Below are 115,343 nucleotides of genomic sequence, written 5' to 3' on the forward strand. Positions count from 1 at the left end.
AGCGCAGCTGGTTCTACAGCGACTCGCAGAACGACCTGCCCTTGTTGTCGAAGGTCAGCAATCCGGTCGCGGTCGACCCTGATCCGACGCTGCGTGCGCACGCCGAAACCGCCGGCTGGCCGGTCATCAGCCTCCTCGGCTGAAGCGGACGGCGGATCGAGCGCTGATCGCGCGGGCAATATCGGCTATCATGCCGCGCCTATAGGGCCACAACACAGGAACAAGAAGCAAGCGATGATCCGCAAGTTCATATCCCGCGTTCTCGGAAGAAAAAACGCTGGCAACCGCAACCAGCCGGCGATCATCGCGGCCAGCCAGCACGGTCTGCAGCGTGAACAGATCAGCCGTGGCTGCCGGCAGACCGTCGAGGCCCTGCAGGAGAATGGCTACCAGGCCTACATCGTCGGCGGTGCGGTTCGTGACCTGCTCGCCGGATTGACGCCGAAGGACTTCGACGTCGCCACCAACGCCACGCCGGAGCAGGTCCGGCGCTGTTTCCGCCGCTCGCGGATCATCGGCCGCCGCTTCCAGATCGTGCACGTGAATATGGGTGTGGAGACCATCGAAGTCACCACCTTCCGCGGCCATCACGGCGAGCAAGGCGAGCACGGCGGCAACAAGGCGCAGACCGACGCGCAGGGCCGCCTGCTGCGCGACAACGTCTTCGGCAGCCAGTCGGACGACGCCGCGCGCCGGGATTTCACGGTCAACGCGCTGTACTACGACCCGAGCTCGGAAACGATCATCGATTACCACCACGGTGTCGCCGACCTGCAGCAGAAGACCCTGCGCATGATCGGGGACCCGAAGACACGCTACCGCGAAGACCCGGTGCGCATGCTGCGCGCCGTGCGTCTGGCGGCCAAGATCGGCCTGGCCATCGACCCCGCGGCGCGGCGGCCGATCCGCGAAATGGCCGATCTGCTCGACAACGTGCCGCCGTCGCGACTCTTTGACGAGATGCTCAAGCTGCTCACCTCCGGGCATGCCCTGCGTTGCGTCACGCGCCTGCGTGAAGAGGGACTGCACGCCGGCGTACTGCCGCTGCTCGACGTGATTCTCGAGCAGCCGCTTGGCGAGCGCTTCGTCGCCCTCGCGCTCGAAGCCACCGACCGGCGCGTCGAAGAAGGCAAGCCGATCTCGCCGGGCTTCCTCTTCGCCACCCTGCTCTGGCATCAGGTCCTGGCCACCTGGGAGCCGCTGAAAAGCCGCGGCGAACCGCCGATCCCGTCGCTTTTCGTGGCCATGGACGAAGTCCTGCACGTACAGGCGGAAAAGCTCGCCATCACCCGGCGCATTGCCGGCGACATCAAGGATATCTGGGGTCTGCAGCCGCGCTTCGAACAACGCTCGGGAAAGCGACCCTACGGCGTCCTGCAGCAACCGCGTTTCAAGGCCGGCTACGACTTCCTGCTGCTGCGCGCCGAGTCCGGCGAAATCGACCCGGCGATCGGCGACTGGTGGAGCGAATTTCTGCACGCAGGCGACGAGGCGCGCGCGGAGATGCTGCTACCAGCGGCGCCGGCCAGCGTCAAGAAACGCCGTCGTCGTCGCCGTCGCCCAGCCGACGACAGCGAGCAGAAACCCGACGCCGCAGAATGAGTGACGGCGACAAGACATCGACGCACCCCGAGCAACCCCACTCCGCTCTCGCCACCCCCACCGAGCACCTGGCCTACGTCGCGCTGGGCGCCAACCTGGCCGACCCACAGGCGCAGGTCCGCGCCGCCGCGCGCGCGCTGGCCGGCGTCGCCGAATGCCGGCTGCAGCGCCTCTCGTCGCTGTATCGGACGGCACCGGTGGGAGGCCGCGTAATCCGCCGCCAGGCCGATTTCATCAACGCCGTTGCTGCTCTGCACACCCGCCTGACACCGGCGCAGCTGCTCGACGCCCTGCTGGCCATCGAACGGGTGTTCGGACGCCGCCGCGAGTATCATCACGCCCCGCGCACACTCGACCTCGACCTGCTGCTCTACGACGACCTGGTCGTCGATAGCCAGCGCCTGAGCCTACCTCACCCGCGCATGCACCTGCGCGCCTTCGTCATCGCACCGCTGCTCGAAATCGCACCGCAGGCGCCGATCCCCGGCCGCGGCAGCGCTGCCGCCTGGTGGCCGGCGGTCAGCAGGCAAGCCGTCGAGAGGCTGGCCGACTAGCCGCGCCGGGGCTGCGCGGCGGGCCCGCTCTGGAACTGCCGACGACGCCAGAATCCCGGCCCGCCTCAGTCGGGCAATCCGTCGTGGCTGCCGCGTGGTTTGACAATCGCCTCGTAGTAAGCGAATGCATCGCGCAGGTGCTCGCGCAGTTGCTCCTCTTCCCAGGGCTTGGTCAGGAACTTGTAGATCGATCCCTGATTGACGGCGTCGATCACCGAATCGAGCTGGGTGTAGCCCGAAATGACCAGCCGCACGGTGTCCGGGTGCAGCAGCTTGACCCGGGCCAGGAACTCGGTACCGCTCATCTGCGGCATGCGCTGGTCGGAAAGAATCACCTGCACCTCGTCTCGGGCCAGGATTTCCAGCGCCTCCAGAGCACTGTTCGCGGTCAGCACGCGGTAGCTCTGGCCCCGCAGGACGCGGCGAATCGACGAAAGGATGCTCGGCTCGTCGTCGACGACCAGCAGGCTGTGCCGCTCACTCGGCGTTCCGCCGACCGGCAGCGACCGGCCCGTGCTGAGCAAGGTGGCGAAATCGTCCGCCGGCAACGGCTTGCTGAACAGATAGCCCTGCATCTGGTCACAGCCGTTCTTTTTCAGGTAGCCGAGTTGAGCCTCGGTCTCGACCCCTTCGGCGACCACCTTGAGGTGCATGCGGTGCGCCAGCGCGATCACCGAAGTGGCGATATTGGCGTCCTTGGGATCGCTAACGATGTTGGTGACGAATGAGCGGTCGATCTTCAGCTCGTCGACCGGGAAGCGACTCAGGTAGGCGAGACTCGAATAGCCGGTACCGAAGTCGTCGAGCGAAAGGCCGACCCCGATCTCGCGCAGACGTTCGAGTCGCTTGATGGCCTGGTCCGGCGCGGCCATGAGCATGCTTTCGGTCAGCTCCAGCGTCAGCATCCGCGGGGCGACGGAATGGCGGCTCAAGGCCGCGGCGAGTACCGACTCCAGCTCCGGGCTGGAAAACTGGCGCGCCGAGACATTGACCGCCACCTTGACCACCGGCAGGCCGGCATCGCTCCAGGCGCGGATCTGCCGGCAGGCCTCGTCGATGACCCAGGCGCCGATGGGCACGATCAAGCCGGTCTTCTCGGCCAGCGGCACGAAGCTGGCCGGCGGCACCAGTCCGGCACCGGGTCGCTGCCAGCGCAGCAGCGCCTCGCCACCGACGATGACGCCGCTCGCCAGATCAAGCTTCGGTTGGTAGTGCAGGAGCAATTCGCCATTGCTCAGCACCCGCCGCAGCGCGTTCTCCATTTCCAGGCGCTCGAGTGCACCCTGGCCAAGTTCATCGGTGTACAAGGCGTATTGATTGCCGCCGCGCTCCTTGGCCCTCGACATGGCTGCGGTGGCCGTGCGCAGCAGCTCGTTTGCCGTCGTGCCGTCTTGCGGAAAGACGCTGATTCCGACACTGGCGCGGGCGTAGGCTTCATGTCCATCGGCCAGCATGAAAGGCGTGGCGAGTGCGGCCAGCAGGGCGCGTACGGTGCTCTCCGCATTCTCGGCGTCCTGCCGACCCTCGATCACCGCGGCGAATTCGTCGGCCGCCAGGCGCCCGAGTGTGTCTTCCTTGCGCAGGCGGGCCTTCAGGCGAGCGGCGACGGCCAGAAGCAGCTCATCGCCGAGCGTGTGCCCGAGGCTTTCATTGACGTTCTTGAACTGATCCAGGTTGATGATCAGCACCGCCGTCTTGCCGCCTTGCCGCTGTGCGCGGTCGAGACCGTGCTGCAGGAGCGAGCGCAACAACAAACGGTTCGGCAGGTCGGTCAGCGGATCGTAATGGGCCAGACGCTCGACCTGTTCCTCGCTGCGCTTGAGCTTGGTCAGATCGGTGAACACGCCGACGTAATGCGACGCCTGACCCTGCTCGTCATTGACCACGCTCAAGGTTGCCCACTGCGGATAGATCTCGCCATCCGCCCGGCGATTCCAGATCTCGCCCTGCCAATGGCCGGTCTGCGTCAGGCTGGCCCACATCGCCTGATAAAAGGCCCGATCGTGGCGTCCGGACTGCAGGAAGCGCGGGTTTTTGCCGACCACGTCAGCCGCCGCGTAGCCGGTAATCTCGCAAAAGGCCGGGTTGACGGTGATGATCTCGCCGCCCAGGGCAATCATCATCACCCCGTCGCGAGTGCTTTCCAGGGCCGTTGCATAGAGGCGCTGGCGTTCCTTGAACTCGTGCTCGGCGCTGAGATCGTTCCAGCTGCCGATGACTTCGAGTGCTTTCCCCCTGGCGTCGCGAATCAAGCGCATGTCGTCACGCAGCCAGCGGACGCCGCCGCTGGCGTCGAGAAAGCGATATTCGTGCGTCAGTTCGCCATCGTCGAGCAGGCGCGTTTGCGCGCTGCCAAGAACACGATCGCGATCGTCGGCGTGCAGGTGCGCCGACCACCAGTCCGGCGCCATGCAGTCAGCGGGCGCATAACCCATCACCCGCGTGATGTTCTCGCTGACCCACACCGGCAGAAAGCGTTCGTTGCGTTCGCCGCGTTCGCCGTCCACGCGTAGCGCGTAGAGAACGGTCGGACTCGCCGCCAGCAGGTGTGCCAGACGGCTGCTCGTCTGGCGCAGGCTCGACTGCTCACGCCGCAGTTGCGCGTGGCGCAGCGCGTTTTCCAGAATCGTCGGCAAACCGGAAAGATAGCCGCTCTTCTTGATCACGTAGTCTTCGAGGCCGAGACGCAGGGCAGCGGCGACCACGTCCTCGTTGCCCTGGCCGGTGACGAGCACGATCGGCAGGTCGAGGCTGCGCTGATCGCGCACCGTCTTGGCGACGTCGAGCGCGTTCAGCGCCGGCAGTTGATAGTCGAGCAACAACAAGTCGTAGCCGAGAGCTTCGTCGGCGTGCTCGGGCAGATGCGCCAGGGCCTCCTCGCCACTGTCCACGACGTCGAAGCGGAAAAGCGGCGCGTGCTCGGCAAAATGGCGCTGGGTGAGGTCGATATCGAAACGGTTGTGCTCGGCGTAGAGGACGCGCATGAGCCGCCCCTGGCGCGCGGAGCGGGTGCGAAAACGATCGAGCGCCGCCGCCAGAACGCGCGTCAGTTGCTCGCCATAGTTGCCGTGCTTGCTCAGGTAATCGTCTGCCCCGGCCTTCAGCGCAGTCAGCGCCGACGCCTCGTCACCGGAACCGGTGAGCACGACAAAGGCCAGCGGCAGCCCTTGCCCGCGCACATGCGCGAGCAGATCGAGGCCGCTGCCGTCGGGAAGGTTGAGGTCGGCAAGAACGATGTCGAAGTCGGCGGCGCCGACTTGCAGCCGTGCGCACGCCGCAGCGACGCTGCTGACGACTTCGACCGCCGTTTCGGGTGCGTTGCGGGCGAGCGCGCGCAGGCCGAGGTCGGCGTCGCTGGCGTTGTCTTCGAGATAGAGAACGCGGCGCGGAGCGCTATGCTGCCTGGACGCCTTCATTCGACAGCCTAGCGCGGCGGCGTGTTGAGCAGGCACCAGTACATCTCGACCTGCGCCGCAACGTCCATGAACTTGACGAAATCGACCGGCTTCACGATGTACGAATTGGCGCCCATGCTGTACGCGGCCTCGATGTCCTTGTCCTCTTCCGAAGTGGTCAGCACGACCACCGGCAGCGTACGGCTGACCGCATGCGCCTTCAACCGGGAGAGCACCTCGAGGCCGTCGATGCGCGGCAGCTTGAGATCGAGCAGGATCAGCAGCGGCGGCGTCTCGCCAGCTTCCCAGCGAGGAATCCAGGCCAGCGCCTCCTCGCCGTCGCGGGCCACATTCACCGGGTTGACCAGGTGCCGCTTGGCAAAGGCGCGCAAGGTCAGATCGACGTCGGCAGGATTGTCTTCGACCAGCAGGATCGGCCGATGCAGGCGCTCCATCATCACGCGGTCATCTCCAGAAAAAATCGCGGCGCGAGTCTCGCCAGTGCCGGCAGGCCGATCAGGATTTCGCCAGCCGGCCCATCAGGAAGAACTCGTCGTTCGGCCGCATGGACGTCATGTTCGCCAGGCGATTGGACATCGCGAAGAAGGCCGCCACGGCGCCGATGTCCCAGATGTCCGGGTCGGAGAAGCCGTGCTCGCGCAAGGCAGCGAAATCAGCCTCGCCGACTTCCGCGGCGTGCAGCGAAACCTTGAGCGCGAAGGCGAGCATCGCGCTCTGCCGTGGCGTGATATCGGCCTTGCGGTAATTGACCGCCACCTGATCGGCGATCTGCGGGTTCCTGGCGCGCACGCGCAGGATCGCGCCGTGCGCGACGACGCAGTACTGGCAGTCGTTGGCGCCACTGGTGGCGACGACGATCATCTCGCGCTCGGCCTTGCTCAGACCGCTCTCCTTTTCCATCAGCGCGTCGTGATAGGCGAAGAAAGCGCGGAACTCGTCGGGTCGATGGGCAAGGGTCAGAAAAACGTTGGGGACGAAGCCGGCTTTCTCCTGCACCGCAAGGATGCGACTGCGCACGTCCTCGGGCATTTCGTCGAGCGACGGCACCGGAAAGCGACTGATCGGCTTGTCCATGGCTCGGTCCTCGGCAATGCCGACTGGCAGATCTTCGCGCTTGTGGGTGGGAAGCGAATTCATCTCTCTCTCCGTGGTCACCAATCATTTATCCCCTGCATGATACACAAATCTGCAAAAACCACGCTCCAAGAAGGGCGGTTCGACGCTCGCCAGTGCCGACCCGGACGCCGAGACAGTCGACGTTTGCCGGCGTGCATCAAACAGTGCTGAAGCAGAGATACTTGATCTCGAGGTACTCGTCGAGCCCGTGCTTCGAGCCTTCGCGGCCCAGCCCGGACTGCTTGACGCCGCCGAAAGGCGCCACCTCGTTGGAAATCAGGCCGGTATTGATGCCGATCATGCCGTATTCGAGCGCTTCGCCGACGCGCAGGCAACGCGCGACGTCACGCGAATAGAAGTAGGCGGCGAGACCGAACTCGGTGTCGTTGGCCATGCGTACCGCTTCCTCTTCGTCGGCAAATCTGAACACCGGCGCCAGCGGACCGAAGGTTTCTTCGCGCGCGACGCGCATCTCGCTGGTCACGTCGGCGAGCACCGTCGGCTCGAAGAAAGTCCCGCCGCGCTCATGCCGGCTGCCGCCGGTGACCACCCGCGCGCCCTTGCGCAGCGCGTCTTCGATGTGCGCCTCGACCTTCTTCAACGCCGCTTCGTCGATCAACGGTCCCTGCGTAACGCCTTCGTCATTGCCCGGACCAACGCGCAGCGACTGCACGCGCCTGGCCAGCCGGGCCACAAAAGCGTCATAAACGCCGTCCTGAACCAGCAGCCGGTTGGCGCAGACGCAGGTCTGGCCGGTGTTGCGATACTTGGCAACCAGCGCCCCTTCGACGGCCGCATCGACGTCGGCGTCGTCGAAAACGATGAATGGCGCGTTGCCGCCCAACTCGAGCGAAAGCTTCTTGATCGTCGGCGCGCTCTGCGCCATGAGCAGGCGGCCGACCTCGGTCGAACCGGTAAACGACAACTTTCGAACCAGCGGGCTGGCGGTCAGCGTCGCGCCAATGGTCTGCGGGTCGCCGGTGAGGACGTTGAAGACGCCGGCCGGCAGCTCCGCGTCGTGCGCCAGCCGGGCCAGCGCCAGCGCCGTCAGCGGCGTCTGCTCGGCCGGCTTGACGACCACCGTACAACCGGCGGCAAGCGCCGGCGCCACCTTGCGGGTAATCATCGCCAGGGGGAAGTTCCACGGCGTTATCGCCGCACAAACGCCGATCGGCTGGCGAATGGTCAGCAGCCGCCGGTCGGCGGCCGGACTGGGAATGCTTTCGCCGTAGGCACGCTTGCCCTCTTCGGCAAACCACTCGACAAACGACGCCCCGTAAGCGACCTCCCCGCGCGCCTCGACGATCGGCTTGCCGCATTCGGCAGTCATCAACTGCGCCAGGTCCTCGGTGTTGTCGACGATCAGATCGAACCAGCGGCGCAACAGCGCGGCGCGTTCCTTGGCCGTCTTCGCCTGCCATGCCGGCAGCGCCACGGCAGCAGCTTCGATCGCCCGCCCCGTCTCGGCGGCGGTCATCAGCGGCACATCGGCAATCGCCACGCCGCTCGCCGGGTCGACGACGGCCAGCGTACGGCCATCGTCGGCGGCTTCCCAGCGACCATCGATGTAGCAATCGGAGCGCAACAGGCGCGGATCGTTCAGGTGCATGACAATCTCCGGATTTCTGAAAACCGCAGTTTATACTGTGCGCCATGCGTGCACTACAGATCCTCGTCGCTATCGTCATGGCGCTGCTGCTGGCCGCGTGCAGCGCCACGCCCGAGCGCAGGGCGAGCCAGTCGGCGGCCAGACCGGTGGCCAGTGAAAAAGGCATGGACGTGGTGATCTTCGCGCTCGGCCTGGTCGATACGCGTTACCGCTTCGGCGGCAAGAACCCCGAAGCCGGCTTCGACTGCAGCGGCATGGTCGCCTACATCTACGGACAGGCGGCCGGGGTCAAGGTCGGCGGCAGCGCGGCAGACATCGCGCGCCGCGGCCGTCCGGTCGACCGCGATGAGCTGCGTCCAGGCGACCTGGTCTTCTTCAACACCCGCAACGCCTCCTTGTCACACGTCGGCATCTACATCGGCGACGATCGTTTCGTACACGCGCCGTCGACGCAAGGCCAGGTGCGCATCGACAAGCTGGCCGCCAACTACTACGCGCAGCGCTTCGAAACGGCGCGCGCGTATTTCTAGCAACGGCGGCGCGGCCCGCTGCCAGGCAGCAAGTCCCTGCGCCATCAATCGTTGCGCAGCTCGACACGGCCGTCGACGACGCGCACCCGGTCACCCTCGCGCACCACAGGCTCGTCGACCTGTTCAAAGGCCGCGAAGCTGCCGTCTTCGTAGCGCACGGTGACGATGTGGACCAACATCGGCGCGGCCGCCTGGCGGGCGTCCTTGACCGTACTCCCGGAGCCGAAGATCGGCGTGGTCAGCATGTGCGCGTCGGGTGAATCGAAATCACGTCCCGCAGCATTGCCAGGATCGCGCCGACCCGGCCCCTGGCGATTCTCGGTGCGCGTCCGATAGACCACACCGCAACGGTCGCAAGGCCCGCTACGCTGCTCCTGCTGCATCTCGCGATAGGTATCTTCGGCACTCGGCAACTGCAACTGCAGTGTGCTCTGCGCCAGCGCCGGGGGCGGCAAGGCAAGGGCCAGCAACACGCCAGCGACGACAATCCGGTGTTTCATGACAGGCAACTCCCTCTCTGCACAGTGGGTGGCGACGGCCGGGCCCGGTGCAGGGCTACGGGCAGGCCAGGCGGCCGATCTTAGCACCACGGTGCGCCCCTGGCGCAGACGCCAAGTGTGCGAAAGCAAGTTAGTATTGGCCTGTCGGCCCACCCGGGCGAGCTCTCGGATACCGTCCCATGGACCCCAAGTCCTTCGTTGACTCCGCAGTGCTGTTGCTAGTCGTCGCCTCGATCGCCGTGGCCGTGTTCCGGCACTTCGGCCTCGGTTCGGTCCTCGGCCTGCTGGTCACCGGCATCATCGTCGGCCCGCATACGGCGGGGCCTTTCGTCACCGCCAACGTCGAGGACGTGCGCCAGTTCACCGAACTCGGGGTGGTGCTGCTGTTGTTCCTGATCGGCCTGGAAATGAAGCCACGCCACCTCTGGGACCTACGGCGCACGCTCTTCGGCCTCGGTTCTCTGCAGATTCTGCTTTCCGCGCTGCTGATCGCCGGCTATTTCAGGCTCTTCGAGCATGGCTGGGGTACGGCCCTCTTGATTGGCAGCAGCTTTGCCCTCTCGTCCACCGCTTTCGTCGTGCAAATGCTTAGGGACCAGGGCGATATCGCCAGCCATCACGGACAGACCGCCTTCGCCGTGCTGCTGATGCAGGATCTGGCGGTGGTGCCGCTGCTGGCGCTGGTGCCTGTCCTCGCCGACGTCGGGCCCCTGCCCAAGGACATGCCCCTGTGGGAGCAGATTGGACTGGCCGCGGCGATGGTCGCGCTGGTCGTCGTCGGCGGTCGCTACCTGGTACCGCGCATCCTCGACCATCTGGCACGGCAGAACAATCGCGAGGCCTTTCTGCTCGCGGCCATGGGCGCCGTGTTCATTGCTGCCGGGGCGATGCACCACGCCGGCATGTCGATGGCCCTGGGCGCTTTCCTGATGGGAATGATGCTGTCCACCTCGCGCTACAGCCTGCAGATCGAGGCCGGCATGGAGCCGCACAAGGGGCTGCTGATGAGCCTCTTCTTCGTCGCTGTCGGCATGTCGCTGGACATCGGCGTCCTCGTCCAGCACCCCTTCGAGTTCGGCGGCCACGTACTGGCGATCATCGCCATCAAGGCTCTCGTTCTCTACCTCCTCTGTCTGGGCTTCGGAACCGGGCGCAGCATTGCCCTGAAGGTGTCCTTCCTGCTCGCCCAGGGCGGTGAGTTCGGCTTCGTTCTCTTCGGCGCCGCCAAGGCGCTGGGCATCATCGACGATCGCCTCTTCGTCATGGGCGCGGCGGTCATCTCGATCACCATGTTGCTCACCCCGATGCTGGTGAAGCTCGGCAACGCGCTCGCCGAACGCGCTTCCGAAGCCCCCGCCGCCGTGCACCAGAGCTTCCACTACGCCGGGCAAGGCGACGAACCGGCCGTGCGCGTGGTCATTGGCGGCTACGGCCGCGTCGGCCACACGGTCGGCACCATCCTGGCCAGTACCGGCATCTCCTACGTGGCCTTCGACACCGACGCCGCGCTGGTCGCCAAATGGCGCGCCGAGGGTCATCCGGTCTTCTACGGCGACCTCGGCGACCCGCAGTTGCTGATCGCCGCCTCGCTGCAAAACGTCGACCTGGTCGTGCTGACCATCGACAAGCGGCATACGGCGGTGCGTGCCGCGTCGCTGATTCGCTCCCAGCTGCCGCAAGTGAACATCGTCGCCCGTGCGCGCGACCTGTCCAGCTGCGAAGCCCTGCTGCGAGCCGGCGTCAGCAAGGCCTATCCGGAAACGCTCGAGGCAAGCCTGCGCCTGGCCGCCGAAACCCTGGAGTCGCTGGGTATCAGCAATGCCGAAACCGACCTGCTGTTGCGCGAAGTGCGCAGCGCCGACTACGCACTGGTGCGCTCCGGCCCCGAAGGTCGGCCGTCGGCAGCCCACCATGACCGGAAGTCCTGAGCGCGGCACGCCGCGCTGCGGGCCAGCGCCAAGGCCCAAAAGCAGGCTACCATTGAACCCCTCAGATCGCCTGCCCAAGCTGTCGCCGTCACCAAGGCCATGTCATCCGTGATCCCGATCCGTTACATCGAACCCGTCTACCGGCCACCCAGCGAAGCGCAGTCGCTGATCCTGCCGATCACCGACGGTTGTTCGTGGAATCGCTGCACCTTCTGCGAGATGTACACCGCGCCGCAGAAGCGCTTTCGTGCCCGCGACGAGGCCGAGGTGCTCGAAAGCATCGCGCGCACCGGCGAACGCTTCGGCAACGAAATCCGCCGCGTTTTCCTGGCCGACGGCGACGCCCTGGTCCTGCCGACGCGCCGCCTGCTCGCCGTCCTCGACGCCATCCGCCAGCACCTGCCCGCCGTGCGCCGTGTTTCGAGCTACTGCCTGCCGCGCAATCTGCGCCGCAAGTCGGTCGACGAACTGAGCGAACTGGCTGCCGCCGGCCTGTCGATCGCCTACGTCGGCGCCGAGTCCGGCGACGATGAAGTCCTCGCACGGGTCGGCAAGGGCGAGACCTTCGCTTCGACGCGGGCCGCGCTCGACAAGCTCGGCGCCGCCGGCATCACCCGCTCGGTGATGATTCTCAACGGCCTCGGCGGCCCGGCGCTGTCCTTGCGCCACGCTGAAAACTCGGCGCGCCTGGTCAACGCCACACAACCCGAATACCTGGCGACGCTGGTCGTCAGCTTCCCTCTTGGCGAAGAGCGCTTCCGCGCCGGTTTTCCCGACTGGCGAGCGCTGAGCCAACGCGAGTTGTTCGTCGAAATGGATGCCTTTCTCGACCAGCTGCAACTGACGCGCACGGTCTTTCGCAGTGATCACGCGTCGAACTGGCTGGTCCTCAAGGGCACGCTGGGGGCGGACAAGCAGCGCCTCCTGAAGCAGGTACGGCAGGCGATCGCCGATCCGCAAGGCGCGGCGCTGCGCCCGGACTGGGCGCGGGGGCTGTAAGTGGCCACCGACTACGCACGCTGCGCCGAACTGATCGCCCAGGCCGACGGCCTGCTGATCACTGCCGGCGCCGGCATCGGCGTCGATTCAGGACTGCCCGATTTTCGCGGCACGCAGGGCTTCTGGGGCGCTTACCCGGCGCTCGGTCGCGCACGCATCGCCTTCGAGCAGATCGCCAACCCGGCCGCCTTCGCACGCCACCCCCGCCTCGCCTGGGGCTTCTACGGGCATCGCCTCAAGCTCTACCGGCGGACCGTTCCCCACCCCGGCTTTGCCATCCTGCGCCGCATCGGCACAATGCTGCCGCAAGGCGCTTTCGTGTTCACCAGCAACGTCGACGGGCAATTCCAGAAAGCCGGTTTCGCCGACCATCGCATCAGCGAATGCCACGGGTCCATCCATCACCTGCAGTGCAGCGCCGACTGCACGGGTGATCCGGGCGACATCTGGCCCGCCGACGACTTCGACCCGGAGATCGACGAAAGCGAATGTCTGCTCACCGGCGAGTGGCCGCTCTGCCCCCGCTGCCGGAAAATCGCCCGCCCGAATATCCTCATGTTCGGCGACTGGGGATGGCTGGCGCAGCGCAGCGACGCCCAGGAAGGTCGCCTGCAAGCCTGGCTGCGCGGCGTCGAACGCCTGCTGGTCATCGAAGTCGGCGCGGGCACCCACATTCCCACCGTGCGTCGGCTCGGCGAGCGCCTCAAGGGGCATCTGATTCGCATCAACCCCGGCGAGCCGCAACTGCCCGAAGGAAAGGGAAGCACCGGCGTGGCGATCGCCGGCGGGGGACTGGAAGCCCTGCGCGCCATCGCTGCGCGTCTCGACCAGAAATAACGCACTCGCCCGTCGGCAGCAATCGCGCCAGGATCGCCTTGGCCCGCCGCAGGCCGGCGGCGACGGCCATCAATCACGCCGGAACGGCAGGTGCTCTGCCGCCTGGTCGCGATAGTCGGCCAGCGCCTGCCCCTGCTGCGCCAGATGACGGGCAAGCAAGGCGCGCATTTCCGGATCGGCAATCCAGTGTGCGGAATGTACGACGGTCGGCGTAAAGCCGCGCGACAGCTTGTGTTCGCCGCCGGCGCCGGGCTCGAAGCGCGCCAGTCCGTGCTCCAGACAATAGGCGATGCCCTGGTAGAAGCAGAGTTCGAAGTGCAGGCTGTGGTAGTGGCCGCTGCTCCCCCAGTAGCGCCCGTAGAGCGCTTCGTCGCTGCGAAAACAGATCGCCACGGCCACCGGCAGCCCGCGATCACGGGCGACGAAGACGACCATGCGGCGGCCCAGCGCGGTCGCCAGGTCGGCAAAACAGGCGGCCGAGAAAACGGCATGATTGTTGAATTTCTCGAAAGTGTCGGCGTAGAGGGCGTGCAGCAGAGGCCATTCGGCAGCATCGATCTGATCCCCGTGGCGCGTTTCTATTGCCAGGCCGCTCTCCTGCACCCGCCGCCTCTCGGCTTTCACCTTGCGCCGCTTGGCGGCGCTGAAGGTCGCCAGATAGCCGTCGAAATCGCCGCAGCCGGGGTTCAGCCAGTGGAACTGCACGTCGTGGCTGATCAACAGGCCCGCGTTGTGCAGCCGTTGCACCTCGTCGTCGTCGGGCAGGGCGACGTGCCATGAAGACAGTCCGGCGCTGGCGAGCAGCTTGCGCGCGCCATCGACCAGCGCCTGGCGAACGCTGGCCGCCTGCGGCCCGGCGGCGACGAGAAAGCGCGGCCCGGCCACCGGCGTGTGCGGCAGGCAGCTCATCAGCTTCGGGTAGTACTCCCGGCCGAGCTGCCGGTAAGCCGCCGCCCACGACCAGTCGTAGATGAAATCGCCATGTGAATGGGTCTTCACGTAGAGCGGCAGAAGACCGACGACGGCGCCGCTTTCGTCGCTCGCCAGCAGATGGCGGGCGGCCCATCCCCACGCACGCGCCGCAGCCCCGTGCTGCTCGATGATGGTCAGAAAATCGGCGTTCAGAAACGGATGCCCGGCCGGACAGAGGCGCGCCCACGCCGAGCGCGGAAGCGCACTCGCCGACGGCGCGACAGTGATCGAAATGCAGGACTGCAAAAGGTTCTCCCGGAGGATGGCGGTAGCTTGGCGGATGAAGCAGCAGCGTCAATGGTACGTCAGGCGTGCCCGTCGCGACCGTCACCCGGCGCTGGCTGGGCGCACGCCGGAAGTCGGGCACGACAAGACCCGGGAGGCCAGTGCAGAGCTGCCCTGGCCGCCACATCCGGCCAGGCATTCCCCAGCCACTGTCATTGCCGCGTCGGCTACGCCTCCTCGCAATGACGTGCAGGGCGCTCTGGCGCCGCATCTCCGACGCGACTTTCAGCACGCCGGACAGCCGCTTGAAACCCTGTCGGCGCTGGCATTCCTAGGTTCCGTACTGCGCCCACCACGGCGCTTGTCCTTTCCCTTGATAGGTGTGCAGCTTTGGTGCATCATCGCCCGCCAACGACGCCCTTCGGCGCAGGTGGTTGCGAAATGAACGTGAGCAGGCAAACGCATGGCGCCGACGCGCTGCGGGAATACCGGGCGATCTTCGACAACGCGGCGGTGGGAATCGTCTTCACCCGCGATCGGACCATCTATCGCTGCAATCGGCGCAGCGTCGAATTGCTCGGCTACCGTCCGGGGGAACTCGAAGGGCTGCCCGGCCGGGACATGTATCCGTCGCAGGAAAGCTACGAGGAAATCGGCCGACAGGCAGGTCCCCTGCTCGCGGCTGGCCTGGCTTTCGAGAGCGACTGGCAATACAAGCGCCGCGACGGGCAGCTCGTCTGGTTTCACGTCTACGGGCGCGCGGTCGATCCGCGGCGTACCGATCAGGGAACGGTCTGGATTCTCGAAGACGTCAGCGAAGCACGCCGTGTCCATGAAGCGCACAGGCAGGCGCTGGCTGAAATGCAGGCGATCATGGACAACGCCTCGGTGGCCATTCTTTTTACCCGCGAACGCAAACTCGCGCGCTACAACCCGAGATTTGCCGAGCTCTTCGGCTACCCTGGCGAGAGCGCCATCGGCCTGCCCGGCCGGGCGCTCTATCCCAGCGACGAGGACTATGCCGAAATCGGGCGCCTGGCGTCCCCGCTGCTCTCGCAGGGCAGGCCATTCCAGCACGAACAGTTCCTGCAACGGGCCGACGGCAGTCGATTCTGGGCCAACATGATCGCCTACCTGATCGATCCGGAGGATCCGGGCAAGGGAACGATCTGGCTGGTCGAAGACCGTAGCCAGTTCAAGCGCGCCGAGGAGGCGCTGCAAGAGAATCTGCTGCAGCTCAAGGAAAGCAACCGCCGTCTGGAAGACACGCAGAGCCAGCTGCTGCAAGCGGAAAAAATGGCCTCGATCGGCCAGCTGGCCGCCGGGGTGGCGCACGAGATCAACAATCCGGTCGGCTTTGTCAGCTCGAACATGCGCACGCTGGCCACCTACACCGACGGCCTGCTCAAGTTGATCGACGCCTACGCGGCGGTGACCGAGAAACTGCAACTGCCGGCCGACGCCGCCGCCACACTGCAGGCGCTGCGCACAGCGATCGATCTCGACTATCTGCGCGACGACCTCAAGGACCTCCTGCACGAATCGGACGATGGTCTGCAACGCGTTCGCCAGATCGTCCAGGACCTGAAGGATTTCTCGCACATCGATTCCGGCGAGTGGACAGCGGTCGACCTCAACGCGTGCATCAAGAGTACGCTGAACGTGGTCTGGAACGAGCTCAAATACAAGGCGAAAATCGATTTCGTTCCGGGTGACCTGCCGGAGGTGCGGTGCAATGCGCCGCAGGTCAATCAGGTGATCATGAACCTGCTGGTCAATGCCGCGCAGGCCATCGAAAGCAGCGGCACGATCAGCATCCGCAGCGGCCATGACGGAGCCATGGCCTGGTTCGAGATCGAAGACACCGGCAGCGGCATGAGCGAGCAGGTTCGCAAGCGCATTTTCGAACCGTTCTTCACCACCAAGGCGGTCGGAACGGGAACCGGCCTCGGACTTTCCGTTTCCTATGGCATCGTCAACAAGCACGGCGGGCGAATGGAGGTCTTCAGCACCCCGGGCGTCGGCACGCGCTTTCGTGTGTCACTGCCTATCGCCGGTCGTCCCGATAGCGAACCGGCAACGCTCGCATAGACCCGGCCGCGGGCGTGCCGGGAAGACGCCGCCGGCAGCAGCCGGCACTCAGTGACCTGCCGCCCCTTCGGCCATCAGTTCGCCGAGCACGTACGGCAGAATGCCGCCCGACCAGTAGTACTGAACCTCGATCGGGGTGTCTATGCGGCACAGCAGCGGGCGCTCCAGGCGCTCGCCATCGGCGCGAGTGATGCTCAGCGTAAGGTTCTGCATGGGCACCAGCTCCGGCCCCAGACCGAGGATTTCGAAGCTCTCGTCGCCGCGCAGCTGCAGTGCCGTCGCCGAGTCGTCGGCCATGAACTGCAAGGGCAGCACGCCCATGCCGACCAGATTGGCACGGTGGATACGCTCGAAGCTGCGCGCGATCACGGCGCGCACGCCAAGCAGCCGCGTTCCCTTGGCCGCCCAGTCGCGCGACGAGCCGGTGCCGTACTCTTCGCCGGCGACGACGATCGTCGGCGTGCCACGTTCGAGGTAGGCCATCGCGGCGTCAAAAACCGTCATCTGCTGGCCATCGAACAGGGTGTAGCCGCCTTCCGGTCGACGCCCTGCGGCGTCCGCCGGCAACATCAGGTTGCGAATGCGGACGTTGGCGAAGGTACCGCGCATCATGACTTCGTGGTGCCCGCGCCGTGCGCCATAGGAATTGAAGTCGGCACGCTCGACGCCCTGCTCCCTGAGCCAGGCGCCCGCCGGCGTCGCCTCGCCGAAGGAGCCGGCCGGCGAAATGTGATCGGTGGTCACCGAGTCGCCAAGCAGCAGCAGCGCGCGTGCGCCGGTGATATCGCCCGCTGGCAGGGCAGGCAATTCGAAGAACGGCGGGCGCGCGATGTAGCTCGACGACGGCCAGTCGTAGAGCGCGCCGCTGCGCGCCTCGATGGCCTTCCACAGATCCTGGTCGGCGCTGACGTCGGCGTAGCGGCGGCGGAAGGTCTCCGCATCGAGCGCAAAGGGGAGCAGCGAGTCGATTTCCTCCGACGTTGGCCAGACGTCGCGCAGAAAGACCGGCTGGCCGTCGGCACCGGCACCCAGCGCTTCGCTGTCGAGGTCAATATTGACCCGCCCGGCGATGGCGAAAGCCACGACCAGCGGCGGCGAAGCCAGGTAATTGGCGCGCAGGTTGGGGTGGATGCGCGCCTCGAAGTTGCGGTTGCCGGAAAGCACGGCTGCGGCAACCAGCCCGTTTTCGCTGATCGCCTTGTTGAACGCCGGATCGAGGTCGCCGGCATTGCCGATACAGGTCGTGCAACCGTAGCCGGCCAGCGCGAAGCCAAGTTCGGCGAGCGGCGCGAGCAGGCCTGCCTTCTCCAGGTAATCGGTAACCACGCGCGATCCGGGCGCCAGGGAAGTCTTGATGTGCGGCTGCACGTGCAGCCCGCGGGCCACCGCTTTCTGCGCCAGCAGGCCGGCAGCGATCATCACCACCGGGTTGCTGGTGTTGGTGCACGAGGTGATCGCCGCGATCAGCACGTCACCGTTGCCGAGAGCGACCCCAGCCCTTTCGGTCGGGTAGCGTTGCATCAGCGCCTCGGGCGGCCGGGCAAAGCCGTCTTCCGCTTCCGGTGCGCTGAACAGGGCATTGAACTTGCTCGCCATATCGGGCAGCGCGATACGGTCCTGCGGCCGCTTCGGGCCGGCCAGCGAGGGAACGATGCTGCACAGGTCGAGGCGCACGGTGCGCGAGTAGTCGATCTGGCCGGCACGGGGGATGCCGAACAGCCCCTGGGCGCGGAAATAGGCCTCGAACAACTCGCAGTCGGCTTCGCTGTGGCCGGTGGTGCGCAGGTAGTTGACCGTCTTCTGGTCGACCGGGAAAAATCCCATCGTCGCGCCGTACTCGGGCGCCATGTTGGCCAGCGTTGCGCGGTCGGTGACCGTCAAGCGTACTGGCGCCCTCGCCGAAATACTCGACGAAGGTGCCGACCACCTTCTGGCGGCGCAGCAGCTCGGTCACCGTCAGCACCAGGTCGGTTGCCGTCACCCCCTCGCGCAGGCGGCCGACGAGTTCGACACCGACCACGTCCGGGGTGAGAAAATAGACCGGCTGCCCGAGCATCGCCGCCTCGGCCTCGATGCCCCCGACGCCCCAGCCGACGACGCCGACGGCGTTGATCATCGTCGTGTGCGAGTCGGTACCGACCAGCGTGTCGGGAAAACACAGGTTGCCGCGCGCCGTCTCCTGCCGGCGCACGCCGGCAAAGAGGTGTTCGAGATTGACCTGGTGCACGATGCCGACGCCGGGAGGAATGACGCGGAAGGTGTTGAACGCCTGCATGCCCCATTTCATGAACTGGTAGCGCTCGTGGTTGCGCGCGAACTCCTGGCGCATGTTCTGCTCCAGCGCCTGTGGCGTACCGTAATGGTCAACCTGTACCGAATGGTCGACGACCAGATCGACCGGCACCAGGGGTTCGATGCTGCGCGGGTCGCGGCCGCTGGCCTGCGCCGCGTGGCGCATCGCCGCCAGGTCGCAGAGCAGCGGCACGCCGGTGAAGTCCTGCAGCACGACGCGCGCGACGACGAAGGGGATCTCCTCGCTGCGCGGCGCACGTGGCTGCCACTGGGCGAGCTCAAGGATGTTCCGCTCGCTGACCCGGTGACCATCGCAATGGCGCAGCAACGATTCCAGCACGATGCGCAGCGACACCGGCAGGCGAGCAATGTTGCCGACCTCGGCCGCGGCCAGCGCCGGCAGCGAGTAGAACAGCGCCTCGGGCTGAGCGGGCGGATTGAAACGGGAGAGCGTATTGAACGGCGAGTGCGACATGAAGGACCTCCGGACGGAATTGTGCGAGCTACGGGAAACAGGCAGATAGCTGGCAGTGCGACTCTTTCCCCGGTTGGACAATCCGCCAGCGCGGCCTGCGTCGCGGCAGCTGTGAGCGAGTTCTGACAGGCGACTGCCTAATAATAGACCCTAATCCTCCGCCACCACATTGTAGAGGAAACGGCGCGCCGCCCGGCACTGCCCCGGCCCCCGCCACCGACCCGCGCCTGCGCGCCGGACACGCTTTGTATACAATCGAGGCGTATCAACCTCGTGACGCTTCTTTCAAGCGCTCACCACCCTCACGCCAAGGAGACCCGAATGGCCGCAAAAATGATCCTCTTGCTGACCGGTGATTTCACCGAAGACTACGAAACGATGGTCCCTTTCCAGGCCTTGCAGATGGTCGGCCACACGGTGCACGCCGTCTGCCCGGGCAAGACCGGCGGCGAACAGGTGCGCACCGCCATCCACGATTTCGAAGGCGACCAGACGTACAGCGAAAAACCGGGACACCGCTTCACGCTCAACGCCGAGTTCGCGACGGTGAATGCCGAAGACTACGACGCGCTGGTCATTCCGGGTGGCCGTGCCCCGGAATACCTGCGTCTCGACCCGGCGGTGATCGCCATGGTGCAGCATTTCGCCAGCAGCGGAAAACCGATCGCCGCCATCTGCCACGGTGCGCAACTGCTGGCCGCCGCCGGTGTCCTGGGCGGACGCTCGTGCAGCGCCTATCCGGCCTGCGCACCAGAGGTGCGCGCGGCCGGTGGCAACTTCGCGGACATCCCGATCGATGAGGCGGTGGTCGATGGCAACCTGATCACCGCGCCCGCCTGGCCCGCACACGCCGACTGGCTGGCCAAGTTCCTCAAGGTCCTGGGAACGCGCATCGAGCCATGAGGCGCTGAGCAGCGGCGGGGGAGCGGCGGCTCACCACAGCTTGCGCGTATCGAGCCAGCTCACCCGCCCGGTGCGCCGCTTGACTTCGTGGTACATGTGCGCGGTTCCGCCGCGGCCGTCGCCGCCACCGCCGTTCCACAGGCAGATGAAACGCACCTTGTCGATCCCCCAGGCCAGGGCCGTATACAGCAGCCAGAGGTTGCAGCGCTCGTAAGCGTTCGCCGCTTCGCCGCGCACGTCTGTCGGCAGCGAACCGAGCTCCGCCGGCATGATGCGCGGCTCGTCGGCGAGCATGGCGGTCAGCGTGAAATAGCGCTGCCGCCAGTGCTCGCCGTTGCTCGCCGCCAGGACCGAGCGCTCGATGAACTCGGGCTCCTCGAAAGGCAGCATCGGTTGCAGGCGGACGCCGCGCGCCTGACACGCTTCCAGAAACAGCAGGTCGCCACCGCTGGCGGCCTGCGACAGCGCCAGATCACCGGCGCCCGCGCCGAGCTGGTCGAGCGCCTCGGCGATCCTCGCCGCCGCCAGCGCCTCCCTGTCGGCCGGAAAGCGCGGCGGTTCGCGGCCGGCAGCGTCGATCATGTGACCGCTGAAGAGCAGTACCTGGCGCGGCTCGAACGGCGGGCTGCTGCGCTCGATCTCGCGTTCGACGATGGCCAGCGCGGCAGCCGTCTCGGCTGGCCGGAAGTCGATGTCGCGCAGCAGGTACAGCGTCTGGCGACTCGAATCGAGCGCGAACCAGTCGCGGTTGGCCGCCGCCACCATGTTCGCGTATTCCTTGCCGACGCTGGCCAGCGGATTGACCAGCAAACAGAGTTCGGCGTAGCTGGCGCGCGCCCAGTAGTCCTTGCGGTCGCGCTCCTGGGCGGTCAGGCTGGACCACAGGACACCACCGATGAGGTTGTCGATCACCGTCTGGCTGGTCTCGCCGCCACAATGCCGGCGCAGCAGTTGCAGGGTCAGCGCGTTGATCCCCGAGTAGTGGTGCGCCGGGTCGGCGATGAAAGCCTGGTAGTAGGGTTCGATGGCCTCGCCGAGCGCCGCATTCTCGTGCCTGGCGGCGGCCTGCATCTGTGCTGGCGTGAGCCCCGGCTGGCGCCAGCGCGCCAGCCAGCTCTCCTTTTCGACGCGCCCGAGCAGGGCCCAGCATTCGGCATCGCGAGGATAGTCGCGGGTCAGCTGCCGCACCCACTCGCGCGCCTCCTCGAAGCGGCCCAGGCGACCCAGGCAGACCGCCTTTTTCTCCCGGCTGGCCTTGTCGTCGGCGTCGATGGCCAGCGCCAGGTCGAATTGCTCGAGTGCCAGCTGATACTGCTTGAGCTTGAGCAGGGCGTTGCCGGCAGTGCGTTTGGCTTCGCGGTGCAGGGCGCGGATCGGCGTCTCGTCGGCGAGCACGAGAATGTCGCCGGGACGGTTTTTCTGCCGCGCAATCTCCATTCGTCGATCCCAGCTGGCATGGGCGTCGGAAAACTCGTTGCGCTGCTCGAGCAGCAACTGCCGCCACTGCGGCTGTTCGAGATTGGGGATCAGCTGAAAGACCGGGCTCACCTTGCGCCGCGTCGAGCTGGCCATGCTGGCGCGCACCATCGCCGTCAACGCCGCACAGTCCGCCGCCAGAGTCGCCGGGTCGGGGGCGCCGTCCTTCAGCGTGTAGCGCAGCTTGCGATCGGTATAGATGTCGAAGGGCTGGCTGGGGCGCGGCCCCTGCACCAGCACGACGCCGCGCGCGCGCAGCGCGTGGCGGACGCCGAGCTCGTACCAGACATTCGGATTGTCGAGCGTCAGGTCGGCGACGACCAGGTCGGCAAGCAGCAGCTCCTGGAACATGTCGGCGCGGATGTCGCCGGGACGCTCCTCTTCGTCGGCCCGGAAGACCTCCATCCCGGCCGCCTCCAGCGCCGGCCGGATGTACTCGGCGTACACGCGATTGAAGTCGATCAGCTGCCCATCGTGCCCCGGCTTGCTGCCGAAAGGCATGGCGACAAAGGCGTGTGCTTTCATTCCCGTCTCCGAGCAAAGGCAAGCGACCGATACCGAGCGCTCGTGTAGTGCTGGTCACCATACCAAAGTCATGGCGAGGAGGCGGATCCGACGCGATTCGCCGTCAGCGGGCAACGACGCGAGCGCCGTCGCCATGCCCCTCGACATAGACCACCTGCCCCTTGCGCAGGCCCGCGACGCCGGGCTGGGTGACCGAAATCAGGATGCCGCTGCCGGTACGAACGACGATCTGCTGCCCGGGAACGGGCTGCGCATGGGTTTTCTCGACTTCGTTACCGGCGACCGCTCCGCCAACCGCTGCCAGCACCATCGCCACGTCGCGGCCGCTACCCGCACCGATCAGGCTGCCGACACTCAACCCGGCCAGACCGCCGACCACCGCGCCGACACCGGCGTGATGGGAGGTCGGCAACGGGACGTCGACGATCTGTTCGACCACGCCGGTACGAACCCCCATTTCCCCCGCCTGCTGGCCGACGCCCGCACAGGCGGCGAGGAAGCCAAGCAGGGCAAGGACCGACCGGCGGGACGGGAATCCGTGCACCAGGGCCATCGCCGGGGAACGGGCGCGGCTCGGCAGGCGTGCAGCCGCCGCAGAATCCACCGCTAGCGTTTCCGGGGCGCGCGCTGGCGCCGGGGGGGCGCGCCTGCCGCACCCGCCGCGCCCGCGCCTGCAAGCGGCGCTGCCCCCGCCGGTCGATCGTCGCGCCGGCATCCGCCAGGACTGACGCCCTCGCCGAGAGCGATCAGTCGCTCGGCGGCCAACCCCCAGCCGGGCGCGCCACGACTGACCTGGAGAACGTCGCAGAATCGCGACAGCAGGCAAAGGTGGGCAACCACCGAGTCGAGCTGCTTCGGCTTGAGGCTGAGATTGGCCAGCGTCTCGTCGTAGGCGCGCACCACCTCGGCGAACGCTTCCTCGCCGGCCTCGCCCGAGTGCAGAAATCCACCATCGAGCAGGCGCTCGACGAGCAGCGACTCGGGCTCGCGCATCGCGTCCCAGAAGTCGGCGCTGCGTGCGTACGCTTCGCGCGCCGCCGAGCGGCAGTAGGACGCCAGGTCGATCGCCTGCTGCCGGTCAGCATCCGGCGCTGCCAGCAGCGCCTCGATGGCCAGGCGGTTGAGCGCGTTGTACGCCCGGAAAGCGGCATCGCCCGGCCTTCCCTCGCCCTGCCGGTAGAAATCGGCACTCTCGCGCAACGCCTCGTCCATCTGCGCGAACGCCGCTGCGCCGGCCGCCTGCCCTTCCGCCGTCGTGCCACTGGCGGCGAGCCCTCGCCGCGCAAAGACGTTGGCCTTGCGCTTGGCGGCGCTGCCGCGCAGCGCACAGCGTTCGCCATTCACCGACGCGCCGGCCGACGCGCCGCCAGCCAGTGGCGAGAGCAGGGCGTCGAGACTGCGCAGACGTTCGAGCGCGCTGTCGATCAGCGTCAGCGCGGCGTCGTCCCCCTCGTCCCCCTCGGACTTTTCGTCCTTTTCTCCCAGGCGCGCCTCGATATTGGCCAACTGCTCGATATCGCGTACCGGCACCTGCCCGCTGCCGTCGTCGGACTGCAGTGCGTCGAGATAAGCGTCGCGCGCCTTGCCGAACTCGCCGAGGTCAGCCCACACGCTGGCCAGCGCCGACTGGACCGCCGGCAGCCGCAACCAGCCTGCCGGGCAGCGCTCGTTGAGCAGGGCGTCGATGCTGCTCAGTTGCGCGTCGAGCTCGTGCCGGGTCTGCCGCTCGCTGCCCCGCGACAGCGCTGCACGGCGACTGGAAAGCTCGTCGAGCAATTCTTCGGGCGAGGCAAAGTTCGCTGCCCTGCCGGCGCTGCGCTGCAGGCGCGGCTCGGCCAGCCAACCCGGCTCGCCGTAGGCCTGGTAAGCGCCCCAGGTAATGTCTTCGCGATTGGCCTGCCAGACCGCTTTCCGCGCTTCGAAGACCGCCTGCCCGAAGGGCAGTCCGTCGAGCAGCAGGTGCTCGTAGAACGCCTTGCCGAAGATCATCGCGCCCTTGTCATCAACCGCCCAGCCGGCGACGACCACGCAGCGCACGCCGATGTTGATCAACTCACGCGCGACGCTGGCCGCCAGCAGGTTGCCGTCTTGCACGGTGCGCTCGGCATCCTGAGGGTGGCCGCCCTCGCCGCCGCTGCCCGTATCCACCTTGCCCAGGTGGCAGCAGCTCAGGAAAACCAGTTCCGGCACACTTTCCATGGCCCGTATTTCAGCGGCCGTAATCAACAGACCATCGGAAAGGACGACCCCCGAGCGACGGCGGCCATCGACGTGCTGTTGGTCGAAGATGCCGTGCGCCGAAATATGCAGCAGCCGGTAAGGTTGCTGGTAGAGCCGGGTCAGGACGTCGGACGCGCGGCGGTCGCTGCCGATCTCGGCGACCACCTGGTAGGCCAGACCCTGCAGGATCGCCGCCACCTGGTAAGCCTCCTCCTCGGCGCCCGGCAGTGGTGGCGGGTCGGCCGCGTCGGGCCGCTGTGGATCCGGGAAAGCGGCGACGAAGCCCTCGACCGACGGATTGCCGACGACGAAGGCCTTGCGCTCGAGTCCCTGGCGCACCTGGCGGCGGAATTGCATGGCCGCGAGCTGCCGCACGACCGGGGTGCGCAGGGCCAGCGGCAGCCTTTCGCCGGCGCCGCGCTGATCGTCGGCGAACATCAACTCCCACGGCAGGTTGGCGGTGTAGTCGTCGACCACCAGGACGATGCATTCGAGCTGTCGCGCGGCGTCCTTGAAGTCGTGCGGCACCATCAACTGGAACAACACGCGACCGAAGTCCTCGCGCCACACCGGCGTCTGGATCTGCTGGCGCACGAGTTTCTCGACCAGGCCCGGCTGTCGCTGCAGAACCACCGACTCGGCGCGTGCGCGCTGGCCGACGTAGAGAAAGCGCAGGCGTTCGGCGATCGCCGTGCGCGGCCGCTGCGCGCGCGCCGACCCTCCCGCCGGACCGGCGTCGCCGGACGCGGGCAGGCTGGCGGGTAGCCCCCCCTGCTCGTGACGATCGGCGTCGGTGACGATCAGCCGCGGCCAGTAACTCGGGTTGCCGCTGTCGAACAGGCGTCGGCGCAGCCCTTCGCCCTGTTCGAGTTGCGGCCGACAGACGAGCGCCACATCGTAGCGCCGGGTCAGCTCGACGAGGCGCTCGGGCATTCGCCGCAACGCGTAAACGGCGGTGATCGCCGTGTCCTGATAGAGCTCGACGATGTCGAGGCGGGTGACGCGAATGGCGAGCCGCGTCGTCTCGTAAAAGCGCGCATTGGCCTCCATGACGCCGCGCAGCAACGCCTCGACCGACGCCGCCACCGACAGGTTGGCAGACGAGTTGTAGCCGAGCAGCAGCGCAGCCAGCGGCAGTTCGCGTTCGTCCTTGCCGAGCACGTCGATCACCTGCAGCAGATAGCGCAGGACGCCGGCACGCACCGCCTCGGTCAGATCGCCAACGCTGAGGTTGCCATCGTAGGCACCGAGGCCGGTGACGATCGCCCCGGTGAGGCTGCCACGGTGGCGTTCCTGCTCGTTGGGAACGCGCAGGACGACGCTCGCCGCGCCGCGCGGGCCGGCGTACAGACCCAGGTTGTAGCGCTGGGTGAGCTCGCCGTCGAGCAGTTCGCGGTCGATCAGCGCCTCGGCGCCGGCGATCGGGTCCTGCTCGTAGTGGCCGAGCAGAACCGGTTGGGTCAGGAAACGCAGGTCCATGGCCTTGACGGCGACCTCCAGGCGACGTTTCGGTCGCGCCGCGACGCAACTGCGTGGCGAACCGCCAAGCAGACCGCGCGCCACCGCCTCGCCGCCGTCGAGCGTTGGCGGTCCCGCGTCGTAGACCACCGGCAGCGGCTTTTCCTCGCCGCGCACCGCCGGCGGGCTGCTCAGCAGGCCGCTGGTCACGCCGTTGCTGAGCAGCTCGCCGAGGGCGGGGAAATACTCGCGCGTCGACGGCAGGTCGCCATGCTTGGCGGGCAGGTAGTAGTAGCTGCCGACGTTGTCGATACGTCCCGAAGCCCAGCTGACCGTGCCGTCCCCCTGGCTGGTGCCGACCATTTTCAGGCGCCCATTGACCTCGCGTATTCCGCACGGCGTATTGCGCGCGACGCCAAAGACATAGACGGCCTTTCTGGCGTAGGCCTCGGGCAGCGCCGGCGTCGCCTTGCCGTCCTGTGCCCACAGCCAGTTCGCCGCGTCGAGCTGCTGCTGGTCCGGCGTCGCCGAATTGCCGTTGCCGAACCACAGGTCGAAGACCTTCTTGCGGTAGTCGATCCAGGTTTTCGCCAGCCAGAAATCCTGCCTGTCGTCACCGCCGTCTGGCTGCCCCTGGAAGATATCGACGAAACCCGGCTTGGGAAGCAGCTGCAGGGCGCCGCGGAATCCGGCGACGATCTGCAGCACCTGGCGCATGTCGTGCCGAAGATCGAGGCGCACCAGCGAGCGCAGCGTATCACCCTTGCCGAGCAGGTTCTCGACCATCGAGTAGGCCCCCTGATTGGGCGTCCCGAGCATCACCAGGCGCGCGCCGTCGCGCGCCATCAGCGCGTCGATCACCGCGCGGCGCTTGTGGATGCTGGCGCGCACTACCAGGCCGCCCATGCTGTGCGCGAGCAGGCGCACCGGCTGCGTCGTTTCGCGCAGCAGGCGGTCGAGGAATTCGGCAAAGCGTTCGGCGAGCACATCCAGCGGCTGCCGCCAGTCGTAGGCGAAGCGCTCGACACGATGGCTGGTCGACAGATACTCGCAGATGTCGCCGTAGAACATCTCGAAGAGCTTCTCGGCCTCGACGCCCGACTGCTCCCAGGCAATCTTGCTCAGGCCACCCGCGGCAATGTCCAGCGGGTCGAACCAGACGCGGTCCGTGCCATTCACCGCGAGGTGCGAACCCATCACCCCGGGCAGCACGACGACCACCGGCAGGTCGGCACGGCGCACCTGCGGCGCGCGCGACACGGCGCCCACGCTCGCTTCGCCGTCCACGAACGGACCCGGCAAGGCCTGGAAAGCGGTCAGCGGCAGGACCTCGTCGGCGACCAGCCAGTCGCGCAGCGCAAGGCGGGTATCGATGTTCGTGAAGTAGCGGAAATGCGAGACTTCGGCGCCGCGGTCGAACAGCGCACGGGCCCGCGCCTGCGGCGCGATGCCGGCGAACATCGAGTCGCTATCGACGACCAGGTCGTTGTCGACGTTGTCGAAAAACAGATAGTCGGTGAGCAGGACGCCGAGGCGCTTGAGCAGATTGCCGCCTTCGATGTCGCCGGCTATCACCGCCATCTCGATGCCCGCGCGCACCGGTGCGTCGCGCAGCAGGCGGGCCATCGGCGAGTCCGGCAACATCGCTTCGATGCCGGGCACCAGATGCGCATTGGTGCGCTTGTGCGCGATTTCCAGAACCACGCGCTTGAAAGCCGAATAGAACGGGTTGCCGAAGAAGAACGGCACCTGCCCGATCAGCGTCAGCATCCCGGAAAGGAAGAGGTCCAGGTTGCCGCTCGCCAGCCGCGTCCCCTGCGCCGGACTGGCGACGCGTACGTAGCGCTGCACGCGCAACTGCCTGGCCGCCAGCGCGCTGGCCAGCTGGCGCAACTGCTCACGCTGCTCGGCGTGCGCCGAGTCGACTTCGCGGCGCAGGCCTTGCGCTTCGGCTTCGCTCTCGCAGGCGTCGCCGGTACCCGGCAGATCGGCCTTGTATTGCTCGATCAGCCGGTCGAAGTCGTGCACGCAGAGCAGATCGGCAACCAGGCCGCCGCGCGAGTGCGAGACCAGGCTGAGCTGAAGGCCGTCGGGCAGCGCCGCGAGCAGCTCGAGGGCGTTTTCGATCGGGCTCTCGGAGAGCGTGCGGTGCTCGTAAGCGTAGATGCCGCCGCTGAAGTGGCGCTGCAGGACGCTCCACAGATCACGCTCGTCGACCTGCAGGTCGCCAAAACTGCCGAGCGTGTTCGACCCGGTGCCATGCACGAAAAGCAGGACCGGCCGTTTCTCCGCCGCCGCCCGCTGCAGCTCGCTCCGCGCGCGCGCCAGCGCCTTGCTGTCCTGCGCCTCGGCGGCGCGACGCCCGCCGTCCCAGCAGTAAACGCCGGTCGGCCGACCGAGCCGCGCCTCGATCGCCCACATCAGCGCCCGCGTTCCCAGCCCGCTGACGCCCAGTTCGGCGACGTCGCCAGCACCCTTGCGCAGCTCGCCGAGCTTGTCCCTGGCGGCGTCGATGATTTCGTCGCTGGCGCGCCCCACCGCCAGCGCAAAGACCTTGCTGACCAGGCCGCCGATGGCGTCGCCGAGCAAGCCGCGCGTCGCCGCCCCGTCGCTGCGCAGGCGATCGAAGAGAATCTCGCCGTCGCTGCCGATCAGCTCGGGCCGGCTGCGCAGCAGCGAGGCCTTGAGCTTGCTCGCCGAAGTGATCAGTACGCCGCCGTCGGCGAGTTCGATGACCAGCACCTCGTCGTCCTGCGCCGCGTACTGCTGGGCGCTGGCGCCGGCACCGCGCACCGCGGCGCCGACCTCGAAGCTGGCGCGCGCCTGCAGGTAAGCGGCGGGCAGGAAAGGATCCTCGGCCTCGCCTGCCGAACGACGGACGCTCTGCAGCAACGCCGGCAATTGCGGCTGGTCGCTCTGGCGACCAGTGAAGTTGAGAGTAGTGGGATCAGCCATCATCGCCTCCATCGAGTTCGTGCCACGCCCGGTGCCGCGGCGTCGTGCCGTGAGAGTCGCCACCGCGCCGCCATCCCTCGCCGCCGCTCACGGCAGGCTGGCGGCCGCCGGCGACGGCCCTGCCGTCAGGTGAAAATCTGGCGTTTGCGGGCGTCGTCGCTGCCAAAGATCTGCGGGCTCTGCGGATACGACGCCGACGGCAGGAAACCCGGAGTGATCGCCGCATGCCACTGCGCGTAGGTGGCATTGGCCGGCAGCAGTTTGAGCGTTTTCAGCGCGTAATAGGTGAACGCCCCGCAGGGACGGCCGCTGATGCGCGCGTCGTAGCTGAAGTTGTTCGGTCCTTCCTTGCAGCCGGCGAGCAGCAGATCGCCCATCATTCGCGACAGCGCGCCGGCGAAGGGCGAGCCGCCCGAGGTCACCGGCACGGTCGTCAGCGGCTGGCCGCTGATCCCGTGCGGCAGCTTGTCGGCCGCCAGCCAGTTGCCCATCGGCATGAAACGTGGGCGCAGCGCGTCGTCGGCGTCGGGATCGGCGGCCGCAGCGCGGGTGACGGTACCCGAGTGACAGCTGTCGGAAATCAGCAGCAAGCGCACGCCCGCCTTGCGCGCCGAGAACAGGGTGTTGATCTCGTCGTCGATCAGCGGCCCGCCACCGGTCTGAATGTCGTAGGGGCAGAGCGCCTCGTCGAGACCGTCGATCTCGTCGCCGTTGGTGTCCGGCACGTAGGTCCCGTGGCCGGAATAAGTGATCACCAGCACGTCGCCGCTGACGCCACCGGCGATCAGCGCTTGAATGTCGTGGACCATGGCCGCCTTGGTCGCCTGCTGGTCAAGCAGCTTGCTCACCGCAAAGCCGCGCCCGGCCAGTTCGGCAGCCCAGTCGTTGGCGTCGTTCACGCAACCATTCAGATCCATGTGCGTACCGGGGTAGTTGTTGATCCCCATACAAAGCGCGCGCTTGCTCATGACTGCCTCCTGTCGATTGATCGTTGCTGATTGATGGCGAACTGTGAACTGTGAACTGCGAACTGCGAACTGCGGCCCTCAGTCTAGCAAGCGCGAAGGCAATAACAAACCTCGCCATCGCGCCGCCGCCATCCTGCGGGCGACCCTTCCGCCGTCGCCGCCGAGGCGCCGATCGAGCCGGCGCCCCCGCTGCTCTCCAGGACCCCGTTCCCCGCTGCCGCCGAGCCTGGTCTATGCTGTGCATGGCCGGAACCTTCCCGGCCGGCATTCGTCGAGGAGGAAACACTTGAAGAGAAGACACCTGCTTGCCGGTTTCGCGCTGTGCGGTGCGGCCGTGCCCGTACTGGCACAAGCGTCGCGGGACCCGGTCAACTCGCGCGGCCCGGCGCTGCTCACCGTGAGCGGCCATATCGCTGCCGGCAACCGGGGGCCTCTTGACCCTGCGCTGGATCAGCTGATGAAGAAACAGGGCGTCGAATTCACGCGCGCCTACAGCTTCGACTTTGCCGCGCTGAGCGCGCTGCCAGCAACGGCCATCGCTCCCACCCTTGAATACGACAATCGCCAGCATCGGCTCACGGGCCCCTTGCTGAGCAGGGTACTTCGCGCGGCCGGTGCGCAGACGAACGAAACGACCCGGCTGCTCCTGCGCGCGATCGACGGCTATACCGCGCTCGTGCCGCTTGCCGAGGTCGACCGCTTCCGCTTCATTGTCGCCACCCATCTCGATGGACAGCCCATCCCCCTCGGCGGGCTCGGGCCGCTGTGGGCTGTGTACGAGCCCGACGCCTTTCCGGAAATGGCGTCGAAACCCGCCAGCGAGCGCTTTGCGCTCTGCCCCTGGGGCCTGTACCACGTCGAGGTTCAGTAGACGGGAATCGACCCCGGGCAAGGCGTGGCGCGCCAGTGGTCAGACAATGGAACTGGATTGCCGCGTCGGCTTCGCCTCCTCGCAATGACGGCGGCTGGGGACGGGTTGCCCGGAATTGGCGGCGAGGGCAGCGAGGGCAGCGAGGGCAGCAGAATCGAGCCGGCGAAATCCAGCCACCGCGCGGGTTTCATGCTGCGCTCAGGGGCGCTGCGCCGCCTGGCGCGCAGCGCCCAAGTTTGACCACACTTGCCGGGAACGGGGATACTCTCACCATATAACAGGAAATTTCCTATCCTTCAGTGGGAGCGGCACGCTGCCGGGCGCCACTGAAACAGGCCGACGAACGCTGCTCCGAAGCACCTCGACCGGCGCTTGCGGCACTCTCCAGGAGGACTCCGATGAACACCGAGCAACAGCCGAGTATCGGTCTGGCCTTGTCCGGCGGCGGGTTCCGGGCGACGCTTTTCGGTCTGGGCAGCCTCTGGCGGCTCAACGAGGGCGGGCTGCTGCGCCGCCTGACGCGCATTACCAGCGTTTCCGGCGGCTCGATTCTGGCCGGCGTGCTGGCCCACCGCTGGCGGCAGCTCAACTTCGTCGACGGTCAGGCGAGCAACTTCGAGGAAGTCGTCGCACAACCGGTGCGCGAGTTCTGCAATCAGACCATCGACGTGCGCACCGCCCTGCTCGGCCACCTGACGCCGTTCGTGACTTCCGGCGACTTTCTCGCCCGGCGCTACGCCAGCGACCTGTTCGGCGAAACCCTGCTGCGCCAGATCGCCACGCCCGCGGACGATCACGCGCCGCGCTTCATCTTCTACGCCACGAACATGCAGACCGGGCGCAGCTTCCGTTTCCGTCAGGACTACATCGCCGACTACGTCCTGGGCATTTCGTACACCTCCGACGTCCCTCTCGCCGAGGCGGTCGCCGCGTCCAGCGCTTTCCCGCCGATTTTCTCGCCGCTGGTACTGAAGACCGAACCCGACGCCTGGGAGAGGCCCCAGCGCGAGCTGGCGAACCTCTACAGCCTGCGCCGCCGGATCGTCCTCGCCGACGGCGGCATCTACGACAACATGGGTCTCGAAGCCCTGCTCGACAACGTCGATATCGTTCTCGTCAGCGACGCCGGAGCACCCTTCGCGATCGACGAATCGCCGTTCGAGGACGACCTCCTGCAGCTCGGCCGGGTACGCGACATCCTCATCGACCAGACCCGCGCGCTGCGCAAGCGCGCGCTGATCGGCGATTTCGAGAGCGGGCGTCGGCAAGGCGCGTACTGGGGAATCGGCACGGCGATCGACGACTACGAGGATGACGACCCACTGACCAGCGACAACGCGGTCAGCGCCGCGCTGCAGGACATCCCGACCCGCCTCAAGGCGTTCACCGCGCAGGAGCAGGGGCAATTGATCAACTGGGGCTACGCGCTGGCCGACAGTGCCCTGCGCACGCGCACCGACCTGCCGCTCGGCGCGCCGCAGGGCTGGCCGGTCGGCGCCTGGCCGCTCTGCTGAGGAAGCGACGATGATCGATCGCCAATATCTCGCCGCCTGGAGTCTCGACCTCGACGACGCCGGCTTCGCGCAGGCGCTGGCCGCCGCGGGCGTCTGGACCGCGGCCCGCCCGGGAGAGCCGCTTGCCGCGCCAGCCGGCAGCGAGCGCGCGCCTGCGGCCAGCGCCGCCAGTATCGTCGATCTCCTTGCCGCTGCCGGCGAGCAGCAGGCGCGCGACGACGACGCGCGTGGCCGGCAGCGCAGCCGCGCCCCGTTGGACTGGCAGGCGCCGCCCCCCGCGGCGCTCGCCACCCTGCCGACGGCGAGCGTGCTGGCCGCGGCCTGGTCGTCCCTTGTGGACCAAGTGTCCGCCGGGCCTCGTCTCGCCGTACGCAGCCGGGCGCAGGGCTGGAAGACGCTGCTGCCGATGGTGCACGCCCTGCAGCAGCCGGCGGTCGCCGCCGCGAGCGTCTTCGTCGCCGACGCCTTCGCGGCCGACGGACGCGTCGATTGGCAACTTCCCTTCCGCATCGCCGTTCTGCCCGACGATCTCCTGGCCGGTTCGTTTGCCGAGATTCCGGCGCCGCCGCAGCCGGGCTGGCCTTATCGCTTCAGCGTCGCCGGCCGCGCCACGCCGCGCCTGGAAGTGCTCGTCTTCAGCGGCTCGCTGCGGCACACCGCCGCCCGCCTGCTGAGCCGCCGTTCGCCGAGCCGGGCGGCGCTGGTGCTCGTCCTCGGGGGAATCGACGCCGTCGGCGACGCGCTCGAAGCGCTGCTGCGCGTCGTCGCCGCAGAGCTGTCGGCCGAAGGCGTGGTCTGCATCGCGCCGCGCGCCGACGCCAACAGCGACGCCGCCCTGCCGACGCTGCAGGGCTTCGCCGACGCGCTGAGCCACGACACGCCGCTGGACGTCGCCCTGGCGCACGCCTTCGGCCAGCGCGTGACCGCGTTCCTCGGCGGCGACCTGCTGCGCATCAGCGCCCTGTCGCATTCGGTCGCCACGCTGACCGCCCGCCTGCGCGCCTTGCCCGACGACGCTGAACTGGCGCTCAGCGAACGCTCGCTATGGCGGCTGGTCGGCGATCCCGATCAGGTCGCCGCGCCGCCGACGCGCGGCGCCACCCGCGCGGCCGGAGGTGATCGGGGCCGTGCACGCGGTCAAGGCAGCGGGCGCGTGGGGGGCGTGCTGCCGTCCGCGCGCAGCGTCTCCCCGGCCCTGCTGGCCCGGCGCATGGACGAGGCGAGCCGCGACTACGGCTACGACCATGAGTCCGACGAAGCGTCGTCGCTGACCGAAGTGGCCAGCGAGTTGCGCGGCCGGGAGGGCGAAGAAGCCGGCGAACAGCCCGAGCTGCGCTTCATCCAGCACCGCTTCTGGCGCCGGCACGAAGCGCAGCTGGTCGAGGAACGGCAACGCCTGCAGGTCGGCGTACCGATCCTGCTGCGCCTGCGCATCGGGCCGCCGGACGAAGCGTGGCAATCGGCGCCGGAAGCGTTTCCGGCGCACGAACTGCCGCGCAGCGAGCAGCCGCATCGACTGCAGGTGGTCTTTCACGAGCCGACGCAACTCGACGCACCGCTGCTCGGCGAGCTCATCCTGCCGCGGTTCGGGCCGAGCAGCGTCGCCGAGTTCGTGTTCACCCCGCGCCGCCGCGCCGCTTTCGCAGGGCGGGTCAGCGTCCTGCACCGCGGCCGCGTGCTGCAGACGGTGCTCATCCACGCCCGCGTCGCCGCCGCCGACGAAGCCCTCGCCGCCGGTAGCGCCGGGGAAGCGATCAGGCAGCAGGTCGAAGCGCGCGTGCGCCAGCATTGGGGCGAACTCGGTTCGCGACGGCGTTTCGACGCCGCTTTCATCCTCAACCACAGCAATGAGCAGCGGCCGCTGCTCACCGGCGTCGCCGGCAAGCGTGCCTGGGCCAAGGATCTGAGCGGTATCGAAGAGCCGATCGCGAGCATCAACCAGCTGCTCTCCGACGTCGCGCACAGCGTCGCCGACTACAGCGAGGGGCTGACCAGTGGCGACAACCGCAAGCTCTTCGTCAAGCTCGCTCGCCTCGGCGCCGACCTCTACTCGAGCCTGGTGATCGACAACCTGCAGCCGCTGCAGCGCGCAGGCATGGACGTCGACGAAGCGACGCACATCCAGCTGGTCAGCACGCGCGCCGACGCCGTCGTTCCCTTCGAGTTCATCTACCAGTACCTGCCGCCCGACGACGATGCGGGCGTCGACTTCTGTCCGAACGCCCTGCAGGCGCTCGCCGACGGCGCCTGTACGCAGGGCTGCGCCGGCCAGCAGGAGCCGCGTCGACACGTCTGTCCGATGGGTTTCTGGGGCCTGCGCAAGGTCATCGAACGACACGTCTACAACCCGGCGATCGACGTCCCCGACCAGGCCGAAGTGATCGTCCAGGCCGAGCCGGTCGGCACGCGCGTACGCCTGCAGCTCGACCAGGGGGCGCTGGTCGGCTACAGCCAGGAGGTCAAGGCGAGCGACGTGGCGCCACTGCTCGCCGCCTTGCGCGAGCAGCTGCCGGAAACGGTGCACGTCGCCGGCAACTGGGACGAATGGAAACAGGCGGTCAGCGGCAGCCACCCGAGCCTGCTCGTCGCCTTCCCGCACAACACCGGCGAACGCCAGGACATCGCGCTGGAAATCGGCGGCGTGGCCTTCAAGACGCTGCGCCTGCCACGCGAATACGTGCATGTCGACGGCGCCTACCCCTTGCTGCTGCTGCTCGGCTGCGACACCGCCAGCAGCGCGCAGCAGTACGCCAACCACATCCGCTATTTCCGCCAGGCGGGCGCCGCGGTGATCGTCTCGACCATCGCCACGGTGTTCGGCCCGCACGCCGTGCGGGTCGGCGAGAAGCTGCTCGAAGTGCTGCTCGCCATCCACCGCCAATCGACTGCCGACGAGCAATCCGGCGCGCCGCGCCAGCCGGACGCCGTTCCCTGCCTCGGCGAAGCGCTGCGCAAAGCGAAACGGCAGGCACTGCGCGAAAGCCTGCCGATGGCCCTGTGCGTCGTCGCTTTCGGCGACGCCGACTGGCGCCTTTGACTGGAGATCGACGATGATGACCCCGACCAGCAACGACGGCGCCTTCCTGCGCATCGAAATGTTGCCCGCACTGCACGGCGACTGCCTGTTCGTCGAATACGGCGACAGCACCCGCACGCGCCGCCTGCTCATCGACGGTGGCCCGATTGCCACCTACCGGCATCTCGCGGCACGCCTGGACGCGCTCCCCGCCGGCGACCGGCGTTTCGAACTGGTGGTCATGAGCCACGTCGATACCGATCACGTCGAGGGCATCGTTCGCCTGCTCGCCAACCAGCCGCTGCCGATGCGGGTCATCGACCTGTGGTTCAACGGCTGGAGCCATCTCACCTCCGGCGGACGCGTGCTGGGAGGCAAGCAGGGCGAGTTTCTCAGCGCGCTGATCGTCCGCCGCTTCGAGGAAGGGCAATGGAACGGCGCGTTTTCCGGGCAGGCGGTGGTCGTCCCCGACGGCGGAGCGCTGCCCGAACGCACGCTGGCCGGAGGCATGAAGCTGACGCTGCTGTCGCCGACACCGGCAACGCTGGCCGAGATGCGCAAGGCGTGGGAAAAGGACCTCGGCGCCGACGTCACCCCCGGCGACCTCGACGCCGCCTGGCAACGCCTCGCGCAGCGCAAGGCCTACCTGCCCGGGCAGGGCCTGCTCGGCACCACCCCCGAACTCGACACGCTGCTCGAACGCCAGCTGAAGGTCGACAGCTCGGCGGCCAACGGCAGTTCGATCGCCTTCCTGGCCGAGTTCGCCGGCAGGTCCTGCCTCTTTCTCGCCGACGCCTACCACCAGGTGATCACCGCCTCGCTCAAACGCCTGCTGCAAGAGCGTGGCCAGGCGATCCTCAAGGTCGACGCCGTGAAAGTCGCCCACCACGGCAGCGCCGGCAACGTCAGCGACGAACTGCTGGCGCTGATCGACAGCCCGCGCTTTCTCGTCAGCACCAACGGCAGCCGCTTCCGCCACCCCGACGCCGAAGCGATGCAACGGATCATCGCCCGCTCGCCGCATCAACCGCCGACGCTGTGCTTCAACTACGCCAGCAAGACGACTCGGCCGTGGGCTTCGCCGCAACGGCAGGCCGAGCTGTCGTATCGAGCCGAACTCAATCCAACCGCGGACGCGCCCTACGTGATACAACTGTAGGCTGCCGTCCTGCCCCGCGGCGACAACAAGCACTCCGGAGCACGGCCAACAGGTAGCTATGACAGACAAGACAAACAGCGAGCAACGAAAATCGGAAACGGGCGCCGCTGTGCCCCTCCCTGCCGCTGAGGAAAATACTTCGCCGGCGCTGACCATCGTCGGCATCGGCGCCTCCGCCGGCGGGCTCGAAGCCTTCGAGATATTCCTTCGCCACCTGCCGCCGGATACGGGAATGGCCTTCGTTCTCGTGCCGCATCTCGACCCCGGCCACGAGAGCATCCTCGGCGAGATCCTGCAACATTCGACGGCCATGCCGGTCCGCGAAGCCGAGGATCAACTGAGCGTCGTCGCGAACACGGTCTATGTCATCCCGCCCAACCGCGAGATGACCCTCCGCGACGGCAAACTGCAGCTCTCGCTACCCGAGTTGCCGCGCGGCCGGCGGATGCCGATCGACAGCTTCCTGCGCAGCCTCGCCGAGGCGTGTAAGCACAACGCCGTGGGCATCGTTCTTTCCGGTACCGGCAGCGACGGCACGCTGGGGCTGCGCGCCATCCACGGCGCGGGAGGCATCACCCTGGTCCAGGAGCCCGCCTCGGCCAAGTATTCCGGGATGCCGGAAAGCGCGCTGCGCAGCGGCTACGCCGGCCATGTCGTGACCGTCGAAGACATGCCGACGCTGCTCCTCGCCGGGACCCACGCGCTCGCCGAGCACGGCGTGGCGGCTGCGCCAACGGCGGCGGGCGCAGCCGACCACAGCGAAGTGCTGCGCGTGCTGCGCAATGCCACCGGTCACGATTTCTCGCTCTACAAGAAGGGCACCATCGGCCGGCGCATCGCGCGCCGGATGGTCCAGCACGCGCTGCGCGACATCGACGCCTACGGCGCCTACCTCGCCGCGCATCCGGCCGAGGTCCAGGCCCTGTTCAGGGACCTGCTGATCAATGTCACCAGCTTCTTTCGCGACCCCGAGGCCTTCGCTGCGCTGGGCAGCGAGATCGTTCCCAAGCTGCTCGCCGGCAAGCCCGACGATTACGTGTTTCGCGTCTGGATCGCCGGCTGCTCGACCGGTGAAGAGGCCTACTCGGTCGCCATTCTGCTGCGCGAAGTCATGGACCGCCTGCAGCAGACGTTCCGCGTCCAGATCTACAGCACCGACCTGGACCAGGAAGCCATTACCGTCGCCCGCAGCGGCTTCTATCCGCCGAACATCGCCGCCGACCTCAGCCCGGAACGTCTGCAACGCTTTTTCGTCCGCGAAGACGCCGCCTACCGGGTGCGGAAGGAGATTCGCGAGATGCTGGTGTTCGCCGTCCAGAACGTGATCAAGGATCCGCCCTTCACCCGACTCGACCTGATCTGCTGCCGCAATGTGATGATCTACCTCGAACCCGAGCTGCAGAACCGGCTCGTCCCGACGCTGCATTACGCGCTCAAGCCGGGTGGCGTTCTCTTCCTGTCGCCGGCCGAGACCATCGCCGATCACGCCGAGCTGTTCCAGCCGCTGAACCACAGGTGGAAAATCTACCGGTCGATTGCCAGCGCCGCGTCGACCCGCGCCTTGATGGTCAGCGGCCTCGCCTGGCCAAGAGCGAATGCCGACAGAAACTGCGAAGCGATGCCGATCGCCGCGACGGCGACCAACATCGAGCAGATCGCGCGGCGGGCCCTGCTCAACGCCTTCGCCCCACCGTCGGTGGTCACCGACGGCACGGGCAACATCCTCTTCGTCCATGGCGAGACCGGCAGGTATCTGCTCCCGGCACCGGGCGAAGGAACGCTCAACGTCGTCGACATGGCCGTCGACGGCCTGCAACTCGAACTGCGCGCGGCGTTCCTCCATGCGGCCGAGAAAGGTGCCCAGACCAGCGCGCGCGAAGTATTGCTGCGCGTGGACGGCGGGTTCCAGACCGTCGCCCTGAGCGTACGCCCCCTGCCCAGCCCGGACAGCAATCGACAGCGGCTGCTGGTCAGTTTCCAGGACGTCGACCGGGCGCTGCCGCTCGCCACGCCGGCCGTCGACGGCACCACCGGCGAGACCGGCGAGGTCGGGGAAGCGGGCGCCGCGCAGCGCGTCGTCGAACTCGAACGCGACCTGGCGGATACCTGGGAGAGCCTGCAATCGACGATCGAGAAGCAGCAGATCTCCAACGAGGAGCTGATGTCGACCAACGAGGAGCTGCAGTCGACCAACGAGGAGTTGCAGTCGACCGTCGAGGAACTCGAGACCTCCAAGGAAGAACTGCAGTCGGTCAATGAAGAACTGGTGACGCTGAATGCCGAATTGCAGACCAATATCGACCAACTCGGCGATACACAAGACGACCTCAGGAACCTGCTCGACAACGTCAGCGGCGGCATCATCTTTCTCGACGCGCAGCTGCTCGTCCGCCGCTTCACCCCGGCGGCTGCGGATCTCTATCGCCTGATCGGCAGCGATATCGGCCGACCGCTGGCCGACATCCGCGCCAACATTGTCGACGACGACCTGCTCGCCGACGCGCGGGCGGTGCTCGACACCGGCCAGGCGCGCGAGCGCGAGCTGCGCACGCGCAGCGGCCTCTGCTATCAGGCGCGCCTGAAGCAGTACCGCCGACTCGACGACCAGCTGGATGGCGTGGTGATCACCTTTACCGACATCAGCGCCCTCCTCGCCGCCCAGTCGGCAAGCGAGGCCGCACGACGGTTCGCCGAAAGCATCGTCGACGCGGTGCGCGAACCCCTGCTCGTCCTCGACGGCCACTTGCAGGTGATCTCCGCCAGCCGCTCGTTCTACCAGCGCTTCCAGGTCAGCCCGGAGGAGACGGTCGGGCGGCAGCTATACGATCTCGGCAACGGGCAGTGGGACATCGTCGCCCTGCGCGAACTGCTCGAAAGCATCCTCCCACGCGACCAGACCGTCGACGGATTTGCCGTGGACTGCGAGCTGCCCAACGTTGGCCGGCGCAAGATGATGCTCAATGCCCGCCGCATGGCGGGTGAATCAGCGCTGATCCTGCTGGCCATGGAAGAAGTGCGCGGCGGCTGAAGTGACGGGCGGGCAGCCCGCCGGACGCCGTCATTGCAGCCGCCGCCAGCGCCGCTACTCGTTCGTCGTTCGCGCGAGCGGCAGCCAGATGCGGAAGGCACTGCCCTTGCCGAGTTCACTACGCACGTCGATGCGTCCGCCGTGCATGCGGACGATTCCCCACGCCGACGACAGGCCGAGCCCGGTGCCGCGGCCGATTGCGCGGGTGGTGTAGAACGGCTCGAAAATGCGCGCCAGGTTTTCCGGCGCGATACCACGGCCATTGTCCTCGATTTCGATCCAGCCTTGATCCCCCTGCCGGCCAGTGCGCAGGAAGATCCGCCCCGCTCCGTTCCCGCTCTCGTCCAGCGACTGGATGGCATTGACCAGCAGGTTCATGAACACGTGGTTGAGCTGACCGGGACAGCAATGAAGCGCCGGCAGGTCGCCGTACTGGCGCACGACTTCAGCGCTTTGCCGCAGTTCGTGGCTGGCGACATTGAGCGTGCTTTCGAGGCCGGCGTGCAGATCGGCGACCTGCCATTCCGACTCGTCGATGCGCGCAAAATCCTTCAGGTCGCTGACGATGCGCGCGACACGCGCGATGCCTGCGGCGGAGTCGGCCACCACGGCCGGGGCATCGTCGCGCACGAAGTCAAGATCGCAACGCTCGCGCAGCGCGTGGATGCTCGCCAGCAGCGAGGAATCCCGGGCGAGCAGGGCCTCGCCCGCCGCGTAGGCATCGATGATCGCCAGCAGGTCCTGCACATAGCCTCCGAGAGTCGCCACGTTGGCGCGCACAAAGCTGATCGGATTGTTGATCTCGTGCGCGACACCGGCCGCGAGCTGCCCCACGGACACCAGCTGCGCCGACTGAACGAGATGCGCCTGCGCCGCCGCCAATTCCTGCAGCAGGCGCTGCTGCTCGGCCTTTTCGGCGGTCAGCTGGCGATTCGCCCGCGCCAGCGCGCGCTGCTGCTCGGCCAGCTCGTCGTTGAGGTCCATCACCGCCGCGAGCAGGTTTTCGTTCTCGCGCACGTCGTGCTCGGCGATCATGGCCAGGTGATCGCCGCGCCGACAGACCTTCGCCAGCAGCGAGCGCGGCTCGCCGAGTTCGCCAAGAAAGGTGATCAGGCCCTGATGCACCACTTGCCCGGGCGTCGCCCGCTGCGCGCCTGCGGCCAGTTCCGCAAAGCTCGGGTTACTGATGTACGGGGCCACATTGTCGACGACGCTGCCGGGCGCGAGTTGCAGCACGGCGTAGAAACCGTCGTTGGCAGAGATCACCCGTCCCGCCAGACTGATGTCTGCCAAGGCGACGGATCGCAGCGACTGTAGCAAAGACTGGTGCATGGACTGCGCTAGCCGCTCACGAGCGCACTGGCGGCCGCCGCAGCACTCACCGCGTCGGCGCCCAGGAGTTCGCCGGCAAAGCTCTGCGCCAGGAGTGGAAACTGGTTGAAAACCAGCCCGCCGACGACGATCCGCGGACAACGGTCGGCACGACCCGCGCGCAGCGCGGCGACCGTTTCGCGCAGGCTGCGCAGTTGCTGCGGCAGCGACGCCGAAAGCCCGACCAGATCGGGTCGCAGCCGCTTTACCTGGTCGATCAGGGCCGCTTGCGGAACGTCGGCGCCGAGATAATGCACCGTCCACCCGGCCAGCTCGAAGGCGTCGGCCACCATCCGCAGGCCAACGCTGTGGCGGTTGCCGGCCGGACACGCCAGGAGCGCCTTGCGACCGTTGTCGGCTGCCGCCACGGCGCGCCCGAAGCCCTGCGCCATCAGGCTTTGCGCCATGGCCGTGGCAAGGTGCTCCTGGGCCACGGAAACGCGGTTCTGCTGCCAGCGTCGACCGACCTCGTAGAGCGCCGGCTGGACGACATGGATTTCAGCATCGGCCAGCGAAGCTTCACGGTCGAGCGCCTGATTGAACAGCGCCGACGCCTCGCGTCTCTGGCCCGCGAGCATGGCATTCCCGAAGGCCTCGGCTTCTTCCCACGGCACGGGGCAGGGGCGATCGTAGGAGGGCGGCGGAAGGCCGCCGGCCAGAGCCTCCCGGCCAGCAGTCAGCGCCGCAAGCACCGGCCTGGCAGCAGCTCCCAGCCGCTTGGCGAAGAACTCGCCGAGGTCGTCGAGCGAGCGCGGCAGCGAATCGCACGGCACACCGCGCGACGAGAGAACCTGCGCCAGCCAGCCGAGATAGGCCAAGAACGGCGACAGATCGCCGCTGGCCAGCGACGGATGCAGGAAGTCAAGGTGGTAAGCGATGTCTTCGGCGCAAGCTGCCAAGGCCTGCGGCCCGCGCCTGGCAAACAACTCCGGCCAGGCCGCCTGGCTGGCGGCAGTCGCATGCGCGATCGCTTCGCCGCGCAGGGCGAGGAAGCGCTCGATCGTTTCTTCGTCGGTCTGATAGCCACTGGGGGGGGTAGTCATCTCACGCTCCCGGTCGGCGCTGCTTGGCGCATGGCCAACTCACTCGGCGATCCGCTCCAGGCGACGGATAGGTGTGGACGCGCGAGAAAAGCTTGGCGCACGGCGTCGTGCATGCCGTTGGCGACGGTGAAGCGGCTCAGGGCGACGAACACATCACGGTTTCCTTATGGGGGAGCGCATTAGAGCAGCTGCGTTCGGCGCTGGCAAGCCTTGCTGCGCGTCGGCCGAAGCGCCGCAAGCGACGCTCGCCGTCGGACAAGGCGCGCAGGACGCATGGTGGCGCATCGACGATCAGTCGTGCTCCTTGCCAAAGCGTTCCTTCCAGGTGCGGAAAGCGTCGCGAATCTCGCTCTTCAGGTGCTCGTCGTCCCACGGTTTGCTGAGGTACTTGTGGATCGAGCCCTTGTTGATGGCGTCGGTCACGGCGGTGATTTCGGAGTAACCGGAGAGAACCAGGCGCACGGTACGGGGATAGAGCGTCTTGACGCGGGCGAGAAGCTCGGTACCGGTCATCACCGGCATGCGCTGGTCGGAGACGATCACCGCGACGGGCTCGCGCGCCAGGACGGCGAAGGCGGTGCTGGCACTGTCGGCAAGCAGCACCCGATAGCCCTCGCGGCGGAGCAGGCGGTTGAGCGCCGAAAGAATGCTCGGCTCGTCGTCGACCAGCAGCACGGTCGGCGGCGCGTCGTCCCTGCCACTCGCGAGGGCCAGGCGCTTGCCGGCGCTGCGCAGCGCGGCGAGCTGGTCGGCGGGCAGCGGTCGCGAGAAGAAATAGCCCTGCATCTCGTCGCAATCGTTGCGCCGCAGATACTGCATCTGCTCCTCGCTTTCAACGCCTTCGGCGAGCGTGATCTTGCCCAGCTTGTGCGACATGGCGATGATCGCCTGGGTGATCGCGGCGTTGGCCGGATTGCTGATGATGTCGCTGACGAAAGACTGATCGATCTTGACGACGTCGATCGGAAAACGTGACAGGTAGGCGAGCGACGAATAGCCGGTGCCAAAGTCGTCGAGCGACAGGCGCACGCCGATTTCCTTGAGCCGCTCGCTGGTCCGCGCCGACATCACCACGTCGTGCATCATCGCCCCCTCGGTGATCTCGAGTTCGAGCGTGCGCGGGTCGACGTGGTGCTTGGCGAGCGCATCGCCGACGCTCTGGCAGAGATTGGCCATGCGGAAATGGCGCGCCGAGAGGTTGACCGCCACCTTGAGTGGCGGGAAGCCGGCGTCGAGCCAGGCGCGCGCCTGGCGGCAGGCCTCGCCAACAACCCATTCGCCGATGGCGATGATCAGGCCGCTCTCTTCGGCCCAGGGAATGAACAGGCCAGGCGGGATCATTCCCTTCTCGGGATGCTGCCAGCGCAGCAGCGCCTCGACGCCGACCAGCGCACCGGTGTGCAGGCTCAGCTGCGGCTGGTAATGCAGCAGCAGTTGGCGGTTTTCGACGACGCGGCGCAGCTCGCCGAGCAATTCACGGCGTTGCCCATCCTCCGCATGCAGCAGGCGATCGAAGCGCGCCACGCCGTCGCCGCCGTCGCGCTTGGCTTTTTGCGTTGCACTGCTGGCGCGGGCCAGCAAGTCGCCCGGATCTTCGCCGTCGACCGGAAAACAGGCGAAGCCAATTGACGGGGTGACGTCTATCGTGCGCTCGCCACTGTGGAAAGTGGGTCGCAGCGCCGCCTGCAGGCGGCGCGAGATCTCCTCGTAGTCGTCCCCCGCGGCGATGTCCGGAACGATCAGCAAGAGGCCAAACTCGTCGCTGCCCAGGCGGGCGACGACGTCGGCCTCGCGCACGGCATCGGCGAGCCGCTGCCCGATATCGATGAGCAGGCGGTCGCCCTGTTCGTGGCCGAGCAGGCGGTTCACGCTGTCGAAGTTGTCGATGTCGATATGCACGACGGCGATTCCCGTATTGTCGTCGGCAATATGCGTCACCAGCCGGGTCAGTTCGGCAAGAAAGCCGACGCGGTTGCGCAGCCCGGTCAGGGCGTCGGTACTGGTGAACGCCTCCAGCCGCTTTTCCAGCGCGCGTTGCTGCGTGGAGTCCTCACCGATGGCGAAGTAGAAGCTGACCTGCCCTTCCTGATCGGTAATCGGCGAGATCGTTATCCGCTCGGCAAACACCTCGCCGTCCTTGCGCTGATTGATCAACTCGCCGCTCCAGCTGCTGCCGCCGCCGAGGGTTGCCCACATTTCCTTGTACGTGGACTCCGGCGTCAGCCCGGAGCGAAACATCTGCGGCTTGCGCCCAATGACGTCCTCGGCGGCGTAGCCGGTCATCGCCAGCGCCGCCGCATTGGCGAAAAGGATGGTCCGCGCGGCGTCGGTGATGATCACCGACAGCGGCGTGTTCTGCGCGATATCGCGAAAGAGCAGCGCCGACTCCAGGCTCGCGTGCACCCGCGTGACGTCGGTGCCGATGAGAAAGATCGGCGCCAGGACGGTGTCGCTACCGGCGCGTTGCTCGATCGACCACGAGATCCACAGGCGCCGCCCGTCGCCGGCCGTCAGCGGCGTCTCCAGCTGGCGAACGCCACTGTGCGCAGCGAGGTCACGGAGCTCGGCCAGCAGCTCCGGCGCGCGCAGCGAATCGGGGCCGAGGAGCTCGCCCAACGGCCGGCGGAAAACCTGCCCCAGGCGGCTGTAACCGAGCAGACGCAGGCCAAAGGTGTTGACGTACCAGACGCGAAGTTGCGTGTCGACGCGGATGACGATCAAACCGAGCGCATCGTAGATCGACTCCTGCGGCGCGGCGCCAATCAAGACGTCGCCTCCGCGCCGGGCTGCGCTCCGGCCACCGGCAGACGGATGCGAAAGCAGGTACCCCGCCCCGGCTCGCTGTCGACGCTGATCGTTCCCTCGTGGCGCTGGATGATCTCCCAGGAGATCGGCAAACCGAGTCCGGTCCCCTGCCCGACCGGCTTGGTGGTGAAGAAGGGCTCGAAGATCCTTTTCTGGACCTCGGGCGGCATGCCGCCACCGCTGTCCTCGATCTCGACCCAGACGTGCCTGTCCTCGTAACCGCTGCGCAGGGTGATCGTGCCGGCGCCTTCGATCGCCTGCCCGGCATTGACCAGCAGGTTCATGAACACCTGGTTGAGCTGCGCCGGGATACAGCGCACTGCCGGCAGATCGCCCAGGTCACGCACCACCTTGGCCTTGTACTTGAGCTCGTTCCAGATCACGTTCAAGGTGCTCTCCAGACCGCCGTTGATGTCGGCATCCTGCCACACGCCTTCATCGACGTGCGAGAAATCCTTCAGGTCGGCGACGATCCTGCGCACCCGTGCCAGCCCTTCCGCCGACTCGCCGATCAGCGCCGGAATGTCCTCGCGCATGAAGTCGACTTCCGCCGCCTGCCAGGCCTCTTCGACAGCCAGCCTTGCCGGATCATCGGCAGGCAGCCTGGCAACCGCCGCTGCGGCCAGGTCGACGACTTCGAGCAGGCGATCGACGTAAGCCCGCAAGGAACCAAGATTGGAACTGACGAAACCGATCGGGTTGTTGATCTCGTGCGCGACGCCGGCGGCAAGCTGGCCGACGGCGGCCATTTTCTCGGACTGCAGCAACTGGCTCTGCGTGCGCTCGACGGCTTCCATCGCCTGATGCAGTTCGGCCTGCTCGCGCAGCAGCTCGGCGTTGGTTTGCGAGAGCTCCCGCGTTCTCTGTTCGATCTGCTCTTCGAGACGGGTGTTGAGATCGGCCAGTGCGTTGCGCGCGGCCTGCAGCTGCTCGTTGCTCTGCAGCAGCGCGCGGTTGCGCGCCGAGACGACGCCGTAGAGGTCGATCAGCGCGTCGGCGAGTACTGCCTGTGCCGTATCTTCCTTCGCTTCCCGGACCTGCGTCGCCGCTTCCGCGGGCGTATGACCGCTGGCGATCAGCGCCAGTTGCCTGGCCATCAGCTGGTCGTCGGCGAGCATGTGAAAGCTCAGCCAGTTGGCCAGGAAACGCAGCAACAGGCGCCCGTCGAGTTGTCCATTGGCGCCGATCTCGCGGCGCATCGCGGCCAGCTCGTCGACGTAGGCGCGATGGGCGTGCACCTGATGTTCGATCCCATTGGCGTCCATTCCGGCCTCGCTCATCAGCCGTTCCTCGTCGCGAAAATGTGTCCGCGCGTACCTGTCGAGATCATCGAGCAGGGTTTCGACGTCTTCGCCTGACACCGGCTCGCTGCTGGCGAGCAGCGGGGCAACGCCGTTGATCAGGTCGACCAGGCCCCGGTGCTCGCGGTCGACGATCTCGATGCCGGTCACGAAGTGCCTGCTCCAGTTCATGAATACCATGGTTTTTCTCTCGTCTGCATAGTGTGGCTCGGCCTCCTCCGCCGATCACTCGTTCGCCGAGTCGGCTTGACTGGCGTCGATCGGCAGGGTGATGCGGAAAGTCGTACCGCGACCGACTTCCGAGCGGAATTCGATGCGGCCATGATGCCGGGCAACGATGGCGAATGAAATCGACAGGCCAAGCCCGGTCCCCTTGCCGACCGGCTTGGTGGTGTAGAAGGGCTCGAACAGGCGCTTCTGCACCTCCGGTGCCATGCCGCGCCCGCTGTCCTCGATCTCGACCCAGACCGCAGCGCCGGCGTCGGCAGTGTCCCCGGAGGCGGCGTCAGTGCCGGTACGGATGACGATCCGGCCACTCGTTTCGATCGCCTGTGCGGCGTTGACCAGCAGGTTCATGAATACCTGGTTGAGCTGCGAGGCGAGGCAGCGGATCGGTGGCAGCGGCGTGTACCGGCGCTCGACGTCGGCCTTGTACTTGAGCTCGTTCCAGACGATGTTGAGCGTGCTTTCGAGGCCTTTTTGAATATCGGTCCACTGCCACTCGCTTTCGCCGACGCGCGAGAAGTCGCGCAGGTCGAGGACGATCTTGTGCACCCGTTCGAGGCCTTCCTTGCTCTCGTGAATCAATTTCGGCAGGTCTTCGACGAGATACGCATGATCGCTCGCCGCTTTCAGGCGGCGGACTTCGTCGAGCGCGCTGCTGCCCGTTACCGCGGGCAGTTCCTCGACACGACGATAGGCGGCATCGATGGCCAGCAGCTCTTCGACGTATTCGCCGAGGGTGCCGAGGTTGGAGTGGACAAAACCGATCGGGTTGTTCAGTTCGTGCGCGACGCCTGCCGCGAGCTGGCCGATCGCCGACATCTTTTCCGACTGCAGGAGTTGCAGATGAGCGTCTTCGAGCTTGCCGTTGAGCGCGGTCACTTCGGCGAGGCGACGCGCCAGCGCGGCCTCTGCCCGTGCCCGCTGGACGACGCTCCATACGGCGTTGGCGATGAGTTGCACCGTCTCGACGTCGAAGTCGTCGTAGGCGGCGATCTTGTTGCCGACGCCGACGACCATGCGCACTGCGCCCTGCTCGATCACCGGTACCGAGATCAGCCGCTGCAGCGGCGCGTGCCCGTCGGGCAGGCCGCGCCTGGCCGCGTACTCGCCGTAATCGTTGAAGCACACCGCGCGTCTCTGGCGGCAGCAATCGGCCCAGATTCCGGCCTCGCTGAGCGGATAGTGGCTGTCGAACATTGCCGCACAGCCCCTGAGCGCGCCGGCGGTCCACGTCGACAACTCGATGGTCTCCTGATCGTCGTTCACGAAATGCAGGAAACCGATGTCGCTGGCGGTCAGTTTTTCGGCGACCTCGAGTCCGTAAGCGAGAAATCCCTTCTCCGCCAGCGTGCCGGCGCGTTCGTTGATCTCGAGCAGTGCCCGCGTCCGCTGTTCGAGCCGGTGGCGCCGCGTGACGTCGAGCGCAATGGCGCCGAGCACCGCTGGCCCGTCGTCCTGCCCGATAATGAAGCTTGTCGTCTGGTAGACTCGTCCAGCGCAGGCCAGCTCCGTGACTTCGGTCTCACCGGCAGCGAGGACGCGCCGATCGAGGGCGTCGAGCGTCTCGCCAAGTTCGCCGGGATACAGCTCGCCGTTGCCACGGCCGAGGATGCCGGCGTCGTCCAGCCTCAGTGCCTCCTGCAGACCGCGGTTGGCGAAGACGACGTGCCGCTGCTGATCCTTGATCGCTGCCAGGCCGGGCAGGTGATCGAGGAAACCCTGCAGCAAGCCACGCACGCGGCGGGAATCCTGCTCGGCGTTCTTGCGCGCGTCGATGTCCTCGACAATCGAAACGAAGTGCTTTGGCGTCCCCTCGTCATCGCGAATCAGCGAGACACTCAGGTTGATCCAGAGGCAACGGCCGTCCTTGCGGATGTAGCGCTTTTCCAGCGTGTAGCGGTCGATTTCCCGACGCAGCGTCCGCTCGAGCTGGGCCAGGTCGCGCGCCAGGTCATCCGGGTGAGTGATGTCCTGGAAGCGCATGGCGAGCAGTTCCGACTCCGTGTAGCCGACCAGCTCGCACAGGCGCTCGTTGACCCGCAGCCAGCGCCCGTCGCACGCAACGAAGGCAATACCGACCGCCGCCTGGTCGACGGCAGCCCGCAGATCCGCTTCGCTGGCGCGCAACCGTTGCTCGCTCTTGCGCAGCGCATCCTCGTCGTGCTTCTGGACGGTGATATCGCGGACAACGCCGGTGATCGTTTGCTTGACGCCGTCCGCCGCGGCGACCAGATGGGCGACACTTCTCAGCCAGCGCAGCTCGCCGTCGCCACGCCGGACGATCCGGTATTCGAGCGCGGGACCATCGACCTCACCGCGCGCGACGCCGCGAAAAGCGAGATCGAGCGCCTGGCGGTCGTCCGCGTGCACCAGCGCCAGCCAGCCTGGCCAGGTGTGCGGGTAGTCGACGTCGGTTCCGGTAATGGCGTACAGGGCATCGCTGACCGCGAAGCGCTGGCTGGAAAGGTCGTAGGAAAAAAGCGCCAGGCCGCCAACCCGCTGCGCCTGGCGGACCCACTCGTCACGTTCGAGCAGACTCGCCGTCATCGCCGACTGCTGCTTCCAGCTGCGCACGAGCAACCAGCCGAGAAGCGTCGTCAGCAGGGCAAACACGGCCATCGCCACCCCACCGGCGACGACTTTCCGCCACCAATCGACGAGCGGGACCGCGGCCGACCGAGCGACGAGCACGGTGAAGCCATAGGTCGAATTTCGCGCGTACGCGACGAGCTGCTCGCTGCCGTCGTCGCTCTTGACGACGACAGCGCCCACGGGCAACCCCGCCAGGGCCTCGCGCAAGGCGCCGCCGGCCAGCGGGGTTCCGGCCTGTACCCCGGCCGGCAGGGCGGGAGCCGCCGCGACCCAGCGCAGTTGCGAATCGAGCAACCCGACGTAGCTCGCCGGTTCGGAAAAGAGCCCGGAAAGCATGCCCTTGAGGTAGTCGACGGGAACCGACGCCACGGCGACGCCGCTGAACGGCTGCTCCCTTGCCCCCAGTCGCCGCGCCATCGCCACCACGGTCTTGCCGGAGATGCGCCCGGTCAGCGGTGGCGCGATCGCCAGCCCGAGCTGCGGATCGTCACGCAGGCGAATGAAATACTCGCGATCCGAGATATTGACGCCGCCCGCGGGACTGGCCTCAGGTGCGTCGACGATCCGGCCGTCGGCGTCACTGATCACGATGAAGCCCAGCGCCGGATGGCGTTGGCTGACGCGCTCCAGCCAGCGCTCCAACTGCTGCCGGCCATGCGCCAGCTGCCTGCCATACTCGTCGGCGACGACGCGCAGGCCGAGGTCGATTCTGCCGTACTGGCTCTCGACATCCTTGCCGATCAGCCGAACGACGGTCGTCGCTTCGGCGCGGAACTTCTGCTCCGCGCTGCGCCGCGAGTCGGCGAAGACGAACACCATTGCGACAGCGACGAGAATATTGATCCCCAGCAGGCCGACGCCGAGGTAGCGGACGAAACGCGCCTCCGGCAGCGAGCGACGCAGCCGCCCCCCGGAATCTGGTCCGGGACGAGGTGCCGCGGGGGACGGACTCGGCTCGCTCATGGTTCTGCCGTTGCTTCCCGGTCGGGACATTCGCGCCGGCGGAACAGGGCACCGCCGGGGACGATGGCCTGAACGTCTCTCGGGACGCGCGGGTGTTTGCCGCAACGGCGTAGGATAAGGCCAGCGCGTCAAAAAGACCATCCCGAAATGCGGGGATACTGCCCCGCTGCCGACGGCCATTGCGCACGCGCCGCAGCCGGGTCATGGCGCCGGGACGATCGGCGATGACCGCAGGAAGGCTCTCTGCTAGAGTGCAGGCCACGACGGCAACGATGGCGAAAGGACAGGAATATGGCGAAGCGAGACAGGGCGAAAGTGCGGCAGCAGTGAATCTCAGCATCCGCCAGACCCTGCTGCTGCTGATCGTGCTCGCCAGCGTGACGCTGGCCGGCGTCGCCGTCGTCGGCATGTGGGGTAGCTGGCAAGGCCAGGAGGGCTTGCGCCGGGTCCTCGAAGAAGAAGTCGAGCCGATAGCCCTTCTGATTCAGATCGACAAACAGCTCAGCAGCGTGCCGGTGCGCATGTATGGCGTGCTCAACGACGATTTTGGCGTCCCTGGCGCACAGCTCTACGTGCTCGACACCCAGGAAACGGTTCCGCTTGCCTGGCAGGCTTATCTGCACGCGATGGCCGGATCGGTCGACGCCCCTAAAAGAGACCTGATCGCTACCATCGCCGCGGGAATGACCGAACTGCCGGCCGTGCTGGACAAGCTTGACCGCTTTCTCGCCGCAGATGACAGGCCAGCGATTGCCCTCCTCCTGAAAGAGGACTGGTGGGCCATACACCTGCAGATCGTCACCCCGGCCCGCCAACTGATCGCTCTGCAGCAAGGCCACGTCGCCGTATCCTACCGCGAGGCGCAGGGCGTCTTCCGGAAAGCGCTGCTCGGCACCACGCTGCTGCTCCTGGTCGGCCTGGCGAGCTTCCTTTTCTTCTCGCGCCGACTTTTCCGCCATGTGATCGACAGGCTCGACGTCATCGAAGGCGCGCTGACGCGCGTCGCCGGGGGGGACCTCGAAACCCGTGTCGGCGGCAGTCATCGTGGCGAGTTCGGGCGCATCGTTGCGGCGCTGGATCGCACCGCCGACAAGCTGCTCGCGGATCGCCAGGCAATCGACTTGCTGCAGCAACGCCAGTCGTCGATCCTCCAGTCAATGGCCGAGGGCCTTTACGGCACCGACACCCGCGGCCGCATCACCTACATCAACAAAGCCGCCGAACGCCTGCTCGGCTGGAACGCCGCCGAGATGCTCGACCAGCCAGCGCATCGCCTGCTGCACCACACGCGGGCCGACGGAACGCCCTGTCCCGGCGCCGAGTGCCCGCTCTACGCCGCACTCGCTCGCCAGGAGGTTTGCACCTCGGCCGACGAACTGTTCTGGCGCAAGGACGGCAGCAGTTTTCCGGTCGAGTTTGCCGGCGCGCCGATCGTTGCCGACGGTCAGACGGTCGGCGCGGTGGTCATTTTTCGCGACATCGGCGAGCGCCGCGCTGGCGAACTGGCCAGGCAGCGGCTGCTCGCCGAACTGCACCAGCGCAACGAACAACTGAACACCACCCGGGACGAACTGTCGCGCCGCGAGGAGGAACTGCGCCTGGTCCTCGAGAACCTGCGCGACGGCGTGATCACCATCGATGCCCGTGGCTTGATTCGCTCGGCCAACCCGGCGATCTACACCCTCTTCCGGCAACCCGCGGGCGCGCTGCACAACGAGAGCGTGCAGATGCTGATGCCGCCCGACTACCGCGCCGCACATTCCCGCGGGCTGGCCCGCCATGTGGCGACCGGCAAAGCGCACGTGCTCGGCAGGCCGGTCGAACTGGAAGGCCTGCGCGGCGACGGCACGCGCTTTCCCATCGAGCTGTCGATCGACACCTACACCGTGCGCGACGAACGTTTCTACAGCGGCATCGTGCGCGACATCAGCGACCGCAAACACGCTGACGCAGCCCTGCGCGACGCCCTCGAACAGGCCCAGGAATATCTTGACGTGGCGCTGGCGGTGATCGTCGTCATCGACTGCGACCTGCGCGTTCGCCTGATCAACCGCGAAGGCTGCGCCCTGCTCGGCCTGGGCGAGGCCGAAATCGTCGGCAGCAACTGGTTCGATCGCTTCGTTCCGGAAGCCGAACGCGAACCCCTGCGCCGCAGTTTCGCCAGCTGGCTGGCCGGCCGGCCGGCCGGCGTCATCGCCGGCCACAATCGAAACAACGTCCTCACCGCCGACGGCCGCATACGACTCGTGGCGTGGAGCAACGCCCTGCTGCGCGACGCTTCCGGAGCGGTGACCGGCACCCTCAGTTCCGGCGTCGACGTCACCGACCAGCACGCCAGCGAACTGCAGCTGCACGCGACCATCGAGCGCCTGACGGAGCTGAACCGCAAGCTCGAGGAAACGCAGAACCAGTTGCTGCAATCCGAAAAAATGGCCTCCATCGGCCAACTCGCCGCCGGCGTGGCGCACGAGATCAACAACCCGGTCGGCTTCGTCAACTCCAACCTCGGCAGCCTGAGGAACGAGGTCAATGACCTGCTGCGCGTCATCGACGCCTACGCGGCAGCCGACCCGATTCTCGCCGAGCACCCGGCGCTGATGGACGCCATCAACGCCGCCAGGGACACCGCCGACCTCGCCTACCTGCGCGAGGATGTCGGCACGCTGATCGACGAATCGCTCGACGGCCTGCAGCGCGTGCGCCGGATCGTCCAGGACCTCAAGGATTTCTCGCGCGTGGACAGCAGCGAATGGGCTCTCGCCAGCCTCGAGGCCGGGCTGGACAGCACGGTGAACATCGTTCGCAATGAAATCAAGTACAAGGCCGAGGTGCGCAAGGAATACGCCGGCATTCCCGAAGTCGAGTGCATCGCGGCGCAGGTCAATCAGGTCTTTCTCAACCTGCTGGTCAACGCCGCGCACGCCATCGACGAGCGGGGAACGATCACCCTGCGCACCGGCTGCGACGCGCGCGAGGTATGGGTCGAGGTCGAGGACAGCGGCAAGGGAATCGCGCCGGAAGTCCTGCAGCGCATCTTCGAGCCCTTCTTCACCACCAAGCCGATCGGCCAGGGCACCGGCCTCGGCCTGTCGCTGGCCTACAGCATCGCCCAGCGCCACGGCGGGAGGATCGAAGCGAGCAGCCAGGTCGGCAGCGGATCGAAGTTTCGCCTGCTGCTGCCAAGGGAGCGGGAGCGGGAGCGGGGTGACGCGCCAGCCCCCGCAGACGCCGCACCGCCCGGGTAGGTCGCAAGCTGAGACCGATGGCGGGCAGGGAGACGGCCATGCCCGAGGTGGTCGCGGTCGCCAACGGCAGACCGATCAGGATGTGGACCGAGGGCGTTCCGGTCGAGGCGGCGGCGCGCGAGCAGCTGCTCAATACGGCCCGCCTGCCGTTCATTTTCCACCACCTGGCAGTGATGCCCGATGTGCATCTCGGCAAGGGATCGACGATCGGCAGCGTCATTCCGACGCGCGGGGCGATCATTCCGGCGGCGGTCGGCGTCGACATCGGCTGCGGCATGATCGCCACGCGCAGCACGCTGAACGCCGCCGACCTGCCCGACTGCCTGCGCGGACTGCGCTCGGCGATCGAAGCCGCGGTGCCGCACGGGCGCACGCTCGGCCGCGGCAAGCGCGACGAGGGTAGCTGGCAGGGCTCGCGACTCCCGCCAGCCGCGGTCGACGCCCTGTGGGCCGGCCTGTTGCCGGGCTTCAGGCGCATCGTCGGGAAATACCCGCGGCTGCAGGACACGAACCACCACCAGCACCTGGGAACGCTCGGCTCCGGCAACCATTTCATCGAGGTCTGCCTCGACGAGGCCGAGCGCGTCTGGTTCATGCTCCACTCGGGTTCGCGCGGCGTCGGCAACGCCATCGGCAGCACGTTCATCGCGCTGGCGCAGGCCGACATGCGCCAGCACCTGGCCAACCTGCCCGACCGCGACCTGGCCTACCTCGAGGAAGGCAGCCGGCACTTTGCCGATTACCTGGAAGCGGTCGGCTGGGCGCAGGAGTATGCGCGCTGCAACCGCGTGGCGATGATGGGCCAGCTCGTCGCCGCGGCCCGCCGGGTGATCGGCAAGCCGTTCAGCGTCGACGCCGAAGCGGTGAATTGCCACCACAATTACGTCCAGCGCGAGCAGCACTTCGGCAGCGAGGTCTTCGTCACCCGCAAGGGTGCGCTCTCGGCGCGCAAGGGCGAGCTGGGAATCATCCCCGGCTCGATGGGCGCACGCAGCTACATCGTTCGTGGCCTCGGCAACGCGGAAGCCTTCTCCTCGTGCAGCCACGGCGCCGGACGCGTGATGAGCCGCAACGAGGCGCGGCGGCGATTCACCGTCGCCGACCAGGAGCGCGCCACGGCGCACGTCGAATGCCGCAAGGACAAGGCGGTGATCGACGAGATTCCGCTGGCCTACAAGGACATCGACGCGGTGATGCACGCCCAGCGCTCACTGGTCGAGGTCGTGCACACCCTGCACCAGGTGGTCTGCGTCAAGGGTTGAGCGAGCGGCGAGGGCGGCACGGCTGGCACATTGCGTTCGCGTCTGCGCTGCTGAAGCTTGCGTGGAAACACGGCAGCCCCACGCCAACCGACTCGTCGTTGCGAGGACGCGCAGCCGACGTGGCAATCCAGTTCCACCCGCGCACAACTTCTCCGCCGCATCGACTACGCGAAGAGCGTGCTGAACGGCAGGTGAAGAACGCGACGCGCTGCCAGCACCTTTTCAGGCGTGCTCGATCGGCGGCGCAACCTTGAAGATTTCGCCCAGCGTGGTCACCCCGGCGGCGACTTTCATCGCTCCCGCGATGCGCAGGGGCTTCATGCCTTCACGGAAAGCGAGCTCGCGAATCTTGGCAATATCCTTGTTTTCGCTGATCGCCAGCTTGACGTCGGACGAGAGCATGAGAATCTCGTACAGGCCGACGCGCCCGAGGAAGCCGGTCATGCGGCATTCGAGGCAGCCGACCGAGCGGTAGAAACGCTCCGGACGGTTGGCTTTCCAGGGGGCGACCAGCTGGTCCCACATGCTCTCCTCGACGGCATTCGCCGCGTGCTCCTGCTTGCAATGCGGACAGAGGATGCGCACCAGGCGCTGCGCCATGACCCCGAGCACGGTGGCGCTGAGCAGGTACGAGGGGATGCCGAGGTCGAGCATGCGGGTGATCGCCGCCGGCGCGTCGTTGGTGTGCAGGGTGGACAGCACGAGGTGGCCGGTCAGCGCCGCCTGGATCGCCACTTCGGCGGTTTCCAGATCGCGGATTTCGCCGATCATGATGATGTCCGGGTCCTGGCGCATCAGCGCCCTGACGCCCTGCGCGAAACCGAGGTCGATGACGTTCTGCACCTGCAGCTGGTTGAACGCCGGCTCGACCATCTCGATCGGGTCTTCGATGGTGCACACATTGACCGCCGGCGTCGCCAGTTGCTTGAGCGTCGAGTAGAGCGTCGTCGTTTTTCCCGAACCGGTCGGGCCGGTGACGAGGATGATTCCGTTGGGCCGCTCGGACATCGTTTTCCAGCGCGCCTGATCGTCGTCGGTGAAGCCGAGTTCGGTGAAGTCGCGAACCAGCACTTCCGGGTCGAAGATGCGCATCACCAGCTTTTCGCCGAAAGCGGTGGGCAGCGTCGACAGGCGCAGTTCGGCTTCCTGGCCTTCGGCGGTGCGCGTCTTGATGCGGCCGTCCTGCGGCCGGCGCTTCTCGACGACGTCCATGCGCCCGAGGATCTTGACGCGGTTGATCATCGCCGCCATGACGCTCATCGGGATCTGGTACACCTGATGCAGCATGCCGTCGATACGGAAGCGAACGATGCCGATTTCACGCCGCGGCTCGATGTGGATGTCGCTCGCCCGCTGTTCGAACGCGTACTGCCAGAGCCAATCGACGATATTGACGATGTGCTGGTCGTTGGCGTCGAACTGGCGATTGGTCCGGCCGAGTTCGACGAGCTGCTCGAACGACGACAGGTTGCCGCCCTGGCCGCCAATCTGGGCGGCTTTCTTGACCGAGCGCGCGAGATTGTAGAACTCGATCAGATAGCGCGCGACGTCGACCGGATTGGCGAGAACGCGGCGAATGTCCTTCTTGACGATGGCGCGGATCTCCTTTTCCCAGTCGCGCAGGAACGGCTGCGTCGTCGCCACCAGCACTTCGCGCGTCGTCACCTTGATCGGCAGGATGCCGAAACGCGTCGCGTAGGCACTCGACATGACTTCGGTCACCGCCGTGAAATCGACCTTCAGGGGATCGATATGGTGGTATTCGAGGCCCACCCTGGCGGCCAGCCACTCGCCCAGCACTTCCAGGTTCAAGGCGCGCGGCGGCTCTTGCGACGACTTCCATTTCTGGTCGGCGACGATCACCAGCGGGTGCGCGGAAAGGCGATTGAGACGACTGTCCCTGAGCAGGACATCGGCGTCGGGCCGCTTGACCAGGCCATCTTCGACCAGCCAGCCGAGGATCTCCGCGAGCGTCAGGCGATGATCGTAGACGGTACTGGCGGTGGCTTCGGGCATGGCGAACGTTCCAGGGCGGCGATCGACAACTATACCGGACAAGCCCGGCAGCGACCAATTCCGGCGGCAAGAGCGTGTAAGATACCAGCGCTCCGCCCGCCGCCCCTCGCGCTGCTCGCGAAGCCCATTTCCATGCCGGCCGGCAGAGCAGACGGTACGGCGCCAACCCCCAGGAGACCGCCATGCAGATGCGTTCATTGATCGTCGCAGCACTCGCCGCCAGCCTCATCGCCATGCCGGCCATCGCCCAGTCGGGCGCCGCCGCGGATACCACGACGACCACGGACGGAACGAGCGCCGCCATGCAGGGCGCGGGCTATCGCCGGGGAATGCTCGGCACACGCGGACCCTCCGACTGCGGCAGGACAAAGGACCCGCAACAGTGCGCCGCGCGCCGCGCCGCGCACCGCAAGGTTTACGAGGCCTGCCGGGACAGGCAGGGTCCCGCGCGCGCCGAGTGCATGCAGCAGCAGGCAGCGCAGACCGATTGCGCGCAGGCGCGCGTCCCCGAGCAATGCGCGCAGCGCAAGACCGCCTACGCGCTATGCAATGGCCAGACCGGACCGCAGTTCAGGAACTGCGTGCTGCAGAAGACCTTGCCCGCGGACTGCAGCAAGGCCGGCGACGTGGCGGCCTGCCAACGACAGGACAAGGCCCGCAAGCTGTGCGCGGCGAAGAGCGGTGCGCAACACACGCAGTGCGTGCTCGACGTTCTCAACGCCGGGCAATGAGGCCTGACTTTCGCGCCCGGCACGGGTGGACAGCGGCGGCGGACGCCCCACCCCGTCACCCCGTCACCCCCTCGCCTTGACGCTTTCCGGAAGTCTCGTCAAGACCCTGACACGGCACTAAAGCAGCGCCGCGCGCCAGCGTTCGAGCTTGCTGGTGAAAGCCAGGGTATGGGCCGGGCTGCTCGAGGGCAGGATTCGCGTCTCGTAACCGAGGCCCTGAAAGCGGGCGGCGAGCCTGCCGGCGGTCTGGCCGTTGAAGCAGACGCGCTGCAGCAGCGGCGCGTCGACGGGCAGGCGTGAGAAATCGTTGCTCTCGGGCGAGCGGATCGCCGAGTCGAGCGCGCCCTGGCGCCGGCAGCAGCGGTAGACGTCCCAGACGCCGATACGATGGCGCAGCAGGCAGCGCTGCCGATCAGGGTAGTCGAGTTCGCCAAGCGGCTCGTCGAAGAGCGCCCCGAGCAGCCGCCAGAACTGGTTCTGGCGATGCCCGTAGTAGCGCTGCGCGGCCAGCGACGCCGGCGAAGGAAAGCTGCCGAGGATCAGCATCCTGACCCCGCTGTCGAGAATCGGCGGCAGGCCGTGCAGGATGCTCTCTGCGGGCGGCCCGCCGGCGGCGCTCACTTGCCGGCGCTACCCAGCGACAGGGCGAGCATCAGGTCGTTGATGCGCTTGACGAAACCGGCCGGATCTTCGAGCGCGCCGCCTTCGGCCAGGATCGCCTGCTCGAGGAGCAGGTTGGCCCAGTCGTCGAAGCGCGTTTCCTCGTACTTGAGGCGCTGCACCGCCGGGTGCTGCGGATTGACTTCGAGGATCGGCTTGCTCGCCGGCGCCTGCTGGCCGGCGGCCTTGAGGATGCGCTGCAGGTTGCCGCCGAGATCGTACTCGTCGGCGACCAGGCACGACGGCGAATCGGTCAGGCGATGGGTGACGCGAACGTCCTTGACCTTCTCGCCGAGCGTCGCCTTGACCTTTTCGATCAGCTCCTTGTACTCGTCGGCCGCTTTCTCGGCCTCTTCCTTCTCGGCCGCGTCCTCGAGCTTGCCCAGGTCGAGCCCGCCCTTGGCCACCGACTGCAGCTGCTTGCCGTCGAACTCGGTGAGATGGCTGGTCACCCATTCGTCCACGCGGTCGGAGAGGAGCAGCACTTCGAGGCCCTTCTTGCGGAAGATTTCGAGGTGCGGGCTGTTCTTGGCGGCGGTGAAGGTCTCGGCGGTGACGTAGTAGATCTTCTCCTGCCCCTCTTTCATGCGCGCCACGTAATCGGCCAGCGAAACGCTTTCCTCGGGGGTGTCGGCGTGCGTCGAGGCGAAGCGCAACAGCTTGCCGATGCGCTCCTTGTTGGCGAAGTCCTCGCCGACGCCTTCCTTGAGCACGCGGCCGAATTCCTTCCAGAAGGTCTTGTACTTCTCCTTCTCGGCGTCGTCTTCGCTATCGGCGAGGCTTTCGAGCAGGCCGAGAATGCGTTTCACGCAACCGCCGCGGATGGCTTCAATATCGCGCGACTGCTGCAGGATCTCGCGCGAAACGTTGAGCGGCAGGTCGTTGGAATCGACCACCCCGCGCACGAAGCGCAGGTAGAGCGGCATCAGCTGCTCGGCGTCGTCCATGATGAAGACACGGCGAACGTAGAGCTTGATGCCGTGACGGGCGCCGCGATCGAGCAGGTCGAAAGGCGCTTTCGAGGGGATGTAGAGCAGCTGCGTGTATTCCTGCTTGCCTTCGACGCGTGCATGCACGTGCGCCAGCGGGTTCTCGAAGTCATGCGCGACGTGCTTGTAGAATTCGTTGTACTGCTCGTCGGAGACCTCCGACTTCGGACGCGACCACAGCGCCGACGCCTGGTTGACCGTCTCGTCCTCGTCGGTGACCACCTGCTCCTTCTTCTCCTCGTCCCAGGTCTCCTTCTTCATCAGGATCGGCAGGGTGATGTGGTCGGAGTACTTGCGGATGATCTCGCGCACTTTCCAGGTCGAGAGAAACTCGTCCTCGCCTTCGCGCAGATGCAGGACGACCTCGGTGCCGCGCTGTGCGCGCTCGACCATCTCGACGGTGAACTCGCCCTCGCCGCCGGATTCCCAGCGCACCGCCTGGTTGGCTTCGAGACCGGCCCGCCGCGAGGTGACGGTGACCTTGTCGGCGACGATGTACGACGAGTAGAAACCGACGCCGAACTGGCCGATGAGATGCGCATCCTTGGCCTGATCACCGGTCAGCGCCGAGAAGAACTCGCGCGTGCCGGACTTGGCGATCGTTCCCAGGTGTTCGACGGCCTCGTCGCGCGACAGGCCGATGCCGTTGTCGGCGATGCTGATCGTGCGCGCCGCCTTGTCGAAGGAAACGCGGATCTTCAGTTCGCTGTCGTCGCCGTAGAGGCTGGCGTTGTTGAGGGCCTCGAAACGCAATCGGTCGCAGGCGTCAGAGGCGTTGGAGATCAGCTCGCGCAGGAAGATTTCCTTGTTGCTGTACAGCGAGTGGATCATCAAATTCAGCAGCTGTTTGACTTCTGCCTGAAAACCAAGTGTTTCCTTCTGTTCACCCATTGAAAACTCCGTGAGAGGTATTGATTGAAAACGCCGCAGCGAATGACGCACAGCCGTGCAAGCGCGCAATGGACCAACACGTGGGGACGGTCGAGGCGATTTCAAGCCCCGCCAGCGACGCGGGCCGAGTCAGTCCTCGATGGCCACGTAAGCCACCGCCAGGACCTCGACCTCGCGCGCGCCGGCCGGACTCTGGAAACGTACCGTATCCCCCGCTCGTGATTTGAGCAGCGCGCGCGCCAGAGGCGAGACCCAGCTGATTCGCCCGCGCGCGAAATCGGTTTCGTCGACGCCGACGATGTGGTAGGTCTGCTCGCCTCCCTCTTCGTCGGCGATGGTCACCGTGGCGCCGAAGAAGACCTGCTCGGTGCCCTGCCGCCCGGCCGGATCGACGACCTCGGCCAGATCCAGGCGTTTGGTCAGGAAGCGAATCCGCCGGTCGATCTCGCGCAGCCGCCGTTTGCCGTAGATGTAGTCGGCATTTTCCGAGCGATCGCCGTTCGCCGCCGCCCACTGCACGACGCCGACCAGCTGCGGCCGCTCGACACGCAGCAGATGATCGACCTCGGCGAGGATGCGCGTGTGCCCGCCGGGCGTGATGTAGTTGCGCGTCCCCGCCGGCAGGCGGAACGAGGGATCGAGATCCGCATCGTCGTCTTCTTCGCCGTCGGTTTCCTTGCTCAATGCCTTGCTCATTGTCTGCTGTTCATCGCCTTGCGGTTGATCGCTTTTTCTCTCCGGCCCGCGGCCAGAAAACACAACGGCGCAGGTCCGCAAACCTGCGCCGCAAGGTCTGGCCGCTGCGCGCTCAGTAACCGATATTGAACGCCACCACATCGATGCGCACGGTGTCGCGGCCAAGCGCCAGGGCCGTGTACCGCGCGAAGCGCGTCGCCCACTCCCGCCGGTCGATGAAGCGCTGCTCGCCGCCGTAACGGGCGACGTTGAGAATCTTGTCGATGATCAGAACCTTGCCCATTGGGTTGCTGGGTTCGCATTCGAGATCGGCGAACTCCTTGTCAAACCAGCGGCGCGCTTCTTCGGGAGACCCAGTAGCGAGTTCGGTGTGAGGGAACTTGAATTCGTAATCCCTCTCCCGCCCAAACGAAACGATTATGTGATAGACCATCTGCCTCCTCCCGGGGGTACACCAAGGTTACAATTTGACCCTCTATTCTATTCGTAAAAAGCAGCCCATGCCGCAAGTCGCCAGCGCGCGCGCCGAGTTTCTCGTCGGCATGCGCGCCTTTGCTCCGCTGAGCATGAGCATCATTCCCTTCGGTGTCGTTTGCGGCGCTGCGGCCAGTACGGCAGGCTTGACGCCGTTGCAGGCATCGGCGATGAGCTGGGTGATCTTCGCCGGATCGGCACAGATTGCCGCCACGCAGCTCTTCGCCAGCGGCGCGCCACTGCTGGTGATCCTGGCGACGGCGGCGATCGTCAACCTGCGCTTCCTGATGTACGCGGCTTCGCTGGCCACGCACTTCCGTGGCCAGAACCGGCGCTGGCAGGCGTTGATCGCCTATCTGCTCACCGACCAGGCCTTCGGGCTGACCATCGTGCACCGCACGCAGCACCCCGAGCGGCAAACCGACCTGCGCTGGTTCTATCTCGGTGTCGCCGGCGCCACCTGGCTGGCGTGGCAGCTGGCGACGATCGCCGGCATCCTCCTCGGCAGCCTGGTGCCGCCGAGCTGGTCGCTGGACTTCATCGTCCCACTGACCTTCATCGCCATGGTCGTACCGCTGCTCAGCGACCGCGCGATGTGCCTGGCCGCCGCCGCCGGGGCCCTGGCATCGGTGCTCCTCGTCCTGCCGTTGAAGCTCAACCTGATCGGGGCCGCGCTGATCGGCGTCGTGGTCGGCGTCGTCGCCGAGAAGCTGTGGAGCAGAGCGTGAACGTCAGCGGCGAGCTCGCCGGCGAACTGTTCGTGTGGTCGATGATCGTCGGCATCGGCGTCGCCACCTTCCTCATCCGCTATGCGCCAATCGCCCTGCTCGCGCGCCTCGAGCTGCCCGCATGGCTCACCCAGGCCCTGCGCTACGTGCCGCCGGCAGTGATGGCGGCAATCATCGCCCCGCCGTTGTTTTTTGCCGACGGCGCGCCTACCATTCACCCCGACCTGGCACGCATCGCCGCCGCCACGCTGGCCGCTGCCGTCGCCTGGCGGACGCGCAGTACCCTGTGGACCGTCGTTCTTGGCATGCTCGCCCTGTGGGGACTGCAGGCCCTGCCCGGCTAGCGAAGCAGAACCCTCTCACCCCCAAACACAGAAAGCCACCCATGCTCAGCGAAGAACAGACGATAGCCGCACGCGCCGCCCTCGACGAACTGCACATCGAGCATCGCGACCTCGACCTGGTGATCGATCACCTGCTGCTCAGCCCGCCACCCGACGAGCTGCTGGTGCGCCGCCTCAAGAAGCGCAAGCTGCTGCTCAAGGATCGCATCAGCCAGCTGGAGAGCGCGCTGGAGCCGGACGTTCAGGCCTGAGCGGCGGCAAGAAGCTTGCTTCGCGTGGCGCGGGAGAGCGCCGGAAATGGAGGAATGAGGCAATGAGGCAATGAGGGGCACAGCATGCAATTGAACGTCGCCGGGAAACGCTGCCACGTCGGCACCGGCGGCAAACCCTTCGACCCTGCCTGCTCGCCGTACCCGCCGCTGCTCCTGGTCCACGGCGCAGCCAACGACCGTGACTGCTGGCGCAGGGTCGCCGGCGGCCTGAGCGCCGCCGGCTGCGCGCTGCTGGTTCCCGACCTGCCCGGACACGGCCTGTCGGCCGGACCGGCCCTGCGCAGCGTCGAGGAACTCGCCGACTGGCTGCCGGCGCTGCTGGACGCCGTGGGCGTCGAGCGGGCGGTGCTGGTCGGACACTCGATGGGCTCGCTGGTCACCCTCGAGTGCGCCGCCCGCCATCCGCAACGCGTCAGCCAGCTGGCGCTGCTCGGCGCGTCGGCGCCGATGCCGGTCGCCGACGCGCTGCTCAGCCGCGCCACGACGCATCCCGACAGCGTCGTGCGCATGATGACCGAATACTCGCACACGCTGCAGTTCCTGCTCACCGGCGGCGGCGGCCACGGCGTCTGGGGACCGGGCGTAACGCTGGCCATCATGCGCCGCAGCCCGCCTGGCGTCCTGGCCATCGACCTCGCCAACTGCAACGACTATGCACGCGGCCTGGAAGCGGCGGCGCAGGTCGCCTGCCCGACGCTGCTGCTGGTCGGCCGCCGCGACCGCATGACGCCGCGCCGCAACCTGCCGCCGCTGCAAGCGGCGCTGCGCCAATTCATCCGCGTGGAAATCGCCGACTGCGGACACGCGATGATGAACGAGCAGCCGCAGGCGGTCGTCGACAATCTGCTGAGCTTTCTCGCCAGCACGGCGACACCCCCGGCCGTGCCGGCGGCAGCCAGGCCGGGCCGCTAGCGCACAGCTCGCCCGATGAATCGTGCTCCGCCAGGGGCCAGCGCGCTGTTTCTTGTAGGAGCCCGATTCATCGGGCGATATATAGTACCCGGCTAGCTCCTGCCGTCGCCGGAACGCGCCAGCAAAATCACCGCCCCAAGAACGATCGCCCCGCCGACGATCTGCCACTGGCCAAGCGCCTCGTCGAGAAACACCGCCGCCATGACAATGCTCACCACCGGTTCGAGCGTCGACAGCGTCGCCGCATCGGCAGCACCGAGACGCGCCATGCCGGCAAAGAAAGTGATCACCGCCACCACCGTCGACAAGGTCGCGATACTGCCGACCGCCGCCCAGCCCACCGTCGAGCTCGGAAAAGCCGGCCCGCGCACCAGCACTACCAGCCCACAAACGCAGGCCGCAGCAAGCAGAATCACCGTCGCCGACGCCATCACCCCGCTCACCGGCGTCACCCGCTCGCCGACCAGGATGTACACCGAATAGATCAGCGCCGCCGTGGCCCCGAGCAGGATGCCCAGCGTGCTGCCGGCCAGGCTGCCGCCAACCGCCAGCCCTGTCCCGAACAGCGTCGCCACCACCGCCAGCATGCGCAGCCCCGACAGCCGCCGCCGCGCGAGCACCGCCGACAAGACGGTGACAATCGCGGGATAGAGGTAGAGCAGCAGCGCCGTCAGCCCGGCGCTCGCATACTGCAGAGCGGCGAAATAGCAGAACGACTGCCCGACATAACCGAGCCCACCCATCGCCGCCAGCAGCCAAAGCGTGCGCCCGCGCGGCCAGGCCATTCCACGCACCCGCATGACCACCACCATCAGCGCACCGGCCAGCCCGAAGCGCAGAAACAGCAGGCTCGGCACATCGACGCCGTCGGCGTAGGCCAGCTTGCCGAAGATCGGCATCGCCCCGAAAGCCGTCGCCGAAGCGACGATGCAGGCAACGCCAGCCAGACGGACGGCTGGCGCGGGGGGAAGGATGACGGACAAGGTCGGTGGCTCGGAGACTCGGGCAGGGCGCATGGGTGGCGCCACGGGCAAAGAAATCGCCGGACGGCCCTGGTCGGGATCTCCGGCGCTGCACAGCTTGGTACGCGGCGATTATAGGACGCTTCGCAGCGACGCCGTGATCGGCGCTGTTCTTGCCATTTCGTCATCGATCAGGCAGAGGTATGAATATGGCCGCTTCCGCCACCCTGTCCCGCAAATTCCAGATCGCCATCCCCGAGACGCTCCGGGACGAGCAGCACTGGCACGCTGGCCAGGAGTTCGTGTTCATTGCGAAGAGAAGCGGCGTCCTGCTCATTCCCGTTCCCGAACTGGCGCAGCTGGTCGGTATCGCCAAGGGTACAAACCGTGACGCCTACCGCAACCGCGAGGACCGCTACTGACGGCGCAAAGCCAACAGTGTGCTGCGCAATGCGTGCTAGGCTTTCGGGCATAACAAGGCGCATCCGACCGGGCAGCGAAACCCGCACCAGAATCCGACATGGCGGCTCTCAAACTTTTCATCAGCCACAGTTCCCGACTGCGTCCCGCCAGTGCGGATGGCGCCGAGGCGCAAGCGAACTGGCAACTGCTGCAGGACACCTGCACAGGGCTGAAGACCGAGTACGGCGACAAGATCGAGATCCTGGTCGACTACGAGGGCCTGCATCCCGGCGACGACTGGGAACGGCGGCTCAACGAATGGCTGGCCGAGTGTCACGCGGCGATCATCCTCTTTTCGCGACGCGCCATCGAGGAATCGAACTGGGTCAGGAAGGAAGCCGCGATCCTCAGCTGGCGTGCCGAACTCGACCCGGGCTTTCCGCTCTTCCCGGTCCTGCTCGACCAGCAGAGCAGTGCTGAAGATCTCGAGAATGACTTCTTCGGCACGCTGCGCATCAACCGCACCCAGTGCGTTACCAAAGTGACCACAGCAGCGCAGATTCTCGACGGCATCAAGCCAAAGCTCGGAGATCATCCCGCGATCCTGCGGGGGACGGGAACGACACCTTTCCAGCTGCTGCTGGAAACGGTGGAAAGCGCGATCACTGACCAAATCAGTTTGCCAAACCTGCAGCGACTTTCGGAGCGGCTCTTTCCAGAAACAGCCCGGCCTTCGACCCACGCCGCCTGCGCAAGTGTCTTGGCTCGACACTTGCTAAACAAAGGCAAAACGTCGCTGCAGCGATTTCAGGACTTTCTGGACGCGGCGCGGCCACGTCCACCCCGAGAGCGTGCCGCCGAGCTCTTGAAGTACCTGCGCGCACTATGGGTCGACGCTGGAGCGTGTGGGAGGATTTCCGCCGCACGCTTGCACGGCAAGTGCTTGGCACTCAACGGCGAGCTCGTAGGACACTCGGAACCAGAACTGGACACCAAGTGCTTTACTCTCGATCGCTATCTCGAACGCGCCTGGCCAGGAACTGACCGAATGAACGTGATACAGGTATCGGACGCGGGGGACGTGGACGCGATCCAGAACGAAATCCGCCGCAGCTACCGCAAAGGCTCTTCGACGCTCTCAGACGACGCGATCGACGACATGGTGCGCCAAGACCCGTGGCACGTGGTGGTGTTCGTGCCAGCCACGGCGTTGAAGGGCGGCGTTGCACCCGACGCGCGCCTGGTCAATGATCTCGAACGACTGCAACGCAACTACCGCAATCCGGTTTTCGTTTTTGGCCTCGGCGTGCAGTTCCCTGAGGAACTTCCGGATACCGTCATGCGTGTTCTGCCGGAACTGTCCCTTGAAACCGAGCATGCTCAGTTCTCCGCCGAAGGCCGCGCACGCAAACTGCTCGACAAATCCTACCCCTACCGTTAGGACCCCGCCGATGGCCCTCTACACCCCCAGGAAGTTCGAGCTCGACGCAGATTACTGCGTTCGCCGTGATGACAAGCGTCACATCCGCCCCTACATCTTTCCGGAAACGGCGGTCATCGCCGTCGATGTGGCGCTGGCCACCAACCGGCCACTGCTCATCGCCGGCCCACCGGGTTGCGGCAAGAGCCGCCTGGCGGAGGCGATGGCGAATGTCCTCGGCTGGCACTTCCTCAGCAAGACGATCACCTCGCGCACCCGGCTCGAAGAGCTGACCGTCGAGGTCGACCACCTGCGCCGCCTGCACGACGCACACCGTGCGGCCAGCCTCAAGCCGGATCAGGCGTATCACAATCCCGGCATCTTCTGGTGGGCTTTCGACCGGGAGTCGGCCGCACGGCGAGGACTCAGCGCTGCCGACGCCGCCCTGCCCTTTCCCGGTAGGGACGGGGCGTCCGCCGGAGAACACCACCACACCGTCCTGCTCATCGACGAAATCGACAAGGCAGAGCCAGACGTGCCGAACGACCTGCTCGAACCGCTCGACCGCAGCAGCTTCTGTCTACCTGATGGGACGACGCTGCACGCGAACCCTGAACAGCAGCTGCTGACCGTCATCACCACCAATCGCGAGCGCGAGCTGCCGCAGGCGTTTCTGCGCCGCTGTGTGAGCCTGGTTCTCGGCGAACCGAAACGCGACACGCTGCTCGCGATCGGCAACGCCCACTTTGGGGACGAGTGCAGGACCTTGATCGAGGTGCTCGCCGACAAGCTGATCAAGATCCACGAGGCATCTTCGACCAGCGGGCGCCGCCCGCCGGGCACCAGCGAATTCCTCGACGCCATCCGCACCTGCAAGGAATTGTCGATTGACGTTGCCGACACCAAGCTCTGGAGCCAGATCGAGCGCGCCGTTCTGGTCAAGCCCACGGTCTGAAACAATGGCCACTTCGCGCCGAAATGCCGACGAGACCCAACGCGGCGAGATTCATCTCGGCGACCTCATCCGCGCGCTCGGCACGCTGCGTTGCCGGGACGACGAGCACGCGCAAGCGATTGCCGGCTGCCTCGGTTTCGGGCTGGCGGCCCCCGACCTGCAGCCCGACAGGCCGACGCCGACGGTCTATGACCGCAGCCGCTTGTCGGCCCAGCCAAAAACCGAAGCTCCTGCCACGCCGCGTCGACCGGGGCTCGCCGCGCCGCCGACACGCACGCCGCCGATCGATCTGCCCGCACAGACACTGACATCGACGCTCAACGCCGTCGCCACGACGCCCGTGATCGATAGCGCCGCAGAACCGGCCTGGCTTAGCGGCGATTACCAGCGCCTCGACCCCGCGCCCGGTGTTTCGCCGCCGCGCCAGACGCTGATCCCCACCGAGACCGCCCGCGGCGTGTTCACCGCCGCCCTGGCGACGCGGCGCCAGGGTGACCAACTCGACGTCGATCAACTGGTCCGCCGCGTCGTCGAAGGACGTCTGCCGCCGCGGCTGCCGCGCCTGCACTCGGCGAGCCTCGCCCGCGGCTGCCAGCTCCTGCTCGACTTCAGCGACAGCATGCTGCCGTGGTGGGAAGACCTGCGTGTACTGGCCAGGCAGCTCGCCGGCGTGCTCGGCGAAGAACGGGTCTCGCTCTTCGACTTCGACTCCGCCCCCGGGAAAGCCGGGCGCTGGCTGCCCGGCGAGGACGCAGAACAAGACTGGCAGCCCTGGCAGCCCGAGCCCGGCCGACCGATCCTGGCCGCCACCGATTTCGCCATCCAGGGATTACCACCGCGCAGCCGGCCCGACGCCGGCTGGCAAAAGCTGATCAAGGACTGCCACGCGCTAGGCTGCCCGCTGATCGTCCTGGTTCCCTGGTCGCCGGAATACTGGCCGACCACCCTTGGCCCCGACGCCGAACTGGTGCACTGGCATCCGCGCACCAGCGCCGCGATGCTCAGCCGGCAGCTCGGCGGCGGCCAGCGACCGACGCGATGAGCTGGCTGCAGCCAAGCGCTTTCGAGCAGGAGCTCGTCGCCGACGTGCGTGCACGCTGGCCGGAGATCGTCCCGCTGGCGCGCCTGCTGTCGCTCGCCATGCGTATCGAGCCGCTGCTGCTGCGCAATGCCCGGCTGCACTTCCTCCCCGGCAGCGCCACGGAGATCGAGTCACTGCTCTGGTTCAGCCCGCTGATCGGCGCGCGCAGCAGCGGCGAGGTGATCCTGCATGCCGGCGTAGCGCGCCTGCTCGCCGACGCGCTGCGCGCCGATCAGCCCTTGTTCAACGAGGTGCGCAGCTTCATCGCGCACCACAGCCGCCACTGGTCGCCCGAAGACCGTCTCGAACAGGATCTGCGCATCGAAGCTCTGCTCGATCATCAGCGCGCGGTTCAGCAGGGCCTGCAGGACATGCTCAAGCGCATCCACGACGAAGGCGACGAGGAACAGCGCATTCGCCTGGCACGCTGGAGCCGGCGCAGCCTGGCAAGCGTCGGTGGCGCCGAGAGCAGGCTGGCGGAAGCGCGGCTGCTGACCCAGTACGCGAGTTGCAGCCTCGGTGCGAGCAGCGGCCTGGCCGCCGGCAATTCGGCGGCGCCGGCAACGCTGCCTGACTGGCTCAAAGACAAGCTGCCCGCGCCTTTCCGGCCGGCCCGGCTGGCGGTCAGCCTGCACTGGGAGGCTGGAAAACCCCAGGTGCTGCACTGCCGGGCCGCCACTGGCAGCGAGCCGGCCATTGACCTGTCGACACCGCTGCCGGCGAGTCTGCACGTGCAGTGCGCAGGCACCGACAGCGGCACCTGGCACGTCGTCGGCGCCGATACGCGCATCGCACTGCCGCTGATCGCCGAGCGCGTCCTGCTGACGACCATCGACGGCCGCCGCTACGAGTTGCTCGCCGAACTGCCCGCCGAGGTCGCCGCTGCGGAGGCGGCTGCCGCCCCGCCGCCGCTCTACCTCAGCCACCTCGCCGCCGACCGCGAGCAGGCTCGCCGCATCGCCGACTGGCTGGCAAGGCAAGGGATAAGGCTGCAACTGATCGAGGAGGAATCGCTCGACAGCGCAGCAGCCGCAGCCGCAGCCGCCAACGAAGGCCAGGGCGAAGCGCTTCGCGTGCTGCGCCTGTGGACCCGCGCGGCGCAGGCTTACTGGGCCGAAAAGACCGGCAGCGACGCCCTGCCCGGCCCACGCGCAGCCTTGCTGCGCACCGAAGCACTCGCCGCGCCGCCGCCAGGCCAGGGCGCCGAGCGACTGCTCGAGCTCCTCGACTGGCAGCAGCCGGAGAAGTCGGAAGAAGCCAGGAACTTCCTCGAACAGCTGCGCGCCTGGCTGGCCGACGAGCAGCCGCCGCCAGAAGCGGAAGCGGCCAAGGTCGGCGAAGGTGGCGAAGGTGGCGAAGGTGGCAGCGAGGCCGAAGCCCTGCTCGCCGAACTCGCCGACCCGAAGACACCACCACCACGCCGCCTGGCGATTGGTGATCGCCTGGCCGAAATCGGCGACCCGCGGCCAGGCGTCGGCGTACGCGAATTCGTGCGGCGCGATGCGCCGCCGCGCGTAGCGGAAGCGCCGGCAGAAGCGTCGCCGCCCGAAGTCGACCAACTCCTCAATGAACTCGAACGAATCGAGACGCCTCCGCCACGCCGCCTGGCGATTGGCGATCGGCTGGTCGAAATCGGCGACCCACGTCCGGGCGTCGGCCTCGACAATCGCGGCCTGCCGGCGCTCGACTGGGTCGAGATCCCCGGCGGGGAGTTCATCTATCAGAACGGAGAGAAGCGCAGGCTGCCGACCTTCTACATGGCGCGTTACCCGATCACCAACGCGCAATACCAGGCCTTCATTGACGCGGGCGGTTATGGGAACGATCGCTGGTGGCACGATCTCTTGCGGCCCAATCCGGCAGAATCGCGCTGGCCGCAGGCCAATCGGCCGCGCACGAACGTGGACTGGTACGAAGCGGTGGCTTTCAGCCGCTGGCTAAGCGCGCAACTGGGCCACGAAGTCCGACTGCCGACCGAGGAAGAACGGGAGCGTGCGGCGCGTGGGCGCGAAGGTCACGATTACCCCTGGGGCGAGGCTTACCGAACGGGTTACGCGAACATTAACGAAAAAGCAGCCAAAGCGGGCGATTGGTACCTGGAGCAGACGACAGCGGTCGGCGTCTACCCACAGAGCGCGTCGAGCGAGGGCGTTCTCGATTTGGTGGGCAATGTCTGGGAGTGGTGCCTCAACAAGGATGGGCGACCGGAACAGGTAGCAGCCGATACCACCGGTGACGAGCGCGCGCTGCGCGGTGGTGGTTCGTGGCACGACAGCCTGGTGTTCGCGCTCGGCTCGCAGAGCTTCAGATCCGGGCCTGTCGCCCGCGTCGGCAACCTCGGGTTTCGCTTGGTCTTGCCGTCCCGATTGCTTGACCGCCGTTCGCTGTCCACCGCCGCGTAGCAGTGGTCGCGAAAAGGATCAGTAATAACCACGCGGCTGGCTGGCACCCCGTCCTCACGCCAGGGCAATCGCATGAATGCCAACGTCGTTGACCCTCTGAAATAATCGTTTACGCTCAAGCAGTTACGAAAGATCTGTCCACAGCCCCTTGATTTGTGTAGTTTTCTGTCTTTTTGGAGTTTTCCATGAGCGCAGAAAACAAGGTCCGGCTGGTTGACGTATGGGTGGGTGTGCGCGATCCGAGACAGGTCACGAAAGTGGAGCACGACCTGGTCGAACTGCTGGTGGTTTCGGTCAGCGCGGTCCTGTCAGGCGCCGACACCTTCGCCGAAATCGAGGCCTGGGCCAAAGAGAAGCTGGACTGGTTGCGGCAATATCTGAAACTTGAGCAGGGCATTCCCTCGCACGACACCATTGGCCGGGTCTTTGCGGCGATCAATCCCGACGAATTCGGGGCGGCCTTCGTGCGCTGGGTAGGTCAGGTACTGCCCGTGCTGGCGAACGGCGAAGTGGTGGCCATCGACGGTAAGACCAGTCGTCGTTCAGGAAGGGTGGGCGCCACACCGCTTCACCTAGTCAGTGCCTTCGCAGCCCAGGCGAGCCTGGTCCTCGGTCAGCGGGCGACGGCCGAGAAGTCGAACGAGAAGACCGCCATCCCTGAACTGCTGGCGACCCTGGCCCTGGAGGGTTGTATCGTCACTATCGATGCCATGGGCACGCAGCCGAACATTGCGCAAGCCATTCGCAACCGGGGTGCAGACTATATCCTGGCGGCCAAGGGCAACCAGCCGAGGCTGGCTGAATCGATCGACGACTTCTTCAGCGCCTTTGAGGCGGCGCCGGGCAAGACTCCCCACCAGTTTCACGAAGTCGTCGAGAAGAATCATGGCCGGCTCGAAGTGCGTCGCTGCTATGTCTTCGATCAGCTCGACTGCCTGCACGCCCCCGAGCGTTGGCCAGACCTGCAATCGTTTGCGGTGATCACCACCGAGCGAACGATCCGGGGAAAAACAACCTCGACTGAACGCCGCTCTTACATCAGCAGTTTGGTGCCAGACTCGCAGCGGATGAATCAAAGCGTTCGCTTGCATTGGCGTGTCGAGAACAGCCTGCACTGGTGCATGGATGTGGTCTTTGGCGACGATCAGATGCGGGCCTGCTCCGATCATGCCGCACACAACCTGGCTGTCTTGCGTCAGTTCGTCTTGAATCTCATCCGCCTTTCCCCGGTCAAGCGCAAGGGTGGCCTCAAGACTCAGCGCCTGATCGCCGCCACGTCCGATTCCTTCCGGGCTGAACTCCTGGGTCTTGTATAGGATTCATGCGATTGCCCTGGTCCTCACGCCTGGCGTCGGGCAAATAGCACCTGTTTCCTTCCTGCTTCATCCAGCTGCCGAGCAACCGGCCGAGTTCGGCGATCTGGCGGCTGACGTGCTCGTACTGCCCCTCATTGAGCAACGGTGGTGACTCCGCTTGGTCGTCTTTCCGATGCATCGCCGTGTCAAGAGCCGCAAGGTGGTTCAGGCCACGCGCCGGCTGGGCGAGCGTTATCGGGAATGGCAAGAAGGCTTGATCAGCTTTGCCGAGTTTGACGCCAGCGTGCAGGGCTGGATCAACCACGTTCGTTTCGCCGACACCTGACGATTGCGCGAACATGTACTGCGACCCTTCGTGTTCTGAAATTCGCGACCGCCGCTGCGCGGCGGTCGGCAGCGAACGGCAGTCAAGCAATGGGGGCAGACGACACCAAGCGAAACCCGATGAGGTAGTCGCGGTAGTCAGGCAGGTACCAGTAGCGCTGCGAGCCGCGCGCGAGGTCCGGGAGGGAGAGCCACGCACCACCGCGCAGCACGCGACTGTCGCCGCTGGTATCGGCTGCGATCTGATCCGGGCGCTTATACTTGTTGACGCACCATTCCCAGACGTTGCCGGCCAGATCGAGAACCCCTTCAGTCGACGCTTCGTGCAGATAGACACCGACCGCTATCGTCTGCCCCAGAGACCAATCCCCGGCTTTAGCTCCTTTTTCGTCGGTATTGGCGTAACCCGTTTGATAATCCTCACCCCAGGGATACTCGCGACCATCGTGTCCGCGTGCCGCACGCTCCCATTCTTCCTCGGTCGGCAGCCGGACTTCGTAGCCCAGCTTCGCGCTCAGCCAGCGGCTGAAAGCCACTGCCTCGTACCAGTCGACGTTCGTTCGCGGCCGGTTGGCCTGGCGCCAATGCGATCTTTCCGGCTCCGGTCGCACGAGAGCTGCCCACCAGCGCTCATCCCAATACCCACCGGCATTCATGAAGGTCTGGTACTGAAAATTGGTGACCGGATAGCGCGCCATGTGGAACGTCCGCAGCGAGCGCCGCCCACGGTCCTGGTAGACGAACTCGCCGCCGGGGATTTCGACCCAGTCGATGTCGGGCAGGAGGATCGTCCGCTGCTGCGCTTGTGCAGCCGCTTCTGCAGTCGTCTTCGGGCCCATTCCTGGATCAGGCTCCGTGGCGCTGTTCACAGCGGTCGCCCCGCAATCAGCGGCGCATGATCCGAGCAGCGCGACGATGCCACTCCGTCGGGAACGGCCATCGCGAGGCCCTCAAAACCACGCCCAGCAATACGAAGCCACTTACGCATGATCACCTCCAGCTGTTCTGAACAGACCGGCCCTATTCTCGCCTGGACGGCGACCCAACGGCAATCAAGCCTTCGCCAGCAGGCAATCGGCATCGCTCTCCGCCTGCGAGTGGTTGGCATAGGTCGGCCAATCAGGAGAATACGCGTCGGCCTGATCTCCCCACGTGTTCCAGCCGGCACGTGAGCCGCGGGCGAACATTTCCAGATAGGGGCCGGGCGAGCACGACTCGATCAGATCGTAAGCCTCGTCGGGCTTGCGCGAATGCTCCCGCTTCCGGGTCTTGAGGATATTGACCTGACTGCGACCCGGAGCCAACGTACGGGCGTTCTTGCCTCGGACGCCGAAAAGGATCAGTTCGGTGGTGTTGCGGAAGTAGAAGCCGACGCCGCGCCCATCCGGGCCACCGTCCTTGCGGATCTTGTGCCAGACGATGTTGCTCTTGTACGCGAAGCCCCAGGCGGCCAGGACCCGAAGGCCCTCGGGAAGGAGCGCGTTCGGCACCCAAAGGTAGAGGTGGGCCGTGTCGCCGACGACGCTGGCCACCGGCAGCGCCAGAATATCGTCCAGCGTCATCGTCGCGTAGCGGTTCAGCCGCTTGTGTTCCGGCGCCATCTTGCCGGTGCGGTTCTGGAACTGCCACGGCGGATCGGCGAGGACGGTGTGAAAGCGGCGATCACCGACGCGGTGGAGCAGGTCGCTAGCCGCCTCTGGAAAATGTTTCGTCATCTCGTTCAATCGGTCAGGAGCCCTGCTGCCAGCATACCCTGTTGGCAGACGCTGGGGGGTAGCATCCGCCTTGTCCACCGTGGCACGAGCCTGAACAGCGCTCGTGTTCCCGGCGAGGTATGAGCCCGAAGGGAAGGAATTTGCCGCGAGTACCTTCTCTTCTCGCCCATGCGTCATTGCGAGGAGGCGCAGCCGACGTGGCAATCCCGAGTGTTGGCTCTGCGCGTCGTCGATGCGGCGGAATAGTAGCGAGAGGATGGAACTGGATTGCCGCGTCGGCTTCGCCTCCTCGCAATGACGGGGTGCGGGCGATGGTGCCGTATGCAAAGAGTGGCGACGAGGGCAGCGCTGCTGAGCAGAGAAGGCTCGGCATGAGCGAAGGTGGCAAAGCGTACGCCTTGTCGCACTACCGCCGGCTTCAGCAATCGCTTCTACCTCACTCGCTCCAGGGATTGATGACTTCCAGCCCGAGGTCTGCATAGTCGCGCACGTTGCGAGTGACGAGGCGAAGACGATGCTGCGCCGCCGTCGCTCCGATCAGACTGTCAATTGCCGGGATTGGGCGACCCGCTGCCGCCATCAGGCGTCCCCAGCAATCCGCGACATGGCTATCGACTGGCAGGATGCGGCCGCTGAAAAAGGTCGGTAGTTCCTCCTCAAGCCAGTCGAGCAGCGCGCTCCGCCGATCCGATGCGGCAAGGCCTTCTACACCTTTGCGCAATTCACCGAACGTCAACACGCTCAGGAACAGGGTGGCGGCGGGACGGCGCGCGCACCATTCGACAACGCCGACGTTCGGTCGCTTGCGGCGCAATTCCGAGAGAACGTTGGTATCGAGCAGGTAGCTCATAGCACCAGCGGCCGCGTCACACTCCGATCACGCTCGAAGTCGAGCTCTTCGAGACCGTACAGCGGCGACTGGCGCATGAAATCGACGAGCGATTGTCCGCTGCCCGACAGGCGCTCGAAGGTTTCCCGCGAAACGACGACCGCCACCGACTTGCCATGCACCGTAATGTCTTGCGGCCCTTCGCTTTCGGCCAGCTTGACCACTTCCGAAAGGCGCGCTTTTGCCTCCTGCATTTGCCATGTGTGCATGATGAACCTCGCCGTTCTGACTAGACAGACCATATTTTAGCCTGAAACGAGCTGCGCGCAGATCTATATTACCCGGGACTCAGAGCGCGATCCTGGACGCTTTCCCCTGCGCGCTCACGGCAGCGCGACAAGCGCCGCGATTGCCTCGATGGCCTCCTCCACCCAGCCAAACCCGATCCTCTCCTGCTCCAGTCGCAGATTCCGGCCCAAGCGGTTGTCGCGCAGGTCATCGTAGAGCGCGCGCTCTTCCTCATTCAGCCGCGGCAGGTCGCGCAGGGTCTGCTTGTCTTCCTCGCCCCACTGCGATTTAAAAGCGAGCAGCGTCGCGCGGTCCATGAGGAAGGAATCGACATGCGCGAAGTGCGCGCGCAGCTGGTCGAGGATGGCGAAGCCGTGCGTGTCGATGTCGCCCCAGTAGTGGATGCGGCAGCGCGCGAGCCATTGCGCCTGCGCCAGCATCTCGAAACCGTAGCCGGCGCCGAAGACGATCAGGCTGTCGCGCACTGGCGGGAAGGCGAGGAAGTTGATTTCGTTCTCGGTGATGAAGACGCGCGCGACGCCGGGGTCGAGGCGGGCGAAGCGCTCGGCGTCGAGGCTGATGTCGTCGCCGAAGGTGGTTGGCAGGCGCGAGTGTGCCGGGTCGAGAATGCGCAAGCGAATACGCACCGGCTTGTCGCGGAAACCGTAACGGCGGGCGAAGCCGCTCACGCCCGTGGCCGAGGTATCGATCGCTGCCGGCGGCAGGACGAGATCGAGCCACTCGGCGAGAACGCCGCGATGCGCTTCGATGAACTTGCTGTGCACGCCGGGAATGTCCACCTGCCGCAGATAGACGCCGGGCCTGGGCGCGTTCGGCGACCGCTCCGCGACCCAGGCGACAATGGCCAGCAGCCGGCTCCATTCGCCGGCCAGTTCGAGCGCGCGCAGCGGCCGTTTGCTCAACCACGCCAGCAGCTGCGGCTGGCGCTGCCGGGTCAGTTCGAGCAGGGCATTGAAACGCGCGACGTCGCGACGCTTGCCGAGCAGCGCCAGCGCGTCGTCGAGGCTGTCGATCCACGCCTCGTGCGGGACGGCGTTGGCGCCGAAGACGCGATGGCGGAATTCGCGCATCTCGATACGGCAGTTTGGCATGGCGCGCAGCTCGGCGACCCAGGCGCGCACGGCGTCGAAGCGCTCGGCCATCTCGGCCGAGGTCGGGCCCTTGAGGACCAGCCGCCTGGGAAACGGTGACTCGCCGCTGACCAAGCTGGCGAGCACCTCGCCGCGATCCCACAGTTTCTGCACCTGCGCGCGCAGCCCGGCCGGCCGCGTCCAGCTCATCCGACCGCCCGCGCCTTCTCGGCACGGTACTCCTCGATCGACAGGTTGCGCAGTTTCGACGTGCGGCCTTCCTCGTTATGTACGAAGCCGACGCTGGCGACGAAAGGCTCGATGATGTGGATTTTCTGCAGCGGGGTGACGATCAGCAGTTGCAGGTTGAGCTGCGCGAAGAGGCGCAGGCCGTATTGGGCGGATTCGTCGGAGCCGCGCCCGAAAGCTTCATCGATGACCACGAAGCGGAAGCTGCGCGAGCGCACGGCGCCCCATTCGAGGCCGAACTGGTAGGCCAGGCTGGCGGCGAGGATGGTGTAGGCGAGCTTCTCCTTCTGGCCGCCCGACTTGCCGCCCGAGTCCGAGTAGTGCTCGTGCTCGCTGTCGTCCTCGCGCCAGCGCTCGCTGGCGGCGAAGACGAACCAGGTGCGGACGTCGGTGACCTTGGCGCTCCAGCGGCGGTCCTGTTCCGAGAGGCCCTCGCGACCGCGCAGGCGCTCGATGATGTGCTTGACCTGCAGGAACTTGGCTTCCGAGTACTGGGCGTCGTCCGAGCCGGTGATGCTGCCTTCGGTGCACGCGCGCAGCTCGCTCTGGAAGTCGCGGATGTCGGCGTCGGGCGTGGCCTGCGCTTCGAGCGCGATGTAGCGGCCGGTGTTGTAGTCGATCTGCGTCAGCGAGCCGTTGATGCGTGCGATGCGCTCCCTGATCGTTTCGCGCCACATCGCCAGTTGCGCGTTGAAGTTGGCGACCTCGCGGATGGTGTTCTCGTTGAGCAGCTCCTTGAAGCGCAGTTCGAAGCGCGGCAGGTCGTCGGCCTGCAGCTTGTCGAGCATGGTCCGGTATTCGCCGACGGCGTCGATGGCGACGTCGACTTCCTGGGTGTCGAGCGGAAAGGCGCTGCAGTAGGCGCGCATGGCGTCGATGATCTTGTCGCGCAGCCGCTTCAGCTTGCCGTCCTCGTTTTCAATGCGGCTCTGAAGCCAGGTGCGCATGTCGTGCTCGCGGTTTTCGCAGGACTCGACGCTCAGCTGGTGCTCGCCGAGGGCTTCGCTGCGTATCGCGTCAAGGCGCTCGAACCAGGCACTCTGCTGCGGGTCACCGACCAGCAGCAGAGTGTCGCTGCGCAAGGCCTCGGCAGCTTCGCGTTTGGCCTGCGTGGCGCCCAGCTCGCGCGTCTTGGCGGCCAGCGCGGCCTCGCTTTCGGTCAGCTCGCCCTGCAGCCGCTGCAGGCGTGCACTCAGGTCCTGCAGGACGTCCGAGGTCGTTTCCAGCAGCCGCTTCTCGTCCTGCAGGCGCGCCACCTCGGTGGCCGACGATTGCCAGTCGAGTTCGCTGAAGTCGCCGTACTCGCCGAGTTTCGAGAGCGCGCTCAGGCGCTCCTTGAGCGCGTTCTGTTCGCCCATGATTCGGCTGATGCGGCTGCCGAGCTCGGCGAGCCGCGTTTCGAGTTGCCGGGCCTTGGCTTCGAGGGCGCTGATCTTGGCGGCGTTGCTCCAGCCGAGGACGTAGCGACTGCGATCGTCGAGACGGTGGCGGTCGTCCTTCTCGTGGCGCTCGCCGGGGGCCTTGATCTGGCCGGCGCGGGTGATCGCCTTGGTCTCGCGGCGAAACTGCTCGTGGGTGGCGCAACAGGCGACATCGAAGCGCTGCGCCAGCTCGCGTTCTAGCCAGTCGTAGTACGGCGAGTCGGGCTTGACCGCCAGCTTGCGCACCAGCGAGTCGCGATGCAGGCTGGGCAGGTCGCCGGGCGTGGTCTTGATCCTGGTCTTGCGCACGCGAAAATAGACCAGCCGCCCGCGCAGCTGCGTGCGGTCGACCCACTCGGCGACGGGCGCGTAGTCGTCGTCGGGAATCAGCAGCGACAGGCCGAAGTTGTGCAGCAGGCGTTCGCCGGCCCCCTCCCAGTCACGCTCGTCGTCGCGCACCTGCAGCAGTTCGCCGGCAAAAGGCATCGTCTCTTCCGCGAAGCCAAGCGCCTGGCAGAGCGCGCTGCGCATCGCCACCTGCGCGGCCGGGACGTTGCTGCGCCGGGCCTTGAGGCTGTTGATCTCGGCCGCCAGCTCGTCGTACTCCTGCTTACCCTGGCGCATGCTGACGCTCAACTCGGTGAGGTCGTTCTGCAGGCTGGCGTCGCGCTCGCGCGCGGCTTCGGCCAGGGCCGCGAAGCGCTGGCATTGAGCGAGAAAACCGGCTTCGTCGGGCGCGGCCTGCTCGCCAATCGCGCCGACCAGTTCGCCATAGCGCTGCGCCTTGCGCGCCCGCGCCTGCCGCTCCAGCTCCAGCCGATGGATGTCGGCGGCCAGGCGCTCGAGCCGATCGCCGCCGTTCTCGGCAATGCTGCGCTTCAGTTCGCCCTCCTCGGCGCGCTGCGCCAGGCGTTGCTCGTCGATGCGCCTGAGCTGCGCGTCCTGCCGCCGCCAGTCTTCGGCAAGACCGGCGAGCCGCTTGTCGAGCAGCCCGAGCTTGAGACCGGCGAAGTACGCCTTGAGCGCCTCGCGACACGCGCGCAGGTCGTCGATCTGTGCCGCGAGCAGCGCATGGCGCTCGCCGTCGGCGACCAGCGGCGAAAGCAGCGTCACCTGTCGCTTGGCCTTGAGGACGGCCTCGTGTGCGCGGTTGAGGTCGTCGAAGTGGCCGATCAGGGCGGTGATTCGTGGCGCGACGTCGAAGGGCTCGAGCATGTGGCTGCGCACGAAGTCGGTCAGGTTGCCGACCGATTTCATCGATACCGTCTGATGGAAGAGGTCCAGCGCCTGTTCGTTGTCGATGCCGAAACGGCGCCGGAACCAGGCGCCGTAGGGCGGAAAGCTGTCGAAGACTTCGGCAGCCGGCCGCCGCAGCCGCTTCCTCAGCGCGGCGATGTCCGTTCCGAAGTGGGCGAAATCGCCGGCAATCGACAGCTCGCGTTCGGCGGCGACGAAGAAGCGCGCCGGCTGCCCCTGCGCGTCCCTGATCCAGAACACCTGCGCCAGCGTCACCGTCTGGTCGTAACCGGCGTTGTAAAAAACGCCAAGGATCACCGAGTAGTTGTTGTGGTCGCGCAAGGCCACCGGCCGCGCCGTGCCGCTGACCTCGTTGCGCTCCGACTTGTAGTGCCCGAGGACGTAGGAGCGCAGCGTCCGCTCGCGGCTGTCGGCGCCGGCAGCCTTGTTGTAGGCGATGCGCTGCGCCGGCACCAGCAGGGTGGTCACCGCATCGACCAGCGTCGACTTGCCCGACCCGATGTCGCCGGTGAGCAGCGAGTTCTGGCCGCCCGGGTTGAGCGTCCACACGCGAGCGTCGAAAGTGCCCCAGTTGAAGACTTCCAGGCGCTGCAGGCGAAAACCGGAAAGCGTGTCGTCGGCGACGAAATCGAGCCCCAGGCTCTGCGGGTTATTCATCGGGGGCAGCCTTGCTCTGCGCTCTCTTCGTGCTCGTCATGCTCTTCGTGCCCTTTCCCGCTTCACCGCCCTCGCCCGCCAGCAACGAGCGGTACGCCGCAAGGCGCTGGTCGAATTCGGCCAGCCACTGGGCATCGACGAAGGACTTGAGGATTCGCCGCACCTCGAAGGTCGCCGTCTGGCCGCTTTGCACTTTCAGGCGGCGCACGAAGCCGAGGTCGACGACCTTGCCGAGATAGAAGTCGATCTGGTCGATCAGGCGCGCTTCGTTGCTGCCTTCGTGCAGAAAGACGCGCAGCAGCTCGACGACCTCGTCGCGCGCCAGCACCAGCCGCGTATCGCCGCCGCCGGCGTCGAACTCGGCCAGCTTCTTGCGCAGCAGCGCCAGCAACAGGCTGACCGGAAACGACAATGGACGCCGCGCGACCAGGCGCGGCAGTCGCGGCCCCTCGCCCTCCTCGGGCTGCGGGCGCGAACGCAGGAAGGCATAGCCCTCGGCCTCGTCGAGCACCAGTTCGAGGTCGAGCACGGCAACGTAGTCGCGCACCCGCGCCTGCAGATTGAGCAGCACGTTCCACAGCGCCGCGTCGATCTCCTGGTAGAGCACGCCCTTGAGCAGGGGGATGACCAGGGCCGAGAGGTCGGGGCTCTCGGACGCCGATGTCGCTGTGGTCGACCCGTCGAAGTCGAGCTGTTCTGCCGGGTCCTGTCCTGCCACCATCCTCACCTCACAAATATGACGCGCGACAGCCGCGCCTGCTTGACGTATTCCTTGCCATCCGGCCCGGCGCCGCGCCAGACGATCAGCTCGTTGACGTCTTCGTCGATCACGCTCTTGAAGCTGTCGCCGGCGAGCTGCAGGTAGGCGACCAGCTCGGCGAGGCCGTGTTCGAGCGGACGCGTTTCGCACAATTCGCGCAGGGTGACCTGCGTGCGCTCCTGCAGCGCCTGGCGGATGTGCCGGGCGAGCTGCGCGCGATCGACGACCACCTGCGAGAACAGCACCGCGGCGTCGACGTCTTCGTCGCCCGATTCGAGCGCCAGATCGGCGATCGACGGCTTGATCGGCGGCGTGTACAGCGGCCGCTCCATGGGCAGTTCGATGGCCGCGGCGGTGTCGGCGATGCTCATCACCTCGTTGCCCGGCGGCGGTGTCTCGCGAACGGCGAGCGCCTTGGCTTCGATGCCGTGCAGGATGTCCATGATGCGGCGATTCTCCAGCCAGGCCTGGTCGTCGAGAAAGCGGCGCAACTGCTGCGAGAGCTGGGCGACCGTGCGCTGCGTGTGCTCGCCGGCTTCGAGCCAGTCGTAGTGTACCCGCCGCGTGCGCGCGTCGGGGCGCAGTTCGGCGACTGCCGGCAGCGTCAGCACGCGCTCGAGCAGAGCGGAAAGCTCGTCCTGGCGGCTGCTCGACATCAGGAAATCCCAGAAGGCGCGGAAGCTGCGCCCCTGGTCGGAGTCGGAAATGGCGTCGCGCTCGCCCATGATTTCTTCGAGCAGGGCGCCCTTGGCGCCTTCCCAGAGGGCAATGCGCTCGCGTACGCGGCGGTCGAGGCCGCGGAAATTGTGTTCGACCTCGCGAAAATCGGTCAGCAGCTCGCGGGCCATGGCGACGAACTGCTGGAAGCGGTCGCGCAGCGCGCTGTCGTCGAGCAGCGGCATGTCACCCGACAGCACGCGCTCGATTTCGGCGTCGATGTCGTCGCGGCGGCGCTGCAGTTCGGCGATACGCGTCTGCGGGTCGGTCTCGCTGCCTTCGCTCATCTGCTTGAGGAGCTCGAAGAGCGTCAGCAGGCGCGACTCGGTACCGACGAAGCTGCGCGCGGCGAGCGTAGCGAGCCAGGCGATGGCCTTCTCGGTCGCCGGCGTGAGGTCGAAGTGCGGCTCGTCCGAACCCTGCGCGTAGAACTTGCGCAGCCAGCCCTTGTCGTTCGCTGCCCAGTCGTTGAGGTAGTCGAGCGCCGCTTTCGGGAACAGCTCGGCGCCGAAGCGATCACGCAGCGCGAAGAGCTCGTCTTCGAGCGCTTCGGCGAGGTCCGCCTGTACCATCACACGCACGTTCGGCGCGATGAACACGCGCTGTAGAAAGCTCGCCACCAGCGGCGCGTGGTCCGAACGCAGAAGCCGCCACGCCGGGTGGTTCTGGCGCAGCAGGTCGAGGGTGGCGTAGTCGAGGGTCAAGAGGGAAAAGGTGGGATGAGAAGCCGAGGCGGCTTGGTGAGCATTGCCGCTGGAAGAAAGTACGGGTGCCGGAGAAGACTAGGCCGGCGACAGGTACATCATTATCCGCCCCGCACGTCCCAGAGGCTTCAGCGTTTCACGCAGCGCCTCGAACCGGGCCAGTTCCTCGGCGGTGAAGCACTGCTCGCGTCCCTTGATCATGAACGAATCGGGCGAACGCAGCGGAATGTCGCGGCGGTACTGCTCGCTTCCCAGCAGTTCGAGAATCGAAGGGTCCGGGACGATGCTGCGGCACACCAGGCCGGCGTCGGCGGCAACCATTTTCAGACTGCGCAGCGAGTGCAGATAGAAGTGTCGCGGGGCATCGAGGTCAACCCAGTCGGTGCCGTAGTGCTCCCAGGCATACGACTCGACGACCGGCAGCGAAACCATCATCATGCCGTCGGCGCGCAGCAGCTTGGCCGCGGCAGCCAGCGTTCCGCGCTGATCGGCGACATGCTCGAGCGAGTGCTGGAAGGTGATCAGCCGGAAGAACCCCGGTTTGTCGACGTCGCCGACGTCGGTGTTGAAGATGGTCACGCCATCGCGGACGATCTTTTCGGCAACGAAGGGATCCGCGCCATACAGGCAGGTGAAACCCATGGCGCGCAGGCTGAACAGGAAGTCGCCGCTGCCGCAGCCGACGTCGAGCACCGGATCGTCGAACGAACGCAGCCCCGCGTCGCGCGTCAAGGGCATGAGCTGCACCGGATAGGCGTCGGGGCGCAGGCGCCTGACCAGCGCGGAAACAACGGTATTCAGGAGACCGGCGTCGAGGAACAGCAGTTGATCGACCAGGCGGCGGACGCCGGTGTGCTGGGCGGGCACCTGCTGGTGCGACTCCATCGAATAGTAGTCGGCAGGGTAGTAGCGGGACATGTCCGGCGGGATTTCCGCGATCTGCAGACAGCCGCATTGCGCGCAGAGAAAGTAGTCGAAGGACTCGCGCAAGCCGATGAGCATCTCGCGTACGCGGTAAGGGGTCAGGCGATCGGTCTCGCCGCAAATCCGACACTGCATGGTTGCTCCCTCGTGCCAGCGACGTCCCCGCAAACCGTGCTCACCCCTGCCGGCAAAACCGCCGATGGTGAGCAGACAGCGGGCGGAAGAACGTCCCAGACCCTGATTTTGAAAGGGTTAGCTTAACCCGGATCGTGCCTGTCGTGGGCGAGCTGTCGTAGGCGAGCCGACGACGGCGGCCGTCGGCCATCCTTTCCTGGCCGCGCGGCGCTGGCGATCGTCGCGCGGCGCAAGCTTTTCGTCGCCATTGTCGTCGACGCGATGACCGGGATCCGCCAACTCCACGCAGACGTCGCCGTCCGGCGGGAAGCGCGGGCACGACGCGGCTCGTGTCGTGTTGCACGCAGTATGGAACGTATGCCTCCCAGCCACCACAGGGGTCGCGCGCGGCTGTCGGGCTGGCTGAAAGCCTCGTCGGGAAGGCGGCAACCCGTCAGCCCGCTCGTCATTGCGAGGAGGCGCAGGGCGCCCCGGCATGGACCCTGCGGATGTTAGCCACGAGAGCGTTTCCGCCCTGCTTTCAGCAGTCGCCAAGAGTCGCATCAAGAATGCAGCAACAGACTCGCCATCCTGGCGCGGCAGCTCGTACCACTTACCGTCATAGCGCATCAGATCGAAGGGAATCACCGGTTCGATGCCGGCGGGCGGCGCCGGCCTGGAACTCGCCTACGCGCTTTCCGAGCGCTGGGAAGTGGCTGGCGGCGGCTCATACCGCTCGTATCGCTTCCGCCTCAAGGACGACGGACCGGTGCCCGGCGGGGTTGGCGAAAACCGCTTCATTCCGCTCTTCGCGCGGCTCTCCTACAGCTTCGATAAAGCCACGCGCGCCGACTTCTATGCTGCGGGATTCGTCAACGGCAAGCTTACGGTCAGCAACTCCGCTGGCCACGACGTCTACAGCGACGAGTACCACAGCGCACCGGCGATCGGGCTCTCCGTCTCCCACAGCTTCTGAGCTTTCGGCAAGCGAGCCGAACATGGCGCGCTTGCGCAAAGTCCACATGTGGACTACCATCCCCATGAACTCTTCATGTGGAGATGGCCATGGGCAACGCCGCGCGAGTCCTGTCACCCGCCAATCCGGGAACCAGGAAAATGTCCACGGCGGGCTTGCGGGCTTTTTTCAACATCGCCCGCGACTGGCAGCTGGACGTCGACCAGCAATTGGTGCTGCTCGGTGCGCCGGGCCGGTCGACCTTCTTCAAGTGGAAAGCGGCGCCGGCCGAAGCGCGCCTTGGCAGGGATACGCTGGAGCGGCTTTCCTACCTGCTCGGCATCTACAAGGCGCTGCAGATTTTGCTGCCCGAACAGTCGGCGGCCGACGCCTGGGTGCGCAAGCCGAATCAGGCACCGCTCTTCGGCGGCCGCAGCGCGCTCGAACGGATGCTCGGCGGCAACGTGGGCGACCTCTTCGCGGTGCGCCAGTATCTCGACGCCATGCGCGGGACCTGGGCTTGACCGGGTCTGCCTATGCGACCGTTCGCCTGAACTGGAACCCCGCGTACAGGGTGATTCCAACGCGCTATCCGGCGATCAGCGTTTTCGACCGGATCGCCTCGGCCGACGACTTCGACGCTCTCTACGCACTCGAAGCATTGACCAACGACCGTGTGCGTGACGAACTTGGCCAGATCGAGCTGGTGCCGCGGACGGAGCGGCGCTTCGGTCCGGGCAGCGGCCCGATCATGGCCGCTTTCACGCACCTCAATCCGCTCGGGAGCCGCTTCAGCGACGGCAGCTATGGCGTCTTCTACTGCGCTCGCGATGCCGATACGGCGATCGCAGAAACCGTCCATCACTCGGCGCGCTTCCTGGCGGCGACCGCCGAACCGGCGATGCAGCTGCAGATGCGCCTGTACACGGTCAAGGCGGCCGGCCAGGTGATCGACCTGCGCAAGCCGGGCATCGACGCGGCGGCCGTGTTCGACCGCAGCGACTACAGCCATTCGCAGGCGCTCGCCCGGCGCCTGCGCGGCGTCGGCGCGACCGGGGCGGTTTATCCGTCGGTGCGGCGAGCGAAAGGACAGTGCCTGGCGGCATTCACGCCAAGACTGCTGAACAACTGCGCCCACGCCGCGTATCTGCAGTATTCGTGGAACGGCCACGAAATCGACGCCGTCTTCGAGTTTTAGCGGCGCGCGTCGTCAACCGAACGGCCGCACGCCAAACAGCCAGCCGTGCGCCCAGAACGCGAACACCGCCCAGGCCACCGCGCCCACCGCCACCGTCGCAACCGTGCCGCTCAGGGTCCCCGCCGGATAGACGCTGTTCGCCGCGCGGTCGCGCTGCCTTGACGAGCGGAAATCGAGCACCGCCCAGAGCAGCAGGCTGCCGAAAAGGACCAGGTCGGCCAGCGTGTGATTGGCCAGCAGGTGCGCCAGCGCCCAGACCTTCACGGCGAGCACCATCGGATGGTGGACGCGCGCCTTGATGCCGTTCCGCGGCACGTAGGCGGCGGCCAGCAGGATGAACGACGGCAGCATCAGGAGCGCCGCGAGGTGGCGCGTCCAGAGCATCGGCGTCCACAGCAGCACGGGATCGAGCCGCGCCTGTCCGTAACCCCAGACCAGCAGCCCGAAGCCAAGCAGGGAGAGCAGCGAGTAGGCGCCCTTCCAGGCGTTCGCGCCGATGCGCGTACGCACCTGGCTGCGCCAGCCGTCGGCAAAAATACGCAGCGAATGGACGCCGATGAAAATCACGAGGCCGAGGATCAGAGTGGTCATGGTTTGAGATAGGACAAGGAGTGGTGGTGAAGGTAACAGGCCCAGGGTCGTCGGTGCAAGCGCCACGCCGTGGCCCCTGCTCCCGGGCCGCGAACGGCCCGCGGCTCAGCGCGCGAAAACGGGCCGGGCCCGGATTTCAATGCACGGTGCACACCATGCATGGAAGAAACGGCGCCTATTTTTCTCTAAATATCAATAGTTTACGGCTTTTTTTCGGGTCGTTTACAAAGGCCAAAAACCGCCTTTTCGGCCTATAAGAGTCAATATGTTACACGTGGATTCCCAACGCACAAATGGCATATATGCCCTTTGGGATTGCGGTCACTGACGCCGAGGGCGGGCTGGAAATCTTCGCGACGATGGCTTTACACGCCGCGCGATCCGGGCGTATTCTTCTCGTGTCGCTGCACATCAGCGATGCGGGTTTGGCGACCCGGATTCAGAGGCGGACGGCCGCCTAGATGCGGTTTTTTTACGTCCGTCGCATGGCATCGCCTATGGGCGGGCCGTGTGGGGAGACCTTCGGGTCTGCCGGCCCTCTGACCGGTTCGCCAACCCCGCACGGTTCCGCCCACCCGTTTGGCGACGGGAAAGCGGAAAAACAAACCGCTCTCAGAGGATCATTGCCATGACCACCACCGATTTGGTGCCGGTATTCGTCGGCGCTCTCGCAGGACAAGCCACTCCACTCTGTAACGCCCGCGACCTGCACGCCGCCCTCGGCGTCGGCCGCGACTTCGCCACCTGGATCAAGCAGCGCATCGCTGAGTATGGATTTGCGGAAGGCGAGGACTTTTCCCCGATTCGGGGGAAAAGTCGCGGAGGCCGACCTGCTGCCGACTACCACCTGACCATCGACATGGCCAAAGAGCTGGCGATGGTCGAGAACAACGACACCGGCCGCCGCATCCGTCGCTACTTCATCGCCCTCGAAAAGAGACAGGCCGCCGCGCTTGCCATCCCCGCTACCCCGTCGATGAACCTGCGCCGCTGGCTGATCTCCTTCGATCACCTCGGCCGCGAACATGCCACGCCCATCGGCATGGACGAGTCCATCGTCAAGTGGGACGAGCTGCCGGCGCTGATCCGGGATCCGGGATTCATGATCGAGGGAAGGCTGCTGGCCGAGATAGTCCACGCTTGCGCCGATCGGATGTCAAGGAAGCTCGCTGGTGGAGCGAACCAGGTATCGGCTTGACCATCGCGCCCGCCACAGCTACGGCATGGGCGGGCGTCAGAAAAGCTTGACGCGCCACCTCGGCGAACAATCGATTACTGAGGTGGTCTAGACGGCGTCGCCTACGGAGTTCTCGGTCCAATCAAATGCACAATTCGCAAATACCACCACAGATCTTTGGCCTGGGCGGTGGCGTTGGGATGGGGAGGGGAAGGTCTTTTTTTCCCATTTTCAGGATCCTCTGAGGTTTCAGGAGAAATTCAACTTGCTGTTTAAGTCGCGTTGCGTCTTGACCCGGAGCCTATGCGTTTTCAGGATGTCATTCTTCTGCCGTTGTATCAACTCTCCGAACTCTTTTCGCAAAAGCCCATACTCACGGGTGAATGTATCGATATCAAACAAAGGATCGATCTCCATTCTATGCCGAAACGTCTCGATCTTTATTCGTATTGTGACGAAGGAACGCTTTAAGTCTTCCCAGTCCTTGACCTTGCCGGGAACAGCAAGAGCTGCGTGGATTATGGAAATTACTGATGCAATTCCGGCGAACGCAGCCCACAGGAACTTGAAGTTGGGGTCTTGCCACAAGGTCCAACCCGACATTGCCGAGCCAGTTGCAGTAAGCGCTACGACAACCTTGGTTACTTCGTCGGTGAGCATCCATCGGTCGACTAGTCGATCAGCCAGCTCTTCGAAAAAGTACGCCTGGTAGTAAGTCTCAAACACCTTGTGCCAGATAACGTCGCGCGGATCATGGGTCATTGCAGCAGTCCTATAACAGAATGCCTTCTGAACAGCCTCTATCTGCAGTGCCGAAAGCGGCGATTATCAGTGGATCTTTCGTCGTCCCAAGAGCTTCTATTGGAACGTCTTCAGAACCCGCCTCGAGAAAACACCCTTGCCATTCTCCTTGCCTTCGCCTCTGCAAAAACCTAGTCATAGGACTTTCACCTACGAAGTGGCGCGCCATGCCCGGCGCACACGTCTGTATTAACCGGCTGGCGCGGTCGTCTTATCGCGCCAGTCCGTGTTTAATGATAGGCAGGTGCGCAGGCGCCGACTATGACTAGCCTCTTGCTTCCCTTCCTGGCTCATCCTCTGTTACTCGAAAGCGCCAATAGAAGCCTACTTTTACCCACACAACGGTAGTTTGGGTTAGCTTCTGGAAGGCGTCAAGTACCTTTCGACCAACAACCAAGTTTCCCTCGCTATTTTCTCGGAGTAAAGTCTCAGCGTTTTCTTTGACCAAGAAGTCAACGACATCGTCTTGGTAAATGCAACCGCTATTTTCTATTTCGGAAAGCATCCAGCGCGCAACGGTCTTGGCCTCCATTACTTTTGTTCTTGCGTCACTGGTTTGAGTGATTCTTCTGGGAAACTTCCTGATTCCAGTTTTTTTCCAGCGAACCACTGGCACCGAAAACGGACGGTGCTAACGTCGTCACCAATGTCGTTAATTTTTTGAACGGTCATTTCTGGACCGCCCGACTTAAGTTGAACGATGTCACCGACTTGAAAACAAGACTGCTTCCTCATTACATTATCCTTTGCGATTGATTATTAATGCTATTTATTAGACTGTTCGTCGATGGAGCGGTTTTTGATTTTTTCCACAAGGCTATCAACCGTCGGAGAGTTATGAGCCTGCCACAGAGTCCGAATCAGCCAACCCAATGAAAGAAGACCGGCTATGAAGAAGATTGCCTCCCAAGTTGGCGCTTTGAAGAATACATCCTTGAAGGTCGACGTCGAAAACACTATAACTATGGCGACCAAGATACCGAGGGGCGCAATCCAAGCTTTACGCTGCTCCGCCGCCGCAATATGCTGATTGAGCACGAGGCGTAGCTTGTCTTCGGTAATCTGAATGATTTCTTGGTCAAGATTGCTATGAACCACCTTGATGGGTGCATTAACTTGGTTGAAGAAGTGACCGTTAGTTGCCATGGCTCGCTTCCCAGAAAAAGGAAAAATCAAGGCGCTTAAAGCGCTCCACAGCGTATCCGGTCAACATAAAAGACACCGTTCGGCCGTTAGTTTGTCCCAGCTCAAAGGGTTGCGCAATGGCCGATGGAAGTGCGCTGTTCCAATTGTTAAACGTCAGAACAGCGTGATCATCCTTCGCGGTGAGAACAAAGCCAGGGTTCTTTATCTCCGGGTTATCCACAAAGAGAACATGCAACCGCACGTCCCAAGTACCAGCCGTGAATTCGATCCATGCGTCTTCGCCTGCAGGCACTAGCAATGTGGCGCTCGCAATTTGCTCGCGCTTACCGACGGTTATCTTCAATGGCCGCTCCCAAGTGATCCAACGAATAGCGTTAGTCTACCGCCATAACGCCCCCCCCGCCATAAGAGCTGGTCGGCACCTCGGCAGCTAGGGCGATAGCATACACCCGGATCGCTTCGATGGCGTTGGGTGAAGTTCTTCGCCGTCGGGTTCTGGCCCCAAGCGCTGGGGCGTCGGTGTGTAGGTCTAGTGGTGGCTTTTGACTCCTATGTGCGGCTCTCGGCGCCGAGGCCCCCTTTCGGTAACCCGTATTCTGCCAAGCAGCGCGAGCGAACCACCTAGTATGCTGGATGCCCCTCCACCCAGGAAGCGGTTGCACACGGTTGTCGTGGCCCTAACCACGGACCGGAATGGCTCCATGGCCGCGCGGTCACCGCTAGCAGAATGAACTCAGGCGACAGCTGTCTTAATATGTACCGCTACTCTACCAGCCGTTGTGCCATCGCCATTAAGAAGTTATCTGTCAAACTTGGGTACTAAATCTCCCGTATCCAAGCGTGGTCGCGCGTCGAGCAGATAATAGTCTGTGAGGAATTCGCCTTTATTCTGCGCGTGCAGCCTTGTCTTAAGCATGTAGAAACACCCCGGGGCGAGTGCAACTTCGACGCGTTCTTTGTAGTGCGCACCTACATCCAGCGTGTATCCATTATTGTAGTTTGGCACATCGGCAACCTTGTATTTCTCTAGAATGTCGATTGGACCTATTATATCGGTGCCTCTGTCCCATTCAATCAGGCCAAATTCTGGAATATCAACACGCCTGATGGAGAGCTGTAAGCCGTCATCACCAGGAATAAATGGTACCGCTCCAACATTCTTAATCTCGACTTGCAAACAAACCAATACACGATCTGGGCTGATTGTGCAAATTGACGCCGTATTTACTAGGTCGACATTCCAGACGTGCTGTCTTTTTGAAATATAATGGTGCCACGTCCATACACCGCCCGCCACGATTGCGAAACTTGTCAACACGCTTTGAACAAGCTCCGCGTAGTTCTTCAAGCAGTTTACATCTATCATTGTATTATCGTCTTGGTTGATCGCCCAATGGTGTATACCATATTGTCTATCGACAAGAAATCCCAAGCACGATGGTGCCCCCCGCTTGCTGAAAGGTCAACCGCACCCTTCAATGCACCTTCGGCACCATCTCCCGCAACCGCTGCCACACCTCCTCGATGATCACCATCGAAGCGTCGTCCGGATGGATCGACGGATCGCCTTCACCGATGGCACGCATCAGCGTGTCGTTCCCCTTCCACAGCCCGATATTGTTCCGAATCCACGTCCCGCGACCGAGGTGTAGTCCGATCAGCTCCGACTGCGCCATGTCAGTAATTCTAGCCCTCTCCTCGTCCGATAGCGCGGCTATTACCACGCCAACCGCTTCGTCGATCGTCTCCGGGACCTGCTTCTCAGGCATCAGCGCTCTCCCTTTCGCCAGTCCCACGGCGGCACCGGGTGACGATCGGCCCACAGTCCGACGCGCTTCTCCCTCGCCTCCTGTTCCGCGAATTCATACCGCCCGGCGTCCTCTGACGATTGGTCCTTCGCGTATTTCCGGTACCACCAGGCGAGGCCAAGCGTCAGCTGTGTGAGGCCCGCGTCGAGCGTCTTCGGACACAGTGTTGCGCGGCAACTCGGCGCCGCGACCATGACCTTGCCGATGATGCGGCGGTAGCGGTCGCGCTTGTTCCACTGGACGTCGACCTCTTTCCCGAACACGAGGGCCGACATGGATTGCTTCGAGCGCTGGCCGAAGGGCTGGGCTTTCTCTGGGCAGTCGACGCCGGCGATCCGAATCTTGTGCTGCTCGCGGTCGGCGTCGAGGACGGTGATGGTGTCGCCGTCGGCGATGGAGACGACGGTGCCGGTGAGGGTGGCGGCTTGGGTGGGGAGGATGAAAAGAAGCAGCAGGCAGCTCAGAAGAGTCGCGAGGCGTCTCGTCGCGCGGAAGTCCTGCAAGTCTCTGATCGAGTAGCGCACGAGGTCAGCTTGCTTCACGCTTCGCAAGCCAGTCGATCAATCCCTCATTGAAAGACCCAGCATCGACCGAGTAGTGTGCTCGACGATGGCAGTTTGGACAGAGCGCGATCACATGAGCGGGATGATCGGGACCACCGTCTGAGAGCCTTACGACGTGATGGACTTCGAGGAAGGGCCCTGCTTTCGCCTTGAAGGGGGCATCGGCTTTGCATGCCTCGCAGGTGCCCTGGGCACGTTCAAGAGCGTAGCGTCGAATCGCGACTGCCCGGGAAGCCACATTCGTGAGCCTCTCCTTGACAGTAGCTCCAGCCGGCACACGTTCCAGGGCGAGGCGGCGAAGATCGGCGAGAGACAGCTTTTTCTTTCGGAGAGACGCAGCGGCTTGACCGGCTTTCGTCGGCGCGTCGCCTTCGCCGACCACCACCGGCGGCACCAAACCCAGCTGAAAGATCAGCGCATTCCGAAGCTCGTCATTTCTGTCCGCACGCTGTTCCACATGATGGCCCAAGTACTCGAACTCGCCGACGTAGCGCACGCGGTCCTTCGGCGTGTACTCGAAGAGCAACAATTGCTTCCCGGCGTCGCGATGGCCTGCAATCGCGGCGTTGCCGCGAACCATCTGCATGTCGTCAACCTGGCCCTCACCCGTGTACCAGAAGGTGCCGTCCGGCCGAAACGAGTCCTCATAGCCATAGGCGCTACCTGATTCAGCGGTGAACAGGAAGATGAACGGGGCAGCCTTGGGCGTGGAAATGCCACCCCGACCTTGCCCGCCGAAACGCTCGTGGATGTCGCTCCGCCGGCGGTAGACCTGGCCAACGATGAATGGGTGCTCGGAAGCCGCTCCCTCCGTGGAAAGGCTATCCGGCATTTCCATTGACTTCTTCGTTGACGGTCGAGCTGGCATCGCTGGCGTTACCTGGAGGCGTTTCTGCACGCAGCTTTGCTATCTCCGCCTCAAGCTTCTCAATTTGCAGCTGAGCCAGCTTGTCGTCGCGGAGTTGAATTTTCTTATACCAATACAATGCGCCGATCAAGCTGAGAGCAATCCCGGCTCCTAGTGCTGCACTGACCACTGTGTTTCCAAAATTCCCATTCTTTGTTGTTACGTCCCGGAGCTGCCTGGTCATTTCGAGCAACTCATCCTCAGCTTTGCTCCGCTGTGCTTTTTCCTCAAGCGAAATGATTGCTTGCGAGTACTCCACTTTCCGCTCGAGTGTTGCTGTGTACATGGATACAAACGAGAAGATCGAGACAATGATCAGCGCAAGGCCAAACAGGCACGTGAACTTGTAGATGTTGTCGGTGGCAATGGGAAAGGAAGGAGTCATTTTTTTGTGGAGCTATCCGTGAGGATGGCCGGCCCTAACACGCCCGCCAAGAAGTTCGGTTTTCAATTCGTGCCCATCACCGAGACTGCATGAAATAATTCGCATATTCAATCACCTGGAATGGGCTTATCGAGAGGGCAGATCACCCCTGTAGCAAGCCTTGAACATTGATTTGCATACCGGCGCTAACTAATTCCTGTGCGAGCTTCGGCTTCCAACCGCCCTGCTCATCCATCTCAATGAAGAGTACGCCATGGAAGTCAGACGGGACCTCGACTCCTGGACGGAACAGACCACAAACTCTGCTACGCCCAAGCTTGCCTGTGAAGTATCCCAACTCAAGTATCACGTTCTGCCGGGCGCGCCCACTCAGCTTCTCGGGCGTACGGGAACTTGCCCCAACGTCATCAGGTGTGAGCAAGACTACCGCGAACCCAACGTCTGAGTACGATTCAAACTTCTCGATAACGGTCTGGCCTTGATTTGCCTTCTCGTGGAGGAGGACAGCCTCAAGGTGCAGCTTCTCCAGGAACCTGGCAGCGGATTGCTTGGCATAGTCATCATGGCCGTGAACGACGAAAACCTTGGTCTTGGAAACTTGTCGCGGAACGTTGTTCGTGCTCAGTTGGCCGGTCTTGCTTTCTGCGGACAAAGCCTCTTCGGCTAACAGCACGTGCCCCTCAAGGTGGCTGACCTGACGGTCACGATAGATCTTCCAGCTTACGCCGCTGCTGGTACGCCCTAACGCTGACAACTCATCGGCCACGTCATTCTTCCCGAGAGACCTTAGCAGCCCATCAATTCGCCTAAGCCAGACGTCATACGATTCGTGCTCTTCCAAATTCCATCCATGCTCTACGAAGTCCGCCAGTCGCTTTAGAACGTTGTTGTTTTCCATTTGACTCTTTCAGCATACGGCCCAACAGCGAGCGATGAGCTGCTGACCAGAAAGCGACCGGCTCTACCGCTGAGGGTTCGCGGCAGATAGACCGTGTTGGAGCAAACCGCCGCGATGGCGGTCGGTGTGGGGATTGTACGGCCGGCCCGCCCGAGGTCAATCGTCTTGCATGAAGTCGCCGAGCGATTCGACGCCCGCCTATGGGCGAGGAAAGCACTTCGGTGTGATCGGTTGGCGACTCTCGACCGAAGATGGGAGAGGCCCACCGTCTGGCGACCTCTCCCGGTGACTACCTTAGCCCCTCACAAGGAAGGCCCAAGCCGTGTAGCCGTAAGCATGGGCGTCGAGCATCCGGGTGGAGTTCTTCACACGACGATAGCGCGTAAAGATCCACCGAAAACCCGGCGGCGCTGGCCGCAATTTCAAGGACTTCTGCACATGACACACCTCCAATCCGGATGGTGGATGCCCCTTGCTTTTCCTGAGCCATGCGTTATGCTGCTAGTTCTCACGCTAGAAGCTTGACTGCATAGCAGGATAGCTGCGTAACCAACCATCCACTGGTTACGGGGAGGAAGGCTTGGGCAATTGCTCAGGCCTTTTTCTTTATTTCGTTCCACCTAATCTCCGCTGCTTGATACGAAACACCGCACGTCCCGGCGACGTCGTCGACGCTGCCACACGCCTGTAGTGCCTCGACCGGCATGAGCAGCTCGGCGGCGAACCGGTCGGCCTGCCACTCACTATCCTCATAGATCTTGTGACCGTTCGGCCCATTTGATCGTGCCATCGAGACGTTTCCATGCAGCATCAGGTGTCCGAATTCATGGGACGCTGTGAATCGATCACGCCCCTTCCCATCCACTGCGCCGTCGTAGACATCTTCGCGGAGCTTGATGAGCGCCTTGTTCGGATAGGTCAATCCGTGGTTAGCGCCCATCTCTTCGCGTGAGCACACTTCCAGAACATAGCCGTCGATCAACTGTGGCAGAGCAAACTCAAGGACCTCGATGATCGGGAAATCCGAACGGTGGTCAAGCCCGAGGTGTCGCCGGAACAACGCTGTGAATTCGCGTATCCGCACCTTGCTCAAGGGCGGAACTCGATAGCCAGGCTTCCTCATTGTCTCTCCTTCAAGACATCAAACATCTTTTCCCGCTGACTCTGATCCAGTTCGCCAATGCGGCGCGCAAATGCAGCAACCAACTCACGGGACTGATCTTCAAGCCCGTCCATCTTGATACGTGCTTCAGCTTGCGACGCGTCAGCGGCCCTTCTCAGTTCGCCCTGTTGCCCCGCATCGAGGCGGAAGTACCCGCACACTTGTTCAACCAAAGCGGCAGGCACTGCCTTGTTGCCAGTTTCCACCGCCGACAAGAACGAGGAACTAATCCCCATCGACTCGGCCATTTCCTTGAGCCGCAGCCCACGATCTATTCGCAACTTCCTCACCAATTTTCCGAATGGCGTCAACATTTTGATTCCTCCACGACACCTTTACCTTCACCTGACAAATTCTCACTTGACCTGACCCCACCTCGACCGCCGCGGCCAGACTCTCCGAGCCGCTCTCTTAGCGATCGCAAGGCGGATTGTACACCAATCACAGGATTAAATAAACCGCTACCGGTTAATTTTTTACAGCAACTGGATTGACTGCGTGAAAGCCTGAGCTGGCCGTGGATAGCCGACGGGCCACAGGGCGCAGGGATGTCAAGCTCTCATATTCCTTTCCAGGATTCACGCCGGAGAAACGTCGTACCCGCGCAGGTCCCTTCGCTGAAAAGCAAACCGGCATGACTCGGCCAGCCGACGCACAACCGCCCGAGGCGACCGCTTTGGGATAGGATCGCTACCCTCTCCCCACCTCATGCGCCGCCAGGCAGTGCCCCTCAAGCTTGCCGATTCTGCGCTCGTGGTCGGCATGTCGGTCCGCGCTTCTGTTGCCCATGATTTGCAGCTCCGTGTGCATTTTCTCGTTCAGCGCGCTCTGGCCGTCTGTGAGCCGCTTGATGTCTCCGCGGATATCCCTGAGCGTGTCGACCGCCAGCCAGCCGAGCGCGGACACGACACACCCGAGAGCCATCAAGAAGAACGGCATCATGCCGTTGGTGATCCATGCGCCGCCCATGTCAGTCCTTTCGTTCCCGTGATCAGGTTGTTACCTGCGTCTGCTGCGCCGAGTAGGCAAGCGCTCCTGCGCCCCACTTGTCTCGCGCGGCCAGCCGCAGGTAGTAGGTCGTGGCCGTGGTGAGCCCGGTAATGGTTGTTGTCAGATCCGTGCCGGTATAGACGAGCGTGCTCGGCCCCGGCGTGAATCCGTCCGTCGTGTCGAGCCATACCTGGTAGTCCTGGAAGTCGGTATCGGCGACGGCCGCCCAGGAGATTGTCACGCTGCTGGTCGTCGCTCCAGTGCTGATGCCGGTCGGCGCGGCCGGAACCGTGTTGCTGATGTTGATCTGCGAAAATCCGGAGGTCTGCCCGTTGGCTACCGTCGCCACCTTGACCGTGAAGTCGCGCCATGGTCCGCCGTCGGCGATGGCGTTCTCCAGGGTGTAGGAAGCTTGCGTAGCCGTCGTGTTGATCGTGCGCTGCAGGGCCGCCTGCGACCAGATTTCGACCGTGTACGACGATGCGCCAACACCCACCGCCCACTGCGCGACGAATAGCGTGCCCGTGAATGGCGACTGCAGCGCCAGATCAGCCGGCCCCGACGGCGCCGCGCCCTGGATGCTGTAGCTGTAGGCCGCCGCCTCGGACAGACTCTGCGCCGCCTCGCCGCGAACGTTGAAGCTGGTCAGCTTGAGCGATATCGACTTCCCGATCGCGGTCGCCGGCAGGACGTACTTGAAAACCGCCTGATCAAGCCTGGCAAATGCCGCGCCCGCCGAGTGCGCGCCCGCAGGCGATCCATACAGACCGCGCCGCAGGTAGGACAGGCTGTAGCGCCGGTACGACGCGAGGGTAGCCGTCTTGTAGGCAAACAGTTCTCCGCCGACGTAGCAGAGCGTGACGTCGTTGTTGACGTCATCGTCGCTGCCGGAGAGCAGCTGTCCGTCTGTGGTGAGGTCGACGGTCGCCGTGTTGGAGATATCCGGCTGCGCAGACGGCGCCGCCAGCACCGCTTGCAGCGCGCCGTATCGGGCCGGGCCGTAAAGCGTGCCGACCTGAGAGTATGACGTCCCGTCGTAGCTCACCCAGACATGGCAGCCTCCCCACTCCGACGACGACCCAGAGACGGCCAACCAGATCTGATTCGACCCTCCGGTCAGATCAAGGGGCGGCTCGAAGATCAGCGGCGCGAGCACGCTTCCCGGAGCGCCGTTGCTGCCGCCGCCAAAACCGGACGAGACCTGAGAGCTGTATCTGGCCGCGCTAAGCACGCCCTGGGGCATGTCCTCGGCAAGTATCGCGAGCTCACCGTCTTCGTCTTCCTCAATTTCTGTGATTCGGACTGGCAGACGATCGATGCCCAAAGCGATATCCGTGATGGTCACGATATCCATCCGCTCGAGGCGAGCGTAGCGCCAGCCCAGGCGGAACTTGTAGGTATTGCGAATGTACAGCCGTCGCTGCAAGCGCATTTGCGCCGACAGCTGGGCCGCCGACTGCTCAGTGAACAGGTGCAGGCGCTGCGGATCTTCCTGGCGCAGCCCATGCGCCTCGATGTGGCCGAGGTCTTGGGCCGTTACCGGTTGCACGTTGTACTGATTCGCGCGGTTGACGAATTCGACCGTCGTTGCGTTGTAGGCGTCGGCCGTCGCCTTGCGGGTGATGATCACCGGATCCTCGTCGCCGGACACCAGGAAATCATCGTCGCTCAGGTCGTAGGCCGGCGTGGTGTTCGGCGTATAGGTCACGCCGTTGCCGGTGACGGCCGAGTCGCCGTAGGGGATGATCTTCAGGAGCCCTTCTGACCAGACGAATTCACAGCCGACGGCTGATACCAGCTCCATGAGGTATTCGCGCGCCTCCCGCTGCTCGATGTAGGCGGGAGAGACGAACAGGCTGTTGGCGGTGCACCAGTTCGCAAAACCGCTAAGGTCTGCGATCTTGGCGGCCGGGAATCCGGCGCCATAGCGTTCGGCGCTCAGGAAGTCGACCACGACATCGCGGGGATTGGCGTCCCGGATGCTGATCGAAAACGGCCGAAAGCCCGTCACCTCAAAGCTGTGGTTCTCCATGTTCGCACTGCCGCCGAGATCGTAGGACCCGCTGGCGACGTAGGCCAGGCCGGAATAGCCAAGAGCCTCTCCCGGGTGGTAGGTCGTCAGATAGCCCCATGGCGACTGTCCGATCGCCCCACTGAACAGCGACAGGCCGAGCTGCGAGAGCGCGGTGATGGTGGACGGATAATTGATGTACTGGTAGTCGATGAACAGCCCGAAGATCGTTCCGTGGCCCGCATAGAACGTGTACGTTCCACCGCTGCGACTGTACTCGGTCAGCGATGTTGGCGCGCCTGGAGAAACATCGGTCATTGGCACTTCGTAGCCGAGGCCGGCGATGTTCGCGTTCACGCCGAGGTCCGCGGAGTAGGTTGCCGAGTTCGGTACCGTCACTTCGTACGGTGGCGAGTCCGGAATGTATGGGTTCGCGTCCAAAACCGTGACGGTCTCCGCCGACGGGATGATCGGCGAATAGATCGCGTCTCCCCGCCAGACGGTGCCGACATCGGCAATCGGCCCCTCGCACAGGCCGAATGCCACAGCGACCTGATAGGTAAACGTGGTGTTCTCGGTCTTCTGCTTGCCGCCGCCTTTGCCGCCGCTGGTGGTGGTCTCCGTGTGCGGAATAGCGATGAAATCGCCGTACCAGATCATGTTGGTGGTGATGCGCGTCTTGCCGAACACCAGCGGGACGCCGATGCCGGAAACGGACGTTTGCACGCGCATCGCTCCGATAGCCGGCTCGGAGGTGCTAATCGTCTTGGGTCGGAAGAATAGACCGCTCACTCGCGAACCCTCCAGAATCCAGCCAGCCGGCCCGCGAGCGCGCCTTGTGTGGCGTTGGCCAGCACAACCCCTTCCGAGTGATAGGCATGGATGATCATTGGCCAGTCGACAACGATGCCCGCATGGCTGATCGCACGGCCGAACTGATAGAGTGCGATGTCCCCCGGCAGAGGTTCGGCGACCCGGTAGGCGTAGTCCTCTACCCATCCGAGGTAGCGCTGCTCGGTTCGGTGCAGATGCCAGTCCGGCGGGTACGGCGTCGGGTCGATGTACGGCACACGACCAGCCGCGTGGTAGACCTCGCACAGGATCATGGCGCAATCCACGCCAACGCCCTTGATGCGCCCCTGGTGATGGTATGGCGTGCGCAACCAGGACCGCGCCTCTTGCACGATTCGTTCCGCGCTCATCACAGCGCCTTTTCCGGGATCGGGATGTGGGGATGGCCGCGGAATCGCGCGAGATTGCCGAACTTAGCGGCGCACGTCGCCGCGGTACGATCACAGCCGGCGACGGCGGAGAAAGAGTCGCCGATCTGCGGTTCCCTCGGCAGCGGCTCAATCAACTGGAACTGGCGCACGGAAAGCCCGGCATGTGCCTTCACGGTTCGTGAAATCAGATTGTTCGTGCCGCCGAAAAACGTCACAACTCCCTGAGCGAAGAAACCATCAGGAACACCACTACCGCCGCCTTGAAACCATGACCGCGTGCCGTTGACCGCTTCGACGGTACCGGAGATCGTGAAAGCGGCCTTGATGGCCCCGCACGCCGAGTCGTACACGGTATTCGCGCATGCCGGCTGGTAAATGTTGCGCGGCATCTTGATGTTCAGCAGCTCGAGATCGCTATTGATTGCCATGAGAACGGCCGTTCGCGAGCACTGGATCTCGGCCACACGCCCCGAGAACAAAACCAGCGTCCCGACCGGCGCCGCGTCCCAGGAAGACAGAAAGGCGCGCTCCAGCCGGACCGTAGCGCCGTCCAGCACACCGTTTCGGGCAGCGTCAATGAACGTCTCGCCATTGATGAAGTCGATCAGCGGCATGAGGTTCGTGGGATCCGCAAAGATCGTCATATCGAGCGTGTCGACCTCAAGACCCTTGGTCGTGCGCAGCCGACCGCGCTGCATAAGCAGGCGCCCACCCCCAGCTATTACCGACCCGCCGGAATTGGTGTATCGCCCCCCTGGCGAAAAGACGTGCCCGTCGGACACGATATCCACATCGGCCGACGTGATGCGGATCACGTAGGTCGACTTCAACGTGATGGTCACGAGGTCGGCCATCAGGAACTGATTCGACCCCGCAAGCAGGGCGATCAGGCCGGCGGAGGCAGTCTTCATGCTGCCGCCCCTTTGTCGGTGACGAATTCAACCTTGCGCGCCTGCCACAAGTCGCGCAGGAACTGCTCGAACTCGGATTGGTCGTTCGCGAATCGGCAGCGAAAGTAGAACTGGCCGGTCCATGTGAGCGCCGCGGCGGCTGGTGGCGCCGCCGAGAACGTCACGAGCCCGGTGCTGCTTATCGTGTAACCGCCGCCCTGAGGCACTCCGCCGACGTAGATCGACGGCGACCCGTTGACGCCGAATATCGGCTCCGTCGCGCCGCCGTAGGTCCGTTTGAGTTGGAAAGCGGTTGTCGAGCCATTGCCGGTGCCGAACGCTTGCGCCGTTACCGCGTTGTCGCTCGGGTCGCTGTAGAGAAACGAATCGAACGACCCCTGGCGCGCATTGAAGAAACCTACCAGCGCCTGTAGCTCCGCGAACCCGTTCGCCCCGCGCAGCACCTCATACGACAGGGTGAAGTGCCAAATCGGATACGAGAAAAAGGCCGCGCGCAGCTCCCGGCCGTTGGCGCTCCGCTGGACCTTTGTCGACCATTCGGGTGTCTTGACGATTCCCCACTTGAGGCCGGGAAGCGCTGGAAAGACTTCATTCGACATGATCTGCTAGCCCTGATTGAAGTTGCGCATTTGCTCGCGCATTACCTTGGCCAGAGTGCGGCCGTTGTTACGCAGAAGCCGCTCCATGCCCTGTGCGTCGGTGGTGTGGATGTGAACCGCCATCGCCCCGCCATCACCGCCCATGCTGCGAATGGTGTCGGCGTGCTCCTCGGGTAGCACCATTTCCCGCGCGTGCAGCTGCGTCATCGGATTGACGCCGGCCGGGATGTCGTAGCCACCGGCTGCCGACTTCAGCCCGCCCATTACCATGGCCATCGTTGCCGCAAAAGCTGCGGCCGCCATGCCAGGGCCAACAATCGGGATGCTGGCCACAGACGACGCCGCACCACCGGCGGCCTCGGCCGCCTCCGCGGGGACTACCACGGCAGCCTCTGCCGCCTTCGACGTCGCCTTGGTCGCGCTCGACGCAGCCGCTGCCGCCGCCGTTTCGACGAAGCCCATTTTTTCCAGAATCGAGCGCATCACGCTGCCCTTCTGGGTTTCCATGGTCTTGGCCAACTCCATCGCCGCCCACTTGACGCCCATCTTGACGGTCATCGAGATGAATTCGGCGAGTATCGAGTCGAGAATACCGCCGATCGCCTTTTGCATCGTCGTCGTGCCGGCGATCATGCCGTTGACGCTCTTCTCGAACGCCGACGACACCGGGTCAAGCAACTGCTGCCATGAACGAACGTTCTCGATCGCCATGTCGTTGCTGATCTTGGTCACCTTCAGCGCGTGCTCGCGGTGCATCTCCTCCATGGTGTCGAGGAGCCGTTGCAGCGCTACCGGGTCCATGTTTGGATCCGAACTCATGGCCGCAATGCGCGCCGCCTGCGCCTCTGTCTGGATGAGAAAGCGCCGGTCCTCGTATTGCCGCTGCAACTCCAGCATCTCGGCTTGATTGATGTTGCCGATCTGCAGCTCACGCTGAGCCAGCAGTTCTTCCATCTGCAAGCCGTCCCGCCCAACCTTCTCGCGTGCGTTGATGGCCTCCGAGTCGAGCGCGCGCTGATCCGCGGCGCGCTTCTTCATGATCTGCAGCTCAAGGTCAGCGATCTTCTTGGTGATCGCGATGCGTTCCTTGCCGGAAACGTCCTGCGTGCGCAGAATGTCGGACCAGTACGCGACCTCCTGCTGCTTTGAGAATTCCCGCAGGTTGTGCGTTGTCTGGTAGTAGACCTTCGCCTCGGACAGCGCCGATTCCCAGGCGGGCATTCTCGAATGCGCCGCACCTTTCTTGGCGTCCTTTTCCTTTACGAAATCCTTGCCTTCTTCTGGCCCCTTCTCGACGTCGGCGTGTTGGCCAAAAATCTGGCCTATGCGCTTGGCGGTTTCCTCGCTGGACGTGACCATTTCGCCCATGGCCGCCGACCATGCGCCAGAAATCACGCCGCCGATTCCGCCGATTGCCGCCGCGGCCCCGGCGAAGTCGCCGGCGACGGCTCGCCCGACAGCCTCGGCGACGGCGCGGATTGGCTCGGCGACCGAAACAACCATCGCATTGATGGTTTCCCAGACGACGACAACGCCGTTTTTCAGCGCCCAGAACGCTGATACGAGGCCTCCAACAGCGCCCTTCGCAACGGTGATTGCCGTCGGCATGGCCGACGCCAGCCACTCGCCAAGCTTCGCCATGACCGGAATCAGCTCATTTCCGATGGTATTACGCATGGCGATCATGCCCATGCCCACCTTGTCCATCGCGGAGTCGTAGATCGTCCAGGCGTCGATCGCATCGCCGCTCACCTGGCCGCCAAGACTTCGGATGTAGGCTTCGTCCTCGGCGAACGCCTCGGCATTGGCCAGCAACAGTTTCGAGTTGCCGGCGACCGCGCCGCCGAAAATCTCCTGCGCCGCCGCGTTTCTGGAGGTGCCTTCCTTGTAGCTGTTGACGGTCTCGATCGCCGACTTCATCAGCGTGTTCATGTCGATCAGATGGCCGTTTGCGTCGCGCGTTGTCAGGCCAACCTTGTTGAGTTTTTCCTCATTCTCAACCAACCGCCGCGTCAGCCCGTTGGCTGCTGACTGCACTTCAGCAGTGGTTGATCCGAGTTCGTGCGCGACTTCCACCCATATCCCGGCCTGCGTGGCGGTGATGTTCATCGCGCGCCCGAGCGTAATTGCCGCCTCGGTATAGTCCGCCGTCTCTTTGGCCAGCAGCGCGAATGTGCCAGCGCCGGCAACGACTGCCGTCATACCGATCAACGAGTTCTTGACGCCGTCGACGGATTTCGCCGTCTTCTCCATCTGGTCGTTGATTCCCGAGTGCATCTTTTCCGCCGACGCCTTGCTCTCAGTAGACGCGCGCTCCATGGCCTCGCGCATGCGCCGAGAGTTGTCCTCAACGGTCTTGGCCGCGCTTTCCATGCCCGCCTTGAGCTGGCCGTCCTTCGCTTCAATCGCTACCTGGATCTTTTCGTCTTCAGTCATTGCTCAGTTTCCGGTGGGCAATCCGTGCGCGCGGAGGATTTCGTCAAACTCAACTTCGGAAACCCGCGCTACCGGGATGAACTCGGCAGCGTCTTCGATTGCCGGATGGGACTGTCCGGCGCCGGACGGCCGCGACTTGACGCCGACGAACGCCGCGACGGATAGGTGAACGGGAGGGTGATCTGCCCAATACTCGGAAAGTGCGCGCAGCCGGGGAAGGTCGATGCTCTCGGCGATGTAATCCCACGTCCATCCCGTACAGGCGATGATGTGGGCGTACAGGCCGGGCCAGTCTAGTCCGCCCCCGGCGGCGCCTCCCCCTGGCTTTCAAGCTCCTTGCGCTTGAGGCCGGAGATGTCCATCACGGCTTCGAACACCTCCGCCATGTTGCCGACGTCGATCATTTCGGCAACCTTCTCACGTGTGATGTCCGGGTAGTTTCGCTTCAGCGCCGCGTGCGCCGCGTCGATTACCGTGGCCACCTGCTTCGCGCTGCGCACGTCGCCGGTGAAATTGCTGATGCTGTCCTGCAGCTGTTCGAGCGTACCCAGGGCCATCGGCGGGATGATGAGCATATCGCCGCCGAAATCGACGGCGATGCCCTTGTGCTTGACGGTTGGCATGCGGCTTACTCCTGAACGTAGATGTCGCCGAGCGTCGTCCCGCTGGCGTCGGCCTGCGCGGTGAAGTCGATCTCCGGTACGCTGAAGTCGTCCTGCTTGGTCGAGAACAGCATCAGCTTGGTCGACACGACAGACGCCAGGACGACCAGGGTCTTCTTGCCCTGGAAGGTCGTCTGCATGCGGGCGCCAAACGTTGGCGCGTAGCCCATCGGCAGATTCGTCAGGGCGATGCGCTTCGCGGCGGCGAGCGTGTAGCTGTAGCGGTAGTTGATGTAGACCACGTTGCCGGTATCAGCCGCGGCGAAGGTGTAGACGCCCGCCGCAACGGAATACTGGCCAGTCGCTGGGGCGCTCGCAACGCGTGTCAGCGGGACCGCGTTGGAGTTCAGAACGCCAAGGTCTTCAACCCAAGTACCGGAAGCAGGCGGCGTCGGCGTAATCGTGTAGGGCGTGCTCGGAATCGCGGTACCGACGGCATCGGTGCTGATGGCCATCATCGTTCCGGCGGTCACGCCATTGCCGAAGAAAAGCGAATTCAGCGCGGCGCCGTGGATCTGCGCCCCCTTTATCTTGCCGGTGCTCTTGACCTTGCCACGACCGACCGCAATCGCGAACTGGTTCTGCCCGTGCAGTTCCTTCAGGTCGCCGGAGAACTCGATCGACATCTCCTGCATGGCGCCAACCTTGATCGGCGTCGGGTTGCTGATGGTGTTGCCCTGGGCGTCCAGGAGGGGCACGCCGTAAAAATCGCCTGCACCGAAGATCAGTTGCATGGTGGTTCTCCTTGAAAAGCGGAAACCCGGACAGCTGCCGGGTATGAATCGTCTTTGGTAATGCTTACGAAACCAGAATGCGGATCGGGACGATCGCTACCGTCTGGTCGCCGAGCGTTCCCTCATCCGTCTCGACGCTGCCCTCGATCCAGCAGTGGGCGACCAGGCCTTCGAGGGTTTGCGCGTTCATGGTCGCGTTGTCCGGGGCAATGGCGCTGGTGATGGCGTCGAGCAGCGGGTTCAGCACCGACGATGGCGATGTCGACTTATCAGGCGCTCGCGCGTAGAGGTAGGCGTCGAAGTCCAGCGTCCAGAGCGTTGGCAGGCCCTGGCGTGGCGCAGCGCTTTCTGTCTTGTGCGAGAGGAACAGCGCCGGCTGCTCCGCCGCCGGCGTGTCGCTCCAGTGTTTCAGGCGCCGGCTCGCGGTAACGAAGCCGCTGCCGCCGCCGTCGACACCATTCACAGGCCGGGCGAGGAGGTCGTCTGGGAAGACGGCAGTACACCGCAAGAAGCCGAACGCATCGCCGTCAGCCTGCACGCAAAGTACTGTCAGCAGGTCGCGCCAAAACAGACCTATCGCGCCGTTGAGGTGTTGTGCGAAGACCTCGAGATAACCGACCTCGGAATCGCGCTGACCGGCACGACAGACCGTGTCCGAGAAACGGAAGACGGCCTGGCTATCTGCGACATCAAGACCGGCAAGACCGCTGTCGGCTCCGATGGGCTGGTCAAGACGGCGGGACACGCCTTTCAGATGGGCGTCTATGAGCTTCTCGCCGAGCACGCATCCGGTGAGCGAATCAGCGGGCCTGCCCAAATCATCGGGCTCAACACCGCCAAGACCCCAGCCTCGCAGCGCATCGGGACCGGCCAGATTCACGGCGCCCGGCAAGTGCTGCTCGGCGACGACGAAACGCCGGGGATTCTCGAACTGGCATCGAAGCTTGTGCATTCTGGCAGCTTCTACGGCAACCCAAAAAGCATGATGTGCCATGAGAAATACTGTGCAGCCTTTGCCACGTGCAGGTACAGAAAATGACCTGCCAAGACAAGGACGGATACCTTCGGGGCCCCCTTTTCAAGCTGGTCCACGTAGCAGTTGCTGAGCGCGCACTTGGCAAGCGGCTTCCCGCCGGCGCAGTAGTTCATCACGTCGACGGGAATCGCAAAAACAATGCTCCCGAGAACCTTCTGGTCTGCCCTGACGCCAGCTACCACCGCCTGATTCACGCCAGAGCAACGGCGCTGAATGATGGTGGAAACGCAGCTTGGCGCAAATGCATCTACTGCCATCAGTACGACGCGCCAGACAACATGAGCTTCGTTAAGCGCCGACGCTGGCACTACCACAAGCCCTGCGCCGCGGCCTATCAACGAAACCGCAAGAAGCAACCTAACCAAGGAGAGTTTACATGAACGCACCGACAACCATCGCCACGCTGCGCGAAAGCCAAATGGCGACAAGAGAGCAACAACTGCCAGCAGTAAAAGCCGGCTTCTTCGATCTGCAGGCGTTCGAGCTGATGCAGCGCGTATCCAAGGCGTTTGCAAGCTCCGACCTCGTGCCAAAGCAGTATCTCGGGAATCTGCCCAACTGCATGATCGCCATGGACATGGCGCAACGCATCGGCGCGAACCCGCTGATGGTCATGCAAAACCTCTACATCGTGCATGGCACGCCCGGCTGGTCGAGCAAGTTCCTGATCGCGACGGTAAATGTCTGCGGCCGCTACAGTTCGCTTCGGTACGAGTGGCGCGGCAAAGCCGGTGATGCGGAATACGGCTGCCGCGCTTGGGCAATCGAGCGCGACACCGGTGAGCGCCTTGACGGGATCTGGGTGACGTGGGCGATGGTCCGCGCCGAGGGGTGGGACGCCAAGAACGGCAGCAAGTGGAAAACGATGCCGGACCAGATGTTCGTCTACCGCGCGGCCGCATTCTGGCAGCGCGCTTATGCGCCCGAACTTGGCATGGGCCTGCAGACCACAGAGGAAATCAACGACACTTTTGACGCCCGCCGCGACAGCGATGGGCAATTCTCCGTCGACCTTGAGTCGCTGCGCGCAGCCGAAGAGGGCGCGAGCATCGATCAGTCGACCGGCGAAATCAAGGGCGCCTCACACACAGAAGAGAAGCAGCCGCAGAAGGTTCCGCAGCAGATGCCGAAGGCCGAGCCAGCCGCGCAAAGCGACTGGACCGAGGAGGACGAGGCGCGCGCCCGCGCCGCAGAGATTGCCGAGCAGCAGCAGGAACAGCGAAGGCAAGCGCCGCCGGCCCGGCCGCGCCGCGAGCGTGAACGTGGCTCGATGGGGATCGAGTAGCGATCAACTCAGCGACAGGTAGCGGGTTGAACTCCTGAAGCAGCGCGCCTGCCGCCCGCATCGACAAAGTTAAGGAGAAAGCAATGAACTCACCAGAAATGAAAGCCGTGCTCGGCATGACCGCCGACACGGTAGGCAAGGATCTTCTGAGCGCCTTGGTCACCGAACTGCGGCTGCTGCCGGAACCCTGGGCGAAGACGCCCAAGAGCAAGCAGAACGACATCATCGACCGGCTGCGCGACCGCGTTGCGGCCAACGTCAAGATGGCCGTCCATCTGATTTCCGCAAGCGGGCGCACGACGGTAACGGGCGAGCTCGAGCAGATCACGATCAAGGGCGGCGCCAAGGCGGTCATCAACGTCAGCCGCGCGGCCGAATCGCTGCATGACTTCTACGATGCGCAGGGGACGGACGTGCTCATCGTGGTGTCGGGTCAGGCCAGTCACACGGCGGGAATGGACGAAATCCAGGGCGAGGAAGACCAGCGCGCCTTAGACCTCGGCCACGAGTACCACGACAACGACGGCGGAGGAATGGATCGCTACCACGACGACGGCACCATCGAAGGCGAAGTGCTTGGCCTGCCGGCGCCGGATAAAGATGCACCCAGCCAGAAGGAGCTTGACGACGCACACATTGCCGGCGTTGAAGCCGGGAAGTCTGGCAAGCCGAAGACCGACTGCCCGAACGTCCGCGCCGAGCTTGTCAAGGCTTGGATGCGGGGCTGGATGTTCGGGAACGAACAGCACAAAGGTGAGGACAAGTCATGAAAATCACCGCCATCCAAGCCAAGAACGTCATCGGCGCCCGCGACGTCGACGTGAATCTCTCGCGCCCGGTCACGCTGTTCTGTGGCGCGAACCACTCGGGCAAATCGAGCCTTTCCGAAGCTGTACGCATGGCGCTGATCGGTGAGCCCTCGCGCGTCAGCCTCAAAAAGAACTACCAGCAGCTCGTTACCGAAGGCGCCGACGTTGGGTATGCGGTCGTCGAGTACGACCGCGGGCAGTCGGCGATTACCCTGCCCAACGGGGCCCACGAGCACACCGGCAGCCGCCGCCCGTCCGAACTGCTGCCGTTCGTCCTCGACGCGCAGCGATTCGCTCGCCTTGATGCCAACGAGCGCCGGCAGTTCCTGTTCTCGCTGACCGGCTTGTCGATCACCGGACACGAAGTGACGAAGCGCATGATCGAGCGCGGGTGCGACGCTGCCAAGGTCGAAATCATCGCCCCGCATCTGCGCGCTGGAAGCGACGCTGCGCACAAGGAGGCACAGACCAAGGCCCGCGAGGCCAAAGCCGCATGGCGCGCAATCACCGGCGAGACCTATGGCGCCGTGAAGGCCGCAACGTGGAAGGCGCCGAAGCAAGAACGGGCAGACGACAAGCTGGCTCCCACCATGGAAGCGCTTGTGCGGATCGAGGCGCAGATCGAAACCAACACAGGCACCCTCGGCGACATGAATGGCCGCGCCAAGCGCGCCGCAGAGCAAGCCGGAAAGCTGGCAGAACTGCGCGCCAAGGCCGGCGGATACGCGCGCATCGCCGACAAGATCAAGCGTGATGAGGCAGAGCTGAAGCAATGGGAGGCGAAGGTCGCAGCAGCCGGCAAAGCGGCCGGGCAGAGAATGCCAGACGAGCCGACCTACACCTGCCCGAGCTGCTCAGTTGTTCTCCGGCACGACCACGTCGACGGCGCCTTGGTCGAATACACATCCCCGCCGCCGGTCGATCACGACGCCGCCGGCAGGCTTCGCGAGTACCAGGACGCCGCCGACCTGATGCGCCGGTGCGTGGCCAACGGAAAGCGCGACCTCGCCGCCGCGGACGCAGCAGCACAAGCCCTCGCGGAGATCGAAGACGCCGGTCTTGCCGAAGCGCCGGACGCGGAGGAAATCGAGGCGCTAAAAGCCGACACGGACGAACTCAGGCGGCAGCGCTCGGAACTGCAAAAGATACTCCGTGAGCTTGAGGGCGCAGAGCGCGACGCGCAGCAGGCCGACCAGCGAACCGCGGGTGCAGCGACGCACCATGCCGACGTGCAGCAATGGGAAACGATCGCCGCCGCCCTGGCGCCGGACGGGATCCCGGGCCAGATGCTCGGCGAGGCGCTTGGTCCGGTGAATGGCCGGCTGGTCGATACCGCCTTCTCGACTGGCTGGATGAACGTCGCCATCACGTCGGATATGGAAATCACCGCAGACGGCCGCCAGTACGCCCTGCTCTCGGAGTCCGAGCGGTGGCGGGTCGACGCCATGATCGCCGAGACGATCGCGCACCTGTCCGGCGAGAAGCTGCTCGTTCTCGACCGCGTCGACGTGCTCGACATCGAGGGTCGCGAGGACTTGCTGTTCTGGCTAGACGATCTGGCCAGCAGCGGCGACGTTGACACGTGCATTCTGTTCGCCACGCTGAAGTCTCTGCCGGCCAAGCTGCCGGACAGCATCCAGCCGATATGGATCGAGAACGGGTGCGCGGTTCCTGGACGGGTGAAAGAAGCAGCATGAGCGCGAAACTGATCCCAGCGGCCACCTGGGCTGCCGCCAGGATGGACCCGCCGCCATCCGGCCAGATGCTGCGCAGATGGTGCCGTGCTGGCAAGATACCCGGCGCAGTTCGCATGGGGCGAGAATGGCGGGTGCCGGCGGACGCGGAGTACTGCGCCAAGCCTGAGCCGGAGAATGCGAAACTATTGGAGCTGATCTATGGCCGCGGGAATCAGGCAGCGTAACCGCCGCACTTGGCCGCGCGGTCTCGAAGAGCCGCGGCCAGGCTATTACGTATGGGCGCCGCCAGCTGACGTGCGCGGGCTTGTGCCAAACCTGCCGGCTTCCGGTCGGATCAGTATCGGTCGAGTGACACTGGACGTCGCCATCGCCCAGGTCATCGAAGCTTACATGTCGCTGGCGGGCAGGATTACCGAGCGCCGACTGGTCCATGCGATCCACGACGCACCTGACACCCTTGACGACTGGTGCCTGCAATACCTCGACCAGATCGCATCCCGCGACATCACGGCCGAAACGATCGCCACATCGCGACGCCGGCTGCGACCGGTCAGAGAAGCGCTCGGGCATCTGCAAGTGCAAGCCGTGACAACGCGCCATGTCTCGACCTACCTGGCCACCATCGCCAGCACGCCACGCACCCAGCAGGCAACCAGATCGCTGCTGAACGACCTGTTCCGCGAAGCGATGGCAGCCGGTTGGTGCGCCACCAACCCGGTTGAGCCAACGCGAGCTCCAAGAGTCGCGACGCAGCGCGGCAGGCTGTCGCTTGAGGCGTTCAAAGCGATTCACGCTTGGTCGCTGACGAATCAGCCGGCATGGGCAACGAGGGCGATGGAACTGGCGATCGTCACCGCCCAGCGCCGCGGCGACATCGCCGCGATGACCTTCGGCGCGGTCAAAGATGGCCGCTTGCTCGTGGCGCAGCAGAAGTCCGGTGGGAGCACCAAAGTTTCCATACCGCTGTCGCTGCGCCTCAACGAGATCGGATGGACGGTCGGCGACGTTATAGGCCGATGCCGCGACGCCGCGGTCAGCCGTTACCTGGTGCACCACTCGTCGGCAGTCGGCCGCGCAAAGTCGGGCGACAAAATCAGGGACATGACCCTCGGGCAGGCGTTCGCCGAAGCGCGCGACGCAGCGGCCGTGTCGGTTGCAGGGAAGACGCCGCCCACGTTTCACGAAATTCGAAGCCTGTCGCTACGGCTCTACGATGAGCAAGGCGTCAACACGCAAGCACTCGCCGGCCACAAGAGCGCGGACATGACGAGCGTCTACCGCGACGTTCGCGGGGACGAATGGATCATGGTTGAAGCGAAATGATGGCCACCATTCCACACGAATCCCACACGAATCCCACACGCTGACTTCTAATCCATTGTTTTTGATATTCTTTTTTTCAATGCACGGTACACACCATGCACGGATCGAACGACCTCACGACGTGCTGCACGGCGAGCGGGACGCTTTCATCCTCACCCACCGGCAGGCCGACCAGCGCCTGTTCGAGCGCGCCGGGAACGCCGCCCGCGTCGCGCGGCGAGAAGTTCCAGGTGGTCGGGGCAATGATCTGGTAGCGGGCGATCCTGCCGCGTTCGATGTGCAGCCAGTGACCGAGGGCGCCGCGCGCGGCTTCGACGAGGCCGACGGCGCTGGCCTGATCGGGGAGCTGCCACTGATGGCAGAACGGCTCGCCGGGGGTCAGCGCGCGTACCCAGCCTTCCATCGCCGGGACGACGAGGGCGATTTCGAACAGGCGGGCGACGACTCGCGCCAGGACGCTGCCGCCGTTGGCGGCGACCAGCGCGCGCAGCAGTGGGTGGCCATCGACCATCTGCCGGGCCAGCGCACCGGTTTCGGCGACGCGCGAACCGTAGCGCGGCGCCTTGCACCAGGTATAGGCGTCCGGCTGGTCGGCAAACTCGGCGATCAGCGGGCGTGTCTCGCCCTCACGCGGGTGCACTGGCTGCTCGCCGAACAGCCAGGCGTGGGCGACGTCTTCGCTGATCAGGGCTTCGTCGAAGGCCAGCACGCCGTCGCGCCAGACGCCGCGGGCGAAGAGGTGCTCGCGATGGTCGTCCTGGCGGCCTGCTCCCCCTTGTTGCGCGTAGGCGCCGTAGCTGAGAAAGGTGTCGCTCGCCCGTCCGATGCGCTCCAGGCCGAGATCGGCGGCGATGTCGAGGAAGCGCGGGAAGTCGCCTGCCCTCCCCTGCGCCCAGGCGGAGAGCTGGTCGGCACTGTGCAGCGCGCCGACGTTCTCGAGGGTATCGCCGAAAACGCGGCTGCTCAGGAACGCCCGGAACTCGCGCAGCACGGTCAGCAGGCGGACTTTCTCGGTGGCGGTGATCGCGCGCGTCGTTCCGCCCGGCTGCAGCGCCAGGCTATGCGGCCACTTGCCAGCCAGGTAGCCCATCAGGCGCAGCCAGTCGGCACGTGCCGGCAGCACCTCGCGCAGGGCTTCGCCGACGTCGGCCTGGAAACGCCTTTCGGCGAGCGCGTGCCAGGCGCGACCGCGATACGCGACGCGCGCGAAGTCGGGCATGAAGAAGAGGTAGAAGTGGGTCAGGTGGTCGGCCAGGTTTTCGCAGGCGAGAATCAGCTTGCTCGCCAGACGGCCGTTGGCCGGCATCGGCAGACCCGTCGCGTCGGCGAGCGCGGCGGCGGCGGCCGCCGATTGCGACAGCGAGCAGATGCCGCAGATGCGCGGCACGATGACCAGGGCGTCGAGCGGGTGCTTGGCGATCAGAATCTGCTCGAAGCCACGGTACAGCGACGAGCAGACCTGCGCCGATTCGACGCGGCCGTCGGCAATGTCGAGGGTCACTTCGAGGTCGCCCTCGACGCGATTGAACGGGCCGATGGTCAGGCGCCGGCTCACTTCGGACCGCCCTTTCTCGTTCCCGGCAGGATGACCGGGTGATCGGAGCGCGAATTCTCGCGTACCCGCCGCGGCGTCGCCGACTTGGACAGGGCGGCGAGCGCGACGAACCAGGCCTTGGGCATGTCGATCGGCAAACCGGTCGGGATGCCGGCGACCTTGGCGGTTTCCATGAACGGATGGCCGGGTTCCTCGAAACCGGGTTCGGTACACGAGATGCAGGCAAAGCCGCCACGGACGCACGAACCGACGCCGTTCCACGGCCGCAGGTTGCAGTCGGCGCTCGCCTGGGTGCCCTTGCAGCCCATGTTCTCCATCAGGCAGCCAAGATCGGAGAGCTTCTCGGCGCTGGCCTTGAATTCGTAGTACTCGTTGCGCGGGCAGCCGTGGTGCACCAGTTGCTCGGTATAGGAACGCGGCCGCTGCCAGGCGTCGAGGTCGCTCTCCGCGAAGGCGCCGAGCGCCAGGGCCAGGGCTAGCAGCGTGTCGACGACCCAGCCCGGATGCACCGGACAACCGGCGACGTTGATCACCGGCAGGCCGGCAGCGGCACGAAAATCCGGGCCGAGCAGGCCGCCTGCCTGGTCGCCGTCGAACTGCAGGCCACAGGCGTCGGTGAGGTTTTCGCCGGAAGAGATGATGCCGCCGAAAGCGCTGCAGCTGCCGATGGCGATCACCTGGCGCGCGCGCGCCGCCAGTTCGCGCACCCAGTCGATCACCGGCCGGCCGCTGCCGGAAAGGATATGAAAGCGGCCGCTGCCGTTCGGCCCGCGCAGCAGCGCGCCTTCGACGCAGAGGATGTCGAAGGGCAGTGCGCCACTGGCCGCCGCGTGCAGGAGATCGAGCGCATCCTTGCCGCTGGCTTCCGACAGGGCGGGATGGAGAAGCAGGTCGACACCGGCATCGGCAAGCTGCGCCAGCACGCCGGCGCGGTTCTCGGCGCCGAGCAGCGACTGTGTGCAGCCGCCGCAACCCGCGGCCTGCAGCCAGAGCACTTTCATCCGCGTTCGAGTCCGTAGCGCAGCAGCTTGTGACGCAGGCCGACGCGCGACAGACCGAGTTCGCTGGCCGCGCGCGACTTGTTCCAGCGATGGCGGATCAGCGTCTCCCTGAGCACCCGCGCTTCGAGCGCTTCGAGGCGCTCCTTGAGCCCGCCATCGACGGCGATCAGATCGAGCAGATCGTCGGGCTGCTGATCGAACGCCGGCGTGCGCAGGATGCGTGGCGCGAGCAGTTCGGCGCCGACGCGCGGCGTTTCGCAGAGCGCCAGCATGCGCAGGATTTCGTTCTGCAACTCGCGCACGTTGCCCGGCCAGGGGTAGGCGGCGAGGCAGGCGAGCGCCTCGGTGGTGAAACCCTCGACGCTCTTGCCGAGCGCCTTCTGGCTGGCGTCGAGCAGGCAAGCGGCGAGCAGAGGAATGTCCATCGCCCGCTCGCGCAGCGCGGGCACGTGCAGCGGCACGGTCGCCAGGCGGTAGTAGAGGTCCTCGCGGAAGCTGCCGGCGCGCACGTCGGCCTCGATGTCGTGGTGGGTGGCGGCGACGACGCGCACGTCGACCGAATGCGGGCGGGTGGCGCCGAGCGGCCGGAACTCGCCTTCCTGCAGGACGCGCAGCAGCTTGACCTGGAACGCCGGGCTGGTGTCGCCGATTTCGTCGAGGAAGAGCGTGCCACCGTCGGCCTGCTGGAAGCGGCCGCTGCGGTCCTCGTAGGCGCCGGTGAACGCGCCGCGCTTGTAGCCGAAGAGCTCGGCCTCGAGCAACTGGTCGGGCAGCGCGCCGCAGTTCTCGGTGACGAAAGCCTTGTCGGCACGCCGGCTGCAGTAATGGATGGCGCGGGCGAGCATCTCCTTGCCCGTCCCCGATTCACCGCTGATCAGCACCGAAAGGTCGAACGGAGCGATCTTCTCGATCAGCGCGCAGACGCCGTTGAGCGGGCTGTCGGGCGTGCGGATCAGCGCGTCGAGGCCGAATTCGCGTCTGGCGCGCTCGCTCTTCGCCTCGACACGGCGCGCCAGCACCGGCTCGGCGGTGCGCAGATCGACCGACAGGCGCTGGCTCTGCTGCTGCAGGCGATGGACGTTGGCCGCCGTCTGCAGGGTCAGCAACAGCTGCTCGGGATGCCAGGGCTTCATCAGGTACTGGTAGATGCCGGCCTCGTTGACCCCGGCGATGATGTCCTCGGCGTCGGTGTAGCCGGACAGGATGATGCGCAGGGTATCCGGCCACTGGCTGCGCACTCCCTTGAGAAACTCGACGCCGCTCATCTGCGGCATGCGCTGATCGCAGACGACGATCTGTATCCACTCGCTTTCCATGATCCGCTGCGCCTGCTCGGCGCTCGCCGCGGTGAACACCTCGAAGTCGTCTTCGAGTGTCCGCCGCAAGGCTTCCTGCGAGCGCACTTCGTCGTCGACGACGAGCACCGTCGGCAGCTTGGGCCGCGGCGTGCTGCTCATCGCGGCACGCTCCAGCCGAGATCGCGATGAATCGCCAGGTGCCGCGGCGTCCATGACGCCGGCGTCTTGTGCACGAAATGGTAGCGGGCGACGTGGTAACTCGGATCGAAGCCGTAGAAGTTGCGCTGCAGCTCGGCGAGTTCCGCGGCGCGATAGCTGGCCAGCGGCCGCAGCGCTTCGTCGCCCTGGCGCTGCACGCGCTTGGCGTGCAGGCGCTCGGCAAGATCGGGAGCGGCCGCCAGTTCGGCGGCACGGCGCGCGACGTCGACGCGGAAGGCATCTGGGTCGCCGGCCAGGCAGGCGTCAACGAAACCGGCCGTCACGCCGACGGCAGCACTCATCGGCAGGCGGTTGCGCATGATCGCCTGCGCGCCTTCGACGCCGACCCGTGCCGGCAGCAGGTAGGTCCAGTACTCCGAACCGTAGAGGTTGCCCATGTTGCGGTAGTGTGGATTGAGCAGCACGCCGGCACGCGCCCAGAGCAGGTCGGCGGCACGCGCCAGGAAGCAGCCGCCGGCGCCGCAGTTGCCCTGCAGCGCGGCGATGCTCAGCTGCCGTTCATTGCCAATGATCGCTGCGGCGAGGTCGTCGATGGCGTTGATGTTGGCCAACGACTCGTCGGCCGGCGATTCGGCGGCTTCTATGCTGTGCAGGTGGATGCCGTTCGACCAGTAGTCGCGGCCCCCCATCAGGACGATGACGCTGGTCGGCTGCTGCTGCGCCCACTGCCACGCCGCCAGCAGGCGCTGGCACTGACGGGTGCTCATCGCGCCGTTGTAGAAATCGAAGTGCAGGAAACCGACCGGCCCGGCTTCCTCGTAGCGGATGTCCTGCCAGCTCCTGCCGGCAGCGGCGAAGTTGTTGGCGGCGCCGGCCAGTGGCGCTTCCGGGACGCCCGCCAGCTGCGCGGCAAAGACCTGCGTTGCCGGCAGTTTGAAGGCCTTGGCGTTGGCGTTCGCTCCCTCCTCGCGACGCACATGCCCGATCCACAGCGCGCCGTCCACCGTCGCGCGCAGGATCGCGCTTTCCCGCCAGGCGATCACCTCTCCCGGCGCACCGCCGCACAGCGTGTCTTCCGGCCAGGCGTCGAAGAGGCGACACGGCTCGCCGAACAGGCGATCGGCGACGCCCGGAAAACCATCGGCGGCGTTGAGCCGGGCGAGGATCGTCGCACTGTCGTCGCGCCGCCAGTCGATGGCCCGATCGGACTGGCGCAGCGGGGGCCGTGCCCGGCCGCGCACGCCGGTGTCGGCAGCGGCAACAGCGAGCGGCGTCGGCACGAAGCCTCCGGCGGAAAAGCGCTCGACCGCGCGCAGCACGGCGCAGGTCGCGGCCTCGGTCACCTCGTGGCGGTAGAGGCTGGACTTCCTGGCCACGCGCATCGGGAAGCCGTCGCTGGCCCAGATCGGGCCGCCGTCGAGTTCGCCGGTCGCCTGCAGGACGGTGACGCCCCAGCTCTGTTCGCCCTCCTGGATCGCCCAGTCGAGCGCCGACGGGCCGCGGTCGCCGACGATCCCCGGATGGACGATCAGGCAGGTGTGCTGGCGCCAGATCGACGCCGGGATCGCCCGCCGCAGATACGGCGCGACGATCAGCTCGGGCCGGAACAGGGCAACGGCTTCCTCGCCAACCGAATCGGCGATATCGAACTCGACCGACAGCTGGTGGCCGCGCGC

General features: G+C 65.4%; 97 protein-coding genes and 1 pseudogene (2 of these 98 running past the window's edge). 40 read left to right on the forward strand and 58 right to left on the reverse strand.

Going from position 1 to position 115,343, the window contains the following annotated elements; genetic code table 11:
* The 3 genes from QZ613_RS09685 to folK form a co-directional block, all read left to right on the forward strand.
* A protein-coding gene (locus tag QZ613_RS09685) for an HAD family hydrolase (RefSeq protein ID WP_043570715.1) crosses the window boundary here: on the forward strand, positions 1–143 show its 3' end. Its footprint begins 523 nt before the window's first position; the window shows 143 of its 666 coding nt (coding positions 524–666); its start codon lies off the left edge, out of view; its stop codon occupies positions 141–143.
* A gap of 91 nt (positions 144–234) precedes the next feature.
* Positions 235–1,602: a polynucleotide adenylyltransferase PcnB gene (gene pcnB, locus QZ613_RS09690; protein ID WP_291866635.1), complete on the forward strand. Its 1,368-nt coding sequence runs from the start codon at positions 235–237 to the stop codon at positions 1,600–1,602.
* The gene (gene folK, locus QZ613_RS09695; protein ID WP_291866632.1) at positions 1,599–2,156 is read left to right on the forward strand and encodes a 2-amino-4-hydroxy-6-hydroxymethyldihydropteridine diphosphokinase; all 558 of its coding nucleotides are present in this window, start codon (positions 1,599–1,601) and stop codon (positions 2,154–2,156) included. Before pcnB ends, folK begins: the two co-directional genes overlap by 4 nt.
* A gap of 65 nt (positions 2,157–2,221) precedes the next feature.
* Here the strand turns inward: folK and QZ613_RS09700 are convergent, their stop codons facing one another.
* From QZ613_RS09700 to QZ613_RS09715, 4 genes are all read right to left on the reverse strand, one after another.
* Positions 2,222–5,572, reverse strand: a complete 3,351-nt coding sequence (locus tag QZ613_RS09700) for an EAL domain-containing protein (RefSeq protein WP_291982166.1) — start codon at positions 5,570–5,572, stop codon at positions 2,222–2,224.
* An 8-nt stretch (positions 5,573–5,580) separates the two neighbouring features.
* Entirely contained in the window at positions 5,581–6,009 is a 429-nt protein-coding gene (locus QZ613_RS09705) for a response regulator (RefSeq protein WP_291863284.1), read from the reverse strand.
* A 58-nt stretch (positions 6,010–6,067) separates the two neighbouring features.
* Complete coding sequence (locus QZ613_RS09710; RefSeq protein ID WP_291982267.1) at positions 6,068–6,646, reverse strand: peroxidase-related enzyme; 579 nt, start codon at positions 6,644–6,646, stop codon at positions 6,068–6,070.
* A gap of 199 nt (positions 6,647–6,845) precedes the next feature.
* Positions 6,846–8,297, reverse strand: a complete 1,452-nt coding sequence (locus tag QZ613_RS09715) for an NAD-dependent succinate-semialdehyde dehydrogenase (RefSeq protein ID WP_291982168.1) — start codon at positions 8,295–8,297, stop codon at positions 6,846–6,848.
* 44 nt (positions 8,298–8,341) lie between these two features.
* On the opposite strand from QZ613_RS09715, the gene QZ613_RS09720 reads away from it, so the two are divergent.
* A complete protein-coding gene (locus QZ613_RS09720; protein WP_043570725.1) occupies positions 8,342–8,827 on the forward strand; it encodes a C40 family peptidase in 486 nt (161 codons plus the stop codon).
* Positions 8,828–8,871: 44 nt separating this feature from the next.
* Here QZ613_RS09720 and QZ613_RS09725 read toward each other — a convergent pair whose 3' ends face one another.
* Positions 8,872–9,327 (reverse strand): hypothetical protein, encoded by a 456-nt coding sequence (locus QZ613_RS09725; RefSeq protein WP_043570727.1) that lies wholly within the window; start codon positions 9,325–9,327, stop codon positions 8,872–8,874.
* 179 nt (positions 9,328–9,506) lie between these two features.
* Between QZ613_RS09725 and QZ613_RS09730 the strand changes: the two genes are divergently transcribed.
* The 3 genes from QZ613_RS09730 to QZ613_RS09740 all read left to right on the forward strand — a co-directional run bounded on the left by QZ613_RS09730 (position 9,507) and on the right by QZ613_RS09740 (position 13,091).
* Complete coding sequence (locus QZ613_RS09730) at positions 9,507–11,255, forward strand: cation:proton antiporter (RefSeq protein WP_291862371.1); 1,749 nt, start codon at positions 9,507–9,509, stop codon at positions 11,253–11,255.
* 99 nt (positions 11,256–11,354) lie between these two features.
* Positions 11,355–12,254, forward strand: coding sequence for a radical SAM protein (locus QZ613_RS09735; protein WP_043570731.1), 900 nt, complete (start codon positions 11,355–11,357; stop codon positions 12,252–12,254).
* Positions 12,255–13,091 carry a Sir2 family NAD-dependent protein deacetylase gene (locus QZ613_RS09740; protein ID WP_043570735.1) on the forward strand — a complete coding sequence of 279 codons (837 nt, stop codon included), beginning with the start codon at positions 12,255–12,257 and terminating at the stop codon, positions 13,089–13,091.
* A gap of 69 nt (positions 13,092–13,160) precedes the next feature.
* Here QZ613_RS09740 and QZ613_RS09745 read toward each other — a convergent pair whose 3' ends face one another.
* Positions 13,161–14,309, reverse strand: a complete 1,149-nt coding sequence (locus QZ613_RS09745) for a GNAT family N-acetyltransferase (RefSeq protein ID WP_291862364.1) — start codon at positions 14,307–14,309, stop codon at positions 13,161–13,163.
* A 420-nt stretch (positions 14,310–14,729) separates the two neighbouring features.
* Between QZ613_RS09745 and QZ613_RS09750 the strand changes: the two genes are divergently transcribed.
* Positions 14,730–16,379 (forward strand): ATP-binding protein, encoded by a 1,650-nt coding sequence (locus QZ613_RS09750; protein ID WP_291862361.1) that lies wholly within the window; start codon positions 14,730–14,732, stop codon positions 16,377–16,379.
* Positions 16,380–16,427: 48 nt separating this feature from the next.
* Here the strand turns inward: QZ613_RS09750 and acnA are convergent.
* Positions 16,428–19,146: pseudogene (acnA, locus tag QZ613_RS09755) on the reverse strand (aconitate hydratase AcnA).
* 321 nt (positions 19,147–19,467) lie between these two features.
* Between acnA and QZ613_RS09760 the strand changes: the two are divergent.
* Positions 19,468–20,049 (forward strand): DJ-1/PfpI family protein, encoded by a 582-nt coding sequence (locus tag QZ613_RS09760; protein WP_043570742.1) that lies wholly within the window; start codon positions 19,468–19,470, stop codon positions 20,047–20,049.
* Between the two features lie 30 nt (positions 20,050–20,079).
* On the opposite strand, the gene QZ613_RS09765 is transcribed toward QZ613_RS09760, so the two are convergent.
* From QZ613_RS09765 to QZ613_RS09780, 4 genes are all read right to left on the reverse strand, one after another.
* Positions 20,080–22,050: a TRAFs-binding domain-containing protein gene (locus QZ613_RS09765; protein ID WP_291982170.1), complete on the reverse strand. Its 1,971-nt coding sequence runs from the start codon at positions 22,048–22,050 to the stop codon at positions 20,080–20,082.
* A 103-nt stretch (positions 22,051–22,153) separates the two neighbouring features.
* Positions 22,154–22,654, reverse strand: coding sequence for a glycine zipper 2TM domain-containing protein (locus QZ613_RS09770; RefSeq protein ID WP_291901467.1), 501 nt, complete (start codon positions 22,652–22,654; stop codon positions 22,154–22,156).
* Between the two features lie 2 nt (positions 22,655–22,656).
* Positions 22,657–28,683, reverse strand: coding sequence for a CHAT domain-containing protein (locus QZ613_RS09775; protein WP_291901470.1), 6,027 nt, complete (start codon positions 28,681–28,683; stop codon positions 22,657–22,659).
* Positions 28,684–28,808: 125 nt separating this feature from the next.
* Complete coding sequence (locus QZ613_RS09780; RefSeq protein WP_043570140.1) at positions 28,809–29,651, reverse strand: caspase family protein; 843 nt, start codon at positions 29,649–29,651, stop codon at positions 28,809–28,811.
* A 319-nt stretch (positions 29,652–29,970) separates the two neighbouring features.
* Here QZ613_RS09780 and QZ613_RS09785 point away from each other — a divergent pair, with 319 nt between their 5' ends.
* The 5 genes from QZ613_RS09785 (at position 29,971) to QZ613_RS09805 (ending at position 39,239) form a co-directional block, all read left to right on the forward strand.
* On the forward strand, positions 29,971–30,522 hold the full coding sequence (locus QZ613_RS09785; RefSeq protein WP_291862382.1) for a molybdopterin-dependent oxidoreductase: 552 nt from the start codon (positions 29,971–29,973) through the stop codon (positions 30,520–30,522).
* Between the two features lie 398 nt (positions 30,523–30,920).
* A complete protein-coding gene (locus QZ613_RS09790) occupies positions 30,921–32,036 on the forward strand; it encodes a patatin-like phospholipase family protein (RefSeq protein WP_291982172.1) in 1,116 nt (371 codons plus the stop codon).
* Positions 32,037–32,046: 10 nt separating this feature from the next.
* Positions 32,047–35,073: a hypothetical protein gene (locus QZ613_RS09795; RefSeq protein ID WP_291982174.1), complete on the forward strand. Its 3,027-nt coding sequence runs from the start codon at positions 32,047–32,049 to the stop codon at positions 35,071–35,073.
* A 13-nt stretch (positions 35,074–35,086) separates the two neighbouring features.
* Positions 35,087–36,211 (forward strand): hypothetical protein, encoded by a 1,125-nt coding sequence (locus tag QZ613_RS09800; protein WP_291982176.1) that lies wholly within the window; start codon positions 35,087–35,089, stop codon positions 36,209–36,211.
* 109 nt (positions 36,212–36,320) lie between these two features.
* Positions 36,321–39,239 (forward strand): chemotaxis protein CheB, encoded by a 2,919-nt coding sequence (locus QZ613_RS09805; RefSeq protein WP_291982178.1) that lies wholly within the window; start codon positions 36,321–36,323, stop codon positions 39,237–39,239.
* Positions 39,240–39,293: 54 nt separating this feature from the next.
* On the opposite strand, the gene QZ613_RS09810 is transcribed toward QZ613_RS09805, so the two are convergent.
* From QZ613_RS09810 to QZ613_RS09830, 5 genes are all read right to left on the reverse strand, one after another.
* Positions 39,294–40,532, reverse strand: a complete 1,239-nt coding sequence (locus tag QZ613_RS09810; protein WP_291982180.1) for an ATP-binding protein — start codon at positions 40,530–40,532, stop codon at positions 39,294–39,296.
* 47 nt (positions 40,533–40,579) lie between these two features.
* A complete protein-coding gene (locus tag QZ613_RS09815; protein ID WP_043565834.1) occupies positions 40,580–41,653 on the reverse strand; it encodes a cobalamin-dependent protein in 1,074 nt (357 codons plus the stop codon).
* 291 nt (positions 41,654–41,944) lie between these two features.
* Positions 41,945–44,419 (reverse strand): EAL domain-containing protein, encoded by a 2,475-nt coding sequence (locus QZ613_RS09820; RefSeq protein WP_291982182.1) that lies wholly within the window; start codon positions 44,417–44,419, stop codon positions 41,945–41,947.
* Positions 44,416–45,939: an ATP-binding protein gene (locus tag QZ613_RS09825; protein WP_291862317.1), complete on the reverse strand. Its 1,524-nt coding sequence runs from the start codon at positions 45,937–45,939 to the stop codon at positions 44,416–44,418. Before QZ613_RS09825 ends, QZ613_RS09820 begins: the two co-directional genes overlap by 4 nt.
* A 45-nt stretch (positions 45,940–45,984) precedes the next feature.
* Positions 45,985–49,539 carry a PAS domain S-box protein gene (locus QZ613_RS09830; RefSeq protein ID WP_291982184.1) on the reverse strand — a complete coding sequence of 1,185 codons (3,555 nt, stop codon included), beginning with the start codon at positions 49,537–49,539 and terminating at the stop codon, positions 45,985–45,987.
* 272 nt (positions 49,540–49,811) lie between these two features.
* Between QZ613_RS09830 and QZ613_RS21115 the strand changes: the two genes are divergently transcribed.
* Both QZ613_RS21115 and QZ613_RS09845 read left to right on the forward strand, forming a co-directional pair.
* Positions 49,812–52,784, forward strand: coding sequence for a PAS domain S-box protein (locus tag QZ613_RS21115; protein WP_366144446.1), 2,973 nt, complete (start codon positions 49,812–49,814; stop codon positions 52,782–52,784).
* A gap of 38 nt (positions 52,785–52,822) precedes the next feature.
* Positions 52,823–54,046: an RtcB family protein gene (locus QZ613_RS09845; protein ID WP_291982186.1), complete on the forward strand. Its 1,224-nt coding sequence runs from the start codon at positions 52,823–52,825 to the stop codon at positions 54,044–54,046.
* Between the two features lie 222 nt (positions 54,047–54,268).
* Here the strand turns inward: QZ613_RS09845 and QZ613_RS09850 are convergent, their stop codons facing one another.
* A complete protein-coding gene (locus QZ613_RS09850; protein WP_291982188.1) occupies positions 54,269–56,062 on the reverse strand; it encodes a GspE/PulE family protein in 1,794 nt (597 codons plus the stop codon).
* A 182-nt stretch (positions 56,063–56,244) separates the two neighbouring features.
* Here QZ613_RS09850 and QZ613_RS09855 point away from each other — a divergent pair, with 182 nt between their 5' ends.
* Positions 56,245–56,793 carry a hypothetical protein gene (locus QZ613_RS09855; RefSeq protein WP_291865639.1) on the forward strand — a complete coding sequence of 183 codons (549 nt, stop codon included), beginning with the start codon at positions 56,245–56,247 and terminating at the stop codon, positions 56,791–56,793.
* A 117-nt stretch (positions 56,794–56,910) separates the two neighbouring features.
* On the opposite strand, the gene QZ613_RS09860 is transcribed toward QZ613_RS09855, so the two are convergent.
* The 4 genes from QZ613_RS09860 to QZ613_RS09875 all read right to left on the reverse strand — a co-directional run bounded on the left by QZ613_RS09860 (position 56,911) and on the right by QZ613_RS09875 (position 60,462).
* Positions 56,911–57,381 carry a DNA-deoxyinosine glycosylase gene (locus QZ613_RS09860; protein WP_291865645.1) on the reverse strand — a complete coding sequence of 157 codons (471 nt, stop codon included), beginning with the start codon at positions 57,379–57,381 and terminating at the stop codon, positions 56,911–56,913.
* Positions 57,382–57,410: 29 nt separating this feature from the next.
* A complete protein-coding gene (gene htpG / locus QZ613_RS09865) occupies positions 57,411–59,333 on the reverse strand; it encodes a molecular chaperone HtpG (protein WP_291982190.1) in 1,923 nt (640 codons plus the stop codon).
* A 129-nt stretch (positions 59,334–59,462) separates the two neighbouring features.
* Positions 59,463–60,029 (reverse strand): transcription elongation factor GreB, encoded by a 567-nt coding sequence (gene greB, locus QZ613_RS09870; protein WP_291982192.1) that lies wholly within the window; start codon positions 60,027–60,029, stop codon positions 59,463–59,465.
* A gap of 112 nt (positions 60,030–60,141) precedes the next feature.
* Complete coding sequence (locus QZ613_RS09875) at positions 60,142–60,462, reverse strand: hypothetical protein (protein WP_043565851.1); 321 nt, start codon at positions 60,460–60,462, stop codon at positions 60,142–60,144.
* A gap of 67 nt (positions 60,463–60,529) precedes the next feature.
* Between QZ613_RS09875 and QZ613_RS09880 the strand changes: the two genes are divergently transcribed.
* From QZ613_RS09880 to QZ613_RS09895, 4 genes are all read left to right on the forward strand, one after another.
* On the forward strand, positions 60,530–61,231 hold the full coding sequence (locus QZ613_RS09880; protein WP_043565854.1) for an AzlC family ABC transporter permease: 702 nt from the start codon (positions 60,530–60,532) through the stop codon (positions 61,229–61,231).
* Positions 61,228–61,575 carry an AzlD domain-containing protein gene (locus tag QZ613_RS09885; RefSeq protein ID WP_291865627.1) on the forward strand — a complete coding sequence of 116 codons (348 nt, stop codon included), beginning with the start codon at positions 61,228–61,230 and terminating at the stop codon, positions 61,573–61,575. The genes QZ613_RS09880 and QZ613_RS09885 overlap by 4 nt, the downstream gene beginning before the upstream one ends.
* A 41-nt stretch (positions 61,576–61,616) precedes the next feature.
* Positions 61,617–61,826, forward strand: coding sequence for a DUF465 domain-containing protein (locus tag QZ613_RS09890; protein ID WP_043565857.1), 210 nt, complete (start codon positions 61,617–61,619; stop codon positions 61,824–61,826).
* A gap of 84 nt (positions 61,827–61,910) precedes the next feature.
* Positions 61,911–62,759, forward strand: coding sequence for an alpha/beta hydrolase (locus QZ613_RS09895; RefSeq protein WP_291865622.1), 849 nt, complete (start codon positions 61,911–61,913; stop codon positions 62,757–62,759).
* Positions 62,760–62,851: 92 nt separating this feature from the next.
* Here the strand turns inward: QZ613_RS09895 and QZ613_RS09900 are convergent, their stop codons facing one another.
* Positions 62,852–63,775: a DMT family transporter gene (locus QZ613_RS09900; RefSeq protein ID WP_291982195.1), complete on the reverse strand. Its 924-nt coding sequence runs from the start codon at positions 63,773–63,775 to the stop codon at positions 62,852–62,854.
* Between the two features lie 155 nt (positions 63,776–63,930).
* Here QZ613_RS09900 and QZ613_RS09905 point away from each other — a divergent pair, with 155 nt between their 5' ends.
* The 7 genes from QZ613_RS09905 to QZ613_RS09935 all read left to right on the forward strand — a co-directional run bounded on the left by QZ613_RS09905 (position 63,931) and on the right by QZ613_RS09935 (position 71,622).
* Positions 63,931–64,143, forward strand: a complete 213-nt coding sequence (locus tag QZ613_RS09905; protein WP_291982269.1) for an AbrB/MazE/SpoVT family DNA-binding domain-containing protein — start codon at positions 63,931–63,933, stop codon at positions 64,141–64,143.
* Between the two features lie 98 nt (positions 64,144–64,241).
* Complete coding sequence (locus QZ613_RS09910) at positions 64,242–65,564, forward strand: toll/interleukin-1 receptor domain-containing protein (RefSeq protein WP_291982196.1); 1,323 nt, start codon at positions 64,242–64,244, stop codon at positions 65,562–65,564.
* Positions 65,565–65,574: 10 nt separating this feature from the next.
* The gene (locus tag QZ613_RS09915) at positions 65,575–66,498 is read left to right on the forward strand and encodes a MoxR family ATPase (RefSeq protein WP_291982198.1); all 924 of its coding nucleotides are present in this window, start codon (positions 65,575–65,577) and stop codon (positions 66,496–66,498) included.
* Between the two features lie 4 nt (positions 66,499–66,502).
* A complete protein-coding gene (locus QZ613_RS09920) occupies positions 66,503–67,540 on the forward strand; it encodes a hypothetical protein (protein WP_291982200.1) in 1,038 nt (345 codons plus the stop codon).
* Positions 67,537–69,981, forward strand: a complete 2,445-nt coding sequence (locus QZ613_RS09925; protein WP_291982202.1) for an SUMF1/EgtB/PvdO family nonheme iron enzyme — start codon at positions 67,537–67,539, stop codon at positions 69,979–69,981. The genes QZ613_RS09920 and QZ613_RS09925 overlap by 4 nt, the downstream gene beginning before the upstream one ends.
* A gap of 185 nt (positions 69,982–70,166) precedes the next feature.
* On the forward strand, positions 70,167–71,297 hold the full coding sequence (locus tag QZ613_RS09930) for an ISAs1 family transposase (protein ID WP_291868322.1): 1,131 nt from the start codon (positions 70,167–70,169) through the stop codon (positions 71,295–71,297).
* A gap of 157 nt (positions 71,298–71,454) precedes the next feature.
* Positions 71,455–71,622 carry a hypothetical protein gene (locus tag QZ613_RS09935; RefSeq protein WP_291982204.1) on the forward strand — a complete coding sequence of 56 codons (168 nt, stop codon included), beginning with the start codon at positions 71,455–71,457 and terminating at the stop codon, positions 71,620–71,622.
* An 82-nt stretch (positions 71,623–71,704) separates the two neighbouring features.
* Here QZ613_RS09935 and QZ613_RS09940 read toward each other — a convergent pair whose 3' ends face one another.
* The 9 genes from QZ613_RS09940 to QZ613_RS09980 form a co-directional block, all read right to left on the reverse strand.
* The gene (locus tag QZ613_RS09940) at positions 71,705–72,460 is read right to left on the reverse strand and encodes an SUMF1/EgtB/PvdO family nonheme iron enzyme (RefSeq protein WP_291982206.1); all 756 of its coding nucleotides are present in this window, start codon (positions 72,458–72,460) and stop codon (positions 71,705–71,707) included.
* A gap of 213 nt (positions 72,461–72,673) precedes the next feature.
* Positions 72,674–73,336 carry an MT-A70 family methyltransferase gene (locus QZ613_RS09945; protein ID WP_291982208.1) on the reverse strand — a complete coding sequence of 221 codons (663 nt, stop codon included), beginning with the start codon at positions 73,334–73,336 and terminating at the stop codon, positions 72,674–72,676.
* Between the two features lie 436 nt (positions 73,337–73,772).
* Positions 73,773–74,186 (reverse strand): type II toxin-antitoxin system VapC family toxin, encoded by a 414-nt coding sequence (locus QZ613_RS09950; protein ID WP_291982210.1) that lies wholly within the window; start codon positions 74,184–74,186, stop codon positions 73,773–73,775.
* Positions 74,183–74,434: a type II toxin-antitoxin system Phd/YefM family antitoxin gene (locus QZ613_RS09955; RefSeq protein WP_291982212.1), complete on the reverse strand. Its 252-nt coding sequence runs from the start codon at positions 74,432–74,434 to the stop codon at positions 74,183–74,185. The genes QZ613_RS09950 and QZ613_RS09955 overlap by 4 nt, the downstream gene beginning before the upstream one ends.
* Before the next feature lie 114 nt (positions 74,435–74,548).
* Complete coding sequence (locus QZ613_RS09960) at positions 74,549–75,754, reverse strand: Wadjet anti-phage system protein JetD domain-containing protein (RefSeq protein WP_291982214.1); 1,206 nt, start codon at positions 75,752–75,754, stop codon at positions 74,549–74,551.
* Entirely contained in the window at positions 75,751–79,128 is a 3,378-nt protein-coding gene (locus tag QZ613_RS09965) for an ATP-binding protein (protein ID WP_291982217.1), read from the reverse strand. The genes QZ613_RS09960 and QZ613_RS09965 overlap by 4 nt, the downstream gene beginning before the upstream one ends.
* Positions 79,121–79,849, reverse strand: a complete 729-nt coding sequence (locus QZ613_RS09970; RefSeq protein WP_291982219.1) for a DUF4194 domain-containing protein — start codon at positions 79,847–79,849, stop codon at positions 79,121–79,123. The genes QZ613_RS09965 and QZ613_RS09970 overlap by 8 nt, the downstream gene beginning before the upstream one ends.
* A gap of 2 nt (positions 79,850–79,851) precedes the next feature.
* Positions 79,852–81,309: a DUF3375 domain-containing protein gene (locus tag QZ613_RS09975; RefSeq protein WP_291982221.1), complete on the reverse strand. Its 1,458-nt coding sequence runs from the start codon at positions 81,307–81,309 to the stop codon at positions 79,852–79,854.
* 78 nt (positions 81,310–81,387) lie between these two features.
* Positions 81,388–82,368 (reverse strand): class I SAM-dependent methyltransferase, encoded by a 981-nt coding sequence (locus tag QZ613_RS09980; RefSeq protein WP_291982223.1) that lies wholly within the window; start codon positions 82,366–82,368, stop codon positions 81,388–81,390.
* 634 nt (positions 82,369–83,002) lie between these two features.
* Between QZ613_RS09980 and QZ613_RS09985 the strand changes: the two genes are divergently transcribed.
* The 3 genes from QZ613_RS09985 (at position 83,003) to QZ613_RS09995 (ending at position 84,500) form a co-directional block, all read left to right on the forward strand.
* Positions 83,003–83,323, forward strand: coding sequence for a hypothetical protein (locus tag QZ613_RS09985; RefSeq protein WP_291901513.1), 321 nt, complete (start codon positions 83,003–83,005; stop codon positions 83,321–83,323).
* 89 nt (positions 83,324–83,412) lie between these two features.
* Positions 83,413–83,826: an MbcA/ParS/Xre antitoxin family protein gene (locus tag QZ613_RS09990; RefSeq protein WP_291982225.1), complete on the forward strand. Its 414-nt coding sequence runs from the start codon at positions 83,413–83,415 to the stop codon at positions 83,824–83,826.
* Complete coding sequence (locus QZ613_RS09995; RefSeq protein ID WP_291982271.1) at positions 83,817–84,500, forward strand: RES family NAD+ phosphorylase; 684 nt, start codon at positions 83,817–83,819, stop codon at positions 84,498–84,500. Before QZ613_RS09990 ends, QZ613_RS09995 begins: the two co-directional genes overlap by 10 nt.
* A 12-nt stretch (positions 84,501–84,512) precedes the next feature.
* On the opposite strand, the gene QZ613_RS10000 is transcribed toward QZ613_RS09995, so the two are convergent.
* Entirely contained in the window at positions 84,513–85,091 is a 579-nt protein-coding gene (locus QZ613_RS10000) for an NnrU family protein (RefSeq protein WP_291982227.1), read from the reverse strand.
* 628 nt (positions 85,092–85,719) lie between these two features.
* Here QZ613_RS10000 and QZ613_RS10005 point away from each other — a divergent pair.
* Entirely contained in the window at positions 85,720–86,289 is a 570-nt protein-coding gene (locus tag QZ613_RS10005; RefSeq protein WP_291901522.1) for an antA/AntB antirepressor family protein, read from the forward strand.
* Between the two features lie 228 nt (positions 86,290–86,517).
* On the opposite strand, the gene QZ613_RS10010 is transcribed toward QZ613_RS10005, so the two are convergent.
* The 19 genes from QZ613_RS10010 to QZ613_RS10100 all read right to left on the reverse strand — a co-directional run bounded on the left by QZ613_RS10010 (position 86,518) and on the right by QZ613_RS10100 (position 102,108).
* Positions 86,518–87,030 (reverse strand): hypothetical protein, encoded by a 513-nt coding sequence (locus QZ613_RS10010; RefSeq protein ID WP_291901524.1) that lies wholly within the window; start codon positions 87,028–87,030, stop codon positions 86,518–86,520.
* A gap of 304 nt (positions 87,031–87,334) precedes the next feature.
* Positions 87,335–87,601, reverse strand: coding sequence for a hypothetical protein (locus tag QZ613_RS10015; RefSeq protein WP_291901526.1), 267 nt, complete (start codon positions 87,599–87,601; stop codon positions 87,335–87,337).
* Positions 87,601–87,804, reverse strand: a complete 204-nt coding sequence (locus QZ613_RS10020) for a DUF2158 domain-containing protein (protein WP_291901529.1) — start codon at positions 87,802–87,804, stop codon at positions 87,601–87,603. The genes QZ613_RS10015 and QZ613_RS10020 overlap by 1 nt, the downstream gene beginning before the upstream one ends.
* A gap of 30 nt (positions 87,805–87,834) precedes the next feature.
* The gene (locus QZ613_RS10025) at positions 87,835–88,215 is read right to left on the reverse strand and encodes a hypothetical protein (RefSeq protein ID WP_043569297.1); all 381 of its coding nucleotides are present in this window, start codon (positions 88,213–88,215) and stop codon (positions 87,835–87,837) included.
* A complete protein-coding gene (locus tag QZ613_RS10030) occupies positions 88,205–88,558 on the reverse strand; it encodes a DUF6864 domain-containing function (RefSeq protein WP_043569295.1) in 354 nt (117 codons plus the stop codon). Before QZ613_RS10030 ends, QZ613_RS10025 begins: the two co-directional genes overlap by 11 nt.
* A 456-nt stretch (positions 88,559–89,014) precedes the next feature.
* Positions 89,015–89,563, reverse strand: coding sequence for a hypothetical protein (locus tag QZ613_RS10035; RefSeq protein ID WP_291901533.1), 549 nt, complete (start codon positions 89,561–89,563; stop codon positions 89,015–89,017).
* 127 nt (positions 89,564–89,690) lie between these two features.
* A complete protein-coding gene (locus QZ613_RS10040; protein ID WP_291982229.1) occupies positions 89,691–89,984 on the reverse strand; it encodes a DUF6794 domain-containing protein in 294 nt (97 codons plus the stop codon).
* Positions 89,984–90,565: a thermonuclease family protein gene (locus tag QZ613_RS10045; protein ID WP_291982231.1), complete on the reverse strand. Its 582-nt coding sequence runs from the start codon at positions 90,563–90,565 to the stop codon at positions 89,984–89,986. The genes QZ613_RS10040 and QZ613_RS10045 overlap by 1 nt, the downstream gene beginning before the upstream one ends.
* Positions 90,552–91,424 (reverse strand): HNH endonuclease signature motif containing protein, encoded by an 873-nt coding sequence (locus QZ613_RS10050; RefSeq protein ID WP_291982233.1) that lies wholly within the window; start codon positions 91,422–91,424, stop codon positions 90,552–90,554. Before QZ613_RS10050 ends, QZ613_RS10045 begins: the two co-directional genes overlap by 14 nt.
* Positions 91,408–91,878 carry a hypothetical protein gene (locus QZ613_RS10055; protein WP_043569283.1) on the reverse strand — a complete coding sequence of 157 codons (471 nt, stop codon included), beginning with the start codon at positions 91,876–91,878 and terminating at the stop codon, positions 91,408–91,410. Before QZ613_RS10055 ends, QZ613_RS10050 begins: the two co-directional genes overlap by 17 nt.
* 142 nt (positions 91,879–92,020) lie before the next feature.
* Positions 92,021–92,776: a nucleotide-binding protein gene (locus tag QZ613_RS10060; protein WP_291901541.1), complete on the reverse strand. Its 756-nt coding sequence runs from the start codon at positions 92,774–92,776 to the stop codon at positions 92,021–92,023.
* A 592-nt stretch (positions 92,777–93,368) separates the two neighbouring features.
* Positions 93,369–93,899, reverse strand: coding sequence for an ImmA/IrrE family metallo-endopeptidase (locus tag QZ613_RS10065; protein WP_043569281.1), 531 nt, complete (start codon positions 93,897–93,899; stop codon positions 93,369–93,371).
* On the reverse strand, positions 93,896–94,252 hold the full coding sequence (locus QZ613_RS10070) for a helix-turn-helix domain-containing protein (RefSeq protein WP_043569279.1): 357 nt from the start codon (positions 94,250–94,252) through the stop codon (positions 93,896–93,898). Before QZ613_RS10070 ends, QZ613_RS10065 begins: the two co-directional genes overlap by 4 nt.
* Positions 94,253–94,628: 376 nt before the next feature.
* Positions 94,629–94,907, reverse strand: a complete 279-nt coding sequence (locus QZ613_RS10075; RefSeq protein ID WP_043569278.1) for a hypothetical protein — start codon at positions 94,905–94,907, stop codon at positions 94,629–94,631.
* A gap of 22 nt (positions 94,908–94,929) precedes the next feature.
* Entirely contained in the window at positions 94,930–97,629 is a 2,700-nt protein-coding gene (locus QZ613_RS10080) for a phage tail protein (protein ID WP_291921416.1), read from the reverse strand.
* Positions 97,630–97,727: 98 nt separating this feature from the next.
* The gene (locus QZ613_RS10085) at positions 97,728–98,141 is read right to left on the reverse strand and encodes an NlpC/P60 family protein (protein WP_043569276.1); all 414 of its coding nucleotides are present in this window, start codon (positions 98,139–98,141) and stop codon (positions 97,728–97,730) included.
* Positions 98,141–99,073 (reverse strand): DUF2163 domain-containing protein, encoded by a 933-nt coding sequence (locus QZ613_RS10090; protein WP_043569274.1) that lies wholly within the window; start codon positions 99,071–99,073, stop codon positions 98,141–98,143. The genes QZ613_RS10085 and QZ613_RS10090 overlap by 1 nt, the downstream gene beginning before the upstream one ends.
* Positions 99,070–99,672, reverse strand: coding sequence for a DUF2460 domain-containing protein (locus QZ613_RS10095; protein WP_043569272.1), 603 nt, complete (start codon positions 99,670–99,672; stop codon positions 99,070–99,072). Before QZ613_RS10095 ends, QZ613_RS10090 begins: the two co-directional genes overlap by 4 nt.
* Positions 99,673–99,678: 6 nt before the next feature.
* Positions 99,679–102,108, reverse strand: coding sequence for a hypothetical protein (locus tag QZ613_RS10100; protein ID WP_291982236.1), 2,430 nt, complete (start codon positions 102,106–102,108; stop codon positions 99,679–99,681).
* 24 nt (positions 102,109–102,132) lie between these two features.
* Here QZ613_RS10100 and QZ613_RS10105 point away from each other — a divergent pair, with 24 nt between their 5' ends.
* Complete coding sequence (locus QZ613_RS10105; protein ID WP_291982238.1) at positions 102,133–102,273, forward strand: hypothetical protein; 141 nt, start codon at positions 102,133–102,135, stop codon at positions 102,271–102,273.
* A 128-nt stretch (positions 102,274–102,401) separates the two neighbouring features.
* Here QZ613_RS10105 and QZ613_RS10110 read toward each other — a convergent pair whose 3' ends face one another.
* From QZ613_RS10110 to QZ613_RS10120, 3 genes are all read right to left on the reverse strand, one after another.
* A complete protein-coding gene (locus QZ613_RS10110) occupies positions 102,402–102,731 on the reverse strand; it encodes a hypothetical protein (RefSeq protein ID WP_291982240.1) in 330 nt (109 codons plus the stop codon).
* A 5-nt stretch (positions 102,732–102,736) separates the two neighbouring features.
* Entirely contained in the window at positions 102,737–103,504 is a 768-nt protein-coding gene (locus QZ613_RS10115; RefSeq protein WP_291982242.1) for a hypothetical protein, read from the reverse strand.
* Positions 103,505–103,568: 64 nt separating this feature from the next.
* Entirely contained in the window at positions 103,569–103,967 is a 399-nt protein-coding gene (locus QZ613_RS10120; protein WP_291982244.1) for a hypothetical protein, read from the reverse strand.
* Here QZ613_RS10120 and QZ613_RS10125 point away from each other — a divergent pair.
* The 7 genes from QZ613_RS10125 to QZ613_RS10150 all read left to right on the forward strand — a co-directional run bounded on the left by QZ613_RS10125 (position 103,908) and on the right by QZ613_RS10150 (position 109,654).
* Positions 103,908–104,543 (forward strand): PD-(D/E)XK nuclease family protein, encoded by a 636-nt coding sequence (locus QZ613_RS10125; RefSeq protein WP_291982246.1) that lies wholly within the window; start codon positions 103,908–103,910, stop codon positions 104,541–104,543. The genes QZ613_RS10120 and QZ613_RS10125 overlap by 60 nt on opposite strands.
* Complete coding sequence (locus tag QZ613_RS10130; RefSeq protein ID WP_291982248.1) at positions 104,540–104,920, forward strand: HNH endonuclease signature motif containing protein; 381 nt, start codon at positions 104,540–104,542, stop codon at positions 104,918–104,920. Before QZ613_RS10125 ends, QZ613_RS10130 begins: the two co-directional genes overlap by 4 nt.
* Positions 104,917–105,825, forward strand: coding sequence for a hypothetical protein (locus QZ613_RS10135; protein ID WP_291982250.1), 909 nt, complete (start codon positions 104,917–104,919; stop codon positions 105,823–105,825). The genes QZ613_RS10130 and QZ613_RS10135 overlap by 4 nt, the downstream gene beginning before the upstream one ends.
* Positions 105,826–105,923: 98 nt before the next feature.
* Positions 105,924–106,595, forward strand: a complete 672-nt coding sequence (locus QZ613_RS10140; RefSeq protein WP_291982252.1) for an Rmf/CrpP family protein — start codon at positions 105,924–105,926, stop codon at positions 106,593–106,595.
* A complete protein-coding gene (locus QZ613_RS10145; protein ID WP_291982253.1) occupies positions 106,592–108,331 on the forward strand; it encodes an AAA family ATPase in 1,740 nt (579 codons plus the stop codon). The genes QZ613_RS10140 and QZ613_RS10145 overlap by 4 nt, the downstream gene beginning before the upstream one ends.
* The gene (locus QZ613_RS21120; protein WP_366144449.1) at positions 108,328–108,555 is read left to right on the forward strand and encodes an excisionase; all 228 of its coding nucleotides are present in this window, start codon (positions 108,328–108,330) and stop codon (positions 108,553–108,555) included. Before QZ613_RS10145 ends, QZ613_RS21120 begins: the two co-directional genes overlap by 4 nt.
* The gene (locus tag QZ613_RS10150) at positions 108,530–109,654 is read left to right on the forward strand and encodes a tyrosine-type recombinase/integrase (RefSeq protein ID WP_291982255.1); all 1,125 of its coding nucleotides are present in this window, start codon (positions 108,530–108,532) and stop codon (positions 109,652–109,654) included. The genes QZ613_RS21120 and QZ613_RS10150 overlap by 26 nt, the downstream gene beginning before the upstream one ends.
* 76 nt (positions 109,655–109,730) lie before the next feature.
* On the opposite strand, the gene QZ613_RS10155 is transcribed toward QZ613_RS10150, so the two are convergent.
* The 4 genes in view from QZ613_RS10155 to QZ613_RS10170 are tightly spaced (each overlapping or abutting the next) and all read right to left on the reverse strand, a layout consistent with a single transcriptional unit that may run on beyond the window.
* A complete protein-coding gene (locus QZ613_RS10155; protein WP_291982257.1) occupies positions 109,731–111,209 on the reverse strand; it encodes a nickel-dependent hydrogenase large subunit in 1,479 nt (492 codons plus the stop codon).
* Positions 111,206–112,210: a HupU protein gene (locus QZ613_RS10160; RefSeq protein ID WP_291982259.1), complete on the reverse strand. Its 1,005-nt coding sequence runs from the start codon at positions 112,208–112,210 to the stop codon at positions 111,206–111,208. Before QZ613_RS10160 ends, QZ613_RS10155 begins: the two co-directional genes overlap by 4 nt.
* Complete coding sequence (locus QZ613_RS10165; protein ID WP_043568246.1) at positions 112,207–113,667, reverse strand: sigma-54 dependent transcriptional regulator; 1,461 nt, start codon at positions 113,665–113,667, stop codon at positions 112,207–112,209. Before QZ613_RS10165 ends, QZ613_RS10160 begins: the two co-directional genes overlap by 4 nt.
* Positions 113,664–115,343 carry the 3' portion of a hydrogenase maturation protein gene (locus QZ613_RS10170; RefSeq protein WP_291982261.1) on the reverse strand. Its footprint extends 66 nt past the window's final position, so the window shows 1,680 of its 1,746 coding nt (coding positions 67–1,746); its start codon lies off the right edge, out of view; it ends in the stop codon at positions 113,664–113,666. Before QZ613_RS10170 ends, QZ613_RS10165 begins: the two co-directional genes overlap by 4 nt.

The sequence above is a fragment of the Candidatus Accumulibacter sp. ACC005 genome (genome assembly GCF_907163215.1).
Classification (GTDB): domain Bacteria; phylum Pseudomonadota; class Gammaproteobacteria; order Burkholderiales; family Rhodocyclaceae; genus Accumulibacter; species Accumulibacter regalis.

What these genes read in the sequence shown, in the direction of transcription:
- QZ613_RS09730 (WP_291862371.1), top strand. Translation starts at nt 9,507, where the DNA reads ATGGACCCCAAGTCCTTCGTTGACTCCGCAGTGCTGTTGCTAGTCGTC.
- QZ613_RS09795 (WP_291982174.1), top strand. Translation starts at nt 32,047, where the DNA reads ATGATCGATCGCCAATATCTCGCCGCCTGGAGTCTCGACCTCGACGAC.
- htpG (WP_291982190.1), bottom strand. Translation starts at nt 59,333, where the DNA reads ATGGGTGAACAGAAGGAAACACTTGGTTTTCAGGCAGAAGTCAAACAG.
- QZ613_RS09815 (WP_043565834.1), bottom strand. Translation starts at nt 41,653, where the DNA reads ATGACTACCCCCCCCAGTGGCTATCAGACCGACGAAGAAACGATCGAG.
- QZ613_RS10010 (WP_291901524.1), bottom strand. Translation starts at nt 87,030, where the DNA reads ATGACCCATGATCCGCGCGACGTTATCTGGCACAAGGTGTTTGAGACT.
- QZ613_RS09890 (WP_043565857.1), top strand. Translation starts at nt 61,617, where the DNA reads ATGCTCAGCGAAGAACAGACGATAGCCGCACGCGCCGCCCTCGACGAA.
- QZ613_RS10100 (WP_291982236.1), bottom strand. Translation starts at nt 102,108, where the DNA reads ATGACTGAAGACGAAAAGATCCAGGTAGCGATTGAAGCGAAGGACGGC.
- QZ613_RS09825 (WP_291862317.1), bottom strand. Translation starts at nt 45,939, where the DNA reads ATGGTATTCATGAACTGGAGCAGGCACTTCGTGACCGGCATCGAGATC.
- QZ613_RS09725 (WP_043570727.1), bottom strand. Translation starts at nt 9,327, where the DNA reads ATGAAACACCGGATTGTCGTCGCTGGCGTGTTGCTGGCCCTTGCCTTG.
- QZ613_RS09920 (WP_291982200.1), top strand. Translation starts at nt 66,503, where the DNA reads ATGGCCACTTCGCGCCGAAATGCCGACGAGACCCAACGCGGCGAGATT.
- QZ613_RS09990 (WP_291982225.1), top strand. Translation starts at nt 83,413, where the DNA reads ATGGGCAACGCCGCGCGAGTCCTGTCACCCGCCAATCCGGGAACCAGG.
- QZ613_RS09855 (WP_291865639.1), top strand. Translation starts at nt 56,245, where the DNA reads ATGCAGATGCGTTCATTGATCGTCGCAGCACTCGCCGCCAGCCTCATC.
- QZ613_RS09790 (WP_291982172.1), top strand. Translation starts at nt 30,921, where the DNA reads ATGAACACCGAGCAACAGCCGAGTATCGGTCTGGCCTTGTCCGGCGGC.
- QZ613_RS09735 (WP_043570731.1), top strand. Translation starts at nt 11,355, where the DNA reads ATGTCATCCGTGATCCCGATCCGTTACATCGAACCCGTCTACCGGCCA.
- QZ613_RS09705 (WP_291863284.1), bottom strand. Translation starts at nt 6,009, where the DNA reads ATGATGGAGCGCCTGCATCGGCCGATCCTGCTGGTCGAAGACAATCCT.
- QZ613_RS10060 (WP_291901541.1), bottom strand. Translation starts at nt 92,776, where the DNA reads ATGGAAAACAACAACGTTCTAAAGCGACTGGCGGACTTCGTAGAGCAT.
- QZ613_RS09960 (WP_291982214.1), bottom strand. Translation starts at nt 75,754, where the DNA reads ATGAGCTGGACGCGGCCGGCCGGGCTGCGCGCGCAGGTGCAGAAACTG.
- QZ613_RS10090 (WP_043569274.1), bottom strand. Translation starts at nt 99,073, where the DNA reads ATGAAGACTGCCTCCGCCGGCCTGATCGCCCTGCTTGCGGGGTCGAAT.
- QZ613_RS10020 (WP_291901529.1), bottom strand. Translation starts at nt 87,804, where the DNA reads ATGAGGAAGCAGTCTTGTTTTCAAGTCGGTGACATCGTTCAACTTAAG.
- QZ613_RS10115 (WP_291982242.1), bottom strand. Translation starts at nt 103,504, where the DNA reads ATGCAACTGATCTTCGGTGCAGGCGATTTTTACGGCGTGCCCCTCCTG.
- QZ613_RS09800 (WP_291982176.1), top strand. Translation starts at nt 35,087, where the DNA reads ATGATGACCCCGACCAGCAACGACGGCGCCTTCCTGCGCATCGAAATG.
- QZ613_RS09765 (WP_291982170.1), bottom strand. Translation starts at nt 22,050, where the DNA reads ATGAAAGCACACGCCTTTGTCGCCATGCCTTTCGGCAGCAAGCCGGGG.
- QZ613_RS09915 (WP_291982198.1), top strand. Translation starts at nt 65,575, where the DNA reads ATGGCCCTCTACACCCCCAGGAAGTTCGAGCTCGACGCAGATTACTGC.
- QZ613_RS09970 (WP_291982219.1), bottom strand. Translation starts at nt 79,849, where the DNA reads ATGGTGGCAGGACAGGACCCGGCAGAACAGCTCGACTTCGACGGGTCG.
- QZ613_RS10130 (WP_291982248.1), top strand. Translation starts at nt 104,540, where the DNA reads ATGACCTGCCAAGACAAGGACGGATACCTTCGGGGCCCCCTTTTCAAG.
- QZ613_RS09940 (WP_291982206.1), bottom strand. Translation starts at nt 72,460, where the DNA reads ATGGGCCCGAAGACGACTGCAGAAGCGGCTGCACAAGCGCAGCAGCGG.
- QZ613_RS09760 (WP_043570742.1), top strand. Translation starts at nt 19,468, where the DNA reads ATGGCCGCAAAAATGATCCTCTTGCTGACCGGTGATTTCACCGAAGAC.
- QZ613_RS10075 (WP_043569278.1), bottom strand. Translation starts at nt 94,907, where the DNA reads ATGGGCGGCGCATGGATCACCAACGGCATGATGCCGTTCTTCTTGATG.
- QZ613_RS09850 (WP_291982188.1), bottom strand. Translation starts at nt 56,062, where the DNA reads ATGCCCGAAGCCACCGCCAGTACCGTCTACGATCATCGCCTGACGCTC.
- QZ613_RS09845 (WP_291982186.1), top strand. Translation starts at nt 52,823, where the DNA reads ATGCCCGAGGTGGTCGCGGTCGCCAACGGCAGACCGATCAGGATGTGG.
- QZ613_RS10070 (WP_043569279.1), bottom strand. Translation starts at nt 94,252, where the DNA reads ATGTTGACGCCATTCGGAAAATTGGTGAGGAAGTTGCGAATAGATCGT.
- QZ613_RS09750 (WP_291862361.1), top strand. Translation starts at nt 14,730, where the DNA reads ATGAACGTGAGCAGGCAAACGCATGGCGCCGACGCGCTGCGGGAATAC.
- QZ613_RS09900 (WP_291982195.1), bottom strand. Translation starts at nt 63,775, where the DNA reads ATGCGCCCTGCCCGAGTCTCCGAGCCACCGACCTTGTCCGTCATCCTT.
- QZ613_RS10140 (WP_291982252.1), top strand. Translation starts at nt 105,924, where the DNA reads ATGAAAGCCGTGCTCGGCATGACCGCCGACACGGTAGGCAAGGATCTT.
- QZ613_RS09950 (WP_291982210.1), bottom strand. Translation starts at nt 74,186, where the DNA reads ATGAGCTACCTGCTCGATACCAACGTTCTCTCGGAATTGCGCCGCAAG.
- QZ613_RS09985 (WP_291901513.1), top strand. Translation starts at nt 83,003, where the DNA reads ATGCCGGCGGGCGGCGCCGGCCTGGAACTCGCCTACGCGCTTTCCGAG.
- greB (WP_291982192.1), bottom strand. Translation starts at nt 60,029, where the DNA reads ATGAGCAAGGCATTGAGCAAGGAAACCGACGGCGAAGAAGACGACGAT.
- QZ613_RS21115 (WP_366144446.1), top strand. Translation starts at nt 49,812, where the DNA reads ATGGCGAAAGGACAGGAATATGGCGAAGCGAGACAGGGCGAAAGTGCG.
- QZ613_RS10015 (WP_291901526.1), bottom strand. Translation starts at nt 87,601, where the DNA reads ATGGAGGCCAAGACCGTTGCGCGCTGGATGCTTTCCGAAATAGAAAAT.
- QZ613_RS09895 (WP_291865622.1), top strand. Translation starts at nt 61,911, where the DNA reads ATGCAATTGAACGTCGCCGGGAAACGCTGCCACGTCGGCACCGGCGGC.
- QZ613_RS09880 (WP_043565854.1), top strand. Translation starts at nt 60,530, where the DNA reads ATGCCGCAAGTCGCCAGCGCGCGCGCCGAGTTTCTCGTCGGCATGCGC.
- QZ613_RS21120 (WP_366144449.1), top strand. Translation starts at nt 108,328, where the DNA reads ATGAGCGCGAAACTGATCCCAGCGGCCACCTGGGCTGCCGCCAGGATG.
- QZ613_RS09910 (WP_291982196.1), top strand. Translation starts at nt 64,242, where the DNA reads ATGGCGGCTCTCAAACTTTTCATCAGCCACAGTTCCCGACTGCGTCCC.
- pcnB (WP_291866635.1), top strand. Translation starts at nt 235, where the DNA reads ATGATCCGCAAGTTCATATCCCGCGTTCTCGGAAGAAAAAACGCTGGC.
- QZ613_RS09710 (WP_291982267.1), bottom strand. Translation starts at nt 6,646, where the DNA reads ATGGACAAGCCGATCAGTCGCTTTCCGGTGCCGTCGCTCGACGAAATG.
- QZ613_RS09955 (WP_291982212.1), bottom strand. Translation starts at nt 74,434, where the DNA reads ATGCACACATGGCAAATGCAGGAGGCAAAAGCGCGCCTTTCGGAAGTG.
- QZ613_RS09720 (WP_043570725.1), top strand. Translation starts at nt 8,342, where the DNA reads ATGCGTGCACTACAGATCCTCGTCGCTATCGTCATGGCGCTGCTGCTG.
- QZ613_RS09980 (WP_291982223.1), bottom strand. Translation starts at nt 82,368, where the DNA reads ATGCAGTGTCGGATTTGCGGCGAGACCGATCGCCTGACCCCTTACCGC.
- QZ613_RS10000 (WP_291982227.1), bottom strand. Translation starts at nt 85,091, where the DNA reads ATGACCACTCTGATCCTCGGCCTCGTGATTTTCATCGGCGTCCATTCG.
- QZ613_RS09930 (WP_291868322.1), top strand. Translation starts at nt 70,167, where the DNA reads ATGAGCGCAGAAAACAAGGTCCGGCTGGTTGACGTATGGGTGGGTGTG.
- QZ613_RS10145 (WP_291982253.1), top strand. Translation starts at nt 106,592, where the DNA reads ATGAAAATCACCGCCATCCAAGCCAAGAACGTCATCGGCGCCCGCGAC.
- QZ613_RS10005 (WP_291901522.1), top strand. Translation starts at nt 85,720, where the DNA reads ATGACCACCACCGATTTGGTGCCGGTATTCGTCGGCGCTCTCGCAGGA.
- QZ613_RS10065 (WP_043569281.1), bottom strand. Translation starts at nt 93,899, where the DNA reads ATGAGGAAGCCTGGCTATCGAGTTCCGCCCTTGAGCAAGGTGCGGATA.
- QZ613_RS09965 (WP_291982217.1), bottom strand. Translation starts at nt 79,128, where the DNA reads ATGAATAACCCGCAGAGCCTGGGGCTCGATTTCGTCGCCGACGACACG.
- QZ613_RS10135 (WP_291982250.1), top strand. Translation starts at nt 104,917, where the DNA reads ATGAACGCACCGACAACCATCGCCACGCTGCGCGAAAGCCAAATGGCG.
- QZ613_RS09715 (WP_291982168.1), bottom strand. Translation starts at nt 8,297, where the DNA reads ATGCACCTGAACGATCCGCGCCTGTTGCGCTCCGATTGCTACATCGAT.
- QZ613_RS09945 (WP_291982208.1), bottom strand. Translation starts at nt 73,336, where the DNA reads ATGACGAAACATTTTCCAGAGGCGGCTAGCGACCTGCTCCACCGCGTC.
- QZ613_RS09875 (WP_043565851.1), bottom strand. Translation starts at nt 60,462, where the DNA reads ATGGTCTATCACATAATCGTTTCGTTTGGGCGGGAGAGGGATTACGAA.
- QZ613_RS10025 (WP_043569297.1), bottom strand. Translation starts at nt 88,215, where the DNA reads ATGGCAACTAACGGTCACTTCTTCAACCAAGTTAATGCACCCATCAAG.
- QZ613_RS10150 (WP_291982255.1), top strand. Translation starts at nt 108,530, where the DNA reads ATGGCCGCGGGAATCAGGCAGCGTAACCGCCGCACTTGGCCGCGCGGT.
- QZ613_RS09905 (WP_291982269.1), top strand. Translation starts at nt 63,931, where the DNA reads ATGGCCGCTTCCGCCACCCTGTCCCGCAAATTCCAGATCGCCATCCCC.
- QZ613_RS10160 (WP_291982259.1), bottom strand. Translation starts at nt 112,210, where the DNA reads ATGAAAGTGCTCTGGCTGCAGGCCGCGGGTTGCGGCGGCTGCACACAG.
- QZ613_RS10165 (WP_043568246.1), bottom strand. Translation starts at nt 113,667, where the DNA reads ATGAGCAGCACGCCGCGGCCCAAGCTGCCGACGGTGCTCGTCGTCGAC.
- QZ613_RS10085 (WP_043569276.1), bottom strand. Translation starts at nt 98,141, where the DNA reads ATGAGCGCGGAACGAATCGTGCAAGAGGCGCGGTCCTGGTTGCGCACG.
- QZ613_RS10055 (WP_043569283.1), bottom strand. Translation starts at nt 91,878, where the DNA reads ATGACTCCTTCCTTTCCCATTGCCACCGACAACATCTACAAGTTCACG.
- QZ613_RS09830 (WP_291982184.1), bottom strand. Translation starts at nt 49,539, where the DNA reads ATGAGCGAGCCGAGTCCGTCCCCCGCGGCACCTCGTCCCGGACCAGAT.
- QZ613_RS09775 (WP_291901470.1), bottom strand. Translation starts at nt 28,683, where the DNA reads ATGGCTGATCCCACTACTCTCAACTTCACTGGTCGCCAGAGCGACCAG.
- QZ613_RS10040 (WP_291982229.1), bottom strand. Translation starts at nt 89,984, where the DNA reads ATGCCTGAGAAGCAGGTCCCGGAGACGATCGACGAAGCGGTTGGCGTG.
- QZ613_RS09925 (WP_291982202.1), top strand. Translation starts at nt 67,537, where the DNA reads ATGAGCTGGCTGCAGCCAAGCGCTTTCGAGCAGGAGCTCGTCGCCGAC.
- QZ613_RS10095 (WP_043569272.1), bottom strand. Translation starts at nt 99,672, where the DNA reads ATGTCGAATGAAGTCTTTCCAGCGCTTCCCGGCCTCAAGTGGGGAATC.
- QZ613_RS09780 (WP_043570140.1), bottom strand. Translation starts at nt 29,651, where the DNA reads ATGAGCAAGCGCGCGCTTTGTATGGGGATCAACAACTACCCCGGTACG.
- folK (WP_291866632.1), top strand. Translation starts at nt 1,599, where the DNA reads ATGAGTGACGGCGACAAGACATCGACGCACCCCGAGCAACCCCACTCC.
- QZ613_RS10050 (WP_291982233.1), bottom strand. Translation starts at nt 91,424, where the DNA reads ATGGAAATGCCGGATAGCCTTTCCACGGAGGGAGCGGCTTCCGAGCAC.
- QZ613_RS10110 (WP_291982240.1), bottom strand. Translation starts at nt 102,731, where the DNA reads ATGCCAACCGTCAAGCACAAGGGCATCGCCGTCGATTTCGGCGGCGAT.
- QZ613_RS09700 (WP_291982166.1), bottom strand. Translation starts at nt 5,572, where the DNA reads ATGAAGGCGTCCAGGCAGCATAGCGCTCCGCGCCGCGTTCTCTATCTC.